The organism is Kineosporia rhizophila (assembly GCF_021277265.1).
GTDB classification, from domain to species: domain Bacteria; phylum Actinomycetota; class Actinomycetes; order Actinomycetales; family Kineosporiaceae; genus Kineosporia; species Kineosporia rhizophila.
The window spans coordinates 56,785-172,127 of record NZ_JAJSOH010000011.1; the positions used below are offsets into that span (position 1 = coordinate 56,785).

A 115,343-nucleotide genomic window follows, 5' to 3' on the forward strand; every position below is an offset into this window, starting at 1 on the left:
TGCGCGGGGCGGACGAGCGACGGGTGCTGGCTCGTGCGGCGCGCCTGGATCCGCTGACCAACCTGGTGAACCGGCGCGGGGGAGCAGATGCCATCTCCGAGGCGGCGTCGCTGCCCGCAGGGGAGCCGGTGGCGTTGCTGCTGATCGACCTCGACGGGTTCAAGGAGGTCAACGACACGAAGGGCCACCTCGCGGGGGACGTGGTGCTGCAGGAGGTCTCGGCCGCTCTGCGCACCGCGGCGCGGCTGGAGGACGTGGTGGCGCGCTGGGGCGGCGACGAGTTCGTGGTGGTCGCGGCGCTGGAGGAGAGAAAGGCGCGGGCCCTGGCGGTGCGGCTGCTGGAAACCGTCCGCACCTGCCCGCAGTCGGCGAGCGCCGAGGTCAGCGCCAGCATCGGGATCGCGGTGCGAACGGCGCCGATCGACGAGCAGGAGTGGCTGAGCCGGGCCGACGAGGCCATGTACGCGGCCAAGCGGGCCGGGGGAGACTCGGCCGAGGTCGGGTAGATCCGTCCGAGGACGGGGGTGGCCGGCTCGCGCTCTACGGTCGCCTTTGTTCGTCTGCTTACGGACGTTCGGCGCGACGGACGTCCGTAAGTCGCCTTTGGCTCGTTGGACTTGCGCACGAAGCAGCGACCACCCTTTGGGCCGATGTAGCCGACCTGTTCCCAGGACGACGTCTCTGGTGTGGACACGGCCCGTCGGGAGCCGTCGACGGGTGCCCTGGGCCCGGCCGGCGCGCAGCGAACGTCTCGCCCTGTGGGTTTCCTTACCGCCGGACTCGCCGTCTGTCTGGTTCTGCTCTTCGCCCTGTCGCTGGTCTTTGCATCCGACCCGAGTGGGCGGTGGATGCGCGGTGGTCCGGCCTCGGTGCATCCCTCGCTTCCGCAGGACCTGGCCGCCGCCCCACTGGCTACCCCCGCCCCGGCGCCCTCCGGTACGGGAGGTTTCAAGCTCCTGGAGTACCAGGACGACGGCTCCGGCGTGCCTGTGCGATGGGACCCCTGCCGTCCGGTGCACTACGTGGTGCGCTCGCAGGGGGCTCCGCCCGGAGGGCAACCGGCGATCGAACGGGCGGTACGGGAGATCGAGCGGGTCACGGGTCTGCGCTTCACCTTCGACGGGGGCACGACCGAGCCGCCCACCGTCAACCGCCCCGCCCAGAACCGCGAGCGCTACGGGAATCGCTGGGCGCCGGTGCTGGTCGCCTGGACCGATCCGGCCGAGTACCCGCACATGAAGGGCTTCGCCGGGCTGGCCGGTCCGGATGCGGTGTCGGGGACGTCGCCGGGGGAGCGCCGGTATGTCAGTGGAGTGGTCTACCTGAACCGGGAGCACCTGGGCGAGGTGGCGACCTGGAGCGACGGTCGGGACCGCATCGACGCGGTGGTCCTGCACGAGTTCGGGCACCTGGTGGGGCTGGACCACGTGGAGGACCCGGGGGAGCTGATGTACCGCACGCCCACCGCCGAGCCGCACCAGGAGGGGTTCGAGGTGGGCGACCGGCGCGGGCTGGCCGCCCTGTCCGGCGGCCCGTGCTACCGCGACTTCTGAACCGGCCCGTCGTGGTGGACCTGACGTCCACGATCCCGGGGTTTTCCACAGGCTGCTGCCGAAAGCGGTTCTGGTGGCCGGTCTCCGGGCAGCATCGGGGCATGTCCTCCTCCGACCTCACGGTGAACCAGGCCGGGCCCGCTGATCTGATCGCTTCGGTCTGGTACACGCTGGGTTTCCGGCCTCTCAACAGTCTCGTGCTGATCGCGCTGCACGGTCCCCGCGGCCGGGTCGGGTCGATGCTGCGGATCGACCTGACGCCGGCCTGGTTCGGTCCGGTGGGGGTGGCCGACGTGCTCGACGCCGCGGTCGAGGCGGTGACCGGGCCCGGCGCAGCCGCTTTCGCCGGGGTGCCGCCCGGTGGCCCGCCGGACGTCTCCGACGAGGAGCGGGAAGGGCCGGACGGTTCCGGCGGGGTCTGGTTGCGGGTGGTGGCGATCATGGCGGCGCGCGATGCGCTGGCGGTGCCCGCCCCACCGGTGGCCCGGGCCCTGCCGCACCGCATGCTCGAGGCCGGGGTCTGGCTCTACGACCTGATCGGGGTCACCCCCACCGCCTACCGCTCGCTGGCCTGTCCCGACGAGAACTGCTGTCCGGCCGGGGGAAGGCCGCTGTCCGAGGTGGAGTCCAGCCGGGTCGCGATGGCCCACGTGCTGCGCGGCGACCGGCTGGCCGACAGCGAGAGCGACGTGATCGGCGACGTGGGCGATCCGGTCTCCCCGCCGGACGAGCAGCCGGATCCCTCGGCTGTGCAGGAGGAGCCGTCGACGCCGGCCGCGCTCGGCGAACGCGACCGGCGCCGCTGGTGGCGCACCTGGAACGCGCTGCTCAGCCGGGTGCCGGGCTGGGAGACCGAGCAGCTGGGCCTCGCCGAACTGGCCGACTCGCACCTGCGCGACGCCGTTTTCGTCCGGCTCGCCGCGGCCCCGGGCCCCGCCCGCGGTCGCCTCCTGCACCAGCTGCTGGCCGGGCAGGTCCCGGCCGACCTGTCCGAACACTGGGGCTCGCTGTTCTCCGGCCCGCCCAACCGCGAGCTGTTCGCCCGCGGCGAGGAGATCCTGGCCGCACTGGCCCGGCGGGGCACGGTCACCGAGCGGGGGCCGATCCTGGCCGTGCTCGCACTGCTGGCCTGGTTCCGGGGCAACGGGGTGCGCACCCGGCTGCTGATGGAACGGCTGCGGGCCGAGAACCCGGAGCTGCCCGGCGAGTTGCCGCGCCTGGCCGGTCTGGTCGAGACGCTCTGCGCCACCGGCATCGCCCCACCGTGGGTCGAGATGTCCGAGGGCACCCAAGGGCGGGCCGGGTGATGCGCGCGACCGGCCGGCCCGGGAGAGTCCAGATTCTGAGACGACCTGGGCCAACCCGCAACTGCTCGATTACTGTTCCTTCAGGTCATGAGTACCAGCGACAAGCCCCGGCTTGCTGGTCGGCAACCCTCGTTCCGCGGTGGGGTGCCCCGGGTGATGACCAGGCCGTCGCAGTGCGACAGCAAGCGCGGTCGACACCAGTCGACCCGTCTCGACACCGGCGGGCCCCACGGCCTGCCAGGGCACGGGTCCCCTGTGCCCCTGAGCCTGGAGGAGTGCAGATGAGCGCCGACTGGTCGTTCGAGACCCGGCAGATCCACGCGGGGCAGTCGCCCGATCCCACCACGGGTGCCCGCGCGCTGCCGATCTACCAGACCACCTCGTACGTGTTCGACAGCACCGAGCACGCTGCGAACCTGTTCGGGCTCAAGGAGTTCGGGAACATCTACACCCGGCTCAACAACCCCACCACCGACGTGGTGGAGCAGCGCCTGGCCAGCCTCGAGGGCGGGGTCGGGGCGCTGCTGGTGGCCTCCGGTCAGTCGGCCGAGACGCTGGCGCTGCTCAACGTGGCCGAGGCCGGTGACCACATCGTGGCCAGCCCCAGCCTCTACGGCGGCACCTACAACCTGTTCCACTACACCTTCCCCAAGCTCGGCATCCAGGTCGGCTTCGTCGAGGACCCGGACGACCTGGACTCCTGGCGGGCCGCGGTCCGGCCGAACACCAAGGCGTTCTTCGCCGAGACCATCTCCAACCCCAAGCAGGACGTGCTCGACATCGAGGGGGTGGCCGGGGTCGCCCACGCGGCCGGGGTGCCCCTGGTGGTCGACAACACCGTGGCCACGCCCTACCTGATCCGTCCGCTGGAGTGGGGCGCCGACGTGGTGGTGCACTCGGCCACCAAGTACATCGGCGGCCACGGCGGGGCGATCGCCGGGGTGATCGTCGACGGCGGCCGGTTCGACTACACCGCCGAGCCGGAGCGTTTCCCCGGTTTCAACCAGCCCGACCCGAGCTACCACGGCCTGGTCTACGGCCGTGACCTCGGCGTCGGCAGCGCACTGGGGGCCAACCTGTCGTTCATCCTGAAGGCCCGGGTGCAGCTGCTGCGCGACCTGGGCCCGGCCGCCTCGCCGTTCAACGCCTGGGTGATCGCCCAGGGGCTGGAGACGCTGAGCCTGCGGATCGAGCGGCACGTGCAGAACGCCCAGGAGGTCGCCACCTGGCTCCAGGCCCGCGACGAGGTGGAGTCGGTGGCCTACGCCGGCCTGCCCACCAGCCGCTGGTACGAGCTGGGCCGCAAGTACGCCCCGAAGGGCACCGGCGCCATCGTGGCCTTCGAGATCAAGGGTGGGGTGGAGGCCGGGCGCCGGTTCGTCGACGCCCTCGAGCTGCACAGCCTGGTCGCCAACATCGGCGACGTGCGCAGCCTGGTGATCCACCCCGCCAGCACCACGCACAGCCAGCTCACCGAGGAGGAACAGCGGGCCACCGGGGTCACCCCCGGCCTGGTGCGGCTGTCGGTGGGACTGGAGAACATCACGGACATCCTTGCCGACCTCGAGGCCGGGTTCCGGGCGGCGAAGGTCGGCTGAATGAGTACGCAGGAGGTTTCCGTGCCCGCAGTGCCGCCGGCATCCGGTGCCTGGCGGGCCGGAGATCCCCGCGGTGGGCGGCTCTTCGCCCAGGTCGGGGACATTTCGCTCGAGCGGGGTGGGCGTCTCGAGAACGTCGGGATGGCCTACGAGACCTGGGGCGAGCTCTCGCCCTCCGGTGACAATGCGGTGCTGGTGCTGCACGCCCTCACCGGCGACAGCCACGTGGTCGGCGACGCCGGTCCCGGGCACGCCACCGCCGGCTGGTGGAACGGGCTGATCGGGCCCGGCCGCGAGCTCGACACCGACCGCTGGTTCGTGGTGGCCCCGAACGTGCTGGGCGGCTGTCAGGGCAGCACCGGGCCGTCCAGCCCGGCCCCCGACGGCCGGCCCTACGGCAGCCGCTTCCCCTACCTGACCGTGCGCGACCAGGTCGCGGCCGAGCGGGCCCTGGCCGACCAGCTCGGCATCGGCCGCTGGGCCCTGGTGGTCGGCGGCTCGATGGGGGGCATGCGGGCGCTGGAGTGGGCGGTCACCGAGCCGGAGCGGGTGGAGCGGCTGTACGTGCTGGCCTCCACCCCTGCGGCCACCGGCGACCAGATCGCCTGGTGCTCGGCCCAGCTGATGGCGATCCGCAGCGACGCGAACTTCCGCGGCGGCGACTACTACGACGCCGGGCCCGGCCAGGGCCCGCACGCCGGCCTCGGCGTGGCCCGCCGGATCGCGCACACCACCTACCGTTCCGAGGCGGAGATCAACCTGCGCTTCGGCCGGCTGCCCCAGCAGGGCGAGAACCCGCTCGGCGGCGGCGGGCGCTTCGCGGTGGAGTCCTACCTCGACCACCACGCCAACAAGCTCACCCACCGCTTCGACGCGAACTCGTACCTGGTCCTGACCGAGGCGATGAACTCGCACGACGTGGGCCGGGGCCGCGGCGGGGTGGCGGCCGCGCTGGGCCGGGTCACCGCCCGCAGCGCGGTGGCGGCGATCTCCAGCGACCGGCTGTACACGCCCGAGCAGAACGCCGAGATCGCCGCGGGCATCCCGGACTGCGCGCCGCTGCGGGTGATCGACTCGCCCTACGGCCACGACGGGTTCCTGGTCGAGGTCGACCGGGTCGGCGAGATCCTGCTGGAGCTGCTCGGCGAGCCCGCCGGCCGGGAGCTGGCCGCCCGCTGAGGCGACCGGGCCCCTGAGGTGACCAAGCCGACCAGGCCCCGAGGTGACCAAGCCCCTGGGGTGACCGGGCCCCTGAGGTGACCAAGCCGACCAGGCCCCGAGGTGACCAAGCCCCTGGGGTGACCGGGCCCCTGAGGTGACCGGGCCCCTGAGGCGACCGCACCCGTCCTCAATTCCCGAAGGGCCTACTGCCCGGACCGCACCAGCAGCACCTCGCGGATCGCGGCCAGCAGGGGTGTCCACGAGCCGCCGAAGGCCGGGTGCAGAGCCCGCCCGGCCACCTCGTCCAGGTCCACCCACTCCAGCGCATCGCTCTCCGGCGTCGCGTCGGTGGCCGTGAGCCGCGCGTCGGCCAGGCCGATCACGTAGGTGTACGTCCAGTTGCCGTGGTCGGTCCCCACCAGCTCCCGGGCAACCGTTATCAGATCGGGCTCGACCTCGGCCTCTTCCACCGCTTCCCGCAGGGCTGCCTCGGCTACAGTCTCGTGACTGTCCCGGGCGCCACCCACCAGACCCCACGTACCGCCCTCGTGCGTCCAGGCAGCACGCAACTGAAGCAGGACCCGTGGCCGGACCCCCGGCCGCACCAGGGCCAGGCCGGCCGCACCGTGGCGACCCCAGTGCCGATGGCCACAATCGCACTGCACCCATCCGTTGCCATCGCCGCCGGCCATGGGGATCACCGTACGTTCTGGGCTACGGCCGGTGTCCCCGGGGTGGTCGGTGGGGTAACGTCCCCGGCAGGAGGTTCCTATGCCAGTACTGGTCGGATTTGTGCCCACCACCGAGGGGCGAGCTGCTCTGCGGCGCGCCGTCGAGGAATGCCGCCTGCGCCGGACCCGGCTGGTCGTGGTCAGTTCCGAGCAGCAGCCGGCCGAGAACTACGGTGCCCGCCGGCCCGCGCTCGAGGCCTCCGAGGCCGAGGTCCGGGCGATCTGCGCCGAGCTCGGCCTGCTCGAGCCCGAGCTGGAGATCCGCTGGATCCGCGACGCCTACGAGCCGGCCGACGACGTGCTCGCGGTGGCCGAGGAGACCGGGGCCGAGCTGATCGTGATCGGCCTGCGCCGGCGTACCGGGGTGGGCAAGCGCATCCTCGGCGGCAGCGCCCAGCGCATCCTGCTCGACTCCTCCTGCCCGGTGCTGGCGGTCAAGGTCGACCAGCGCGCCCCCCTGGACGATTCCGGGCACGACGGCGAGGTGTTCACCCTCTCGGTGACCGGCGTCGACGAGCGCCAGAGCATCCGTTGACCCGGACGATCCGCCTGGCCCAGCAGCCGGCCGCCGACGAGCTGCTCGCGCGCGACCCGTTCGCCCTGCTCACCGGCATGCTGCTGGACCAGCAGGTGCCGATGGAGAAGGCGTTCGCGGGGCCCCGGCTGATCGCGGACCGGCTCGGCACCGACGACCTCGACCCGAAGGTCGTCGCCGCCACCGCCGAGGAACGGTTCACCGAGATCATGACCGGCCCGCCGGCCGTGCACCGCTACCCGAAGTCCATGGGGGCCCGGGTGCAGGAGCTGGCCCGGGCGGTCCTCGAGCAGTACGACGGCGACACCGAGGCGATCTGGCGGGACGTGACCACCGGCGCCGAGCTGTACAAGCGGCTGAACGCGCTGCCGGGGTACGGGCCGCAGAAGGCCAAGATCTTCGTCGCCCTCCTGGGCAAGCAGGCCGGCGTCGCCCCCGAGGGCTGGCGCACGGCGGCCGGCGACTACGGCCTGGAGGGTTTCCGCTCGGTGGCCGACGTGGTCGACGACGCCTCGCTGCAGAAGGTGCGCGAGCACAAGAAGTCGGTCAAGGCGGCGGCGAAGGCCGCCCGGAGCTAGCCCCGAGCCGGCCCGGAGCCGGCCCCGAACCGGGCCGCTGGGCAAGTTCACAGGACCCTCCGGGAGTAATTCCGGTGGACGGGCGTTTCCCAGGACGTACCCTGGTGGTTGCGGTAGGTTTCGCCAACCTGCCCTTGCGTGTGCAACAATGAACAGTTGACTGGGCTTGACTCTCAACATCACCGGCGCTAACTGGGCATCATCGGGGCCCTTCCTGCGTTGAGTAACAGGGTCGCCCACTCACTTCCAGACGTAGTTCCAAGCCGTAGTTCGACAGCACAGCGTGCCCTGCCCGGGTGCGCTGGCTCACGACGAAAGGTAGTCCGTGTCGTCGGTTCCGTCCCCCCGGCCTCTCCCGCCCGAGTTCGGTCACCCCGCACTCCAAGAGCTGCTCCGCCTCGGCGCGACCCGAGGCTCCGTCGACGCTGCCGCCGTGCGCGTCGCCTGCGAGGAGGCGGCCGTCCCGATGGCGCGTATGCGTCCCGTCCTTCGCGCGCTCGACGACGCCGGTGTCGTGATCGAGGTCCCGCAGGAGGCCAAGAGCTCGCGACGCGCCGTCGCGGCCACCGCCTCCCGGGTCACCGCGGCCACCGCGAAGACCCCGGCCAAGCCCAAGCCGGCCCCGGTCACCACCACCACCACCGCCGCGGCCACCACGGTGGCGGCCGACGGTGAGGGTGCCCCGGCCGCCGAGGCCCGGCCGGTCGCCAAGAAGACCGTGAAGAAGGCGGCGGCCAAGAAGGCCACCGCCAAGAAGGCCGTCGCCAAGCCGAAGGGTGAGGGCGACGCCGACGACTCCGAGGACGGCGACCTCGAGGACGTCGAGATCGTCGACGGTGACCTCGAGGAGGTCGAGGTCGACGTCGAGGGCGACACCGCCGACGACGCCGACTCCGAGGAGTCCGACGACGACAGCGACGACTCGGCCGAGCCCGCTGCCGCCAAGGAGGGGGCCGCCCCGGCCGCCCCCGGTGCGCCCGCCACGCCGGCGAAGGAGGAGGAGGGCGCGTTCGTCCTCTCCAACAACGACGACGACGACGCCCCGGCGCAGCAGGTCATGACGGCCGGCGCCACCGCCGACCCGATCAAGGACTACCTGAAGCAGATCGGCAAGGTCGCGCTGCTCAACGCCGAGCAGGAGGTCGAGCTCGCCAAGCGGATCGAGGCCGGCCTGTTCGCCGAGGAGCGGCTGAACTCCGGCGAGAAGATGGAGCCGAAGAACCGCCGCGAGATGCAGTGGATCGCGGAGGACGGCCGCCGGGCCAAGAACCACCTGCTCGAGGCCAACCTGCGGCTGGTCGTCTCGCTGGCCAAGCGCTACACCGGCCGTGGCATGCAGTTCCTGGACCTGATCCAGGAGGGCAACCTCGGTCTGATCCGCGCGGTCGAGAAGTTCGACTACACCAAGGGCTACAAGTTCTCCACGTACGCCACCTGGTGGATCCGGCAGGCGATCACCCGGGCCATGGCCGACCAGGCCCGCACCATCCGGATCCCGGTGCACATGGTCGAGGTCATCAACAAGCTGGCCCGCGTGCAGCGCCAGATGCTCCAGGACCTGGGCCGCGAGCCCACCCCGGAGGAGCTGGCCAAGGAACTCGACATGACCCCGGAGAAGGTCATCGAGGTCCAGAAGTACGGCCGGGAGCCGATCTCGCTGCACACCCCCCTCGGTGAGGACGGCGACAGCGAGTTCGGTGACCTGATCGAGGACTCCGAGGCCGTGGTCCCGGCCGACGCGGTCTCGTTCACGCTGCTGCAGGAACAGCTGCACTCGGTGCTCGACACGCTGTCCGAGCGGGAGGCCGGCGTGGTCTCGATGCGGTTCGGCCTCACCGACGGCCAGCCGAAGACGCTCGACGAGATCGGCAAGGTCTACGGCGTGACCCGCGAGCGCATCCGGCAGATCGAGAGCAAGACGATGTCGAAGCTCCGGCACCCGAGCCGTTCCCAGGTGCTGCGCGACTACCTGGACTGACCGGTCCTGCACGAGAAACACCCCCGGCCTGCGAAGGCCGGGGGTGTTCTTCGTTTCTCAGGCGGTGCGCGCCACCGGACGGATCTTGAGATCGGCGACGAACTGACGCCGGGCCAGCGTGAGCAGGGCGGCGCCCACTGCCATCCCGACCGCCATCACCAGCCAGGCCGCCGGGTAGCCGGCCGAACCGGCCACGAGCCCGAACAGCAGGGGGCCGAAAGCGCCGCCGGCGAACGCCCCGGCCTGAACAAAGGCGGCTGCGCTGTTCGGACGGTCACGGCCGAGCCGGACCACGGCGAAGATCAGCAGCCCGGGCCAGGACCATCCCAGGGCGAAAGCGACCAGGCCCCCGATCAGCACGAGCGGCACGTTGCCGAGGGCGAGTAGGGCCAGGCCGATCGATCCGGCGGCCATCTGCAGGGTGACGACGGGCAGGTTGCGACCGTTGCGGCGGTCGGCGGCGGCGCCCACGAGAAGACGCCCGGTGATGGCCAACGCGCTGCAGGCGGCCACGAAGAACCCGGCGGTGGACGCGGAAAGGCCGGAGAGGTGGGCCCACTGGGGGAGGAAGGCGATCAGCGCCATGGCGGAGCCGTTCGCGGTGAGCATGGCGCAGGCGGTGAGGAAAAGGGCCGACCGGGGGGCTGATTCGAGTGGGGCGGGCGGCTGCGCGGGGTGGGGCGATGGGGGCGAACTGGGGACGTCGGTGGTGGGCGCGGTAGTGGTGGCGGCGGTTTTGTGGGTGAGGGTGGCAGAACTGGGGACGTTGGTGGCGGGGGCGGTGGGGTCCCCGGCGGTTTGGTGCGTGGAGGCGGCAGAACGAGGGACGTCGGTGGTGGCCGCGGTGGCGACGGCGGCGGTTTGGGGGATGGGGGCGGCAGAACGAGGGACGTCGGTGGTGGCCGCGGTGGCGACGGCGGCGGTTTGGGGGATGGGGGCGGCAGAACGAGGGACGTCGGTGGTGGCCGCGGTGGGGGCGGCAGAATTGCGGACGCCGGGAGCAGATGGGGCGGCCTTGCGGGGGATGCGCGTGGCGGCCAGGAGCAAGGTCACGGCACTCAGCGCCAGCAGGCCGTAGGTCCAGCGCCAGCCCAGCCACAGACCAACCGCCGGCACGGCCAGCCCAGCAATGAGCGCAGCCGCCGGGGGAGCAGACTGCTTGACCCCGAACCCCAGCCCCTGTCGCCCGGGCGCCACCGTCTCGGACAAGCTGAAGTTGGCTGCGGTGGTCAGCCCGGCCTGGCCTACCCCGCCGATGAGCACGAACAGCAGCAGCACCAGGTAGTGGTGGGCCAGCAGCGCGATCCCCAGCGCGCAGGCCAGAGTGCAGGCGGCGGCCAGCAGGGTAAGCGGACGACGGCCGTGCACCTCGCCGAAGCGGGTGATCGCCACCGACACCAGGGCCCCGATGCCGAACGCGACCGAGACCAGCAGACCCTGGGCGGCCTCGCCGAAGTGCAGGTCGGCGCGGATCATCACGGACTGGTTGCTGAGCAGCTGCAGCGGCAGCGTGCCCAGCGAGGCGATCGCGGCGGCGGTCATGGCCGCCCTGAAGAACGACGGGCGGGCCTTGGGGGCGAGCACGGACGACCTCCCGGTGCCGGTGACAAGGGTCGATCCTCGTTGAGCGATGCGGACCCCCATGCTGCGCCGAACCCGCCCCATCTGTGAAATGCATATACCGGCGCGAAGTGATGCGCTCAACGTATAGTCCAGCGATGGACGACCGGGACCTGCGCTGGCTGACCCTTCTGGCGGAGACCGAGAATGTGTCGCAGACCGCCGCCCAGCTCGGCGTGCCCCAGCCCACCGTGTCCCGGGCCCTGGCCCGGCTGGAGGCCGACTTCGGTGCGCCGCTCTTCGACCGCGCCGGGGGCCGGTTACGGCTGAACCGCAGTGGAGAGCTCGCGGTGGCGCACGCGCAGCGGGTGGTGCAGGAGATCGACACCGCCCGGGAGCGGATCGCCGAGCTGAATCACCCCGAGCGCGGCCTGATCCGGCTCGGATTCCTCAGCACGCTGGGCGAGTCGGTGGTCCCGGCCCTGCTCACTCGCTACCGCCGCAGTGCGCCCGAGGTGAGATTCGTGCTTCAGGAAGGGCATTCGACCGACTTCCGGGAGTGGATCCGCGAGGGGCGGGTCGATCTGGCTCTGACCGGGCGGATGCGTCCGGGGACCGATCCGGACTGGAAGGACGTGGGCTGGGCACAGATCCAGACCCAGCAGCTGTGCCTGGCCGTGCCCGCCGGGCACCCGCTGGCCGGCGGCGGCCCGGTCGACCTGGCCCAGGTGGCGCACGAGCAGTTCATCACCTTCTGGCCCCGGGCCGAGGTCCGGCTGCTCACCGAACAGCTCTGCCGGGAGGCCGGTTTCACCCCGGCCGTGGCGGTGCAGACCGGTGAGGTGGCGACCGCCCGGGCCCTGGTCGCGGCCGGGCTGGGGGTGGCCGTGGTACCCGCCCCCGGCATCCCGGCCGGGCCGGTCACCGCTTCCAGCAGCAGCGAGGTCCTGGGCGTGGTGCACCTGCCGCTCAGCAACCCGGGGGCCGAGCGTCAGGTCGGGATCGCCTGGCCGGCGCACGGCCGGCTGAGCCCCGCGGTGGCCCGCTTCCTGGCGTTCCTGCGCTCCGGCGGAGAGTAATTCTCACCTCCTCAGCGTGCCCGTGGTACGAACAGGTGTCCGGACGGTGGACAATGCGGGCATGGCCCGTCGTTCTTCCACACCCCCGCCGCCTGAGGACTTCACCGAGCGGATCGTCGACATCGACGTCGAGCAGGAGATGCAGGGGGCGTTCCTCGAGTACGCCTACTCCGTCATCTACTCGCGCGCCCTGCCCGACGCCAGGGACGGGCTCAAGCCGGTGCAGCGGCGCATCGTGTACACCATGCAGGACATGGGCCTGCGCCCCGAGCGCCCGCACGTGAAGTCGTCGCGGGTGGTCGGCGACGTGATGGGCAAGCTGCACCCGCACGGTGACACCGCGATCTACGACGCGCTGGTCCGGCTCGCCCAGGGCTTCACCATGCGCGCGCCCCTGGTCGACGGGCACGGCAACTTCGGCTCGCTGGACGACGGCCCGGCGGCCGCCCGGTACACCGAGGCCCGGCCCGCCCCGCTGACCACCGAGCTGACCAACGGCCTGGACGAGGACACGGTCGACTTCGTCCCGAACTACGACAACAGCCTCACCCAGCCCGAGGTGCTGCCCGCGGCGTTCCCCAACCTGCTGGTCAACGGGGCCAGCGGGATCGCGGTCGGGATGGCCACCAACATGGCCCCGCACAACCTGGTCGAGGTGGTGGCGGCGGCCCGCCACCTGCTGACCCACCCGAACGCCACGCTGGAAGACCTGATGCGGTTCATCCCCGGGCCGGACCTGCCCACCGGGGGCCGGATCATCGGCCTGGACGGCATCCGGGACGCCTACGCCTCCGGCCGCGGCAGCTTCCGCACCCGGGCCACCGTCTCGATCGAGAACGTCACCGCCCGCAAGCAGGGCGTCGTGGTCACCGAGCTGCCCTACCTGGTCGGGCCGGAGAAGGTGATCGGCAAGATCAAGGAGCTCGTGCAGGCCAAGAAGCTGCAGGGCATCTCCGACGTGGTCGACCTGTCCGACCGCACCCAGGGCCTGCGCCTGGTGATCGAGATCAAGACCGGGTTCAACCCCGAGGCGGTGCTCGAGCACCTCTACCGGCTCACCCCGCTGGAGGAGTCGTTCGGCATCAACAACGTGGCGCTGGTCGACGGCCAGCCCCGCACCCTGGGCCTGCGGGAGCTGCTCAGCGTCTACGTCAACCACCGGATCGACGTGGTGCGCCGGCGCACCACGTTCCGGCGGGCCAAGCGGCAGGACCGGCTGCACCTGGTCGACGGTCTGCTGGTCGCCATCGTCGACATCGACGAGGTGATCCGGATCATCCGCTCCAGCGACGACACCGCGATGGCCCGCGAGCGCCTGGTCGCGGCCTTCGAGCTGACCCAGACCCAGACCGACTACATCCTCGAGATGCCGCTGCGCCGGCTCACGAAGTTCTCCAAGATCGAGCTGGAGAAGGAGAAGAGCGAGCTCGAGCGGGACATCGAGGAGCTGTCCGGCATCCTGTCCGACGACAAGGTGCTGCGGAAGCTGATCTCCGGTGAGCTCGCCCAGGTGGCCAAGACGTACGGCACCCCGCGCCGCACCGTCCTGCTGGAGGGCTCGGGCGCCGCGGTGAAGTCGGCCTCGGCCACGCCTCTGGAGGTGGCCGACTCCCCGTGCTGGGTGCTGCTGTCCTCCACCGGCCTGCTCGCCCGCACCACCAACGTCGAGCCCCTCACCCCGGTCGAGAGCGTCCACCGCCAGGCCCACGACGTGCTGGTCTCGGCGGTGCGCACCAGCACCCGGGGCGAGGTCGCGGCGATCACCAGCCACGGCCGGATGATCCGGGTGCCGGTGGTCGACATGCCCGCCCTGCCGCCCACCTCGAACGCTCCCACGCTCTCGGGCGGCGCGCCGGCCACCGAGTTCGTCACCCTGGCCAAGGGGGAGCGGCTGCTCGGCCTGACCTCGCTGTCCACCGAGACCGCGGGGCTGGCGCTCGGCACCGCCCGGGGAGTGGTCAAGCGGGTCACCATCGACTACCCGGCCAACAAGGACGAGTGGGAGATCATCGGCCTGCGCGAGGGGGACGAGGTGGTCGGCGTGGTCGAGCTGCCCACCGACGAGGCCGACCTGGTGTTCATCAGCTCCGAGGCGCAGCTGCTGCGCTTCAGCGCCAAGCTGGTCCGCCCGCAGGGTCGCGCGGCCGGCGGGATGGCCGGGATCAACCTGGCCGCCGGGGCGAAGGTGGTCTGGTTCGGGGCGGTCGACCTGAACGTGAAGGACGGCGAGTGGGGGAACGTCGTGGTGACGATCTCCGGCTCCAGTTCCGCGCTGCCGGGCACCCAGACCGGGGCCGCCAAGCTCACCCCGTTCGCGGAGTACCCGGCCAAGGGCCGCGCCACCGGCGGGGTGCGGTGCCACCGGTTCGTGAAGGGCGAGGACTCGCTGCTGCTGGCCTGGGCCGGCCCGGCGCCCGCCCACGCGGCCGGGGCCACCGGTGCAGCGGTCGACCTGCCCGCGCCCGACCAGCGGCGCGACGGCTCGGGCGTCCCGCTCAAGGCGGCAGTGGTCGCGATCAGCGGTCCCCGGCCGGTTTTCGGGGCCACTGACCCCGAAGAAGGTGCCGAGGAGACCGAGACCCTCCCCGGGGTCTGATCTTTCGAAGCCCACAAATTCATGACGTCCGTGAGCACCATCGGTGCTCACGGACGTCGACAGTTTGTTGGTTCAGAGAGCGGTGCGCCCGGTGACCGCCGCGTCGAGAAGCCCCCGCCAGACCAGACCGGTCTCGGCAAAACCGGCCTTCAGCAACGCTTCCTGGTGCCAGGTCACATCCATCAGCGACTCGGTGTGGTCGTCACCGCGCCGCTGGGCGAAGAACGCGTCGCGCTCGGCGGTCGGCCCGGAGAGCTCCGGGTCGGCGCGCAGCAGGTCCCACCAGGCCTCCCAGCTCGGCACGCCGTCTTCCCAGCGGGCGTACCGGGTGCGGCGTTCCACCTGGGCCAGGCCGTCGGTCAGCGAGGGGAGCCCCGGGTCGATCATGTAGTCGGCATTGATCAGCACCCCGCCCGGCCGCAACAGCGTGCGCGCCTCGGCGTACACCCCCTGGACCCGCTCGGCCGGCAGCCAGTGCAGCGCGGTGGCCGTGAGCACAGCGTCGAACCCGCCCGCGTCGAGCGCCGAGCCCAGGGTGGAAGTCAGCGTGCTGGGCCAGGTCTCGGTGCCCAGGTCGACCTCGGCCACGGTCACCCGGGCGTCGTCGGCGAAGGAACCCCGGGCGATCGCGAGCAGCGCCGCGTCGATGTCCAGCACCACGGTGGTGGCCTTCGGAAAGCGCTGCAGCACACGGCGGCTGATCGAGCCGGTGCCGCCGGCCAGGTCGAGCACCCGCGGCGTGAGCAGCTCGGACGGGCCCGCGACCGGACTCTCGGAATCCGCACCGCTCTCGCTGGGCAGCATCACGGCCTCGACGGTGTCGAGCATGGCGGCGAACCGCTGCTCCCGGTCCGGCAGGTACGCCTCCTGCTGCGCGTCCCATTGACGCTGCCAGTTCTCCCAGTCGCTCATACCGGTCCCCTGTCCTCAAGTCCTCAGTCGCCCTGTAATGAGCGCTACCGGCTCACGCTCATTACGCTAGACCGGACGGGGTAAGCTGCACAAGTGGATACAGCCGCTTACGCGCAACGCGCCATGGACCTGGTGAACGCCACGCTCGACACGCCGGACGATCTGCGGGCCTTCCTCGGGACGCGGGAGTGGATGGTCGAGGCGGTGCGCGCCGAGGACGTGCCGGTGCTGCAGGAGTTCCGGGTCCGGCTGGCGGAGGTGGCCGACGCCTCGGCCGCCCGCGACGGCGGCACGGTGGTGGCCCGGCTCAACGCCCTGCTGGCCCGGCACCCGATCCGGCCGGTGATCTCCGGTCACGACGAGGGCAGCTGGCACCTGCACGTGTACGACATGGATGCCTCGGTGAGCGAGACGGTCTGCGCCGAGGCACTCTTCGGCCTGGCCATGCTGGTCTCCGACCACGGCGCCACCAAGATCGGCCGGTGCGCGGCCACCCGCTGCACCAACGCGTTCATCGACACGTCGGCCAACTCCTCACGCCGGTTCTGCTCCACCCGCTGCAGCACCCGGATGAACGTGGCGGCCCTGCGGGCCCGGCAGAAGGCGGCCCGGACGAGCTAGGCCCGGCCCCGGTCCAGAGCTCAGAACCGGACTCAGAACAGGACTCAGAACTGGACCACGTTGCGGTTGGAGGCCTTGGCCTGCACCAGCGCCCGGTCGGCGCGGTCCAGCAGCAGTTCCGGGGTCCGGTCCTTGTCCTGCGAGATCGCGAAACCGACGCTGGCCGAGATGGTGATCGGCTCGCCGTGGAAGCTGACCGGCTCGCTCACCGTGGTCACCACGCGCTCGCCGATCCGGGCGATCAGGTGGTCCGGCCCGATCGCGTCCATGATCACCATGAACGTGTCGTTGGCGATCCGGCAGACCATGTCGCCGGTGCGCAGCTGCGACTGCATCCGTGCGGCGGTCACCTGCAGCACGTGGTCGCCGACCTCACGGCCGTGGATCTCGTTCAGGTCGGCGAAACCGTTGATGTCCAGGATCATCACGGCCAGCCGGTGGTTACGGTTGCGGGCCCGGGCCAGCCGGGTGTTGAGCCACCACTGCGCCTCGGCCCGGTTGGGCAGCCCGGTCAGCGTGTCCAGACCGCGCTCGGAGCCGCTGTCGGCACTGCGCTTGCCCAGCAGGCCCCGGAGCCGCTCGCGCGAGACGTAGGCGGCGCCGGCGGCGGCCAGGAGCAGGGCGATCCCGGCGCCGGCCAGCATCCGGCGTTTGCTGGCGGGCGACTTGCGCCGGGGGAGCGCCCGGGGCAACACCGGCAGCGCAGCCAGGGTGGGCAGGGTCGGCAGGGTGGGCAGGTGCAGACCGGTCGGGTCCGGCCGGTGCAGCGAGCGTGACGTCTTCCCCCGCGGGCTGAGGCTGGAGGAAGCGGTCGATGACAACCTCGGGCGCTTCATGGCTTGGACTTCGGTCGGCCCTCAGAGGGGCTTGAGCCTGAAGGGTGAGGTCAGGTGCCGCGCTCTGCCCACGGGCAGAGGCCGGGTTGTGCCCGGGGGGCGATGTCCGGCGGCCGCCCGAGCGACACAGTCGTGGGCATGGACACCGACGAGGAGCACGTGGTGAGCGTCCGGGGGCTGCACAAGGCCTACGCCGGGCGAACCGTGGTGAACGGGGTGGATCTGCAGGTCCGGGCCGGTGAGGTGCTGGGCCTGATCGGCGCCAACGGGGCGGGCAAGACCACCACCGTCGAATGCCTGCAGGGACTGCGCAGGCCCGACCGTGGCACGATCCGGGTGCTCGGGCTGGACCCGCACCGCGACGCCGACCGGCTGCGCCGGCAGGTGGGCAGCCAACTGCAGAACTCGGCCCTGCCCGACCGGATGAGGGTCCGCGAGGCGGTGGCGCTGTTCTCCGGGCCGCACGCCGCCGACGCCGGCGAACTCCTCGAGCGGTTCGGCCTGGCCCATCGGCACGGATCGGCGTTCGGCGGGATGAGCGGGGGCGAGCGGCAGCGGCTGTTCCTGGTTCTGGCCCTGTTGAACCGGCCCCGGCTGGTGATCCTCGACGAACTCACCCAGGGGCTGGATCCGGCCGCCCGGCGGGAGGTCTGGTCGGCCGTGGCCCGGCTGCGGCGCGAAGGCACGACCGTTCTGCTGGTGACCCACGAGCTGGACGAGGCCGAGGCGCTGTGCGACCGGGTGGTGGCGATGCGCGCCGGGCGGGTGCTCGACCAGGGCACCCCGGCCGACCTGGTGGCCCGGCACGGCGGCTGGGCCACGGTCCGGTTCAGCCTCACCGACCCGCAGGCGGCTCAGGAGCTGAGCAGTCTGCCGGGCGTGCAGGACGTCTCGCGGCGAGGTGAGGAACTGGCGGTGACCGGCAGCCGGGCGGTGATCGCCCACACCGGAGCCTGGCTGCTGGCCCGCGGCGGCCCCGAAGGCGTCCCGGCCGACCTGCGGGTGGAGATCCCCGACCTGGAGACCGCCCTGCTCGCCCTTCTGGACAGCGATCACGAGAGCGAGGCCGCGTAATGACCACCGTCGTCACGGCCGGTACCGCCGAGGCGGTCCGCCGGCACCCGTCCGCAACCCGTCGCCTGCTGGTCTCCGAACTGAGGCTGCTCGGCCGGGAGCCGATGACCCTGACCTTCGTCCTGGCCTTCCCGATCGTCACCATGCTGGTGATCGCCGGATCGTTCGGTACCCAGCCGGACGAGGGCTTCCCGGTGAATCCGGCGCACTGGTACGTGGCCTCGTACGTCACCGTGGTGATCGGGGCCACCGGGCTGGTGATGCTGCCCGTGCACATCGCCTCCTACCGCGAGCGCGGTGTACTCCGCCGCCTGGCCGCCTCCGGCTTTCCCCGCTGGTCGTTCGCCCTGGCCGAGATCGCCGTGGGGCTGGTCGCCATCGCCGTGGCCTCCATAGTGCTCCTGGCCGTGGCAGCCCCGATCTACGGCATACCCCGCCTCGAAAGTCCCCTGAGGGTGCTCGCCGCCGCGTTCGCCGGCTCGCTGTTCTTCGTGGCGCTCGGCGTGCTGCTCGGGACGATCCTGCCGAGCGCCCGGGCCGCCCAGGCGGTGGGGCTGCTGCTCTACTTCCCGTCGTTCCTGCTCGGTGGGGGAGGCCCGCCCCCGGCCGTGATGAGCGACGCCCTGGCGTCCGTGGCCGAGGTCCTGCCCCTGACCCTGGTCACCGAGGCAATGCGGGGCCCCTGGCTGGGGCTGGGCAACGAGACCGGAACCCTGTTGGCGGTGACCGGTCTGGCCGCCGTCGCAACCTTCCTGGCTGTGCGCCGCACCGCTCTGTGAGACTGACTCCTGTGCCCCTAGGTCCTGTCCTGCGAATCGGTCGCCTACTGCGGGGCACCCGGTGGGCAGCCTGGACGCACCCGGTGGGCGCCCACGTAGAACCACTACGAGGGCGCCCACCGGGCACGCCCAGGCCGTCACCGGGCACCTCCTCGCAACGGCGCCGATCCACAGGACAGCCCCTAGCCGCGATCGAGCGTTCCCCGAGGTGGGCCGCGGCGATCGCGGTTACGGCGTTCGCCCTGGTCGGAACCGTTTTCCCGTTCGGGCCGACCCCGCAGATCGCCCGCTGGACGGCGCTGGCCGCAATTGCCCTGACGGTCGCCGAACTGGCCCGGCGCCGCGCCGGTGGCCGGCTGCTGTTGGCCGGGCTGTTGCTGGCCGATGCCGGGCTGCACGTGATCGGCGCCGGTGGCTCGGCCACGCTGAGCTGGTTCGGGATGATCATCCTGGCCGCCTGGGCGGCCTACGCCCTGCCGAACCGGGTGGCGCTGACCTTCGCCGTCGTGATCTGTGCGCCGATGCTGGCGCAGTGGATGTTCGAGCCCGACACCGGCTGGGCCTCCTGGACGGCGGGCACCCTGTTCACCGGTTTCGCCTGCGTGCAGGACACCCGGCAGCGGGTCCTGCTCCAGGAGCTGCGCCGGGCCCAGGCCGAGCTGGCCACCCGGGCCGCGGCCGAGGAACGCGCCCGCATCGCCCGTGAACTGCACGATGTGATCGGCCACGCCCTGACCGTCTCCACCCTGCACATCAGCAGCGCCCGGCTGGCCCTGGCCGACGAGCCCGCCGAGGCCGAGGCGGCGCTGGCCGAGGCCGAGAGGCTCACCCAGGCCGGGCTGGCCGAGGTGCGCACGGCGGTGGGGTTGCTGACCGGGCCGAGCAGCCGGCAGCCGCTCCCGGGCGCGGCCGAGATCCCCGAGCTCATCGAGACCTTCCGTCGGGCCGGTGGCCGGATCGACGTCGAGGGCGAGTTCGGTTCCCTGAACGCGACTCTCGGCCTGACGGTCTACCGCATCCTGCAGGAGGCGCTGACCAATGCCGTGCGCCACGCTCACGGATCACCGGTCTCGGTCACGGTCACGGTGAACGCAACTGGAGCACAGACCCGACTGGTCGTACAGTCCGAGGCGCGCCCGACGTCCATCGTTGGAAGCGGAAGTGGACTGGTGAGCATGCGCGAAAGAGCTGAGGCAGTGGGCGGGAACCTGACCGCCGGGCCGCACGAGACGGGTTGGCGGGTCGAGGCGGTGCTGCCCACGTGAGCATTCGCGTGCTTCTGGTCGACGACCAGGAGCTGATCCGGGCCGGCCTGCGCGGAATCCTGCGCCCGAGATACGGGTTCGAGATCGTGGCGGAACTGGGCGATGGGACGTCGGTGGTTGCGGCGGTCGGCGAACACCAGCCGGACGTCGTGGTCATGGACGTACGGATGCCGGGCGTGAGTGGGGTGGAGGCGACCCGGCGGGTGCGGGCCGTGGACGGCCCACCAGTGCTGGTACTGACCACTTTTGAAGACGACGAGGTGCTCGCCGGTGCGCTACGCGCGGGCGCGGCCGGGTTCCTGCTCAAGGGGGTGCCGGCCACCGACCTGCAGCGGGCGGTGAAAACGGTGGCCGAGGGCGGGGCCTGGCTCGATCCGGCCGTGACCGGAAGGGTGCTGAACGCCTACCGGGACGGTGCACCCACCGTGGCGGCCGGCCCGGCGCTGGAGGTGCTGACCCCACGCGAGCGGGAGGTGCTCACGCTGATCGGGGAGGGGCTGACCAACGCCGAGATCGCCGCCCGGTTCGTGCTCGGTGAGGGCACGGTGAAAAGCCACGTGGGGCGGATCTTCTCGAAGCTCGACCTGCGCGACCGGGCCGGGGCCGTGGTGCTGGCCTTCGACCACGGCCTGGTCCGTCCGGAACCAGGCCGTGACCGCAGGGTCCAGTGAGATCTAGGCGTCGATCCGGTCGCGGTCCATCTGGGCCGCGCCTTCCACGATGAAGTCCTTGCGCGGGGCCACGTCGTTGCCCATCAGCAGGTCGAACACCCGCTCGGCGGCCGCCGCGTCCTGCATACGGACCCGGCGTAGCGTGCGCCGGCGCGGGTCCATCGTGGTCTCGGCCAGCTGGTCGGCGTCCATCTCACCCAGACCCTTGTACCGCTGGATGTTCTCCTTCCAGCTGCGGCCGCGCTTGCGCAGGTCGGCCAGCAGCCGCTGGAGCTCCTGCTCGGAGTAGGTGTAGACCATCTCGTTCTTCTGCCGGCCGGAGCCGATCACCTCGACCCGGTGCAGCGGCGGCACCGCCGCGTACACCCGGCCGGCCTCGACCAGCGGGCGCATGTAGCGGAAGAACAGGGTGAGCAGCAGGGTGCGGATGTGCGCGCCGTCGACGTCGGCGTCGGTCATCAGGATGATCTTGCCGTAGCGCGCCGCCGGCAGCTCGAACGTGCGGCCCGAGCCGGCTCCGATCACCTGGATGATCGCCCCGCACTCGGCGTTCTTCAGCATGTCGGCGATGGACGCCTTCTGCACGTTGAGGATCTTGCCGCGGATCGGCAGCAGCGCCTGGAACTCGCTGTTGCGGGCGAAGTTCGCGGTGCCCAGGGCCGAGTCGCCCTCGACGATGAACAGTTCCGAGCGGTCCACGTCCTCGCTGCGGCAGTCTTTCAGCTTGGTCGGCAGCGACGAGGTCTCCAGCGCGTTCTTGCGGCGCTGGGTCTCCCGGGTCTGGCGGGCGGTGACCCGGGTGCGCATCGCCCCGACCACCTTCTCCAGCACCAGTGCGGCCTGGGCCTTCTCGACCCGGGCGGCCGAGGTGAGCTTGGCCGTGAGCTCGCGCTCGATCACCCGCGAGACGATGCCGCGCACCGCGTTGGTGCCCAGGATCTCCTTGGTCTGGCCCTCGAACTGGGGCTCGGCCAGGCGGACGGTGACGACGGCGGTCAGGCCCTCGAGCACGTCGTCCTTCTCGATCTTGTCGTTCTTCTCGTTGAACTTGAGCTTGCGCTTGTTCGCCGGGTCGGCGATCTGCGCGCGCAGCGTCTTCAGCATCGCCTGCTCGTAGCCGGCCACGTGGGTGCCGCCCTTGGGCGTGGCGATGATGTTCACGAACGAGCGCAGCTCGGTGTCGTAGCCGGTGCCCCAGCGCATCGCCACGTCGACGAAGCACTCGCGCTCGACCTCGGTGTGCACCATCTGGCCGCGGCTGTCCAGGACCGGCACGTTCTCCTTGAAGTGCCCGGTGCCCTCCAGCCGCCAGACGTCGGTGACCGCGGCGTCGGTGGACAGGAACTCGACGAACTCGCCGATCCCGCCCTCGTGCAGGAACTTCTCCTCGACCGGGCCGTCGGCGCCGGGGGTGCCGGACAGGCCGCGCTCGTCGCGCAGCACGATCTCCAGACCCGGTACCAGGTAGGTGGTCTGGCGGGCCCGGGTGACCAGCTCGTCGTAGGAGAAGGCGGCGTCCTTGATGAAGATCTGCCGGTCGGCCCAGTAACGCACCCGGGTACCGGTGACCCCGCGCTTGACCTTGCCCACGACCTGCAGGGCGGAGTTGTCGACGAAGGGGGTGAAGCCCGCCTCCGGGTCCATCCCGTCGAAGATGCCCGGCTCACCGCGGCGGAAGCTCATCGCGTGGATCTGCCCGCCCCGCTCGACCTGGACGTCGAGCCGGGAGGAGAGGGCGTTGACCACGCTGGCGCCGACGCCGTGCAGACCGCCCGAGGCGTTGTACGAGCCACCGCCGAACTTGCCGCCCGCGTGCAGTTTGGTGAAGACCACCTCGACGCCGGTCAGGCCGGTCTTCGGCTCGACGTCGACCGGGATGCCCCGGCCGTCGTCGTGCACCTCGACCGAGCCGTCGGCGTGCAGCACCACCCGGATGTGCTGGCAGTGCCCGGCCAGCGCCTCGTCCACCGCGTTGTCGATGATCTCCCACAGGCAGTGCATCAGGCCCCGGGAGTCGGTGGAGCCGATGTACATGCCGGGACGCTTGCGGACGGCCTCCAGGCCCTCCAGCACCGACAGGTGGCGGGCGGTGTAGTCGGAACCAGCCGAGGAGCGTGATCCCGCGGAAGCCGGTCGTTTCGCGCCGGCGGCGCGGGACCGGGCCGTCTCGCTGGGTTGCACGGCCACGGGCGGCTCCTTGCTGTCGGGTGGTGCTCGTCGATGTTCGGGGGTCGAACGCGCGTTCGAATATAGCTTGGGCATGCAGGGGCCCGGGAGGGCGTTGTTTCGGCCCGCTTCCGGGCAGATTACCCGGATGCCCACAGAGGTGGTTCCCAACGCGCCGGGATCCGCAGCGTGCCGAGGGTCTCTCCCGGGGGCCCGGACGGTCGCTCTGGGTAGCACTGAGTGATCGAGGGCCTGCGCCCAGTGGTTCTTCAGTGACTACGCGGACAGCGAACGCGGCCGCCTGGAGTCCCGGGGAAGCCCGAAGCCTGATTCACTGTTCTCTCAGTGTCACCGATGTCCATTCCCGTCAGGGTCCGTCTCGTACGACGGGATGTTCAAGGAGGTCACCAGTGGGTGCTGCCATTGCTACAGAAACGCTGACCGCGACCGACCGCTGCGACCGTTGCGGCGCCCGGGCCTACATGCGGGTCACGCTGCCGGGTGGGGGCGAGCTCCTGTTCTGCGGCCACCACGGTCACGCGCACAAGGAGGCCCTGACCGCGGTCTCCGCCTCCATCCAGGACGAGTCCCAGAGCCTCTCCGGTACGCCGGCCGTCGCCGCCGAGGGCGAGCGCTGAGTCCCGGGCCCGGCTTCCATCACTGAATCCCCGAATCCACCCACGCTGACCTAGCCGATGAGCGCCGTGACCGTCCTGGCCGCGGCGCTCATCGTTGTCGGTCTGGCCGGGGTGATCGTGCCGGTCCTGCCCGGGCTGCTGGTGGTGGCCGGCGGGATCCTGCTCTGGGCCTTCGCCGAGTCCTCGGCCGCGGGCTGGACGGTGTTCGGCCTCGCGGCGGCCGTGCTGCTGCTGGGCACGGTGGTGAAGTACGCACTCCCGGGCCGGAGGCTACGCGAGGGCGGTGTGCCATGGATCACGTTGGCCTTCGGTGCGCTACTCGGAGTCATCGGCTTTTTCCTGATCCCGGTGATCGGCCTGCCCATCGGCTTCGTGGCCGGTATCTACCTGGCCGAGCTCACCCGGCTGGGCAGCCATTCCCCGGCCTGGTCCTCCACTCTCGCCGCGGTCCGCGCGGTGGGCCTTTCCATGCTGATCGAGCTGGCCAGCGGGCTGCTCGCGGCCGCGGTCTGGATCGCCGGGGTCATCTGGGCCTGAGGCCCGCCCGGGGCAGCACCGGAAGCGGCCGGGTCGAGGCCTGCGCCGGATAGGCCACCCGGCCCGCCCGCACCTGCACCACCTGATCGGCGTAGCGGGTGAGCGCCCGGTCGTGGGTGACCAGCAGCACCGTCCGGCCCTGCCCGGTGAGCCGCCGCAGGGTGCGGATCAGCCGTTCGGCGGCCTCCGGGTCCAGCCCGGTGGTCGGCTCGTCCAGCACCAGCACCGGACTGTCCCGCAACAGCGCCCGGGCCAGCGAGATCCGCTGCCTCTGCCCGCCGGACAGGGCCCGCCCCCGTTGACCCACGCGGGTGGCCAGGCCCTGCGGGAGGCGGTCGACGAACTCCGCGGCCCCGCTCTCCTGGGCGGCCTGCCGGATCGCCCCGGTGTCGGCCTGCGGGGCCAGGCCGTAGACGATGTTCTCCCGCACCGACTCGTCGAACATGTACGGCTCCTGCGGCAGCAGGGTGATCAGCCGGCGCAGCTGGGCCAGCGGGTAGTCGCGCAGGTCGCGGTCGTCGAGCAGGATCCGGCCGCCGTCCGGGTCGCGCAGCCGCACCAGAAGGTCCACCAGGGTGGACTTCCCGGAACCGCTCGGCCCGGTGATCATCGTCAGCGAGCCGGCCGGGACCTTCAGGTGCACGTCGGTGAGCCGGTCGGCCCGGCCGGGGGAGTGCACGGTGACGCCCTCGATGGTCAGCGAAGCCCGCTCTGAACCGCCGGCTTCGGCCACCGGAGGCTTCTGACCGGATTCGGCGATACCCGGTGGCAGGTCGAGCAGTTCGACCAGCCGGGCGGCGCTGGTGCCGCAGCCGGCCGCGGTCAGGCCGAGCTGCCCGAGGGCGGTGATCGGTGGGTAGAGGAAGGTCAGGTAGGCGGTGAACGCCAGCAGCCCGCCCACGGTCAGGTCGCCGGTGGCGATGTCGATCACGCCGATCCCGATCACCGCCAGCAGCCCGGCCGTCTCGACCAGTTCGGTCAGCGGCCCCTGCACGGCGGCCAGCCGGGTCTGGCGCAGACGGGCGCGCATCAGCCGGCCGGAGACCGCGGCCAGCCGGCGGCGCTCGGCGGGCCGGGCGTCGTAGGCCTGCACCAGGGCGGCGTTGCTGATGCTCTGTTCGAGGGCCGAGGTGAGCGCGCCGTGGGCGATCCGGGTGCGCATCGAGATCCGGTGGGTGCGCCCGGTCAGCCAGCGGTTGAGCAGCCAGACCACCGGCGCGGCGGCCAGCACCACCAGGGCCAGCAGCCAGCTCTGGCGCCAGGCGGCCACCCCGAACACGACCACCGCGAGCACCGCCCCGGCCGCCTCGATCGGGCCGGTCACGGTGAGGTGCTCGACGTCTTCGGTGTCGTCGACCACCCGTGAGAGCAGATCGCCGAGGTGACGCCGGTCGAGTTCTTCCGGCGCCACGGTGAGCAGGTGTTCATGGGTCTGGGCCCGCACACGGCGGGAAACCCGTTCTGCGGCACCGGCCGTGAGGATGGAGCCGGCATAGGTCAGGGACGCGGCGCCCAGGGTCACTGCGGCCCAGATCGCTGCCGGACCCCAGAACTGACCCAGGTCGGCGTCTTCCACCGCCCCGTCGATCAGGGTGGCGAGCAGTTCGATGCCGACCGCGTCGGCCACCACGGCCAGGGTGAAGCAGAGCAGGGCGCCGATCATGGCGGTGCGCCGGCCCCGGGTCAGGGGCCAGAAGCGGCGCAGGACCGCCGACCAGCCCAGAGGGGCCGGACCGGCGGGTTCTTCGTCAGGTTCTTCGGAAGGTGAGGGTACGGACAGACCGGCGGGGCCGGTGATCACCCGAAGGTGACCACCGGCCCCGGCCTGTGCGTCGAGCATGTCACTCATGGTGTGGTTGTGGAGGCATCTCGGACGTCAGGTCGGTCCGGCTCAGTCGCGGCCGGGCCGGTTCGGCTGCGGGTTCTGCGCCTGCTCCTGCTCCTTGCGGCGCTTCGGCAGGGCCTCGACCTTGGCGGCGGGACGGCGGGTGCGGGCCTTCAGGATCTTCGCCATGGTGGTTCTCCTTCTCTCGGTGATTCTTTCGGCGACTGCGACGGTCTCGCTGTCGTGAGAAGAACTCTGCCCATCGTTCCTGGCAGAACCACGCGCAGAACCTGGCAGCCACCTCTGACAGCGAGTGACAGCCTGCTGAAGGGTTTCTGCTAGGCGCCGGCCAGCCGGACCAGCACCTGGTCGATGCGTTCGGCCAGCTGCAGACCGGGGCCCAGCGAGGCGGCCCCGGACACGATCGGGAACACCCGCTCCTGCTGCACCGCGATCTTCTCGAACGAGTACTCCTGGGTGGGCCCGGACTGCGAGGCGGAGGGCTCGGCCAGGCGCAGCCCGCAGTCGAGCAGCACGGTGGTGTCGGTCCAGGCCGGTCCGAGCGTCCAGAACGTGGTGTCGGTGGCCAGTTGCACGAAGGAGAAGGTGTGCTCGGCCAGGACGGCGGCGTGTTTCTGCCGGACCGCGGCGGTGCGGGTGCAGTACTCGTCGAGCACGGCGTTCGCCTCGCTGGTGCGCAGGATCAGGTCGGGCTCGGCGGCGGCGATCTTCTCCACGTCCGGCTCGGTGTAGTCACCGGTCACCGGCACGCCCGCGAGCCGGTCGCCGTAGCGCGCACCGGTGGACTCGTACCCGCCGCCGCCCACCCCCACCGGCACCAGCCCCACGTCGACCAGGGCGAAGGCGCCGAAGTAGTCGCCGCAGACCACCCGCTGCGGTGCGGCGGGCACGGTGACCGGGCCCTTGTCCGTTGCCTACCCCTCCCGCTCGAAAGGTGAGCCGAAAGCGCCGTCGTGACAGACGTCTTCAATCGGTTTCCGGCCTCTGCGCAGGGAGGGCGAGCGACGGTCGGTGCCGGGTTCCGGCGGGTGGCCCAGGCTGATCACCCCGACGATGCGGCGCTCCGACGGGATCGCGAAGGCCTCGCGCACGGTCCCGGTCCGGGTCGGCGGCACCCCGAAGAAGCAGCCCGCCAGGCCGGCGTCGACCGCCGCGAGCAGGATGATCATCGAGGCCATGCCGGTGTCGACGTCCCAGTAGGGCACCGGCCAGCGGGCCTCGTCGCGGTCGGTCCAGCCCTTGTCCGGCTCGGCGTAGCGGTCCAGGTAGGCGTCCCGGTCCGACAGGCACAGGATCAGTGCGGGGGCGGTGCGCATGCCGCGCAGCCAGCGGTCGGGTTCCCGGTCGGGCTCGGTGGTGGCCGCCCAGAACCGGCCCACCTGCTCGGGGGTGCTGAGCACGACGAAGTCCCAGCCCTGGCTGAAGCCGGCGCTCGGAGCCCGCACGGCCAGGTCCAGCAACCGGGTCAGCACCTCGCGGGACACCGGCCGGTCGGGCCGGTAGCTGCGTACCATCCGGCGGGCCCGGACAACCTGCTCGAATTCCATGGCGCGAGCCTGCCACAGGGCAAAAGGACCACCGCGTAGCCTGGTGCCGTGGGCCAGTCGACGAACGACCCGCCGGCACGACCGGACTACCCCCTGCACTGGGAGGCGGACGTCGTGCTGCGGGACGGAGCCACCGCACACCTGCGGCCGATCACCGCCGACGACGCGGACGCGCTCCAGCGCTTCCACGTGCACCAGTCGCCGGACTCCACCTACCTGCGCTTCTTCGCGCCGATGCCCCGGCTCTCGCCCCGCGACCTGCACCACTTCACCAACGTCGACCACCGCGACCGGGTGGCGCTGATCGCGGTGCTGGGCGAGGACATCGTCGGGGTCGGCCGTTTCGACCGGCTCGACCAGGGCTCCGACGCGGCCGAGGTGGCGTTCAACATCAGCGACGCGCACCAGGGCCGGGGGATCAGCTCGGTGCTGCTGGAGCACCTGGCCGCGGCCGCCCGGGAGAACGGCATCCGCCGGTTCGTGGCCGACGTGCTGCCGCGCAACCGCAAGATGCTGACCGTGTTCCGGGAGGCCGGCTACGAGCTCACCAGCCGCTTCGACGACGGGGTGATCGAGGTCCGGTTCACCATCGACCCGACCGAGCGCTCCCGGGCGGTGATGGAGGCGCGGGAGCACCGGGCCGAGGCGCGCAGCATGGAACGGGTGCTCAACCCGGCCTCGGTGGCGCTGATCGGGGCCAGCCGGCGCACCAACACCGTGGGGCACCGCCTGCTGGCCAACCTGATCGCCGGCGGGTTCACCGGCCGGCTGCACATCGTGCACCACGAGGCCGACGAGTTGCTCGGCCGGCCCACGGTGCGCCGGCTGGCCGACATCGAGGGCGACATCGACCTGGTGCTGGTCGCGATCCCGGCCGAGGGGGTGCTCGACGTGGTGCGCGAGTGCGCCGAGCACGGGGTCCGCGGAATGGTGGTCGTCTCCACCGGTTTCGCCGAGACCGGCGACGAGGGCCTGGCCCGGCAGCGGGAACTGGTGCGCACCGCCCGCTCTCACGGCATGCGGGTGGTCGGGCCGAACTCGTGGGGGCTGATCAACGCCGGTGAGGCCGTCCGGCTGAACATGTCACTGATCCCCGACCTGCCCGAAGACGGCCGTCTGGGCCTGTTCTCGCAGTCCGGCGGGCTGGCGGTGGCGGTGCTGGACGCGGTCGAGCGGCGCGGGCTGGGGGTGTCCACCTTCCTGTCCGCGGGCAACCGGGCCGACGTCTCCGGCAACGACTGCATGCAGTACTGGGAGGAGGACGCCAACACCGACGCGGTGGGCCTGTACCTGGAGAGCTTCGGCAACCCGCGCAAGTTCTCCCGGATCGCCCGGCGCCTGGCCCGGTCCAAGCCGGTCATCGTGCTGAAGTCCGGCCTGTCGAGTTTCGGTGTGCCGCCCGGTCATTCGGTGCGAGCGAGCACGGCGCCGCGGGAGGCGTTCGACGCCATGCTGCGGCAGTCCGGGTGCATCCGGGTGCAGACCGTGGCCGAGATGCTCGACGTGGCCCAGGTGGTCATGCACCAGCCGCTGCCGGCCGGGCCGAACGTGGCCATCGTGGGCAACAGCGACGCGCTGAGCACGCTGATCGCCGATGCCTGCGTCGCGGCCGGGCTGGTGGTGGTGCACAAGCCGGTCGCCCTGCACCCGCAGGCCGACGCCGCGCAGTTCCGGGGTGCGCTGACCGAGGCGTTCGCCGCCGAGCAGGTGCACGCGGTGGTCGCTGCGTTCATCCCGCCCATCGCCACCGAGGCCGCAGAGGTGGCCCAGGCGCTGTCCGAGGTGTCGGCCCAGTCTCCGGACATCCCCGTGGTGGCCTGTTTCGTCGGGGTGCACGGCGTGAACCGTGCCCTGTCCAACCCGCGGCTGATCCCGTCCTACCCCACACCCGAAGAAGCCGTGCGGGCCCTGGCCAAGGCCGAGTGGTACGCCCGCTGGCGGCGTCGCGATCCGGGGGAGCGGGTCGACCCCCCTGGCGTGGACCTGGCTGCTGCGCGGGCCGTGGTCGCCGAGGCCCTGGCCGCCGTCCCCGGCGAGGAGAGCACCTCACTGAGCCCCGAAGCCTCCGCCCGTCTGCTGGCGGCCTTCGGTATCGAGCTGTGGCCGCGTACCCCCGTCGGCACCGCGTCCGAGGCGGCCGAGGCGGCCGCGGCGATGGGCTATCCGGTGGTGCTGAAGACCACCGCGCCGCACCTGCGGCACCGGGTCGACCTCGGGGGAGTGCGGCTGAACATCGAGGACGAGAACGAACTGCGGGCCGACTACGCCCAGATGCGCGCCACGCTCGGCCCCCTGGAGGCCGATCAGCTGGTGGTCCAGCGGATGGCCGAGCCCGGCGTGGCCTGTGTGCTGCGCACGGTGGAGGACCCGCTCTTCGGCCCGGTGGTGTCGTTCGGGCTGGGCGGGGACGCGGTGGGCCTGCTGGGTGACGTGGCCCACCGGATCCCGCCGCTGACCGACGTGGACATCTCCGACCTGGTGCGCTCGGTGAAGGCCGCGCCCAAGCTGTTCGGGCACAAGGGCGCCGCCCCGGTCGACGTGCCCGCCCTGGAGGACGTGATCGGCCGGCTCGCCGTGCTGGCCGACGAACTGCCCGAGGTGGCCGAGCTGGAGCTGAACCCGGTGGTCGTCGCCGGGACCGGGCTGGCCGTGCTGGACGCCGGGATCCGCCTCGCCCGGCCGGCCGAGCGGGCCGACTCGGTCCGCCGCGAGCTGCCCAGCTGATCCGGCGCCCACCGGGCGTGTCTGCGCCCGGCCCGGGGCGGAGTGACAAGATGGGGCAATGCGTGAACGACCCGGGACGGACGCCGCCGTGAGCCAGACCAACGCCCTGCCCGACGATCTCGTGGCCGACGTCGAACGGGCCGGTTTCTACCCGGCCCTGGTGCGCGACGCCCTCGACGTGGCGATCGCCGGCGAGGAGGTGGTGTCGTACCTCGTGCAGCAGGAGACCACCTTCGACCGGGTGGAGGTGCGCCGGCACGTCACCGTGCTCTCGCTCACCCCGACCCGGCTGGTGGTGGCGCACGCCGACGACCACGACCCGGACGCGCTCAGCCCCGAGCCCTACGCCTCGGCCTCCACCGAGGCGGTCCCGCTGAGCAAGGTCACCTCGGTGGTGCTCTCGCACGCCGTCACCTCGCCCGAGCGGCACCGCAGCGGCGCCGTGCCGCGGGAGCTCAGCCTGACCATCGGCTGGGGCTCGCTCACCCGGGTCGACCTGGAGCCCGCCTCCTGCGCCGACCCGGACTGCGAGGCCGACCACGGCTACACCGGCACGCTGGCGTCCGACGACATCACGGTGCGCCTGTCGGCCGAGGCCGAGGGGGAGTCCGCGGTCCGCGCGGCCGCCGCCTTCGCCCGGGCGCTCTCGGCCGCCACCGCCCGCAACTGATGCGCACCCTCGCCGACGTCCTGCCCTCGGCCGCCCTGGCCATCGCCCGCAAGAAGGGCCCGCTGCCCAAGGCCCGCACGGTCGTCGTCATGCTGGTCGACGGCCTGGGCGACGAATTGCTGCGGGCCAGTTCGGGCCATGCGCCGTTCCTGCGCCGCCTGCGCGAGAACCCCTACTCCACCCGGCTCAGCTCGGGCTTCCCGAGCACCACGGCGACCAGCCTGGGCATGCTCGGCACCGGCCTGCCCCCGGGCGCCCACGGCCTGGTCGCGCTCGACGTGCTCGACCCGGCCCGGGACAAGGTGTTCAACGAGCTGATGTGGGACCCGGAGGTCGACCCGCGTCAGTGGCAGCCCGCCCCCACCGTGTTCGAGCAGGTGGTCGCGTCCGGGCGGGACGTGGTGCGGATCGGCCCGGGCTACTTCGACGGTTCCGGCCTGACCGAGGCGGTGCAGCGGGGCGGCCGGTTCGTCGCCGCGCAGTCGCTGGACCAGCGGGTCGAGGTGGCGATCGACACCGCCCGCCGTTCCAAGGGCGCGCTGATCTACCTCTACTGGGGTGACCTGGACAAGATCGGCCACGAGCAGGGCTGCCGCTCCTGGAACTGGACCGGCGAGCTGGAGCGGGTCGACGCCGGGGCCCAGGCCCTGGCCGCCGGCCTGCCGGCCGACTGCCTGCTGGTGGTCACCGCCGACCACGGCATGGTCGACGTGCCCTTCGAGAACCGCCTGGACATCGCCCACGAGCCCGAACTGCTCACCGGCGTGCGGCATCTGGGCGGGGAACCGCGTTCGCTGCAGCTGTACTGCGAGGCGGGCGCGACCGACGACGTGGCCGCCGCCTGGCAGGCCCGGATGGGCTCCGACATGACCGTGGTCACCCGGGCGCAGGCAGTCGACGAGGGCTGGTTCGGCCCGGTCGCGCCGCACGTGCTGCCCCGGATCGGCGACGTGGTCACGGCGGCCACCGGCGAGGTGGCGGTGGTCGACTCGCGCACCGCCCGCCCCCAGGTGCTGCGCCTGCTGGGGCTGCACGGCTCCCGCACCAGCGTCGAGACCCAGGTTCCCCTCCTGGTCTCCCAGAGCTGAACCACAGAACAAAGGACGTCGGTCAGCCCTCGGGCTGACCGACGTCCTTTGTTGGTCGGTTCAGTCGCGTCGCTGGCCGAACACGATGTCGTCCCAGGAGGGGACGCTGGCCCGGCGCTGCTTGCGGCTGCTGGCCGCAGGCCGGCGCCCGGCCGGGACCGGGGTCGGCTCGGGCTCGGCCTTCTCGACGTCGACGACCCGCTCGGGCTCGGCCGCCTTGGCCTCGCTTTCGGCCTGCTCGCGCTCGGCGCGTTCCCGGCGCTCCCGTTCGGCGCGCTCGCGCTCCCGCTCGGAACGTTCCCGCTCGGCGCGGTCACGGTCGAGCCGGTCCCGGTCCGACCGGTCGGCCCGTTCCGGCTTCTCGGCGCGGGGCGGCACCGGGGCGTCGGCCGGCTCGAGGTCGTACAGCGACTCCGTGTCGGGCAGCACCAGCACCTCCCCGTCCCGCGCGTCCTGCGGGCGGGATCGGGCCGGATGGGCGGCCGGGGGCTCGCCCATCGTGTCGCTGCGGCTGAGCAGGGTGTCGATCGCCTCACGCACCGGATCGGGATGACCGGCGCGCTCCTCGTCCTCGCTGAGGGCCCGGTTACGCCGGCCACGCCGCTCGCGCAGCGTGTCGAGCAGGTTGACGGCCGCCGGTTCCTCGTACGCCGGACGCGCCTCGACCCGCTGTTCCTGGTCGTAGGGGCGGTCGGCGCCGCGCACCGTGGCCAGCCGGCGCATGCTGCCGGTGACCGGCCCGGCCGCCCGCTCGTTCTGCGGCTGGGGCGGTTCGTCCTCGGTGAGCCAGCGCGCCTCGTCGTTGTGCGCGGTGACGTTGCGCAGACCGGCGTTGTAGAGCCAGCGGGCCTGGCGCAGCGTGGAACCGGCGATGAACTCCAGCGCCAGGATCCACAGGCCGTCGTCTCCCCGCCAGGCGTCCCACGAGGTGGTCTCCTGGTCGACCTCACGGGCGGCCAGGCGCTCGGTGACGGTCTCGTCGAGCGAGAGCGGCTCGGCGCCGCCTCCCCGCCGCACCCGCACCCGGCGGGCCTGCTCGGCCACGTACTCGCGCTCGGCCAGCACCGGGCCCTCGTACTTGCGCACGTGCTCGAGCGAGAGACCGGCCGCCTCGGCGACCTCCTCGGCGGTCTCGCCGGCCCGGATCCGGGCCTGGATCTGGCGCGGCCGCAGCCGGCCCTCCGCCTCGATCTGGATCTGGCTCAGCCGGGCCCGGTCGCGCCGGACCGCCGCGCGTAACGCGTCGTCCACCCGCAACCGGAAGCGCTGGCCGTTCGGGCCCGAGAGCAGCAGGTGCTCCCCGTCCTCGTGGACGCCGACGAGCGAAAGATCTTCCATGTTCACTCCCTCCGGCAACCGCGACCTGCGTGAAGACTGTGCCACTTCGTACCGCATCGGCGAAGCACATGGCGGGCGAGTCGGCCCGGCAATCCAGGTCACACCCGTCCACCCAGGTTCACGATGAACTCTGGGTACCGATGTAATCACATTGTGTGCCGGAACCGGGGAGCGGGCCCCAGTATGGGCCGCCGGGCGGCTCCGGGACGGCGGACTCGCCGGTGCGGGACTTCCGACCCGAACGCGCGGGGACGGAAGTCAGTTGGCAGGATCTACGGGTGAGCTCCTTGAAGCCGTACGACGCCGTCCTCCTGCTCTCGTTCGGCGGGCCCGAGGCCCCCGACGAGGTGATGCCGTTCCTGGAGAACGTGACCAGGGGCCGGGGCATCCCGCGCGAGCGACTCGAAGAGGTCGAGGTGCACTACCAGCACTTCGGCGGCCGCAGCCCGATCAACGACGAGAACCGGCTGCTGCTGGCGAACCTGCGTGAGCAGCTCGCCGCCGCCGGGGCCGGCGACGTGCCGGTCTACTGGGGCAACCGCAACTGGGCCCCCTTCGCCACCGACGCGCTCCGCGAGGCGCACGAGGCCGGCGCCCGCCGGGTCCTGACGGTGGTCACCAGCGCCTACCCGAGCTACTCGGGCTGCCGCCAGTACCGCGAGGACCTGGCCGAGGCGCTGATCACGCTGTCCCGCGAGGGCCGCAGCCTGCGCATCGACAAGATCCGGCACTACTTCGACCAGGACGGGTTCCTGCAGCCGGTCGCCGACTCGATCACCCACGCCCTGGCCACCCTGCCCCGGGGCTCGCGGGTGGTCTTCGTGACGCACTCGATCCCCGACGCGATGGACGACGCGGCCGGCCCGGACGGCAACGCCTACACCCGCACCCACCGCGAGGCGTGCGCCGCCGTGGCCGCCCGCGTGCCCGGTTCGCAGGACTGGGACCTGGTCTACTGCTCGCGCTCCGGCCCGCCCTCGCAGCCCTGGCTGGAGCCGGACATCGGCGACCACCTCACCGAGCTCAAGGCCCAGGGCGTCCCCGGCGTGGTGGTGGTGCCGATCGGGTTCGTCAGCGACCACATGGAGGTCGTGTTCGACCTGGACACCGAGGCCGAGGAGATCGCCCGGGGGCTGGACCTGCCGTTCGTGCGGGCCGCCACCTCCGGCCGGGCCCCGGAGTTCGCCGCCACCCTGGCCGCCCTGGTGGTGGAGCGGGCCGCGGCCGAGCGGGGCGAGAACCCCGAGCGGCCCTCGATGGCCGGGGCCGGGCCCTGGCACGACGTCTGCCCGGCGAACTGCTGCAGCAACCTGCGTAACCCGGACAAGCCGGCCGCCTGTGGGGTCGACTGGGTGCTGCCGATCGACAAGAACGCCGACCAGGCGGTCGCTCCGGAAAGGGTGAACCAGTGAGCACCGAGCAGTTGCGGGCCCTGGCCGAGGAGGTGGCCCGGGCCGGTGGTGACCTGATCCGGGCCGGCCTGGCCGACGACCCGGGCGCCCGCGAGGTGGAGAGCACCAAGTCCACCCCGACCGACATCGTCACGGCGATGGACCAGGCCGTGGAGCGGCTGCTGCGCGAGCGTCTGGCCGAGGCCCGGCCGGGCGACGGCCTGCTCGGCGAGGAGGCCGGCTACAGCCCCGGCGAGTCGGGCCTGACCTGGGTGCTCGACCCGATCGACGGCACCGTCAACTACCGCTACGGGATCGACGCCTACGCGGTCAGCGTGGCCGTGGTGGAGGGCGACCCGACGGTGGACGGGGCCTGGACGCCGGTGGCGGCCTGCGTGCACAACCCGGCCACCGGTGACACCTGGACGGCCGGGCGCGGGCTGGGCGCGGAACTGACCCGGGGCGACGGCTCGATCCCGCGAGGGCTGAAGCTGGCCGCCCCGCCGGCCCTCGACCAGGCCCTGGTGGCCACCGGGTTCGGCTACGCGGCGACCCGGCGCGCCGGACAGGCCCGGGTGCTCACCGGGGTGCTGCCGCAGGTCCGGGACATCCGGCGGATCGGCAGCGCGGCGCTCGACCTGTGCGGCGTGGCCACCGGCACGGTGGACGCGTACTACGAGCGGGGGGTGAACGTCTGGGACATCGCCGCGGCGGCCCTCGTGCTCACCGAGGCGGGTGGTGCGTTGTCCGGTCTCCGGGGCGCTCCGGCCGGTGGTGCGATGGTCGTCGGAGCGGCGTCCCCCCTTCTCGAGGGGCTCTGCGACGTCCTCGGGCAGCTGGACGCCGACTCCGACCCGACCTGAAGCGCCTTCGATCGCTCGGACCAGACGCGGGTGCCCCTAGGCCGTTGCCCCGCCGGTGCGGCCCTGGGGGACCTGCAGGCCGTACGCGTTCAGCGACTCGGCCACTCCCTCCAGGGTGATGCTGTGGTCGGCCGCCACCCGGGCGATCGACTCGATCTGGTCGAGCGAGACGTTGACGAGGTACTCGTCACCGCTGTCCTGCGCCTCCCGGAGCCAGGTCAGCGCCTCTGCCGCACGGCCCCTGATCTGCGCGACGAACTCGCTCATTGATTTTCTCCCTCACTCGCCCCCGAACGATGTCCGCGAGCTCTTCCAGTGCCGGAAGCCATCTCTTCCGGCACTGGCGCGAGTGGGCCTCACGGGTGAGGAACAGCCGCGTTACGGCCGTGCAACAGCTGTGAGACACACTGCACCGCCCGACACTCTACGGTCGACGCAGCGTTGCCGGACAGGCGACTCGGGTGCCGTCGAGCGAACACGTGCGGGAACATTTCGTGACGTCCACCCGTTAGGCGCCGTGTCCGAGTACGGAGGGTGAGGTCTGATCCGTTCGGTGACGGGAATTGATGTCGTTCTCCCGGTGCGGCGGTGTGGCTATCGCGGCTCGACTGGTGCACAATCCCTGCCGCGAGAGCGGGCACAAATCCGGCCCCGGGCGCGTTAGTCCACAGTCCGGTAGCAACGACCTTGATCCACCAGGGCGCGAGCACCGCATTCGGCCAGAGCACCACCAGTTCGAGCAACGACCAGCAATCCCGTTCTCATGGGGGCAACGCGCACCTCACCGGTTCCGCATCGGCGGATCCGGTGGAAGGGCACGTCCCGCGTGAGTTCCACACACCGGAGCGTGACCACACCATGGCAACCGACTACGACGCGCCGCGCAAGACCGACGACGACCTCAACGAGGACTCGCTCGAAGAGCTGAAGGCCCGCCGGGTGGACAAGTCGGCCGGCTCGGTCGACGAGGACGAGACCGAGGCGGCCGAGGGCTTCGAGCTGCCCGGGGCCGACCTGTCCAACGAGGAGCTGTCCGTCCGCGTCCTGCCCCGCCAGGCGGACGAGTTCACCTGCATGAGCTGCTTCCTGGTGCACCACCGCAGCCAGCTCGCGGGCGAGAAGAACGGCCAGCTGATCTGCAAGGAATGCGCGGCCTGAACCAACGGAACGGCACTACCTGAGAGTGTGGGGCGCCAAGGGCTCGCCCAGGAGCGTCACGAGCCCAGCGCCCGCACCCAGTCCTGCGGCCGGCGGGTCGAGACGAGCCAGTACGGCGTCGGGTCCTGCGGGTCGTCCAGGGTGACCCGGATCCCGGTGCGCACCCAGCCGCGCGTGCAGCGGTAGGCCCGGGCGTCCAGCTCGGTGCCCAGCAGGGCCTTCATCCGGGCCGGGTCCAGGGCCTCGACCTCGGCGACCAGCGAGGCCGGCACCTTCGCCCGCCCGGCCGAGAACACGCCCTTGGCCAGTTCCAGCCGCGGCGTCCAGAGCACCACCAGGCCGAGCACCACGCCGGCCATCACCACCGCGGTCCCGATCGCGAACGGCACGTTGATCGGGCCCGGGATCAGGCCGAAGGCCGCCCCGAAGGCGGCGAAGCCGAGCCACACGCCGGGCGTCGGGCTCAGCTTCTCGGTCAGGTTCTTCTTCTTGGCGGTGGTCGCGGGCGTGGCCGAGGCCGCCGCTTCCTGCTGGTCCGGGCGCATGTTCCCAGTTTCCCACGGGCCCGCCGGGCCGGTGCGTACCACCCGGCCCGCGCCGTACGGAACGCATCCTGGCCGGGGCGGACCGGCCGGGCTCCGGTGCTGGATAGGCTGTCCGACCGTGAGCACGACTTCCGCACCTTCCGGCTGGGAGGACTTCGCCTCCGGCCAGGTCGAGGTGCTCGTCCAGCGCCTCGACCCCGAGCTGCCCCTGCCCGGCTACGCGCACCCCGGCGACGCCGGGGCCGACCTGGTCACCGCCGTCGACGTGACCCTGGAGCCGGGGGAGCGGCAGACGGTCCCGACCGGGGTGGCGATCGCCCTGCCGGACGGATATGCCGCCTTCGTGCACCCGCGCTCCGGCCTGGCCGCGCGTTTCGGGTTGACGGTGGTCAATGCGCCCGGCACGGTCGATGCGGGATATCGCGGTGAGATCCGGGTGACGCTGCTGAACACCGACCGCACCACCCCGGTGCAGTTGCGGCGCGGCGACCGGATCGCGCAGCTGGTCGTCCAGCCGGTGAGCCGGGCCTCCTTCGTCGAGGCCGGCCGGCTGCCCGGCTCCGTGCGCGGGGCGGGCGGCTTCGGCTCGACCGGTGGGTTCACCGACGGCAGCACGGGCAGCACGGGCTTGGGAACGCAACGAGGAGAGCACTGATGAGCTGGTTCCGCCGCAACAAGGGGGACGAGGCGTCCCCGGCCGACGAGCCGGAGACCACCTCCGCGTCCTCCGCCGCCGACGACGACCGTGAAGACAACGCCCCGAAGGGCGCACCGGCGCCGGGCGACGTCTACGACCGGTCCAACGGCCCCTGGGACGAGGCCGAGGCCGACCCCGAGGTCACCTACATCGACCTCGGCGCGATCCGGCTGCCGGCCCGTGAGGGCACCATCCAGATGCGCCTGGAGATCGAGGAGCAGACCAACAAGGTCATCGCCGCGACCGTCCAGCTCAACGACTCGGCCGTGCAGCTGCAGGCGTTCGCCGCCCCGCGCACCTCCGGGATCTGGGACGACATCCGCGCCGAGATCGCCGCCAGCGTGAGCCGCCAGGGCGGCGAGGTCGACGACGTGCCCGGCGTGTTCGGCCGCGAGCTGCTGGCCAAGGTGCCCGCCCGCACGCCGGACGGCCGCACCGTGCTGCAGCCGGCCCGGTTCTCCGGCGTCGACGGCCCGCGCTGGTTCCTGCGCGCGGTGTTCCACGGGGCCGCCGCGCTCGACCAGGAGAAGGCACTCGAGCTGGAGAGCCTGGTGCGGGACGTGGTGGTGGTGCGGGGCACCGATGCGATGGCCCCGCGTGAGCTGCTGCCGCTGAGCCTGCCCGACAACGCCCACCCGGCCGACGGCGAGGGTGAGGGCGAGAGCGCACCGGCCGAGGAGAAGAAGGACGCGCTGCGCCCGCCGGAGCGCGGCCCGGAGATCACCGAGGTCCGCTGACCAGCTCTTCCGCGAGCACGCAGAACAGCACGGAGAACGGCCCAGGTCGGGTACCGGCCTGGGCCGTCCGGCTGATTGCCCCCAAGTCCGCCCGCTCCGGTTGTGACTCCTCGGCCGATCTGGGTCAAGATGAATGTGCGGAGCAGGAATAAGAACCGAAACGGCTTGTTGAGCAACAGGTCGTACACCTGCAAAAGAGTGGGCAGGGCCACTCCCCGAACGCCCGGGGACGGCTCAGGGAGCAGGTTCGGGATGGGTACGCTGAAATCCGTGGGTAAGCAGATCACAGACGATCAGGCACCGGCCGCCCCGGCCGAACGCTCCGGCCTGCGCCGGGCCCTGGCCCGGTTCACCGCCCCTCAGCACGTGGTGCACGCCGACGAGGAGCGCGAGCAGGCGGTCCGCCTCGGCGGCACCCCGATCGCCCAGCTCCGGGCCCGGCAGCCGGCCATGGTCTGCGGCACGCTGCGCGCCGTCACGCTGCGCCCCCGGGCCGGCGTCCCCGCGCTGGTCGCGGAGCTGTACGACGGCAGCGGCAGCATCGCGGTGGTCTGGCTGGGCCGCCGGCACATCGGTGGGGTGGAGCCGGGCCGGCGCATCCGCGTCCAGGGTGTGGTGTGCGAGGCGAGCGGCACCGCCACCATCTTCAACCCGCGCTACGAACTGGTGCCCGGCAGCCCGGGCTAGGCTTTGGGGCAGCGGTCCGCCCGGTGCGGGCCGCCCGCCCAGCCGAACCCAGAGCCGACCGGAGCTGACCAGAGCCGATGACGGAGCAGCAGCACGGGTCCGCCCCCGTCCCGGGGGAGCACTCCCAGCATCCCCACCCGCCCGTCGAACACGCTGCCGAGAACGTCGCCGAGCGGGTCGGCAAGGGCTCGTTCGCCCAGGCCGTGGCGGCCGAGTTCGACCTGAACAAGGCGATCGGCGGCCCCCGCGGCGTGATCGAGTCGGTACTGCCGTACACCGTCTTCTCGATCGCCTTCGCGATCACCCAGGAACTGCGGCCCTCGGTCTACGCGGCACTGGCCCCGCTGGTCGTGCTGATTGCGATCCGCCTGGTCCGGCGCGAGCCGCTCACCCAGGCGCTCTCCGGGGTGATCGGGATCGCGATCGGTGCCTGGATCGCGAGCAAGACCGGCCGGGCCTCGGACATGTTCCTGACCAGCATCGTCAAGAACGGCGGCTCGGCGCTCGGGGCGATGATCTCGATCGCCGTGCGCTGGCCGATCGTCGGCGTCTTCGTCGGCCCGATCACCGGCGAGATGTTCGAGTGGCGTCACCACCGCCCGCGCTACCAGGCGTTCGTGAAGGCCACCTGGATCTTCGTGGCGCTGTTCCTGATCCGGGTGGCGGTGCAGGTCCCGCTCAGCATCGCCGACCAGGCCACCCTGCTGGGCCTGCTGAACGGCCTGGTGCTGGGCCTGCCGCTGTTCGCCGTGGCGCTCTGGCTGATCTGGCGGGTCCTGCGCAAGGTGCCGCCGGTCACCGCCGACCACACCCCGCACAAGGTCTCCTGACCAACGAAGGTGCCCACCGACGTCCTGAATCTGAGGACGCCGGTGGGCACCGATGTTTTGTACGGGGACTCTCAGCCGCGGGGGTTGAGCAGTTCCTGCAACGCGTCCTCGCTGTCCGGCACGGTGATGAACATCAGCTCGTCCCCGGCCTCGAGGGCGTCGTCGCGGCTGGGCGGGATCGGCCGCTCACCCCGGATGATCCCGACCAGCACGGTGTCGTCCGGCCAGGCGATCTCGCCGACCATGGTCCCGGCCAGCGGCGACTCGGCCGGCAGGGTCAGCTCCACCATCGAGGCCTGACCCTGCTGGAAGGTGAAGATCCGGACCAGCTCACCGATCGAGACGGCCTCCTCGACCAGGGCCGTCATCAGCCGCGGGGTGGACACCGCCACGTCCACGCCCCAGGCCTCGTCGAACATCCACTCGTTGGCCGGGGTGTTCACCCGGGCCACGGTGCGGGGCACCCCGTACTCGGTCTTCGACAGCAGCGAGACCACCAGGTTGGCCTTGTCGTCGCCGCTGGCCGCGACCACCACGTCGCAGTCGGCCAGCCCGGCGTCGGCCAGCGAGCTGATCTCGCAGGCGTCGGCCAGCAGCCACTCGGCCTCCGGCACGCTGGTCACCCGGATCGCGTTCGGGTCCTTGTCGATCAGCAGCACCCGGTGCCCGTTGGTGAGCAGTTCCCGCGCGATCGAGCGGCCCACGCTGCCCGCGCCGACGATGACGATCCGCATCAGTGCCCATCCTTCGACGGCGGGACGGCCATTCTCTGTTCCACCGAGGTGAGCTGGTCGTGCCGCAGCACGAAGTGCACCAGGTCGCCCTCCTGGTAGAGGGTGTCCGGCCCGGGCACGAGCCCCTCGCCGAGCCGCGAGAGGAAGGCGACCCGGGCCTCGGAAGCGGCTTCCAGGGCGGCCATCCGCCGCCCCACCCAGCCGGTGTGCACCTGTACCTCGGCCAGGATCACCGCGCCGGAGGGGTCGCGGTACTCGGAGATCGCGCCGGCGGGCAGCAGCCGGCGGGCCATCTGGTCGGCCGTCCAGCGCACGGTGGCGACGGTGGGGATGCCCAGGCGCTGGTAGACCTCGGCGCGGCCCGGGTCGTAGATCCGGGCCACCACGTTGCTCACGCCGAACGTCTCCCGGGCCACCCGGGCGGCCAGGATGTTGGAGTTGTCGCCGTTGCTCACCGCGGCGAACGCGTAGGCGTCCTCGATCCCCGCCTCGGTCAGGGTGTCCCGGTCGAAACCGGGGCCGACCACGCGGCGGCCCTCGAAGTGCGGGCCGAGCCGGCGGAAGGCGTTCGCGTTCTGGTCCACCACCGCGACGGTGTGCCCGCGGTCCTCGACCATCTGGGCCAGGGTGGAGCCGGTGCGGCCGCATCCCATGATCACGAAGTGCACGTTCGTCGGCCCTCTCAGCTGACCTGCTGTCCGCCGCTGAAGGTACACCCGTGGCTCGCCCACGGTGGGCCCCACGGTCCACCGTTACCGCCCTCCGGCCGCCGGGAATACGATGACCGGCCGTGCCTTCATTTCCCGGCGCCGTGAAACGGCTGCTCGTGGGGCGGCCGGTGCGCAGCGAACGTCTGGGCGAGACCCTTCTGCCCAAACGCATCGCGCTGCCGGTCTTCGCCTCGGACGCGCTCTCCTCGGTGGCCTACGCGCCGGACGAGATCCTGCTGACCCTGGCCGCCGCGGGCCTGACGTCGTACGCGCTCTCGCCCTGGGTCGGGGTGGCGGTGGTCTTCGTCATGCTGATCGTGGTCGCGTCCTACCGGCAGAACGTGCACGCCTATCCCTCCGGCGGCGGCGACTACGAGGTGGCCACGGTCAACCTCGGGCCGACCGCCGGGATCACCGTGGCCAGCGCGCTGCTGGTCGACTACGTCCTCACGGTCGCCGTCTCGATCTCCTCCGGGGCCCAGTACGCCGCCTCGGCCATGCCTTTCCTGCGGGGGCACGAGGCGCTCGTCGCCGTGATCGTGGTCGTCCTGCTCACCACGATCAACCTGCGCGGGGTGCGGGAGTCGGGCTCCGCGTTCGCCGTGCCCACCTACGTCTTCATGTTCGCCATCCTGGGGATGAGCGCCTGGGGGTTCCTCAAGTACTTCCTGGGCGACCTGCCGCAGGCCGAGAGCGCGGTGCTCGACCTGCTCCCGGAGTCGCAGTTCGAGCAGGGCCTGGTCGGCCTGGGCGGGGCCTTCCTGCTGCTGCGGGCCTTCTCGTCCGGCTGCGCGGCGCTGACCGGGGTCGAGGCGATCAGCAACGGGGTGCCCGCGTTCAAGAAGCCGAAGAGCCACAACGCCGCCACCACGCTGGCCCTGCTCGGCTCGATCGCGGTGCTGATGCTGATGTCCACGATCATCCTGTCCCGGCTGATGCACGTGCGCTTCGCCGAGTTCCCGGCCGAGCAGCTCACCCGCGACGGCGTGCCGGTCGGCGAGGACTACGTGCAGGACCCGGTGATCGGCCAGATCGCCTCGGCCCTCTTCGGCGGCTTCCCGCCGGCCTTCTACCTGGTCACCTTCGCCACCGGGCTGATCCTGATCCTGGCCGCCAACACCGCGTTCAACGGCTTCCCGGTGCTCGGCTCGATCCTGGCCCGCGACGACCTGCTGCCGCGCCAGCTGCACACCCGCGGCGACCGGCTGGCCTACAGCAACGGCATCGTGCTCCTGGCGGTCGGGGCGAGCCTGCTCATCCTGGCCTTCGACGCCCAGGTCACCCGGCTGATCCAGCTCTACATCGTGGGCGTCTTCATCTCCTTCACGGTCAGCCAGACCGGCATGGTGCGGCACTGGACCCGGCTGCTGCGCACCGAGGCCGACCCGGCGGCGCGGCGGAGGATGAAACAGTCCCGGGTGATCAACGCGATCGGCCTGAGCATCACCGGCAGCGTGCTGGTGGTCGTGCTGATCACCAAGTTCACCCGCGGCGCCTACCTGGCCCTGCTGTTCATGGCCGTGCTGTTCGTGCTGATGCTGGCGATCCGCCGGCACTACCGGAAGGTGCGGGCCGAGCTGGACGAGGAGGACGACAGCAGAGGCCGGGTCCTGCCGTCCCGGGTGCACGCCATCGTCCTGGTGTCCAAGCTGCACAAGCCCACGCTGCGGGCGCTCGCCTACGCCCGGGCCTCCCGGCCCTCGGTGCTGGAGGCGGTCACGGTCACCGTCGACGCCGAGGAGACCCGGCGCCTGCAGGAGGAGTGGGACCGCCGCGACATCCCGGTGCCCCTGCGGGCCCTGGACTCGCCGTATCGTGAGGTCACCCGCCCGGTGCTCAACTACGTGCGCAGTATCCGCCGCGACAGCCCCCGCGACCTGGTGGTGGTCTACGTGCCGGAGTATGTGGTGGGGCGCTGGTGGGAGCAGTTGCTGCACAACCAGAGCGCGCTGCGGCTGAAGAGCGGTCTGCACTTCATGTCCGGCGTGATCGTGGCCAGCGTGCCCTGGCAGCTGCGGTCCTCGCGGCACCGGCTGGGCGAGGAGAACCGCCCGGCCCCGGGGGACGCGCGGCGGGGTGCGGTGCCGCCGGAGAGCCCCGAAGAGATCTCTACGAAGGAACAGAATGTCTAGCAGTCCGACCAGTGACTCCCCGTCGTCCGTCGCCTCGGGGCCTGGCCTGGTCACCGACGAGCTGATCCAGCTGCAGGTCGGCCCGGTGGCGCACGGCGGGCACTGTGTGGCCCGGCACGAGGGCCGGGTGGTCTTCGTCCGGCACGCGCTGCCCGGTGAGGTGGTGCTGGCCCGGCTGACCGAGTCCGGGCCGGACGCGAAGTTCTGGCGGGCCGACGCGGTCGAGGTCGTCGAGGCCTCGCCCGACCGGGTCCCGGCGCCCTGCCCGGTGGCCGGTCCCGGGCTGTGCGGCGGGTGCGACTGGCAGCACGCCGACCTGTCCGCCCAGCGCCGGATGAAGGCCGACGTGGTGAAGGAGCAGCTGCGCCGGATCGCCCACCTCGACCCGGTGCCCGAGGTCGTGGTGGAGGGCCCGGAGGGCGACGGGCTGGGCTGGCGCACCCGGGTGCGGTTCACGGTCGACACCGAAGGACGCCCGGGGTTGCGCAAGCACCGCTCCCACGACGTGATCGCGGTGAAGGAGTGTCTGATCGCCTCTCCCGCGGCGGCGTCGCTGGGGATCACCCAGTCCCGCTGGCCGGGGGCGCTCGCGGTCGAGGTGGTCGAGCCCTCCACCGGCTCGCCGCTGGTGGTGGCCGAGGCCGTCGCCAGTCGCAAGGGTCCTTCGCTGCGGCTGCCCAAGCTGCCCGAGACCAACGTGGCCACCCGCGACGACGAGGGCCTGCACCAGGTCAAGGGGCGTACCTGGGTCTCTGAGGAAGTAAGCGTGGCGGGTACGCCGCGGCCGTTCCGGGTCACCGGTACGGGCTTCTGGCAGGTGCACCCGGCCGCGGCCCAGACCCTGCTCGACGCCGTGCTGGAGGCAGCCCAGGCCCGGCCGGGGGAGCGGGCGGTGGACCTGTACGGAGGTGTGGGGCTGTTCGCGGCCGGGCTGGCCGAGCAGGTCGGCGTCACCGGCAGCGTGCTGCTGGTCGAGGGCGACGCCCGGGCCTCGGCCGACGCCCGCCGGGGCCTGCACGACCTGGGGCAGGTGCGGGTGGAGAACGGCTCGGTCTCCCGCGTGCTGCCGCGCCTGGCCGCAGAGGGGGGACCGCTGGCCGACGGCGGGGCCGACGTGATCGTGCTCGACCCGCCCCGTTCGGGCGCCGGCAAGGACGTGATGCGTCAGGTCACCGCGCTGGCTCCGCGCGTGGTCGTCTACGTGGCCTGCGACCCGGCCGCCCTGGCCCGCGACCTGGCCTTCGCCGAGGGGCTGGGCTACCGGCTGGACAAGCTGCGGGCCTTCGACCTGTTCCCGATGACCCACCACGTGGAGTGCGTGGCCGTGCTGGTCCCGGCCGGTGAGCGGCCCTCGCCGTCGGAGGTCCCGACGGTGTCCGAGCCCGCCCGGCGCCCCGCCTGGCCCCGGCGTTCGCGCGGTCGGCGATAACAGGCCGTCGCTGCCTCGAGTGCGTCCGGAACTCGTAGCGGTTGCGCCGAACGGCGCGTCAACCTGCCTCGTTGTTCAACTGCAGGCAGGCTTCGACTTAGGTTCGGCTAACTATCTTGACGTCGAGATACTTTAGTATGGTGCTCGGTGACGACGATCTACGACGATCTAAGGAGCTCTCGTTGAGCAGTGTGAGAAGCCTCGACAGCTTTGGCGCGCGCGGCCAACTCGCTGCCGGAGACGCCAGCTACGACATCTTCCGGCTCTCGGCCGTCCCCGGTGCCGCCGAGCTGCCGTACAGCCTGAAGGTCCTGCTGGAGAACCTGCTGCGGACCGAGGACGGCGCCAACATCACCGCCGGCCACATCCGGGCGCTGGCCGGCTGGGACCCGAGTGCGAACCCGGACACCGAGATCCAGTTCACCCCGGCCCGGGTGATCATGCAGGACTTCACCGGCGTGCCGTGCATCGTCGACCTGGCCACCATGCGCGAGGCCGTGGCCGAGCTGGGTGGCGACCCGAACAAGATCAACCCGCTGTCCCCGGCCGAGATGGTGATCGACCACTCGGTGATCGCCGACGTGTTCGGCCGGCCGGACGCGTTCGAGAAGAACGTCGACCTGGAGTACCAGCGCAACGGCGAGCGCTACCAGTTCCTGCGCTGGGGCCAGACCGCCTTCGACGACTTCAAGGTGGTGCCCCCGGGCACCGGCATCGTGCACCAGGTCAACATCGAGCACCTGGCCCGGGTGGTCTTCGAGCGTGACGGTGTGGCCTACCCCGACACCTGCGTGGGCACCGACTCGCACACCACCATGGTGAACGGCATCGGCGTCCTGGGCTGGGGCGTCGGCGGTATCGAGGCCGAGGCCGCGATGCTCGGCCAGCCGGTCAGCATGCTCATCCCGCGGGTGGTCGGCTTCAAGCTCAACGGTGAGATCCCGGCCGGGGTCACCGCCACCGACGTGGTGCTCACCATCACCGAAATGCTGCGCAAGCACGGCGTGGTGGGCAAGTTCGTCGAGTTCTACGGTGAGGGCGTCGGCGCGGTGCCGCTGGCCAACCGGGCCACCATCGGCAACATGAGCCCCGAGTTCGGCTCCACCGCCGCGATGTTCCCGATCGACGAGGTCACGCTCGACTACCTGCGCCTGACCGGCCGCAGCGATGCGCAGGTCGCCCTGGTCGAGGCGTACACCAAGGAGCAGGGCCTGTGGCACGACCCGGCCAGTGAGGCCAAGTACTCCGAGTACCTCGAGCTCGACCTGTCCACCGTGGTCCCGAGCATCGCCGGCCCCAAGCGCCCGCAGGACCGGATCGAGCTGGCCCACGCCAAGGCCGCCTGGCGCGGGGCGATCTCCGACTACGTGAAGGACTGGCAGTCCGGGGGCAAGCAGGACGAGGCGGTGGCCGAGTCGTTCCCGGCCAGCGACTCCCCGTCGGCGTCCTCCTCCAGCAAGGCCGACGAGCCGAACGCGCCGCACGAATCGAACGGCCGCCCGCACAAGCGGGTTCCGGTCACCATGGCCGACGGCACCCAGTTCGAGCTGGACCACGGCCACGTCACCATCGCCGCCATCACCAGCTGCACCAACACCTCCAACCCGTCGGTCATGCTGGCCGCCGCGCTGCTGGCCAAGAACGCGGTGGAGCGGGGCCTGTCGGTCAAGCCGTGGGTGAAGACCACGATGGCGCCGGGCTCCAAGGTGGTCATGGACTACTACGCCAAGGCCGGTCTGGTGCCGTACCTGGAGAAGCTCGGCTACCACCTGGTCGGCTACGGCTGCACCACCTGCATCGGCAACTCCGGCCCGCTGCCCGAGGAGATCTCGGCCGCGGTGCAGGAGAACGACCTCACCGTGGTGTCGGTGCTCTCCGGCAACCGCAACTTCGAGGGCCGGATCAACCCCGACGTCAAGATGAACTACCTGGCCTCCCCGCCGCTGGTGATCGCCTACGCGCTGGCCGGCACCATCGACTGGGACCCGGAGAACGACCCGATCGGCACCGACTCCGACGGCAACGACGTGTTCATGCGCGAGATCTGGCCGTCCGCTCAGGAGGTCGCCGCGGTGGTCGAGGACTCGATCACCAAGGACATGTTCGTCGGCGACTACGCCGACGTGTTCGCCGGTGACGAGCGCTGGCAGTCGCTGGACACCCCCGAGGGCAGCACCTTCGCCTGGGACAGCGAGTCCACCTACGTGCGCCGCCCCCCGTACTTCGAGGGCATGAAGATCGAGACCACCCCGGTCACCGACATCTCCGGCGCCCGGGTGCTGGCCAAGCTGGGTGACTCGGTGACCACCGACCACATCAGCCCGGCCAGCTCGATCAAGGTCGACTCGCCGGCCGGGGTCTACCTGGCCGAGCACGGCGTGGCCCGCAAGGACTTCAACTCCTACGGTTCCCGGCGGGGCAACCACGAGGTGATGATCCGCGGCACCTTCGCCAACATCCGGCTGAAGAACCAGCTGCTGGACGGCGTCGAGGGCGGCTTCACCCGGAACTTCCTGGCCGAGGGCGAGCAGACCACGATCTACGACGCGGCCCAGGCCTACGCCGAGGCCGGCGTCCCGCTGGTGGTGCTGGCCGGCAAGGAGTACGGCTCGGGCTCCAGCCGCGACTGGGCGGCCAAGGGCACGCGTCTGCTGGGCGTCCGCGCGGTCATCACCGAGAGCTACGAGCGGATCCACCGCTCCAACCTGATCGGGATGGGCGTGCTGCCGCTGCAGTTCCCGGCCGGCCAGAACGCCGACTCGCTGGGCCTGGACGGCACCGAGACGTTCGACGTCGCCGGGGTCACCGAGCTCAACAACGGCACCACCCCGGCCACCGTCAAGGTCACCGCCACCAGGACGGACGGCACCAAGGTCGAGTTCGACGCCGTGGTCCGGATCGACACCCCCGGTGAGGCCGACTACTACCGCAACGGCGGCATCCTGCAGTACGTGCTGCGCTCGCTGGTCAGCTGAACCGATTGAAGACGTCCGTGGGCACCGACGCCACGGACGCCCCCTCGGGTGGCTGGTAGCCGTCCGGACCGGTCTGAACCGCCCGTCCCTCGAACGAGGGGCGGGCGGTTCTGCGCGGAGGGGCTAGGGCCTGTCCTGTGGATCGGCGCCGTAGCGAGGAGGTGCCCGGTGACGGCCTGGGCGTGCCCGGTGGGCGCCCTCGTAGTGGTTCTACGTGGGTGCCCGCCGGGTGCGTCCAGGCTGCCCACCGGGTGCCCCGCAGTAGGCGACCGATTCGCAGGACAGGACCTAGTTGCGGCCGGTGCGCTCGACCGGGATGGGATCGTCGTACTCCCCGGCGCTGCCGTGGAGCGGCTTGCCCTTCGGCGACGGCCAGGCGTTGGCCCGGCATCCGTGCATGCCGAGCGACTGCTGCTGCATCACCGGTGCCAGGCGGCCGGGGCCCGGGCAGAGCTCGTGGCCGTGCCCCAGCAGGTGCCCCGTCTCGTGGTTGATCACGTAGGCGCGGTAGACGGCCAATGAGGCGGGGTAGTCCGGCACCCCGTGCACCCACCGGGCCACGTTGATCACCACGTCGTCGCCGTTGCGGCACGAGGTGTACCCGCCCGTCCCACCGCAGAGCACGTCCCGGGTGCCCGGGGTGGTCAGCCGGACGGTGAAGTCGGCGCTCTGGCCGGGGCCCACCCGCCGCAGGCGGCGCTCGCCCTGACCGGTCCAGCTGCGGTCGTCGCCGAGGATCTTCACCACCTCACCGGCGAACTTCTTCGCCGTGATCCCGTCGATGCCCCGCTCCACCGCGACCTGGTAGCGCAGCACCGGCCCGGCCGACCCGCTCACCGCCGACTTCCCGGCCGCGACCACCCAGGTGTTCTTGCCGGTGTGCAGGTACTTCACCGGCCGCACGGTCTCCGGGGCCTGCGGGGTCTGCGGGGTCTCCGGCCCGACCGGAGGTGCCGCAGGAGCCGTGGTCGCCGGGGCAGCGGCGGCTCCTTCCACCCGGTCGTGCAGGACGACCTCCACATGCGGAAGACCGCATCCGCCGAGCAGCGCCGACCCGGCGATCAGCGCCCCGCCGGCCCGCAAACGTCCTGAAAACACAGTCTCTCCTGGTAACCGCCAACCCCCAGATGAGATCAGACGCCACTGACAACGACGGAATCACCCGGTGGATCGGTTGCACTCCCGGGTGCGACGGGTGTCACTCTCTTTCCTGTGACCGAACACCTCCCGCCCGGCTGGCCCGAGGCCGTCCTTCCGCCCGGCACCCGCGAGTGGGAGCAGTCCGCCTCGTCCTGGCTCCTCGACCAGTGCCCGGCCGACTTCCGCGCCTACCCGGTGCTGCGGAAACAGGTCCTGGGTCTGGCCTGGCTGGCCTACCAGCACGTCGGGGCGCAGCGGCAGGCCCTGGACCGGGGGCTCAGCCGGATCCGCACCGACCTGTCCCGTGACCTGCCGCCTGCCGCGCTCGAAGAGATGATCGAGGCGGTCCAGCAGGAGCAGTCCCGGCTGGCGGCCGCCCAGCGGGGTGTGGAGCTCGTGGCCCGGGCCCTGCGGGGGGAGCGGTACATCCCCCGGCTGTGACCGGCTGCGTGGGGTGGCGCTCGTCACCTTCCGGCCGGGCGACTCCGGCCACGCACGGTCCCTCCCGGGTCACGGTCCGTCGAGCATGCTCTGCCCCAAGACCTGGAGGAATTATGAAAGTTTCGTGTGTCTAATCCCTTACGGGTGGAGGTTCGCAGCGCGGGCTGCGGGAGCGACCCTAGAATCGTGGGTCAGGACGGTGGATCCGCCGGATCGGGTCCGCCGAGTCCACGGGTTTTACACGGCAGCTAGGGAGATGCGTAGTCGATGGTGGCGCTCACGGAGATCCATGGCCCGGACGACCTTCGACTGCTCGACGCGGCGCAGCTGGACGATCTGGCCCAGCAGATCCGCACGTTCCTGGTCCGCGAGGTCTCCCGCACCGGCGGCCACCTCGGGCCCAACCTCGGGGTGGTCGAGCTGACCATGGCCGTGCACCGGGTCTTCCAGTCCCCGCACGACCAGATCGTGTTCGACACCGGGCACCAGTGCTACGTGCACAAGCTGCTCACCGGCCGGCAGGACTTCAGCGCCCTCAAGCGGCAGGGCGGCCTGTCCGGCTACCCCTCCCGGGCCGAGTCCGAGCACGACATCGTCGAGAGCAGCCACGCCTCCTCGTCGCTGTCCTGGGCCGACGGCCTGGCCAAGGCCAACCAGCTCACCGGCCGCGGCGACCGGCACGTGGTGGCGATCGTCGGCGACGGCGCGCTCACCGGTGGCATGGCCTGGGAGGCGCTGAACAACATCGCCGTCGGCCAGGAACGCAACCTGGTCATCGTGGTCAACGACAACGAGCGCTCCTACGCGCCCACCATCGGCGGCCTGTCCGAGCGGCTGGCCAAGCTGCGCACGCTGGACAGCTACGAGAAGGCGCTCGACCTGGGCAAGTCGGTGCTGCAGCGCGGGGGCACGCCGGGCCGGCTGGCCTACGGCACCCTGCACGGAATGAAGAAGGGCATCAAGGACATCGTGGCCCCCCAGGGCCTGTTCGAGGACCTGGGTCTCAAGTACGTGGGCCCGGTCGACGGCCACGACCTCGAGGCCATGGAGTTCGCCCTGGGCCGGGCCAAGTCGTTCGGCGGCCCGGTGATCGTGCACGCGATCACCGAGAAGGGCCGCGGCTACGCGCCGGCCCGCAACGACCAGGCCGACCAGTTCCACGCGATCGGCGTGATCGACCCGGAGACCGGCAAACCGGTCTCCAGCGGCCGCGGCGGGGTCAAGTGGACCAGCGTGTTCGCCGACGAGATCGTCCAGATCGCCGACGAGCGGCCGGACGTGGTCGGCATCACCGCGGCCATGCTGATCCCGGTGGGTCTGCACCGCTTCGCCGAGCGCTACCCCGACCGGGTGTTCGACGTCGGTATCGCCGAGCAGCACGCGGTCACCAGCGCGGCCGGGATGGCGCACGGCGGCCTGCACCCGGTGGTCGCGGTCTACGCCACCTTCATGAACCGGGCCTTCGACCAGGTCCTGATGGACGTGGCGCTGCACCGCGAGGGCGTCACCTTCGTCCTCGACCGGGCCGGGGTCACCGGCGACGACGGGGCCAGCCACAACGGCATGTGGGACCTGTCGCTGCTGGGCCTGGTGCCGGGCATCCGGATCGCCGCCCCGCGCGACGCCGTGCGGCTGCGCGAGCTGCTGCGCGAGGCCGTGGCAGTGGAGGACGCCCCCACCGTGCTGCGCTTCCAGAAGGGCCAGGTGGCCGACGAGGTCCCCGCGCTCGAGCGGGTCGGCAACCTCGACGTGCTGCACCGCGAGGGCGACGAGGACGTGCTGGTGGTGGCCGTCGGCTCGATGACGGCCCTGGGGCTGGAGGTGGCCCAGCGGCTGAACCAGCAGGGCATCGGCGTCACCGTGGTCGACCCGCGCTGGGTGCTGCCGGTGAACGAGGCGGTGCCGGCGCTGGCCGCCCGGCACCAGCTGGTCGTGGTGGTGGAGGACGGCGGGGTGTCCGGCGGGGTCGCCAGCCACGTGTCGTCCGCCCTGTCCGCAGCTCGGGTGCCCACCGCCGTCCGTGGTTTCGGGATCCCGCAGGAGTTCCTCGACCACGCCAGCCGGGCCCAGGTGCTGGAGCACGTCGGGCTCACCGCGCAGGAGGTCTCCCGCGAGGTGGTCGAGCACTTCTCCCGTCAGGCCGAGGTCGCGATGGAAGATCTGCCCCGTCCCTGACAGTCAGATGGCGTGCCTACCCCGTCGCGCTCCGTGCCGGGGTACGGCAACCTCATCGGCCGTCACCAACAGCGGGATGTCCAGAGCGCGGTCGGGCTCGTCGGTGAGCTGCCAGGCGGCCTGCACGAAGCCGGGGTCGATGTGCCGTAGGTCGAACCAGGCCCGCTGACGGGTGGGGGCGGCCACTGCCCGCATACCCACGCCGTCGCCCTCGGCCAGGTGCTTGCGCAGGGTGCGGGAGCTGAGCAACGCCAGCACGTCGCAGCCCCCGACGGGCCGGATGACCCCCTCGCGCCCGTCCCGCGACAGCCGGGCCGCCGCCAGAGCGCCCATGCGCTCGGTGTATTCACGCAGGGCGGCCCAGGACTCGCGCCCCTGTACGCCTACTCGGGCTGCCAGGGAAGGTGCGAGCGAAACACAACGGTCCGGCTCGTCCAGGAGGCCGTAGACGCCGTACCCCAGGTCCAGTGCGCCCCCAGGCAGCTTCTGCACCACCCAGTCGGGCCCGAGGTGGTCAATGTGGCCGGGCGGCAACGCAATCAGGCGCAGCGTCTCACGGAAGCAGGACCCGGCCTCGTCGCCCAGTTCGCCGACCAGTCGGTGCAGCCGCAGCAGGGCCGCCACCCGGTGCCGGGCGGTCGCGCTCTCGGCCGGCTCCGGGCCGACCACCTGGCGGATCATCGGCCAGGTCACCAGCGCGCCTTCCGCGTCCGGCAGCCGTACCCCGTCGTCGGAGGGCACGAAGTCGATGTCGTGCAGAACGCTCACCGCTAGGACACATCGCCGCAGCGCGGTCTCGTCATTTCCGATCGCGTCGGGCATGGGCCCACCGTAAGCGCGCAGAGTGCACCCAGCGTCCGAAAACCGTGGTCTGAGCCTTGATCGTGAACACTCAGTACCCGGACGCCGGGTGCACTCTCACCAATCGCGCTTCGGTGATGACTTTCCGTCAGGGAAGCGTGGATTCACCGGCCGGCAGGAACCGGCGGCCCAGAACCCGCTCGCTGTATCCCTCACGATCCAGGTACGGCGTGATGCCGCCGAGGTGGAACGGCCAGCCGGCGCCCATGATCATGCAGAGGTCGATGTCCTGAGCCTCCTGGACCACGCCCTCCTCGAGCATCAGGCCGATCTCCTGGGTGAGCGCCACCAGCGTGCGGTCGCGGATCTCCTCACCGGTGGAGACCTTGTCGCCGAACTGGAACAGCGCGGCCGTCTCCTCGTCCACGTAGGGCTTGCCGGTCTCGTCGTACGACCAGATCGCCGGCTTGCCCGCGGCCACCAGCCGGCCCAGGTTCTCCGACACCGTGAACCGGTCCGGGTAGGCCCCGTGCAGCGTCTCGGCCACGTGCAGCGCGATCGCCGGGCCGACCAGGTTCAGCAGCAGGAACGGCGACATCGGCAGCCCCAGCGGGGCCAGCGCCTCGTCGGCCACGTGCAGGTCGCTGCCCTCGTCGGCCGCGTTGACCACCTCGCCCATCACCCGGGTGAGCAGCCGGTTGACCACGAACGCGGGGGCGTCGGCGGCCAGCACGCAGGTCTTGCCCAGGGCCCGGCCGAGCTGGAAAACCGTTGCCAGCGTGGCGTCGTCGGTCTTCTCCGCGCGTACCACCTCGACCAGCGGCAGGATCGCCACCGGGTTGAAGAAGTGGAACCCGGCGACCCGCTCCGGGTGTGTCAGGTCCGCGGCCATCGCCCCGACCGACAGCGACGAGGTGTTGGTCAGCAGCACGCAGTGCTCCGGCACCACCGCCTCGAGCTCGGCCAGGACCTTCTTCTTCACCTCGAGGTCCTCGAACACCGCCTCGATCACCACGTCGGCGTCGGCGAAGACGGCCTTGTCGGTGCTGCCGCGCACCAGCGCCTTCAGCCGGTTGCCGGCGTCACCGGTGAGCCGGCCCTTGAGCAGCAGCTTGTCGATCTCGTCGTGGACGTACTGCACGCCCTTGTCCACGCGCTCCTGGTCGAGGTCGGTGAGGGTGACCGGCACCTTCAGCCGGCGCACGAACAGCAGGGCGAGCTGCCCGGCCATCAGCCCGGCCCCGACCACCCCGACCGAGCCGACCTTGCGGGCCAGCGACTTGTCCGGCGCCCCGGCGGGCCGCTTCGCCCGCTTGTTCACCAGGTCGAAGGCGTACAGCCCGGCCCGCAGCTCCGGGCTGGCGGCCATGTCGGCCAGGGCCTCGTCCTCGGCCGCGAAACCCTCGTCCCGGGAGGCCGTCCGGGCCTGGGTGACCAGCTCGATCGCCCGGTAGGGGGCCGGGGCGGCGCCACCGATCTTGGAGTCGGCGAACGCCTTCGCCTCGGCCGCCGCGGCGGCCCAGACCTCTTCGGCCTCGTCGACCTCGCTGACTGCAGGCCGGGAGACGGTGACCTGGCCGCGCAGCACGTCCGCGGCCCAGAACAGCGACTGCTCCAGGAAGTCGGCCGGCTCGAAGACCGCGTCGGCGATCCCGCGTTCGAAGGCCTTGCGGCCGTTGAGCATCCGGTTGTTGCTGAGCGGGTTCTTGATGATCAGCTCGAACGCCGCGGCCGGGCCGATCAGCCGGGGCAGCAGGTAGGTGCCGCCCCAGCCGGGGATCAGGCCGAGGAAGCACTCCGGAAGGGCCACCGCCGGGACCGAGGAGGAGATCGTGCGGTAGGTGGCGTGCAGCGCGATCTCCAGGCCGCCGCCGAGCGCGGCGCCGTTGACGAAGGCGAAGCTCGGTACCGGCAGTTCCCCCAGCCGGCGGAACACGTCGTGGCCGAGCCGGCCCACCAGCAGCGCCTGCTCGCGCGTGGCCTCGCCCTTGAGCAGGTTCAGGTCGGCCCCGGCGGCCAGGAAGAACGGCTTGCCGGTGACGCCCACGGCGACGATCTCGCCCGCCGTGGCCCGGGTGGTGGCCACCTCGAGCGCCTCCTCCAGGCTGCGCAGCCCGCGCAGGCCGAAGGTGCTGGGCCGGGTGTGGTCGAGGCCGTTGTCCAGGGTGATCAGCAGCAGCGTGCCGGCGCCCCCGGGCAGGGCGACGTCGCGGGCCAGGGCCCGGGTCACCACCTCGTCGGGCTGCGCGGCCTCGGCCTGTTCGCGAAGGTCGGTCACCGTCAGGCCCCCTTGCCGTAGTCGCGGTGGTGCGGGTTCTCCCAGATCACCGATCCGCCCATGCCGATCCCGATGCACATCGTGGTGAGCCCGTAGCGGACCTCCGGCCGGGCCTCGAAATGCCGGGCCAGCTGGGTCATCAGGCGCACCCCGGAAGAGGCCAGCGGGTGCCCGAGGGCGATCGCCCCGCCGTCCGGGTTGACCCGCGGGTCGTCGTCCTTGATGCCGTAGAAGTCGAGGAACGAGAGCACCTGCACGGCGAAGGCCTCGTTGATCTCGAACAGGCCGATGTCGTCGATGCTCAGACCGGCCAGCTCGAGCGCCCTTTCGGTGGCCGGCACCGGGCCGTAGCCCATCACCTCGGGCTCGACGCCCTTGAAACCGTAGGCGACCAGCCGCATCTTGACCGGCAGGCCGAGGGCGGCGGCGGTGCCGGCGTCGGCCAGCAGACAGGCGGTGGCGCCGTCGTTCAGGCCCGCGGCGTTGCCGGCGGTGATCCGCCCGTGCGGCCGGAACGGCGTCTTCAGGTTGGCCAGGCCCTCGAGAGTGGTTCCCGGGCGCGGCGGTTCGTCGGCCACCGCCAGGCCCCAGCCCTGCTCGGTGCTGCGGGTGGCCATCGGGACCAGGTCCTGCTGCATCCGCCCGGCCTCGTAGGCCGCCTGCACCTTGGCCTGGCTGGCCACAGCGTAGGCGTCGGCGCGTTCCTTGGTCAGGTGCGGGAACCGGTCGTGCAGGTTCTCCGCCGTCTCACCCATCACCAGCGCGGCCGGGTCGACGATCTTCTCCGAGATGAAGCGCGGGTTGGGATCGACCCCCTCGCCCATCGGGTGGTGCCCCATGTGCTCCACCCCGCCGGCGATCGCCACGTCGTAGGCGCCGAAGGCGATGCCCGAGGCGGTGGTGGTGACGGCGGTCATCGCGCCGGCGCACATCCGGTCGATGGCGTAGCCGGGCACGCTCTTGGGCAGCCCGGCCAGCAGGGCGGCGGTCCGCCCGATGGTCAGCCCCTGGTCGCCGGTCTGGGTGGTGGCCGCCACGGCCACCTCGTCGACCTTCTCCGGGGGCAGTTCGGGATGCCGTCTGAGCAGTTCCCGGATGCACCGGACGACCAGGTCGTCGGCGCGGGTCTGGGCGTACATCCCCTTGTCTCCGGCTTTGCCGAAGGGGGTTCGGACACCGTCCACGAAGACGACGTCCCTCGAAGTGCCGGGCACGCGACCTCCCCGTTGCTCGGGCGGCCTGGAGCTGCCGCCACCGTTGGCGTAGTCATCTGAATGCTACTCGCCAGTAACGCCAGTGCGAAACCGGCCCGTTACCGTGACCTGAAACAGTCACGCTACCTGTGAGGGGTAAGGGCAGACAGCGAACAATGGACGGGTGGCGCGCCTGGGCGCGCAGGTCCCGTCGAGTGCGGGGCAGGTCAGTGCCCGGACGTCTCCGGCGTGGGTTCAGGAGGAGGCGCCGGGGTCTGCAGAGTCTGCACCAGCGGTTCGGCGATCAGACCGATCTGCCAGGCCCGGGCGCCGGCCGACTCCAGCCGCGCCTGGACCGTCGCGAGGGTGATCTCGGCGGGCGGTGACCAGGACAGCCGGCGCACCGTGTCGGGGGAGATCAGGTTCTCGACCGGCAGGCCGAGCTCGGCGGCCAGTTCACCCATCGCCGCCCGGGAGGCGGCCAGGCGGGCGGCGGCCGCCGCGTCACGCTCGGCCCAGACCCGCGGCGGGGGCGGGCCCTCGCTGGGCAGGTGCTGGGGCGGGAGGTCGCTGTCGGACAGGCCGCGGGCCTTGGACACCGCTTCGGTCCACTGCCGGGCGTAGCGCCGGGCACCCCGCCCGTTGAAGGCGGGCAGGGCGATCAGGGCGCTCAGGGTGGTGGGCATCGCCAGGGCGGCCTCGATGATCGCGGCATCGCCGAGCACGCGGCCGGGGGAGAGGTCACGCTGGCGGGCGATCGCGTCGCGGGTCTGCCACAGCTCACGTACAGCGGCCAGGCGGCGCCGGTCGCGCACCCGGTGCATGCCGGAGGTGCGGCGCCACGGATCCACCTTGGGGGCCGGGGGCGGGGTGGCCGCGACCGCCGCGAACTCCTCCGTGGCCCAGGGCAGCTTGCCCTGCCGGGTGAGCTCGGCGGCCACCGCGTCGCGCAGGTCGACCAGCACCTCCACGTCGAGCGCGGCATAACGCAGCCAGGGCTCGGGCAGCGGCCGGGTGCTCCAGTCGACCGCCGAGTGCTCCTTGGCCAGGCTGAGGCCGAGCAGTTCCTCGACCATCGCGGCCAGGCCCACCCGCGGGTAGCCGGCCAGCCGGGCGCCGAGCTCGGTGTCGAAGATCAGGGTGGGGCGCAGGCCCACCTCGGACAGGCAGGGCAGATCCTGCGAGGCGGCGTGCAGCACCCACTCCACGTCGGCGATGACCGCGTTCAGCCCGCTCAGGTCGGGCAGGGCCACCGGGTCGATCAGGGCGGTGCCGGCGCCCTCACGGCGCAGCTGCACCAGGAAGGCGCGCTGGCCGTAGCGGTGGCCGGAGGCCCGCTCGGCGTCGACCGCGACCGGGCCGGAGCCGGCTGCGAAGGCGTCGATGACCTGCTGAAGGGTGGCGATGTCGCTGACTACCGGGGGCACGCCGTCGCGGGGAGCGTCGAGCCGCTCCAGCACGTGCTCGCTGTCGGGGCCACCGGCTGCCGGGCCTGCCGGAACGCCGTCCGGGGTCAATGAATCGCTCCTCCCTTCGTCAATCGACACAAACCCCACCGTAGCCTGCCGCCTGCCGGTGTCGCTTGTTCTGCTGTGTGACGTTGCAGTGAGCGATGCGGTCGTGCGGGACCGGGGGCTGCCGTCAGGCGGCCTGTGTGTGCGGCGGTGTGCAGTCGGGACAGGTCTGCGGAACGGCCCGGAACACCGGGCCGGACCTGGTCAGCCTGCCACCGATCGACGTCTGTGTCCGTGGCGGCGCCGGGCCGATATGAAGGCGTGACCCGGGTCACGGGTCCCGTCTTCGTGCCGTCCAGGCGTCACCGGACTTCATATCACCCGATCCCGTCGGGCGGGGGCCTTGGTCGGCGCGGGCGCTACCGACCGGTCACCCAACGTAACGCGACCGTCACCTGGGACTGCTCAGGCGATGACGCCGGAGCGCAGTGAGGTTGCGACCATCTCCGCACGGTCACCGGTGCCGAGCTTGCGGGCGATCCGGGCCAGGTGACTCTTCACGGTCAGCGCCGACAGCCCCAGCGCCACCCCGATGTCCTTGTTCGACTTGCCCTCGGCGACCAGCTGCAGCACCTGGATCTCCCGGGCCGAGAGCGAGTCCACGCCCTCACCCCGGTCGGCCGAGGGGCGGGGCATCCCGGTGCCCGCCGCCGAGACCACGTAGCAGCGGATGCCCGCACCGACCGCGGCCCGCACGCTGTAGGGGTCGTCGCTGGTGGCCACCACCATGCCGCGCTGCCAGCCGGCCTGACGCAGTTCCCGCACCAGGGCGATCCCCGAGCCGTCGGGCAGACCGGCCTCGGCCACCACCAGGTCGGCGATACCGGCGGCGGCGCGCTGCCGGGCCTCGGCCACCGTGTTGATCTCCAGCACGTGCCGGGCCCCCATCGCCCGCAGCGTGTGAGCAACGGTCTCACGTACGGCGGGGCTGTTGACCACGACCATCGCGGCGAAGCGGCCCGGCCGTGGCACCGCAACTCCTGTTCGCTCCACGAGTGTGGTCACCTCAGCCTCCAAGGGGGGATGTAGCCCGGACGAGTGTCGGCGGCCGGGTCGGTTGCTCCCCAAGAGGGTCGGCACCGGGCGGTGTCGACTTGAGATCACACGTGCGGGCGGTGGACAGCCCCACCGGGCTCACTCGCGGCGGCGCCGGGCTCAGTCGCGGCGGCGCCGGGGCAGGGCGGTCACCCCGGGCGAGACCGGCGGCAGTCCGCCGACCGTGCACAGCAGTTCCGACCACGCAGTCAGGTGGATCACCGCGTCGTCCACCGGCGTCCACGAGGCCCGCAGTTCGATGTCCACCGTAGGCGCCTGACCGGCCAGGGCGCCGAACGACTCCGAGACCACCCGGGTGATCGTGCCGCCCGAGGCCCGGTGCCCGGCACCGGCCGCGGACAGCGACTCCTGCAGCCAGGCCCAGCCCACCTGCCCCATCAGCGGGTCGGTGGCCAGTTCGCTCTCCAGGGCCGCCCGGATGAAGCTGACCACCCGGTAGGTGCCCTCCCAGGACTCCGGGCCGGAGGGGTCGTGCAGCAGGACGAACCGGCCGGTGGCCAGGTCCTCGTCGTCCTCCGAGACCACGTCGGCCGACAGGGCCAGGGCGAACGGGGCGATCCGCTGCGGTGCCGGGACCTCCTCGAGGATCACTTCCGGGCGCAGCTTGGCCGCGCGCAGACGGGAGACCACGTCGAGGAAACCCTCGGGGGCATCGTCGGAGATCCTCATGGCAGCCACGCTCGCAGCGTACGGTGACGGATCGCCACTATCGGGGACGACGCGCCCAATCCTGGGGGTGAGAGCAGCCATTTCGCGTACTCGGTGTGACGAAGCCCGGTCCGGACGCTGCCCGGATGTGCACCGAGATGCGCGCCGGGGTGCTCACCACCTGAGAGGATCGGCTCGTGTCCACCGAGTTCGCAGCCCCCTTCGCAGCCCTTCCCGTCGCCCCCCGTGACCCCCGTCTCGCCGATGCACCGCTGCTGCGCGCGGCGCGTCGGCTGCGCCCGGCGCACACGCCGGTGTGGTTCATGCGTCAGGCCGGGCGCTCGCTGCCGGAATACCGCAAGGTGCGCGAGGGCATCGCGATGCTGGACAGCTGCCGCCGCCCCGAGCTGGTCACCGAGATCACCCTCCAGCCGGTGCGCCGGTACGGGGTCGACGCGGCGATCTTCTTCTCCGACATCGTCGTGCCGCTCAAGGCGGTCGGGGTCGGGCTGGACATCAGGCCGGGCGTCGGCCCGGTGATCGATCAGCCCTTCCGCACCCGGGCCGACCTCGACCGGATCCCCGAGCTCGAGCCGGAGATGATCAGCGACATCGCCGAGTCGGTCGGCCTGCTCACCGCCGAGCTCGGCGGCACCCCGCTGATCGGCTTCGCCGGTGCCCCCTTCACCCTGGCCTCGTACCTGGTCGAGGGCGGGCCCAGCCGCGACCTGGCCCGCACCAAGGCGCTGATGTACTCCGACCCGCAGCTGTGGGAAGCGCTCCTGCAGCGCCTGGCCCAGATCTCGGCGGGCTTCCTGCGGGTGCAGGTGGCGGCCGGGGCCTCGGCCGTGCAGCTGTTCGACTCCTGGGTGGGCGCCCTGCCGCTGGCCGACTACCGGAGGTTCGTCCAGCCGTCCTCGGCCGCGGTGCTCGACGCAGTGCGCGAACTCGACCCCACCGTGCCCCGGATCCACTTCGGCGTGCAGACCGGTGAGCTGCTGCCGGCCATGGCCGAGGCCGGCGCCGACGTGGTCGGGGTGGACTTCCGGGTGCCGCTCGACGTGGCCACCGCCCGGCTGGGCGGCGACCACGCCGTGCAGGGAAACCTCGACCCGGCCCTGCTCTTCGCCTCGCGTGAGGTGCTCGGACAGCGGGTGCGGCAGACCCTCGAGGCGGGCGCCGCCGCCCCCGGCCACATCTTCAACCTCGGCCACGGGGTGCTGCCCGACACCGATCCCGACCAGGCCAAGTTCGTGGTCGACACGGTTCACGCCTGGAAGGGCTGAACCGCTCAGGGATTCACCGGGCCGGGGGCAGGCCGCCGCAGACGCCGGTACCCGAAGTAGGCCGGAACCCCGATCACGGCCAGCACCACGCCGATCGGCAGCAGCACCCCGATCACGGTGAGCACCACCACGGTGCCCGACTTCAGGCCGTCCCAGCCGGTCGAGAGGCCGGCCAGGAACCCGCTGTCGTCGTCCTCGGGGGCCCCGGCCCGGGGCACGTCGAGGGTGACCACCAGGGTGGAGAGGGCGGCCTTGTCCTTCACCGCGGCGGCCTGGGCCTGCAGCGACTCCAGGTCGGCCTCGCGGGTGCTGAGCTCGGCCTCGATCGAGATCACGTCCCTGACCGAGTCGGCCTCGGCCAGCAGGGCGCGCAGTCGCTCCACCGACTTCTCCTGGCTGAGCACCCGGCTGTCCAGGTCGGCCACCTGGGCGGTCACGTCCTTGCTGCTGGTGCGCAGGTCGAGGGTCCGGCCCAGTTCACCGACCCGCTCGATCGCCGGGTCCAGGCGGTCGACCGGCACCCGCAGGGTGATCACCGAACTGCCCTTGCCCGGCCGGGCCCCGAAGGTGCTGTCCTCCTTCTGCACCAGCCCTTCCGACGCCGAGGCGATCCCCCGGACCTTGACCGTGGCCTCGGCCACGTCGTTCACCTGGAGCGTCATCTCGGCCGTGCGGATCTGCCGGGACGCCGCCGGGTCGGTCAGCGCGGCCGGATCGACCTTCGTCGTCTTCTTGGCCGGTTCCGTGGCGGTCCCGCCTTCGGAACTGAACCCGGCCGAGTCCTCCGCCACGTTCGCCGAGCTCGCACCCCCGGACGACTCGTCACTACCCGCGCTGCACCCGCCGGCCAGGAACGCCAGGCCCACTGCGAGCGCGATCGTGGCACCTCGTAAGTTCTTCCGTGCAGTCATCTCCGGCCCCTCCCCATGCTGTCTGGTCCTCCGCGCAGTTCGACGGGGCAGCCCGGCGGCCGGTTGCGGGCCCGAGGTAATGATCAGGTAACGGAATGCGGGTCAGCGGGGGTCGTTCGGCCCTGGCCGGGCCCAGGGGCAGTTCCGCGAGGATCAAGGTGTGAGAAGAGATGTCTGACAGTTCGAGCGGCCGAACCGGCGACCGGGCGGTGCGCCTGGTCGTGGTGGGTGGCGGGATCTCCGGTCTGGTCGCGGCCTGGCGGCTGGTGCAGGCCCACGGACCGGCGGCCCAGGTGCTGGTGCTGGAGTCGTCGGCGCGGGTCGGCGGCAAGCTCTGGGCCGGCCCGGTCGGTGACGTCACGGTCGACCTGGGGGCCGAGTCGATGCTGGCCCGCCGGCCGGAGGCGGTCGGGCTGCTCACCGAGCTGGGGCTGGACGACGAAGTGGTGCACCCCCGCGCGGCCTCGGCCGCGGTCGTCTCCCGGGGCGGGCTCCACCCCCTGCCTCCGGGCACGGTGATGGGGGTGCCGGTCGATCGCACCCGGCTCCCGGCGCTGGCCGGGATCCTCGACCCGGACGAGGTGGCCCGGGCCGGCCAGGAGAGCGGCGTCCCGGCCGAGCGGCTGACCGAGGACGTGGACGTGGCGTCCTGGGTGGCCTCCCGGGTGGGCCGGGCCGTGGTCGACCGCCTGGTGGAACCCCTGCTCGGAGGCGTCTACGCGGGCAACTCCGCCCGCTTGTCCCTGCAGGCCACCATCCCGCAACTGTGGCAGCGAGCCCGTGGCGGGCGTCCATTGTTGGAGACCCGGCCACCAGCCACCCGAACCACCCCGGCCACCCCGGCCGTTTCGGGACCGGTGTTCGCCGGGCTCCGTGGGGGAGTGGGGCGCCTGCCGCTCATCCTGGCCGAACGCCTGGAGAAGGCGGGCGCCGAAGTGCGCACCGGGGTCACCGTGCGCGGGCTGACCCGCACCCCCACCGGCTGGCGGCTGGAGACCGGTCCGGCCAGTGGGCCCGAGTTCATCGAGGCCGACGGCGTGGTCCTGGCCGTGCCCGCCGCCCCCGCCGCCCGGCTGCTGGCCGACGTGGTGCCGGTCGCCGCCCATGAGCTGGCCCAGGTGGAGACGGCGAGCGTGGCCGTGGTCGCCGCGGCCGTGCCCCGCGAACAGCTCACCGGCCTGACCGGTACCGGGCTGCTCGTCCCGCCGGTGGAGCAGTGGCAGATCAAGGCGGCCACGTTCTCCTCGAACAAGTGGCGCTGGGTCAGCGACGAGCAGTCCGCCGAGCACCTGGTGGTGCGGTTGTCGCTGGGCCGGGCCCGGGAGGAGGCGGCGCTGCAGCGCGACGACGCCGACCTGACCGAACTCGCCCTGGCCGACCTGCGCGAGATCACCGGGCGCGACGTGCGCCCGGCCGAGACCCGGGTGGTGCGCTGGGGCGGGGCACTTCCGCAGTACCAGGTGGGTCACCTGGACCGGGTGCAGCGGATCCGCGAGGCTGTGGCCGGTGCCCCCGGCCTGGCCGTGTGCGGGGCGGTGTACGACGGCGTCGGCATCCCGGCCTGTGTCGCCGCCGCCGGCCGGGCCGTCCACGACCTGCAGACCAGTATGCGTACCCGGGTCGAGGGACCTCGGGACCGACAGGAGAGAATCGAAGAATGAGTCAGACTGAAACTGGGGCCCACGCAGCCGACGCGAACGCCATCAACGACACCATCAAGTACACGATGTGGTCGGTGTTCGCGGCCAACCGGCTCCCCAACGACCGCAGCCGCCTGGCCGCCGAGCTCGAGACGTTCGTCGCCGGTCTGGACGGGCGCGGGGTGGAGCTGCGCGGCATCTACGACCTGTCCGGGATGCGCGCCGACGCCGACCTGATGGTGTGGTGGCACGCCGACACCGTCGACCAGCTCCAGGCCGCCTACAAGGACCTGCGCCGCACCGACCTGGGCCAGTACCTGCGCCCGGTGTGGTCGAACGTCGGCCTGCACCGCCCGGCCGAGTTCAACAAGGGCCACGTGCCGGCGTTCATGTCGGGCGAGGAGGCCCGCAAGTACATCTGCGTGTACCCGTTCGTGCGCAGCTACGACTGGTACATCCTGCCCGACCAGGAGCGCCGCGACATGCTCGTCGAGCACGGCAAGGCGGCCCGTGGCTACGCCGACGTGCGGGCCAACACGGTCTCCGCGTTCGCCCTGGGCGACTACGAGTGGCTGCTCGCCTTCGAGGCCGACGACCTGCACCGGATCGTCGACCTGATGCGTGACCTGCGCGCCACCGAGGCCCGCAGGCACGTGCGCGAAGAGGTCCCGTTCTTCACCGGTCCCCGGGTGGGCATCCGCGAGCTGGTCACCTCACTGCCGTGACCCGGCGGCGGGCCGGCGCATCGGGACGTGCGGGATGCCGTCCTCGAGGTACTCCGGCCCGCTCGCGGTGAACCCGTAACGGGCGTACCAGCCGGTCAGGTGGGCCTGGGCGTCGAGCACCGTCTCCCGCCCGGGCTCCAGGCCCGCGAGCGCGGCCTCCATCAGACGCCCGGCCAGCGACCGGCCCCGGGCGTCGGCGCGGGTGCAGACCCGGCCGATCCGGGCCCGGCCGTCCGGGTCGGCGAGCAGCCGCAGGTAGGCGGTGGGCCCGTGTTCGTCGGCCAGCCACAGGTGTTCGGTGCCCGGCTCGACGTCACGGCCGTCGAGCTCGGGGTAGGGGCACTTCTGCTCCACCACGAACACGTCGACCCGCAGCTTCAGCAGGGCGTAGGCCTCGCCCGGGGTGAGGTCGTCCCAGAGTGCACGTCGTTCGGTCACGCCCGGATGCTGGCACCCGGGCCTGCCGATTGACGAATCAGCTGCTCAGCGGTTCACGCCGGATGCTGATCGAGTTGATGCAGTAACGCTGGTCGGTGGGGGTGGCGTACCCCTCGCCCTCGAACACGTGGCCCAGGTGGGAGCCGCAGTTGGCGCAGCGCACCTCGACCCGCTTCATACCCAGCGACACGTCCTCGATGTACTCCACCCGGCCCTCGGCGGCGGGGGCGAAGAACGACGGCCAGCCGCAGTGGCTGTCGAACTTCTCGGTGCTGCGGAACAGTTCCTCGCCGCAGGCCCGGCAGGCGTAGACGCCCTCGGTGTGGTCGTCGGTGTACTCACCGGTGTAGGGGCGCTCGGTGCCGGCCTCGCGCAGCACGTGGTACTCCTCGGCGGTGAGCTTGTCGCGCCACTGGGCGTCGGTGAGCTGCAGCGGGTAGATCCGGTTGGTGCTGTTGGTTGCCATGACCGCCTCAACAAGGTTCCTCGCCCGGTAGTTCCCTCACCCTACGAGGGCCCGCAGGCCCGCGGTGACCAGCCCGGCGAGCAGCAGGCAGAGCAGGTGTGGGCGCTGCCAGAGGGCCCGCAGCAGCACGGCCGCGGCCAGCCCGGGCAGCAGGGTCCAGTCCGCGTCGCGCCAGTGCGGCCCGGCCAGGTCGACCACCAGGAGGGCGGCCAGGAGCACGGCCGGCAGGGCGACGATCACGGCCTCGACCCGGGTGGGGAAGGTGCGGTCGCCCAGGAGGGCGGGCCCGGCACCCTTGTAGATCACGTTGATCACGGCGAGGGCCAGGACGGCGGCGAGGATGCCGGTCACGAGGGGCTCCGGGTGAGCAGGGCCGGTAGCGCGGCCAGGGCGCCGGCCAGGAGAGCCACGCCCGGGGGCACGAACAGGCAGGCGATCCCGGCCAGCAGGGCGGCCAGAAGAGCCAGCGGGAGGATGCCGGGCCGGGCCCGGAGGGAGTCGAACAGCAATAGAGCGAAGAAACCGGGGAAGATCACGTCCAGGCCGTAGGTCCGGGCGAACTCCGTGGACGGAACCAGTAGTGCACCCACCGCGGTGCCGAGGATCCAGGCCGGCCACTGCACGAGCGTGGCGCCGAACAGTTTCTTCCGGTCTACCGAGCCGTCCGGGCGCTGGGCCGCCACCCAGGAGGCGTCCACCACCGACTGCCCCTCCAAGGCGCGCTGCAAGCGTCCTCCGTTGAGGTACCGGGCGGTCGCGGCGGCCATCGGCACGAACCGCAGGTTGATCAGCGCCGCGCTGAGCACCGCGGTGAGCGCCCCGCCACCCCCGGCCAGGGCGGTGGCCAGGGCGAACTGGGCCGAGCCGGAGAACGTGACGGCCGAGGCGAGGATGGCCACCCAGGGCGGCCAGCCGTGCAGGACGGCGAACGCGCCGAAGCTGATGGCCAGGGCGAAGGCGCCGACGGCGAGGCCGGCGCCGACCTGCAGGCCGGCGCGCCAGCCGCCGTCGGGGTCTGCGGTGGTCCGGGTCACGCCACATGGTCAGGTGCGATCGGGGGGTCGGCAACCCCGGTCCTCTCGAGTTTCGGGGTCACCCGTTCGGCCGTACGTTGGCCAGGAGTGACAATCGCTCACCGCATCGGGGAGTAGACACCATGACCAGCGAAACAGGTTCCCGCAGGCCGATCGACGCCCCCAACGACCGGACGATGAGAGATTCGCTTCAGCAGCCGGTCAAGGGAGCCCCGGTCGACGCACCGTTGCACGAGGAGACCGCCGATGCCGCGGTCGCCGGACCGGCCGGGACCGCGCAGCCGGCCCAGCCCGTCCAGCCCGCGTACCGCGACCCGGCCTACCGGGATCCCGCCTACCAGGAGCCGGTCTACCAGGAGGAGCCCGTGCGCCGGAGTGAACCCACCCGCACCGCCACGATCTCCTCACCCGGCCGGATCGGTTTCGGCGCCGGGGTTCTCGTGCTCGGCATCCTGCTCGGCATGTCTGACCAGCAGGCCGACGGGGCCGGGATGGCCTTGCGGGTCCCCGCGCTGATCGCCGCCCTGATCATGGTGGCCCAGGGCATCCAGCTGATCCTGCGGGGCCTGCCGCGCCAGACCGAGGTCGAGGTGGTCGAGGTGGTCGACGACACCGACCCGGCGCACCCGCGCACCGCCGTGCGCCCGCGCCCGTGGTCGGCCGGGATGGCCGCCTTCCGCACCGACCCCGGCTCGCTGGGCCTGCCCACACTGGTGATCGTGCTGGCGATCTGGCTCGGCCTGGCCACCCTGCGCATCGACGACGCGCCGGCCAACCTCAGCAACCTCTCGATGCTGTCGGCGTTCGTGCTCTTCGCCCTCGGCTGGACGCTGATCCCCGCCCGCGCCTGAGACTCCCTGCATGTGAAAAGGCCCACCGTCCGGACGGTTCCGGACGGTGGGCCTTTTCGTGCGGTCCTCAGCCGAGGAAGCTGCTGCCCGCGTAGACGTGCAGCACGGGCACGCCCAGCGCCTCCCGGGCCCGGGAGGCCCAGTCGGTGTGGAACGTGTCCTCCACCGCGTGCGGCCGGGTCACCACGATCACCTCGTCGGCGCTGTGCTGCTGGAGCACCTTGACCGGGTCGCCCTCGATCACCTCGCCGGTGGCGGTCCAGCCGGCCCGGCTGAACGCGGCCAGCGAGCGGGCCAGCGCGTCGGCCGCCTCGGTGCGGGTGGGCTCGTCCTCACCCCGCACCGCCTCCAGCGCCTCGCGCAGCTGGAACAGGCTCAGGTGGTCGAGCACGTCGGCCAGCAGGTTGCGCTCCACGTCGGCCGGCACCAGCAGGTGGTAGGCGGGCCGGCCGGACTCGTCGTCGGCATGCACGGAGGTCAGCCGCAGGGCGTCCTCGTCGCTCAGTGCCACTTCGGTCAGGACCAGGATGGACGGCGTCTCAGTCACATGATCACCCTAGTCGGGAAGCGGATCGGTGGCTCCCCGGCATCGCTGACACCCGGTTCGGTCGGCAGAATTGAGTCATGAGCGTTACGGAGACTGCTGGAGGAGCTCGATGAGCCGCCTGGGTGGGCAGCAGATGCCGGACGGTGTGCGCCGGCTGGCGGTGGCGGCCGCGGTGGCGGGGGCCTCGTCGGCGGTCGCGGCGGGGGTGGCGGCGGCCACGGCGGCTACCGTCTTCGCCCGCCGGGTGGTCACGCCCGACGCCAACCGGCCCGAGAACGTGGAGGTCCTCGCGGTCGAGGGCGAGGTGGTCACGCTGCGGGCCGACCCGGAGACCACCCTGCCCGGCCGCTACGGCCTGTGGCAGGACGGCGGGAAGACGCACGCCCGGGTCGGCGAGGTGATCTCGTACGACACCGCGGCCGGGGCGGTGCGGCGCCCGCTGCTGGGGACCGACTCCGGCCGGCTGAGGCCCGGCAAGGCCCGGCTGAACCAGTACTACTACGCGGGCGACCCGTTCAGCGCCCTCGGCCTGCCGTTCGAGGACGTGACGATCGAGGGCGACGCCACCGTGCTGCACGGCTGGGTGGTGCCCGGCACCCAGCTGAACCTGGACGATCGCGGGGCGGCGGCCAGCACGGTCAAGAGCGCCACGGCGGTGGCCGCCGGCCGGACCCGGGTCAAGGGCAGGCGGAGCAGCCGGGCCGAGCTACCGCCCACCGGCAGCGCCTGGGCCATCCTGGTGCACGGGCGCGGTGCCACCCGGGAAGAGTGCCTGCGCGCCCTGCCGGTCCTGCACCGGCTGGGTTTCACCTCGCTGGTCGCGGGCTACCGCACCACCGCCGGGGTGCCGGTGGCCTCGGTCGGCCCGCTGGCCCGCTACCACCTGGGCGACCAGGAGTGGCGTGACGTGGAGGCGGCGATCGTCTACGCCGCCGAGCACGGCGCCGAGGAGGTGGTGCTGTTCGGCTGGTCGATGGGCGGCGCGATCGTGATGCAGACCGTCTCCCGCTCGTGGACGGCCGACCGGGTCAAGGGCCTGGTGCTCGACGCGCCGGTGATGGACTGGCGCGACACCCTGGCCCACCAGGCCCGGCTGAACAGGATCCCGCCGGCCGTGGGCCGGCTGGGGCAGAGCGTGCTGTCGCACCGGTCGGTCTGGCGGCTGGCCGGCACCGAGGCCCCGGTCGACCTGGACCGGCTGGACTGGGTCACCCGGGCGGCCGAGGTACGTCACCCGATCCTGCTGATCCACAGCAAGGACGACGAGTACGTGCCCTCCGCGCCCTCCGAGAAGTTCGCCGAGGCCCGGCCCGACCTGGCCACCTACGTGTCGGTGGACGGGGCGCGGCACTGCAAGGAGTGGAACGTGGACCAGAACACCTGGGAGTCGGCCGTGGCGAGGTTCCTGCTCCGCCTCTAGAAACCGTCTCTAGTTGTTGGGCACGGTCTGCACCAGCCAGCGGCCGAGCAGCACGTCCTCGGCCGCGATCAGGTGTGCCGGGCGGGCGGTCAGGTTCACCTCGGGCCCGTGCGAGATGCGCGGGCCGCCGCCCGCCACCAGCGTCGGCGCCCAGGTCAGGCACAGCTCGTCGACCTGGCCGGCGGCCAGCGCCTGGCCCAGCAGCGACGGTCCGCCCTCGAGCAGGACCCGCCGGTGGCCGCGACCGGCCAGGACCCGCACCGCGTCGTCCAGGTCCACGTCGTCGTCACCGGCGACGATCACCTGGCCGGGCCCGGCCTGCTCACGCAGCCGGGTCAGGTCGGCCCGGGTGGTGGTGACCACGAAGGTGGTGCCGTCGAGCAGGCCGGCCGGCACGTCGCCGCTGCGGGTGACCACGGCCAGGGCCGGGGCCGGCTGCTGCCCGCGGCTGCGGCGGCGCTCGGTGAAGGCCGGGTCGGCCTGCGGGACGCCGTAGCCCTCGGCCCGCACCGTGCCCGCGCCCACCAGCACCACGTCGGCCAGGCCGCGCAGGACGTGGAAGGTGGCCTTGTCGGCCGCCCCGCCGAGCGCCCCGCTGACCCCGCCCGGCCCGGTGGCCGAGCCGTCGAGCGTGCTCACCATGTTCGCCCGCACCCAGCCCCGGGCCGGTACCGGCTCCGGGTAGGCGTAGAGGTCGGCCAGGGCCTGGACGGCCGGCTCGGGGTCGGTGGTCAGGTTGCCGACCTCGGCCCGGCCGGGCAGCAGGAGCTGCAGCACGGTCACGCCGGCGTGCCTTCCTTCACCTGGCGCTTGATCCGGGCCAGCATCCCGGCCATCCCGCGCAGCCGCAGCGGGCTGACCGCCTCGGACAGGCCCAGGCGCTGCGGAACGTCGTTGGGCACGTCCAGGATCTCCTGGCCGCTCAGACCGGCCAGGCCGGTGGCCAGGATGCTGGCGAAGCCCCGGGTGGTGGGGGCCTCGGCCGGGGCGTCGAAGTAGACCTTCGCCTCGTCGGCCAGGGTGGCGCCGGTCTCGACCCGGACGAACACCGGCGACTGGCACTCGGTGACCGCCTCCATCGCGTCGTGGTCGCCGGCGTACCTCTCCGGCAGCGCGGGCAGCTCCCGGCTGAACTCCAGCAGCAGTTCCAGGCGGTCCTTCTGGGCCAGCGCGGTGAAGTCGTCGACGATCTCGGCGAATGCCGCCGGAAGGGTGTCTGCCACCCGCCGATCCTGTCATGTCCCGTGCTGGAGCGGCACCAACGGGCGACCCGGTCGTCACACCGGCCGGGATCCTCTGAGAACCTGCGTCCATGAACATCGCCCGGAAGGGACCCGGAACCGGGTCCCGCTCTCCCCGCGCCCGCCTGCACACCACCGCTCCGCGCCGCAGCCTCAACGGCACCTGGCAGTTCCGGATCTTCCCCGGTCTGGCCGCCGCACCGGACGACGGATGGGACGGCGACGACGCGGGCTGGGCCCTGGGTGAGGAGTGGACGAGCATCCCGGTGCCCGCCCACTGGGTGCTCGAGGGCCACGGCCGCCCGGCCTACACCAACGTGCGTTTCCCGTTCCCGATCGACCCGCCCAACCCGCCGGACGAGAACCCGGTGGGCGACTACCGCCTGGTCTTCGACGCGGCCCCGGAGTTCCTCGAGGGCGCCGTGCTGCGCTTCGACGGCGTGGAGTCGGCCGCCGAGGTGCGGCTGAACGGTGAGCTGCTGGGCGAGACCCGGGGCAGCCGGCTGACCCACGAGTTCGACGTGCGCGGGAAGCTGCGCGCCACGGGCAACGTGCTGGCCGTGCGGGTGGCGCAGTTCTCCGACGCCAGCTACCTGGAGGACCAGGACATGTGGTGGCTTCCCGGGATCTTCCGGGACGTCGACCTGCTGGCCGTGCCGGACGGCGGCGTCTGGGACGTGTTCGCGGTCACCGACTACGAGGCCACCGACGGGACCGGCACCGTCGACCTGTCGGTCACCCGCAACGGCGCGGCCGGGGAGCCGGCCCGCTTCCGCATCCCCGAGCTGGACGTCGACCTCGAGGTCACCGGCGGCGGCGTGATCGGGGTGGGCGGGGTCGAGCCGTGGTCGGCCGAGACCCCCCGGCTCTACACCGCCGAACTGGTGACGCCGGCCGAGACGGTCACGCTGCGCCTGGGCTTCCGCCGGATCGAGGTGCGCGACTCGGTGCTGCTGGTCAACGGCGCGCCGATCCAGCTGCGCGGGGTCAACCGGCACGAGCACGACCCGGAGCGCGGCCGGGTGTTCTCGCCCGAGCGGCTGGAGCAGGACCTGCTGCTGATGAAGCAGCACAACGTCAACGCCGTGCGCACCTCGCACTACCCGCCGCACCCGGCGCTGCTGGACCGGGCCGACGAGCTGGGGCTCTTCGTCGTTCTCGAGTGCGACCTGGAGACCCACGGGTTCGAGGAGATCGGCTGGCGCGGCAACCCCAGCGCCGACCCGCAGTGGCGGGGCGCCTACCTGGACCGGATGCAGCGCACCGTGCACCGGGACAAGAACCACGCCAGCATCGTGATGTGGTCGCTCGGCAACGAGTCCGGCACCGGCGAGAACCTGGAGGCCATGGCCGCCTGGACCCGCGCCTTCGACCCGTCCCGGCTGATCCACTACGAAGGCGACTGGAGCAGCACGTACGTCGACGTGTACTCCCGGATGTACGCCTCGTTCGAGGAGACCCGCCGGATCGGCGAAGAGGTGCTCACCCCGGCGCCGTTCGGCGCCACCGCGGCCGAGATGCACCGCCGTTCGCTGCCGTTCATGCAGTGCGAGTATGCGCACGCGATGGGCAACAGCCCGGGCGGCCTGGAGGAGTACCAGGAGCTGTTCGACCGGTACCCGCGCCTGGCGGGCGGTTTCATCTGGGAGTGGATCGAGCACGGCATCGCCACCACCGGCGCCGACGGCCGCCGCGGTTACCTCTACGGCGGTGACTTCGGCGAGCACACCCACGACGGCAACTTCGTGATCGACGGTCTGGTCAGCGCCGACCGCGAGGTGCGCCCGGGCCTGGTCGCCCTGGCGCACTGGTACTCGCCGGTGCGGATCGAGGTCACCGACGGGGCCGTGGTCATCCAGAACCGTTACGACCACGTCGATCTCAGCGGTCTGCGGTTCGTCTGGAAGGCCGAGGCCGACGGCCGCGAGCTGGGCCGGGGAGAGCTGAAGGTCGGCCGGGTCGCCTCCTGGGAGAAGGTGGAGGTCGCCCTGCCGGACGAGCTGGCCGACCTCGCCGAATCCCCCGAGATCGTCACGGTCGAGGCGGTTCTGGTGGACAAGCAGCTCTGGGCCGAGGCCGGGCACGTGGTCGGCCGGGGCCAGCGCGCCTGGCTGACGCCGGCCGAGCCGCCGCTGGAGACCAGCGTGCCGCCGCGTTCCGCCTTCGACCCGGTCTCGCTGCGGCTGCGCGAGCTCGGTGGCCTGCGTCTGGAGGGGCCGGTGACCAGCCTGTGGCGGGTGCCGACCGACAACGACCGGCGCCCGGGCTGGGAAGAGATGGACAAGCCGGCCTACGCCGCCCGCTGGGAACTGCTGGGCCTGAACCGGCTGCTGACCCGCGTGGTCTCCGCCACCGAACAGGACGGGGCCCTGGTGGTGCGCACCCGCACCGTGCCCCCGGGCCGCGACTGCGCGGTCGACGCCGAGTACGTCTGGCGTCAGGCCGGCCCGAACGCGATGACCGTCGAGGTCACCCTGGTGCCGGACGGCACCTGGCCGGTGGAGTGGCCCCGTCTGGGGCTCGACCTGGTGCTCGAGGGTGCGCCGACCGGGATGGCCTGGCGCGGTCTGGGTCCGGGCCCGTCCTACCCCGACCTGGCCGCCGGGCCGTTCTGGGGAGACCACGAGGCCTCGGCCGACGAACTGCTGACCCCCTACGTGCTGCCGCAGGAGAGCGGCGCCCGCGCGGGGGTGCGTCACGCCTCGATCGGTACCGAACAGGGGACGCTCGTGGTCACGGTGCTGCCGGGTGGCGCTTCCGGTGGGGTCGAGGAGGTGGCGGTGACGGTCTCGCCGTACAGCCGCAAGACCCTGGCCACCACCGCGCACCAGCACGAACTGGTGGCCGACGGCCGTACCCACGTGTCGATCGACCTGTTCCAGGCCGGGGTGGGCACCGCCGCCTGCGGTGAGGGCGTGCTGCCGCGCTACCGCCTGGCGGCCCGTCCGGGCCGGGTCACCCTGCTGCTGGAGAGCCGAGAGGGGTAGAGCAGGTCAAGCGGTCCGGGGCGTGGAACGATCTCGCCCATGAATGGCTTGAGCGACGCGGGTGCGCCGGCGGTCGGGATCGACGTCGGCGGCACCTCGGTCAAGGGTGTCCTGCTGGGTGCCGACGGCTCGGTGCTGGCCGTGCACCGGCTGCCCACCCCGGCTCCTGCCCCTGACGGCAGGGCCGTGGTGGAGACGGTCGGGCAGGTCCGGGACGCCCTGGCCGGCGACCAGCTGCTGCCGGTCGGGGTCGCCGTGCCCGGGGTGGTGGACGAGGCCGACGGACTGGCCGTCTACTCGGCCAACCTGGGCTGGCGCGACCTTCCGCTGGGTGAGCTGCTGGAGAAACGGCTGGGCAGTGGCGTGGTGCTCACGCACGACGTGCGGGCCGGGGGCGTTGCCGAGGCCCGGACCGGCGCCGCTGCGGGCCGCGACGGGGTCATGGCCTTCGTCCCGGTCGGCACCGGCGTCGCCGCGGCCGTCCTGATCGACGGTCAGCCCCTGGTCTCCGGGGGCTGGGCCGGCGAGATCGGGCAGTTGCTGATCACCCAGGGCGAGTTCGCGGGCCAGCGGGTCGAGGAGGTGGCCTCCGCCCGGGCCACTGCCCTGCGCGCCGGGATGGCCAGTGCCCGCGAGGTGGCGGCCTCCGCCGGCCGCGGCAGCACCGTCGCTCAGCAGGTCTGGAAAGAGACGATCACCGTGCTGGCCGACGCGCTGGCCGGGCTGTCGGCCACGGTCGCGCCCTCGGTCATCGTCATCGGCGGCGGCCTGGCCCTGGCCGGCCGTCAGCTGATCGCCCCGCTCAGTGAGGAACTCACCCGCCGCCTTCCCGGCCTGCGGGTGCCCGAAGTGCTTCCGGCGGGTCACGGCGACGCAGCGGCTGCGGTGGGTGCGGCCCTGCTCGGACTGGAGGGACGGTCATGAACGGCATTGTTGCGATCCGCCGGCTGGTCGACGGAGCGAGCCACGACGGCCCGGTGTGGCTGCGGATCGAGAACGGCCTGGTGGTGGAGCGCGGTCAGGGAGAGCCGGACTCGGCTCCGGCGGAGCAACTCGACATCGTCGTCCCCGGTGCCGTCGACCCGCACGTCCACGGTGCCGTCGGAATCGACTTCGCCACACCAGGAGTCGACCCGCAGCCCGCCCTCGACCACCACCACCGGGCGGGCAGCACCACCCTGATCGCCTCGCTGGCCACCGGAAGCCTGGCCGACACCCGTTCCCGGGTGAAGGAACTGGCGCCTCTGGTACGCGAAGGCCGCCTGGCTGGAACACATCTCGAAGGGCCCTGGCTGTCCCCGGCCCGGCGCGGAGCACACAACCCGGACCTGCTGCGCCGGCCCGACCGCGCCGAGGTGGCCGACCTGCTGGCGGCCGGCGAGGGCACGATCCGCATGGTCACCATCGCCCCCGAGCTGCCCGGTGCCTTCGACGCGATCGACGAGCTGGTCGCCTCCGGCGTCGTGGTGGCGATCGGGCACACCGACGCCGATGCCGAAACCGTCAGCCGGGCCATAGATTCCGGCGCCCGGGTCACCACCCACCTGTTCAACGGCATGCCTCCGATGCACCACCGCCAGGCCGGCACCGTAGGGGTGTCGCTGAGCGACGACCGCATCACGGTGGAGCTCATCGCCGACGGTGAGCACGTGGGCAACGAGGTCATGGACGTGGCCCGGCGGGCCGCAGCCGGCCGGATGATGCTGGTCTCCGACGCCATGTCCGCCACCGGCCTGGGTGACGGCTCCTACGACCTGGCCGGCTCCGAGGTCGTCGTCGCCGGGGGAGTGGCCGTGCTGGCTCAGGGAAACTCGTTGGCCGGCAGCACCACTGCGCTGATGGCCGCCGCGCTGCGCCTGCTCAACCGCAACGTGCCCCTGCCTGAGGTGGTGGCGGTGACCAGCGCCACGGCCGCGAACGTGTTCGGTCTGCGCGGCCACGCCCTGCGCCCGGGGGATCCGGCGGATCTGATCGAGCTGCACTTCCCCGACGGCGTGGCCGAGGTCGCCCGGGTGGCCCGGCGAGGCGTGTGGCTGGATCCGGTCGATGTCCCGACGTTCAAGGAGGAACTGTCATGACTGTGCTGCAGCAGGCCCGTGAGAGCGGGCGGGGAGTCGGCGCCTTCAACGTGATCCTGCTGGAGCACGCCGAGGCGATCGTGGCCGGGGCCGAGGCGGCCGGCCTGCCGGTCATCCTCCAGATCAGCCAGAACTGCGTGCAGTACCACGGTGCGTTGGAGCCGATCCTGGCCGGAACCCTGGCGGTGGCCCGCAACTCGCAGGTTCCGGCCGTCGTGCACCTCGACCACGCCGACGACGAGGCCCTGGTGCGGCGGGCGCTCGAGCTGGGGGTGCACAGCGTCATGTTCGACGCCTCGCACGACAGCTACGAGGTCAACGTGCGCCGTACCTCAGCAGTCGCCGAACTCTGCCACTCCGCCGGCATCCCGCTCGAGGCCGAGCTGGGCAAGGTCGGGGTCAAGCACGGGGTGCACGCTCCGGGCGTCCGCACCGATCCGGCCGAGGCGAAGGCCTTCGTGGAGGCCACCGGGGCCGACAGCCTGGCCGTGGCGGTGGGCAGCTCCCAGGCGATGACCGAGCGCACTGCCGTGCTCGACCTGGACCTGATCGCCGCCCTGGCCCAGGCCGTGCCGGTGCCCCTGGTGCTGCACGGCTCGTCCGGGGTCTCCGACGAGCAGCTGGCCGGGGCGGTGCGGGCCGGGCTGGTCAAGGTGAACATCTCCACCCACCTGAACGGCCTGTTCACCCGGGCCGTCCGCAGGACGCTGGCCGCCGACGAACGGGTGGTGGACCCGCGCAAGTACATCGTCCCCGGCCGGATCGCGGTGGCGGACGAGGTGGAGCGTCTGCTCAGGCTGCTGGCCCCGCCGAAGCGGGGCCGATCAGCGACTCAGCCCTGAACCCGCAGCACCGCCACCGAGTCGGGCTGCAGCTGGGCGGTGCCGCCCGAGACCGTGACCGAACCCCAGGTGAGCTGCGGCACCGAGCCCTCGGCGACCGCAACGCCCACCGCCGAGGGGCCGATGTTCAGCACCGTGGTGAACGCGCCGCGCCGCATGGTGATCCAGGCGTCGCCGTACTCCACCGAGACCGAGTCGAACGAGTCGTTCAGCAGGTCGGGTGACGAGCGGCGCAGCGCGATCAGGTCGCGGTACCAGGTGAGCATCGCCGCGTGGTCCGGCTCGGCGGCCTCGGCCCAGTTCAGCTTGGAGGCCTCGAAGGTCGAGAGGGCCTGCGGGTCGGGCACCTCCTCGGGAGCCCAGCCGTGCGAGCCGAACTCGGCCCGGCGGCCCTTGCGCACGGCCTCGGCCAGCTCCGGGCTCTCGAACGAGGTGAAGAACTGCCAGGGCGTGCTCGCCCCCCACTCCTCACCCATGAACAGCATCGGGGTGTAGACGCTGGTCAGCATCAGGGCGGCGGAGGCGGCCAGGCGCCCGGGGGAGACCGTGGCGCTGGGCCGGTCGCCGGTGGCGCGGTTGCCGACCTGGTCGTGGTTCTGGGTGGCGACCACGAACTGGTGACCGCGGTGCTTCTCGGCCGAGACCGGTGTGCCCCAGTGCTTCCCGCGGAAGGTGGAGTAGTCGCCGGCGTGCCGGAACGCCTCCCTGAGCACCCGGGCCAGCACCGCCGACGTCCCGAAATCGCAGTAGTAGCCCTGCGTCTCGCCGGTGACGAAGCTGTGGATCGCGTGGTGCACGTCGTCGTCCCACTGCCCGGTCATGCCCCGGCCGCCCTCGGCGACCGGCTCGACCATCACCGGGTCGTTCAGGTCGCTCTCGGCGATCAGGCTCAGCGGGCGTCCCACCGTGGCCGACAGTTCGGCCACCCGGTCGGACAGCTCGGCCAGGACGTGCCGGGGGGAGGCGTCGACCAGGGCGTGCACCGCGTCCAGGCGCAGCGCGTCGATGTGGAAGTCGCCCAGCCAGCGCAGGGCGTTGTCGATGATCCAGGAGCGCACGCCGAGGGCGCCGTCGTCGTCCAGGTTCACCGCGTCGCCCCAGGGGGTGTTGTGCGCGTCGGTGAAGTAGGGCCCGAACTCGCTGAGGTAGTTGCCGTCCGGGCCGAGGTGGTTGTACACCGCGTCGAGGCAGACCCCCAGCCCCTTCTGGTGCGCCGCGTCGACGAAGCGCTGCAGGGCCTCGGGACCGCCGTAGGCGTGGTGCACGGCGTACAGCCCGACCCCGTCGTAGCCCCAGCCGCGCTCACCCGAGAACTCGGCGACCGGCAGCAGTTCGACGATCTGGACCCCGAGGTCGACCAGGTGGCCGAGCCGCCCGATCGCCGCGTCGAGCGTGCCCTCCGGCGTGAAGGTGCCGATGTGCAGTTCGTAGAACACCGCACCGCGCGCGTCCAGACCCGGCCAGGCGGAGTCGGCCCACTGGTGCCGCGACGGGTCGAACACCCGGCTGGGCCGGTGCACCCCCTCGGGCTGCCAGGCGCTGCGCGGATCCGGCCGGGGCTCGCCGCCGTCGATCGCGAACGCGTAGTCGGTGCCGTGATCGGCCTCGGCCACCGCGAGCTTCCAGAGCCCCTCGGTCTCGGGAGTGAGCTCCTGGCCCAGCGCCGGGTCGGCCACCCGGCGCATCGGCTCGCGCCGGTCGAGGGCGGGCAGGTGCAACATGACGCGGGAGGCGGAAGGCGCCCAGACGGTGAACTCGTGCACGGGGCCAGCCTGTCAGACATTCGCCGGGTCCACCTGCGGACGGGGAGCTAACGTGGCCGCATGCCCACCGCACTCGTCACCGGCCCCACCGCAGGCATCGGCACGGCGTTCGCCCGCCGGCTGGCCCGCGACGGGTACCAGCTCGTCCTGGTCGCCCGCGACGCCGGGCGCCTGGCCCAGCTGGCCCGCGAACTCGGCGGGGCCGAGGTGATCGTGGCCGACCTCGCCGTGCCCGAGCAGCGGCGGGCCGTGGTGGAACGGCTTCAGGACGGGTCGCGCCCGGTCGATCTGCTGGTCAACAACGCGGGGGTCGGCGGGCAGGGAGAGTTCTGGAGCACCCCGTTCGACCGGTTGCACCAACAGCTCGAGCTGAACGTCACCGCGGTGGTCGAGCTGACCCACGCGGCGCTTCCGGGCATGCGGGCGAGAGGAGCGGGGGCGGTGATCAACGTGGCCAGCGTGGCCGGGCTGACCCCCGGTCGCGGAAGCACCTACACCGCCAGCAAGGCCTACGTGATCGCGCTGAGCGAGGGGCTGGCCAACGGGCTGAGCGGCACCGGCGTGCGGGTGCAGGCGCTGTGTCCGGGGTTCACCCACACCGAGTTCCACGCCCGCGCCGGGATCGACATGGCCTGGGCGCCGGAGGCGCTCTGGCTGGAGGCCGACTTCGTGGTCGACGAGTCGCTGAGAGACCTGCAGCGCGACGTGATCGTCTCGATCCCCAGCGTGCGGTACAAGGCCCTGGTGACGGCCTCGCGGCTGGTGCCCCGCAGCGTCACCCGCTTCTTCGCGGCCCGGCTGGGTGGCCGGTCGCGCAACTGAGTCCTCCCGACCAGAAAGGCTTTCCAGTGGCGAAGAGCAGACCTAAGGACGAGGGTGGGCCTGAGAGCGGGTCGGTGACCCCGGGGCGGCTGGCCGGGTTGCTACGGGTCGGAAAGGGTTTCGACCTGAGCCGGACCGACTCGTCGGCAACGCCCGGGTTCTCCGGGGGCCGGGCCGACGGAGAGGTGGCCCTGGCGCTGGGCGCCGCCCAGCTCTCGGAACTTCAGGAGCGGCTCTTCGCCGCCGGTTTCAGCGGTTCCAGCCGGGCCAACGTGCTCCTGATCATTCAGGGTATGGACACCTCCGGAAAGGGTGGCATCGTCCGGCACGTGGTCGGGGCGGTCGACCCACAAGGGGTGCGGCACACCGCGTTCAAGGCGCCGACCCCCGAGGAACTGGCCCACGACTTCCTCTGGCGGGTGCGCCCTCGGGTGCCCGGGCCGGGCCTGATCGGCGTGTTCGACCGCTCGCACTACGAGGACGTGCTGATCGTGCGGGTGCACGACCTGGTACCGAAGTCCGAGTGGGAGCCGCGGTACGAGGCGATCCGCCGGTTCGAGGCCGAGCTGGCCGCCCAGGGCACGGTGATCGTCAAGGTGATGCTGCACATCTCGCCGGCCGAGCAGCTGCGCCGGCTGGAGAAGCGGCTGTACCGGCCGGACAAGTACTGGAAGTACAGCGTGGCCGACCTGGACGAGCACGCCTTCTGGGACAAGTACCAGAAGGCGTACCAGGCCGCGCTCACCCGCTGCTCGGCGGAGGGCGCGCCCTGGTACGTGGTCCCGGCCGACCGGAAGTGGTACGCCCGGTGGGCAGTTCAGAGCCTGCTGATCGACGCGCTCACCCGGATCGACCCGCAGTGGCCACCAGCCGGGTTCGACGTGCAGGCCGAACGAACCCGGCTGAAAGCCCTTCTGGCTAGCGGGTGAGCAGGGCCACCGGGTAGGTGTTCAGCAGGTCGGCCAGCCTCGCCGGTCCGCCCTCGAACGTCTGCCCGGTGAGCTGGTCCGTCCACGAGCCCTCCGGCAGCACCACCACCGACGTTCCCCAGCCACCGGCGTCCTCAAGTGTGAGAGGCAACCGCGTGGCCAGGGTGACCGCTCGCACGTCGCCGTCCACCCCTCGTCCGAAAGCAACTGCGTGCCCGGACGAGGTGGGCAGGGGGGTGTACGAACCGCCGGTGAACCACTCCGGGTGTTCCCGCCGCAGGTGCAGGGCGGCCCGGGTGACCAGAAGCTTCTCCGCGTCCAGACGCTCCTTCTCGGCCACCTCGCCGATCGTGCCGGACTCGATCGCCGACAGAAGACGCTCGCGGTAGCCGTAGTCGACCGGGCGGCGGTTGTCGGGGTCGACCAGGGAGAGATCGACGATCTCGGTGCCCTGGTAGACGTCCGGCACCCCGGGCATGGTGAGCTGGACGAGCTTCTGGCCCAGGATCGCCGCGCGCACGCCCGGCTCGATCCGCTGCCCGAACTCCTGCACGCTGGAGAGGATCTCGCGGTCGCCCAGCACCGAACGGGCGAAAGCCTCCACACCTTCGTCGAAGTCGGTGTTCGGGCTGGTCCAGGAGGTGAGCTGCTTGGCCTCGCGGGTGGCCTTGGACAGGTAGGCAACGATCCGGTCCGCGTCCGGCGCACCGTGCGGCCCGAAGGTGGCCACCAGCGTCTGCCAGAACAGGTACTCGGTGGACGCGTCCGGGAAACCGCCCGCCGAGCGGTACTTCGCGGCCTGCCGGTGCCACTGCTGCACCGACTCGGCCCAGTCCCAGGTGACCTCGCTGATCGGGGTCAGCCGGGCCCGGGCGTCCTCCGAGCGCTTGGTGTCGTGCGTGGACAGCGTGGTCATCGTGCCCGGCCAGTCCTCGGCCAGACGCGCGGCGAAGGTGTGGAACTCGTCGGCGCTCACCCCGAAGTGCTCCGGCTCGCCGCCCACCTCGTTCAGCGAGATCAGCCGGTGGTAGCGGTAGAACGTGGTGTCCTCGATGCCCTTGGCCATCACCGGGCCGCAGGTCTGCTGGAACCGGGTGACCAGCTCGGCCCGCCGCGGGTCGGTGCCGGCCTTCTCCCCGTCCTGCAAAATGGCCAGCACGGCGGCCAGAGCGGGCCGGAACTGCGGGGCCACGCGCTGCTCGGCCACCCCGTAGGCGGTCCCGAGCGTGGCCAGGGCCTCGTCGGGGGCGGCCTCGCCAGGCACCACGTAGGCCCGGTACTGGTCCATCGCCACCAGTAGCTCGACCACCGCGGTGTGCAGCTCGCGCCGGGTGAAGTCGGCCAGATCCGGCTCCGCGTCGCGGATCTCGGCGAGCAGGTCGGTCAGCCGCCGCACCTCGGTGTTCAGGCTGGTGTCGATGATCTGCCGCTTGGAGGCCTCGACGATCTCCTCGAGCGTGCGCCGGTCGCCGGTGAACTCGGTGAGCAGCTCCGACAGCGGGGAGGCGCCGGCCGGGTCGACGAACAGGCCGCCGATCCGGTTGAGCGCGTCGTAACCGGTGGTGCCGGCGCAGGGCCAGTCCTCCGGGAGGGTCTCGTGGCCCTCCAGGATCTTCTCCACCACCACCCAGGCGTTGTCGGTCAGCTCGGCCAGGTCGCGCAGGTAGCCGCGGGGATCGGCCAGGCCGTCCGGGTGGTCGATCCGCAGCCCGGCCAGCGAGCCGTTCTTGACCAGCTCACCGATCAGGGCGTGGGTGGCGTCGAAGACCGGCTTGTTCTCCACCCGCACCGCGATCAGCGTGGTGACGTCGAAGAACCGGCGGTAGTTCAGCTCCTCGTCGGAGGTGCGCCAGAACGCCAGGCGGTACCACTGCTGCGCGAGAAGTTCCGGCAGCGGCAGGTTCTCGGTGCCCGGGCGGATCGGGAACTCGTGGTCGTAGTAGCGCACCACCCCGTCCTGCACTGAGATCTCGCCCGCAGCAAGCACCTTCGGCAGCCGGTCGCCCAGCACGGGCACGATCACCCGTCCGGGCGCCCAGTTCACGTCGAACCAGCTCGCGTACTCCGATTCGGGCCCGTGCTGCAGCAGCGACCAGTACTGGGCGTTCAGCCGGGCCGGGGTGGGCACGGCCATGTGGTTGGGCACCACGTCGGCGACCGCGGCCAGCCCGGCCGCCCGCAACGACGCGATCATCGCGTCGAAGGCCGGGCGGCCACCGGCGTCCTCGGACAGTTCGTCGTGCGCCACCACGTCGTACCCGTGCCCGGATCCCGGGGTGGCCCGCAGGATCGGGGACAGGTAGGCGTGGGTGGTGCCCAGGCGGGCCAGGTACGCGGCGCGCGCACCCACGTCCGTGAATCCGAACGAGTCCCTGACCTGGAAACGATAGGTGGAAACGGGGGTGCTCAAGAAGATCTACCTTCCGACTCGTGGGGCGGGGGTCGGGGTCAGCCGGGGCGCCGCCCGCGGCACCGTCTCGACGGCCTTCCCGAACCCCGCGATGGCCTCCGTGCTGGCCGGTACCGTGCTCGAGCCGCTTCCGGACCCGCGCCGCGCCATCTGCGACGGCGGCGTGTTCTGGTCGATGGTGGGGCGTTTCAGCACCACCACCGAGCGGGCGACCACGTGCACCAGTTCGCCGGGGGCGTAGGCGTCCCCGCCGTCCTCGTGGGTCACGTCGTCGACCGCGGTGTCCAGCAGCACCGTCCACCACTGGCCGTACTCGGCCGTGGGCACGGTGAACTGGAGGTCTTCGTAGTGGGCGTTGAAGAAGATCAGGAACGAGTCGTCGATGATCTTGCGACCGCGCTTGTCCGGCGCCATGATCCGCTCGCCGTTGAGGAACACCGCGACCGCGCGGGCGTAGCTCTGGTGCCAGTCGTCGTCGGCCATCGGCTGCCCGGCCGGGGTGAACCAGGCGATGTCGCCGACCTCGCTCTGCCCGCCCCGGGAGGCCGCACCGCCGAAGAACCGGCGGCGCCGGAACACCGGGTGGTCGTGCCGCAGCTTCACCACCCGCCGGGTGAAGGCGTGCAGGTCGTTGTCCGGACCGGCCATCTTCCAGTCGATCCAGGCCAGTTCGTTGTCCTGGCAGTAGACGTTGTTGTTGCCGTTCTGGGTGCGGCCGAACTCGTCGCCGTGGGCCAGCATCGGCACCCCCTGCGACAGCATCATCGTCAGGATGAAGTTGCGCTGCTGCCGGGCCCGCAGGGCGAGGATCGTCTCGTCGTTGGTGTCACCCTCGACGCCGCAGTTCCACGACCGGTTGTGGCTCTCCCCGTCGGCCCCGCCCTCGCCGTTGGCCTGGTTGTGCTTCTCGTTGTAGGAGACCAGGTCCCGCAGGGTGAAGCCGTCGTGCGCGACGACGAAGTTGATGCTCGCCATCGGGTGCCGGCCGTCGTCCTGGTACAGGTCGGAGGAACCGGTGAGGCGGGAGGCGAACTCGCCCAGGGTGGAGGGCTCGCTGCGCCAGAAGTCGCGGACCGTGTCGCGGTACTTGCCGTTCCACTCGGTCCACAGCGGCGGGAAGTTGCCCACCTGGTAGCCGCCGTCGCCGACGTCCCAGGGCTCGGCGATCAGCTTGGTCTGCGAGATCACCGGGTCCTGCTGGACGATGTCGAAGAACGCGCTGAGCCGGTCCACCTCGTGGAACTGCCGGGCCAGGGTGGCGGCCAGGTCGAAGCGGAAACCGTCGACGTGCATGTCCAGCACCCAGTAGCGCAGCGAGTCCATGATCAGCTGCAGCACGTGCGGGCTGCGCATCAGCAGGCTGTTCCCGGTGCCGGTGGTGTCGTAGTAGTGCGAGCGCTGACCGTCGACCAGCCGGTAGTAGGCGTTGTTGTCGAGCCCGCGGAAGCAGATCGTCGGGCCCAGGTGGTTGCCCTCGGCGGTGTGGTTGTAGACCACGTCGAGGATCACCTCGATCCCGGCCTCGTGCAGCGCCTTCACCATCACCTTGAACTCCTGCACCTGCTGGCCGCGCTGGCCGCTGGCGGAGTAGGCGTTGTGCGGGGCGAAGAAGCCGATCGTGTTGTAGCCCCAGTAGTTCGACAGGCCCTTGGTGACCAGGGTGGTGTCCTGCACGAACTGGTGCACCGGCATCAGCTCGATCGCGGTGACGCCCAGGTTGACCAGGTGGTCGATGATCTCCGGGTGGGCGATCGCCGCGTAGGTGCCGCGGATCTCCTCCGGCACCCCCGGGTGGGTCATGGTCAGGCCCTTGACGTGCGCCTCGTAGATCACCGTCTCGTGGTACTCGCGGCGCGGCGGGCGGTCGCTGCCCCAGTCGAAGTAGGGGTTCACCACGATCGAGAGCATGGTGTGGCCGAGGCTGTCGTCCTGGTTGAACTCCGCGCTGCCGTCGAAACGGTAGGAGAACAGCGACTCGTCGCCGTCGATCTGGCCCTCGATCGCCTTGGCGTAGGGGTCGAGCAGCAGCTTGGCCGGGTTGCAGCGGTGGCCCGCGGCCGGGTCGTAGGGGCCGTGCACCCGGTAGCCGTACCGCTGGCCCGGGCCGACGCTCGGCAGGTACCCGTGCCAGACGAACCCGTCCACCTCGGTCAGCTCGACCCGGCTCTCCCGGCCGGCGTCGTCGATCAGGCAGAGCTCCACCTTGTCGGCCACCTCGCTGAACAGCGCGAAGTTGGTGCCCGCGCCGTCGTAGGTGGCTCCCAGGGGATACGGATGGCCTGGCCAGATCTCCATGAACTTCCCGACTCCGAAACTCGAACTGCGCCTCGTGTACTGCCCACCGGACGCGTCTCGCAACACTGCGAGGCGCGCCGGAATCACGTGCATTGTTGCGGCTCGGCCCGCGCCCCGCCGGTCAGGGGGTGGCGACTCGCCGGTACGAACCGGAAGGGGTGGAATTGTCTCCGGTTCGGGTCGTGTTCGGATGTCCCCAGGATGACAGGCGTCACAGGCGGTCGCGGCGATTTCCCGCGTGCCTATCCGGGCAGTGAGCGTTCCACGATCATCTGAGTGGCCTTGCGGCCCACCGGGAGAGTGCCGTAGAGAGTGCCGCCGCTGCCCGCCACCCGGGTGGTCAGGAAGGTGGACGCCACCGGTTCCGGAGCGCAGCGCACCAGCAGGGACGCCTGGAGCACCACCCCGAGCCGCTCCACCATCCAGCGGGCCCCGGCCTCCACCGCCGCCGGGTCGCGGCGGGCCTCGCGGGAGGCCGCCATCAGGAAGCCCGCCACCTCGTCCATCGCCCGGTCGAGCCGGGGGTCGGAGCCGCGGCCGCGGTCGATCTCGGCCAGCAGCACCTCCATCGAGCGGGGCTGCACCGCCATCGCCCGCAGCACGTCGAGCGCGCTGATGTTGCCCGGGCCCTCCCACAGCGGCCCGACCAGCGAGTCCCGGAACACCCGGGCCAGGCCGTGCTCCTCGACGTAGCCGTTGCCGCCCAGGCACTCCAGGGCCTCGGCGACCACCCCGGTGGCCCGCTTGCAGACCCAGAACTTGGCCACTGGCACCGCAGCCCGCAGCAGCTCGGTCTCGCCGGCGTCGACCGCGGCGGCCAGCCGCATCGCCAGCACCGTGGCCGCCTCGCTCTCCAGCGCCAGGTCGGCCAGCACGTTCTGCATCAACGGCTTCTCGCTGAGCACCGAGCCGAACGTCTCGCGGTGCCGGCAGTGGTGCACCGCGCGGGCCACGGCCTGGCGCATCTGCCCGGCCGAGCGCAGCACCGCGTCCAGCCGGGTGGCGGTGAGCATGCCGGTCATCGCCCGCAGCCCCTTGCCCTCCTCGCCCAGGCGGGCGGCCCAGGTGCCGTCCAGCTCCACCTCGGCCGGCCGGTCGGAGCGGGTGCCCACCGCGTTCTTCAGCCGCAGCAGGCGCCAGGTGTTGCGGGTGCCGTCGGTGAGCACCCGGGGCACCACGAAGGCGGTGAGCCCGCGGTCCGCGGTGGCCAGCACCAGGAACACGTCGCTCATCGGCGACGAGACGAACCACTTCTGCCCGGTCAGCCGGTAGATGTGCTCGCCCTCGACCGGGGCGTTGCCGGCCGAGCCGGAAAGATCGGGCATCGGGGTGGCCACGGTGGTGCCGGCCTTCGGGTCGGAACCGCCCTGGCGCTCGGTGACCGCCATCCCGGCCAGGCAGCCGAGCTTCTCGCCGGGGGCCCGGAAGGCCGAGTCGTAGGAGCGGGCGGCCAGCCGCGGGCGCCAGATCGCGTCCAGCCCGGGGTCGATCCGCAGCGAGGGGACGGCCGCGTAGCTGGTGCTCAGCGAGGACAGGTGGCCGCCCTCGACCTGCGACCAGACGATCATTGCGGCGGCCCGGCCGGTGTGTGCGGCCACCGGGGCGGAGCTGTCCCAGGCGGCGGCGGTGAGCCCGGCCCGCACCCCGGACTGCATCAGCCGGTGCCAGGCCGGGTGGTACTCCACCTCGTCCACCCGGCGCCCGTGCGGGTCGTGGGTACGCAGGGTGGGCGGGAACCGGTCGACCGCGTCGGCCCAGCCCAGCGAGCGCGGTGCCCCGGCGAGGCGGCCCAGGTCGCGCAGCCGGGCCAGGTGGGCCTTGCCCTCGTGCCGTTCGACCGCCTCGACCAGCACCTGGTCCTCGGAGAACACGTCGCGGTCGGCCGGCGCGGGCACCAGATTCAGTGCGTCGTCGGATTCGGCCACGAACGTCACCGTACCGACCGACACCCCGGTACACCGACAAGCCGGTAACAAGCCCACCTCAACGGCGAGTCGTGTCGCCCGCTCCTCCCGGGTGTCAGGTCACGCGGGCGTCTCGGGCGGATCTCGGGCGGATCTCGGTCTCGCGTGGTCCTGGTCACCAGGTCGGCGGCAGCCCGGCCGATGCGTTACTGACCGGCTGGGAAAGATAGGTACGGTGACCGGCGTGGTCACCGATGCGGGCGCGAGGGGGAGAGTGGTGCCGGTGACAGCGGCGCAACCTCCGGCCCTGGGCTCCGTCCGCCGGCTCCTGGCCCTGCTGTGGTGGCTGACCACCGAGACCACCCGGATCTGCCTGCGCTACCGGGTCACCGGCCTGGCCGCCGAGGTGGGCTTCTTCGCCCTGCTCTCGCTGCCCCCGCTGGTCCTCGGGCTGGTCGGCAGCATCGGCTTCGTGGGCGACCTGATGGGCGCCGAGGCGGTGGGCGACCTGCGGGGCCGGTTGCGCGAGCTGACCCTGACCTTCCTCACCGCGGAGAGCGTCAGCTCGGTCATCCTGCCCACCTTCGACCAGGTCGTCGGGGCCGGCCGGGCGGACATCGTCTCGCTCGGTTTCGTGCTCTCGCTGTGGTCGGGCTCGCGGGTGCTGAACGTCTACCTGGACACCGTGTCGATCATGTACGGGCTGGGCGGGCTGCGCGGCATCGTCCGGACCCGGGTGCTCTCGTTCTCGCTCTACTGCCTGGCCCTGGTGGTCGGCATCGTGGTGATCCCGCTGGTCCTGATCGGGCCCGGCTGGCTCTCCCGGGTGCTGTACGGGGCCGGCTGGAACACCCTGGGCGACATCGGCGGCTCGGACTGGGTGTACTGGCCGGTGGTCTCGTTCGCCACCGTGGCCGGCATCGCCGGGCTCTACCACCTCTCCACGCCGATCCGCTCGCGCTGGTACCGCGACGTGCCGGGGGCGCTTCTGGCGCTGACCATCTGGGTGCTGACCAGTTTCGTGCTGCGCTGGGCGCTGAACGAGTCGGTCGGCGGCACCTCCATCTACGGCCCCCTGGCCACCCCGATCGTGGTGCTGATCTGGCTGTACTTCCTGGCGATCGCGGTGCTGATCGGGGCGGCCCTGAACGCGGCGATCGACGAGCGCTGGCCTACCCCCGACCGGATCGAGGCGCGGGCGCGGGTGCGTGAGCGGCACGAGGCCGCAGTGGCCGGGCTGCCGGAGAACGTTGCGGAAGCAGCCGAGACGGTGCCTGAGCCGCCGGAGACCCTCACCCCGCTCGATCCGCGTCCGACGTTCGCCCAGCCCGTCGTCCCCATGCCGGTACCCGAGGCCGATCCGGTCGATCCGGCCGACGACGAGCCGTTCCCGCCGATCCGGACCGGACCCGAGACCAAGCCGAACCCGGCGGTCCAGTCGTGGCGGACGTCCACCATCGACTCCGACCCCACCGAGGACAGCGACCGCTGAGGCTGCCCGACGTCCCCGCCGGAAAATCAGGCGACATCGTCGCCGCAGTTGCCTACCTTGGAAGTGCGCCGGGAAACAGCCCGGCGAGCATCCCCGAGCCACACCGGGCGAACCGGTCGTGGCGCGGGAGTCGTAGCGACGCGCCTTCGTGGCGCAGGGGAGGAGGTCGAGATGTCCGAGCCCACCTGGGACGGCCGTCCCGCGCAGTCCTGCGCGTGCACCCCTCCGTCCGCTCCTCCCGCGCCCGCCTGACCGTCGCTCACCGCCGACGGCAGGGGGCACCTCATTCCGAGAGGTACCACCCGTGACTTCAACGCGCTCAGATTCCAGCACCATCAGTAACGACCTGCGACCCGGTGTCGTGGTCCGCGTCGACCGAGGGGTCGCCACGGTCGAGCTCACGCCGGTCCAGAACGAAGACCAACTGCTTGCGGACGTCGGTGAGCCGTCGGGCTCTTCGGTCTCCTTGGGCTCCCTGGGCACCGTGCGGGCCAGTTGGGGAGGCGGTCTGCTGACCGCCGTCCACGACGACCCGGACGCCGCCCCGACCACCGGTGACCGGGTCCGGCTGCGGTTCTGGCCGGACGAGCGGATCACCGTGGAGAGCGTCGAGCCCCGCCGCACCCTGCTCACCCGGGCCGACGCCGACGGCAGCGCCCGCCGCCAGACCCTGGCCGCCAACGTCGACGTGGTCGCCGTGGTCGAGGGACTGGTGCCCGACCCCGACCGCAACCGGATCGCCCGGCTCCTGGCCCTGGCCTGGGCCAGCGGGGCCGAACCGGTGGTGATCCTGACCAAGGCCGACCTCGAGCCCGAGGCGGCGCGGATCGCGGCCGAACTGCAGACGCTCAGTGCCTGCCCGGTGCTGCCGGTGTCCTCGGCCTCCGGCGACGGGCTGGCCCCGATCGCGGCGCTGTTCGCCGGGGGACGCACGGTGGCGTTGCTCGGGCCCTCCGGCGCCGGTAAGTCCAGCCTGGTCAACGCGTTGTCGGGGGACCACGTGATGCGGGTCAACGCCCTGCGCCGCGACGGCAAGGGGCGCCACACCACGGTCACCCGGGAACTGCACCCGGTGGCCGGCGGCTACGTGATCGACGGGCCGGGGCTGCGCAGCGTCGGCATCAACACCGCGGCCGGGCTGGACCAGACCTTCGCCGACATCACCGAGCTGGCGCAGGACTGCCGGTTCTCCGACTGCGGCCACTCGGTCGAACCGGGCTGCGCGGTGATCAGCGCGATCGAGAACGGCGACCTGGACCTGGAACGGTTCGAGTCGTACCGGGCCCTGGTGGCCGAGGGCTTCCGGCAGGAGGTGCGCCGGGACGCCCGGCTGCGGCAGGAGGAACTGCGCAAGCACAAGATCATGCACAAGGCGCTGCGCCGGCACTACCAGAAGCCGCCGGAGCGCGGCCGCTGGTGATCTGACCACCTCGCGATGTGTACACATGGTCCACCTGGTACCGGGTGGACCATGTGTACCGAGGAAGCGCGGACCTCGTCGTTTCCTGGCGAGGGCGGCCGGCGGCTGGGGGAGACCCGGTCGCCGGCTCTTGTTTTGCAGTACCTGGGGTTGAAGGGGTTGAGGGGGCTGGCGGAGAAGCCGGGGTTGGTTGTGCTGGAGGGGTGACTGGTCGGTGTGCTGGGGGCCAGCGGATCGGCTGTGCTGGAGGGGCCGACGGGTTGGCTGTGTTGGAGGGGCGGGTCGGCTGCGCTCTGTTCCGCGCGTGTTCACCGACAGCCGCTTCGGCATGCTGGCAGCCCTGAACAGGCACGAGTCACCGCAACTGCCTTCCTGGCGTCCACCCCCACCCGACTACCGCAGGCTGACGGGCTGGGCGGTGCGGTCGGCGGGGCGGTTCGTCATCGGCCTCTCGGCGGGCGTGGGCGTCAGGAGAACGGGCTGTTCCTGAGGCTGTACGTGGCACGGGAGACAGGTGCTGCCTAGCGTGGTCAGTGGGAGCCGAGGCGCGTTCGGTGTTCCGTCGCCGATCGGAGGCCGCAGATGGTCGATGGCTGGAGCTTCAACCCGCCGCCGCACTGGCCCCGCCCTCCCCGGGGCTGGGTGCCACCGCCCGACTGGGAGCCGGATCCGGAATGGGGACCGCTTCCTCCGGGCTGGCAGCTGTGGGTGCCCACCCCCTCGACCCGCCACCCCTGGCCGGCTGTGCTGTGCGCGGCCGGTGTGGTCGCGCTCGCCGTGGGAGCGATCAGCTGGGTGCCGCGAATGTCCGATGCTGCTCTGTTGCCGGGTGATTCCCAGCTCCGACCGGCCGGTCTCGGGTCCGGGGCGCCGGTTGTCGAAGGCACGCGTACGCCGGAGATTCCGGGCCCGCGAACGGTGCAGAAGGAGAAGTATGCACCGCCCGTCGAGGCCACCCAGATGACCCAGGAGACGGCCCCCCGCTTCAAGAACTGCGACCGGCTCGTCGCCGAGTATCCGCACGGGGTCGGCCTGCCCGAGGCGGTGGACGTGCCCGCGCCCCGGCGCGACGAGCGGCGCTCCGGTGCCGAAGACGGGCCGGGACTGTCGTCGCCGGTGGTGGATTTTGGCCGTAGTACAGCCCTTTACGGGGCCAACCAGGGCCTGGACCTGGACCAGGACGGGATCGCCTGCGAGCGGGCGTGACCGGCGATGACTGGCCTTGACGGTGATGGGCCGGCTTTGAGGGCGATGACTGCTGATGGCTGACCTTGACGGCGATGACGCGCCTTGAGCGGCGATGACCGGCGGTGGGCGAATCGGCACTCTTGCATGGTTCGGTGTCGAGATGGCTTGTGTGGTCGGCCGATTGCCGAAACGCCGAGGGGGCGGGGATACGCCCTCGCGGTTATCCACAGATTTCGCTTCTGGGGGCGAGATTGCCGGCCGGGGCGCCTAGTATCGGTGGTGCTGGAACCGGCCTGCGGTGAAAAGTACTGCGAGACAGGAGGTAATCGTGTCGTTTCGGATGCACGGTACCTCTGGGGTCCTGGTGCCCCGGTGATGCAGGAGGGTAGGCGGAAGGCTGTTGCCGGGGAGGTCCCGCTCGGTGTGGATGTGTTCCATCTGACCGTTTCGGGCGCTCTCGCAGGCGCGAATGTTGTTCAGCGGGAGCGTGTCAGGAGTCACGTTGGCTTCTGCCCGGCTCCGGCCGAACAGGGTAACGAACGTGAAGAAGGAGCCCCCCGATGACGCAGTCCACCAGTACCAGTGAATGCGGTGATCCCGTCGAACCCGGAGCCCTCGTCCGGGCCGGGTGCGCCGCGGCCGACCGTGGCCACCTGCGCGAGGCGCTGCGCCTGTTCGGGGCGGCGGCGCTGGCCGGTGACGCCTCGGCCCAGCTGAACCTGGGCAACACCTACATGCAGCTGGGCCGCCGGTCCGAGGCGGCCGAGGCGTTCGGGGCGGCGCTGGCCGCAGGTGAGCCGGGAGCGGCCTACTGCCTGGGCCGCGCCCTCGAGGACCTGGGCGACGTCGACGCCGCGCTCGAGGCGTACCGGCAGGCCTGGGCCGAGGGTGACGCCAAGGGCGCGATCGGCGCCAGCTGGATCCTGAGTGACCGCGGGCACCGCATCGAGTCGTTCGAGCTGCTGCGGGCGGCGGTCGGGCAGGGCAGCGATCTGGCGGCCGGTGTGCTGGGCGTGCGGCTGTGGGAAGAGGAACGCGCCCGGGAGGCCGAAGGGCTGCTCAGTCGCGGCCTCACCCTGTATCCGCCGACCCGCCCGCCGCTGGCCGAGATGTACCTCGAGCAGGGGCGCGCGGCCGAGGCCCTGGCCGTGCTGCGCGACGGTACCCAGGCCCTCGAGGTCGAGTGCTTCCTGCCGATGGGCAACCTGCTCTACGAGGTGGCCGACAACTCCGAGGCGGCCGAGGCGGCCTACCGCATGGGGCTGAGCCTGGGCGATGCCAACTGCCGCCTGAACCTGGCGTTGCTGCTGCGCGCCACCGACCGCGAGGAGGAGGGCATGGCCCTGCTCGTGGCTGCGGTCGAGGCCGGCGACGAGCTGGCCCGCAAGCACATGGACCTGGAGTGACCCGCAGGCCTTCGGGGTGCCGGGGCCGCCGCGTACCGGCATCCTGGTAGCCCTGGCAGTGGGCGCGACCACGCCCTTCGGAAAAGGTGTGGTGGGCGAGTGTCGGTCGGTGAGCGGGCGGAGCGGCTGCACGACCGGGTGGACCGGTTCCAGCAGAAGCACCGGGTCGTCGGATTCCCTTTGGCCGTCGTGTACAAGTTCTTCGACGACCAGGGCGGGTACCTGGCCGCGCTGATCACCTACTACGGCTTCCTGTCGGTGTTCCCGCTCCTGCTGCTCCTGGCCTCGGTGCTCGGCTTCATCCTGCAGGGCAACCCCGACCTGCAGCGCGAGATCCTCGACTCCGCCCTGAGCCAGTTCCCGGTGATCGGCGACCAGCTGGGCGACCCGCGGGGGCTGCGGGGCAGCGCCACCGCGGTGGCGATCGGCCTGGTCGGCTCGATCTACGGTGCCCTCGGCGTGGCCAACGCCACGCAGAACGCGATGAACACGATGTGGGCGGTGCCCCGCAACCGGCGGCCCAACCCGATCGCCGCCCGGGTGCGCAGCCTCTTCCTGCTCGCCGTGGGGGCGCTGACCTTCATCGTCACCGGCAGCCTGGGCAGCATCGGCACCAACGTCAACGGGTTCGCCGACCTGCTCAACTTCAACGAGGTCCTGCGCTTGGCCTCCGGCCTGGCCGGTATCACCCTGATCACCCTGTTCTTCATGTTCCTGTTCCGGTGGGGCACCACCCGCCGGCTCAGCCGGCGCGACGTGCTGCCCGGCGCCGTCGCAGCTGCCCTGGTGTGGCAGGCCCTGCAGCAGTTCGGCACGGTCTACGTGGGCAGCGTGGTGCGTCAGGCCGACGCCACCAACGGGGTGTTCGCCATCGTCCTGGGCCTGATCGCCTGGATCTACCTGGCCGTGGTGGCCCTGCTGATCTGCGCCGAGGCCAACGTGGTGCGCGTGCGTGAGCTCTTCCCCCGCACCCTGCTCACCCCCTTCACCGACGACGTCGACCTCACTGACGCCGATCAGCGCGCCTACCGCAGCTACGCCCGGGCCCAGCGCACCAAGGACTTCGAATGGGTCGACGTGGGCTTCGAGCACGGCGGTCAGAACGCCACTGCGCGCCGCCGTCGTCGGCTCGCCCGGGCCCAGGCCAAAGAGGCCTTGCGTGCGCAGGAGGCTCAGGGAGATCAGGAGGCCCGCGGAGATCAGGAGACCCGCGGAGATCAGGAGACCCACGGGGAGCAGGAGTCGCAGAGCGTTTCCGGGCCGACCCGTTCCGAGCCTGGTGCACCCGTGATCCCCGAGATGCGGGACTCGTCCAATGACCAGACCACGTCCGGGGCCGGCGCCCCGAGCGGAACTGGTTCTGGAGCCGGTCCTGGCGATGGTTCTGGAGCCGGTCCTGGCGCTGGTTCTGGAGCGGGTTCTGGAGTCGGGCCCAGGCGGGCGGAGCCGAACCCGAACGGTCCCGGCGGCGAACGGCCCGAACGAGCATCGTGATACTGACCCGTCGGCCGCCGATCCCGTGGATCATGAGAGGCCGGACCCCACCCCCGGCGGCGGAGGAGGAAGTCAGGCGTGGCTGCGATGAGCTACATGGCCGAGCGGTGCGGGGCCTGGCCGGTCGGTGACGACCCGGACGCCGCGGCCCTGGAGTTCCGGCTGTTCTTCCCGGCCGGTGTCGACCCGGGCATCCAGTCGCTCGAGGTGACCGGCACGTTCGCCGCCCCCGGCGCTGCGCCCCTGCAGATGACCAGAGACGCGTCGGATCCCCGCGGGGAGTTCTGGACGGCCACCACCCCCGGCCCGGTCCCGGCCGGGTTCTACGAATACGCCTACGACGTACGCTTCCACAACGACAGCACCCGCCGGGTGGCCGACCCGTGTGCGCGCTACAGCGGCCTCGGTGAGCTTCGTTCCGGTGTGGTGGTCGGGGGCAGCAGCCCGGCCCAGAACACTGTGCGCCCCCTGGCCCACAAACGTCTTCAATTACAAGACCTGATCGTCTACGAACTGATGCCGGACGACTTCACCGCCGGCTACCGCGGCTCACGGGCCCCGCTCGACGCCGTCCACGACAAGCTCGACCACCTCGCCGCCGTCGGGATCAATGCCATCCTCTTCATGCCCTGGACGGCGTGGCGCAATCGCGACTTCGACTGGGGCTACGAACCGTTCCAGTACTTCGCGCTGGAGGCCCGCTACGCAGACGCTCCCGACACCCCGGCCGAGAAGCTCTCCCGCCTCAAGAACCTGATCAGCGCCTGCCACGACCGGGGTATCCAGGTGATCATGGACGGGGTGTTCAACCACGTCAGCCGCGAGTTCCCCTACCCGCAGCTGTACCAGGACCCGCAGACCTGCCCGTTCACCGCCGCGACCTTCGGCGGCTCGTTCACCGGGCTGCAGGATCTGGACTTCGCCGCCGAGTGCACCAACGACCTGGTCCTGGACGTGTGCACCTACTGGGCCGGGCAGTTCGGGCTGGACGGGATCCGGCTGGACAACACGGTGAACTTCTACGTGCCGGGCGACCTGCGCGGCCTGCCTCGCCTGCTCTCCTCGATGCAGGAGTGGCTGCAGGAGCGCGAGGAACAGAACTTCACCTTCACCGTCGAGCACATCGACGCCAGTGCGGTCACCTTGACCAACGCCACCGACACGCACAGCTTCTGGGACAACTCGCTGCACGAGCTGACGTTCGAGTGGCTGTGGACCGGTGGCTTCGACGAGCGGCTGCTGCCGGCCCTGAACAACCGCCGGTTCCTGCAGGACAAGCGCAAGGCGCCCACGCTGTACCTGAGTAACCACGACCACTCGCACGTGAACCAGAGAGCCGGAGCCAAGGACGAGGTCGGCGCACCGGGCAGTTGGTGGCGGGTGCAGCCGTACCTGATCGCGCTCTTCACCTCCACCGCGGTTCCACTGGTGCACAACGGGCAGGAGTTCGGCGAGGAGCACTACCTGCCCGAGAACGACCACGACACCGGCCGCCGGGTCACACCGCGGCCGCTGCGCTGGAAGATCGCCGGAGACCGGATCGGCCGCTCGCTCACCGCACTGCACGGCGCCCTGGCCCGGATCCGCACCCGGCACCCGGCCCTGCGCTCGGAGTTCATGTACCCGCGGTTCTGGCCGGAGGCCGACACCGGGCCCCGTCCGGAGGGGATCGGTGTCGACACAAACGCCCGCACCGCCGTCTTTCATCGGTGGGCCGGTGGTGCTCTGGTCGAGAACATCGTCGTCGTGCTCAATTTCGCCGATGTCGACCAGGTGGTGACCACTCCGTTCCCCCTCGACGGCACCTGGGTCGACCTGCTCGCGGGGGAGATCGACCCCGACCGGCCGTGGTCGGTGGAGGTCTCCGGCTTCACCGCAGCGGTCCCGACCCCCTCCCACTGGGGTCGGGTTCTCTGCCGTCTGCACGTGCCCTGACCTCGAGGTGAATCAGCGGGAGAGTCACGATGCTCATCAACCTGAACCGCAGTGGCGGTTTCGCCGCTGTTCCGGGGCTCGGCCGCAAACTGTCGGTGGACACCAGTAGCCTTCCCAAAAATGAGGCAGAACAACTGGAGTCGGCCGCACGGGCGGTCCTCTCCGGCCGGCAGCCGCCGGAACCGACACCACCCACCGCGGGTGACCGTTACACCTATCACCTGACCGTGCAAGAAGGATCAGCCAGTCACTCCCTGACCGTCACCGAGCCCTTCGAGGACCCGGCGATGGACACCCTGATCGACCTGCTGTCGTCCTGTTCGTGAGCCAAGGGGGAGCGAAATGAACGCAACAGAAAGAGCAGTCGCGCATCTGGGTCTGCACCACGTCCTTCCGCCCTACATCCTCGAGCGGATCGCCGAGAGCGGTCCGGCCGAGCTGCGTGAGGCCGCCCTGGTCGACCTCAGCATCGACCGGCAGCTGCGCAGCGCCCGGGTGGCCCAGCCGCTGGCCCGGTTCGGCACCGCCGCCGAGGCCCTGGACACCACGCCCAACCGCACCGTCTTCGACGCGGAGAACCGGCGTTCCCTGCCCGGCACCGAGGTGCTGCGCGAGGGCGGCGACCCGGTCCCCGACGTGGCCGTCACCGAGGCCTACGACGGTCTGGGCGCCACCTTCACGTTCTGGTGGGAGGTGTTCGGCCGCAACTCGATCGACGCCAACGGCCTCCCGCTCGACGCCACGGTGCACTACGGCCGCGACTACGACAACGCCTTCTGGAACGGCGAGCAGATGGTGTTCGGTGACGGGGACGGGGCCCTGTTCAACCGGTTCACCGTCTCGCTCGACGTGATCGGGCACGAGCTGGCGCACGGTGTCATCGGGGCCGTGCGCGACTTGGTGTACAGCCACCAGTCCGGCGCCCTCAACGAGTCCCTGGCCGATGTGTTCGGCAGCCTGGTCAAGCAGTACTCGGCCGAGCCCCGCCAGAGTGCGGAGGAGGCCGACTGGCTGATCGGGGCCGGGCTGCTCACCAGCGCCGTGCAGGGGGTGGCCCTGCGCTCCATGAAGGCCCCCGGCACCGCCTTCGACGACCCGAACCTGGGCCGCGACCCGCAGCCCGCCTCGATGGCCGACTACCTGGAGACGGACGAGGACAACGGCGGCGTCCACATCAACTCCGGCATCCCCAACCGCGCCTTCTACCTGGCCGCGGTCGGGTTCGGCGGCTACGCCTGGGAAAAGGCCGGCCGCATCTGGTTCGCCACCCTGTCCAGCGAGGAACTCACCACCACCGCCACCTTCTCTGAGTTCGCCACGATCAGCGTCGCCCGGGCCGAGGAACTGTTCGGCGCCGAGGGCCGCGCGATCGTCGAGAGCGCCTGGGCCGAGGTCGGGGTGGAACTGGCGGCCGCCGAGGACGGGCCGGAGGGTGACGCCAATAGCAGCGGGGCCAGCAGGATCGACCTGACCGGTGCGGACAACGGCGGGCTGACGTCGAGCAGCACGGAGGCCGTCCAGAACTGAGGCTGTCCAGAACCAAGGCTTTCCAGAACTGAGCTGGTTCGAAACTCAGCTGGCCGGCCGGTCTCTGAAGGGGCCTCTGGTGGTGGCTCTGGTCGGCGGGTGAAAGGCTTTGACGAAGAGGGACTGTCCGGTTGGCCGGGCAGTCCCTCTTCGCTTTGCGCATGCACTTGTCCCTCATGATGCCGAGCGTTCGGAGCCGGCTTCAGTAGCGGTCGGCAAGGTTGTCGGTGGTGGGGTTTAGTCTGGTTCTGTCGCGGTGGGGGCCGTAAAAGTGCCTACGTTCTGGGGGTGTTCACGTGGGAGCGCTGGCAGAAGGCAGCTTCGAGGGGCGTGTTCCAGGGCTGAGTGTGGGGGTGTTCGAATGGCTGCTGGAGGAGGTCGGCGCGCTGGCGGCTTCAGGGGGGCAAGTTGAGTCCGGCGGCGCATTTGAACCTGGCGGTGTAGCTGGGGCTTCCAGTGTGATGGAGTCTGAAGGTGTAACTGAGACAGTCGATAAGGCCGAGTCTGCCAATGTCGCCGAGTCTGCCGGCCCTGCCGAGCCCGCCGACCTTGCCGACCTTGCCGACCTTGCCAAGTCTGCGGACATCGCCGAGCTTGTCGGTCTCGCAGTGGCTGTCGACTTGGCCGAGTCAGCGGACCTTGCCGAGTCGGCCGCGCCGGTCCAATCTCCTGAACCTTCTGGCTCAGCCCAGTCCGCCCGGCTGTCTGAGCCGACCAAGCTCTTTGAATCAGCCGAGCCCGTCCCATCCGCTACGGCTCCTGTTTCGCCCGCGTCGTTGTGCCCCTCGGCCTCATCACGGCCTGAGACTAGCCCCGATGCGTGGGTTACCGGTCTGATGGCGGGGGAGCTGTTTATCCGGCGTCTCCAGGCGGCCCAGATGCGTGCTCTGGTCGCGGCCGTAGAGAGAGTTCCGGCCGTCCGCCGCCGTGGTGCCCGCGATGACCAAGATCCAGACGGCTCAGATGGCTCGGGTGGCTCGGACGGGCGCGATTCAGCCAGTTCGATCTCTTCGCGCCGGCTGGTGTCTTCGCGCCTGGCCCCGGAGATGAACTGTCACCCCCTCACTGCTGGCACCGAGGTGCAGACCGCGCTGGGGCTGGTGCACGATCTGCCGCGGATCTTCGCCCTGCTGGAGCAGGGGCGCATCGATGCCGGCCGAGCCCGTCTGGTCACGAGCAAGTTGCACACTGCGAGTGAGACCCGGCCCCAGCTCGAGCCGGGGAACGATGCTTGGCGGCTGCTTGAGGCGATGGTGGCGGCCCAGGCTCCGGACCTGACCTACGGGGAGCTGGATCGGCTGATCGTCAGGCTGCTGCTGCAGCTCGATCCGGACGGAGGGAACGACCGTCACGCCCAGGCCCTGCGCGGTCGGCACGTACAGGTCGAGGCCCAGCCCGACGGCATGGCCCTGATCACCGCCCTGGTCTCGGCCGAGGCCGGGCAGTTGCTGGACGGCTTCCTCGATGCGGCCGCCGACGCGGCCCGTGACCGAGCCGCCGAAGACGGTGTGCCGGACGGCCGTACACATGCCCAGCGGCGTGCGGACGTGCTGGCGGCGCTGGTGCATGCCCTGTCGGAGGGGGTGCACATTCCTCTGGTTCCCGACCCCCGCAACGAAGCACGCGACGAAGATCTGGCTGAGCAAACGGGTCAGGCAACCACCCTCCACCACAAGCCTTCAGCCAAAAACCTGCCCACAGACGAGCCTTCCGGGAAGGGCCCCGCCCACGAAGAGCCTTCCGGTGAGAGGTCGTGCCGCGGGGAGGCGTGCCGTGAGGGGGCGTGCCGTGAGGGGGCGTGCCGTGAGGGGGCGTGCCGTGAGGGGGGATGCCGCCAGGAGTCGTCTCGCGGGCAGTCGTGCCGCGAGGGGGCTTGCCGCCAGGAGTCGTCTCGCGAGCAGTCTTCCCGCGAGCAGTCCGCCCGTCAGGAGCACTCCCGCGAGCAACGCTGCCCCGAAGAGCCTCCCCATCAAACCGGAGCGCCGACCGCAGGTCCCGGCCCCGCCGCGCATCCGGACGCTCCGGCCGCCGAGGCCGAGCCAGCCACCGACGAAGAATGTGAAGCTCGCTCGGCTCAGTCTGGCGCAGACTCCTTCCGCTGGTACGAGGAGGAAGACGTGCAGCCGACAGCCGCCGACAACTACAACCCGTTGCGGGATCCGGGCTTTCCTCCGGTGCCACAAGGAATGATCCCGGCCTGGTGGGAGATTCCGAACCTGCCCCGGGGCAAGGGCCGCGGCGCGCATCTCGTAGTGACGATCACCGACGCCACCCTGCTCGGACTGGATCAGATTCCTGGTCTCCTACAAGGCCACGGGGTGATCAGTGCCGAGCATGCCCGCCGCTTGGCCGTCGCGCCGAGCCAAGTCACGCTCCTGGTGCTGCCGACCGCCTGCACTCACGCACCCCCTGACGCTGACGAGACCTCATGCCCGGTCGGCCTGGACCACCAGCAACCTCAGGCCGACCGCTACAGGCCGGGGCGGACCCTCACCAATCAGGTTGCCGCGCGCTACCCGGTCTGCACTTTCCCTGGCTGCAGCACCCCAGCCAGCCGCTGCGATCTCGATCATCTCCAGCCTTTCGAGCGTGGAGGGGTGTCGTGCGCCTGTAACCTGCACCCGGCCTGCCGGGGGCACCACCGCCTGAAGACCTTCGGGGGATGGCAAGCCCGCCCGGCCCGAGCCAGCGAGCCCTATCCACCAGGCACCATCATCTGGACCACCCCCGACGGCACCGGTCATGCGAGCTCGCCCGCGTGCCTGCCGGGTATGCCCGGCTGGAGTCTGCCCACCAAGGCCCCCGCGCTCCCGGCAGAGGACGAGACTCTGACACGGATCGACCTGATGTCCTCGGCCGAGCGCACGGCCCGTCGCACCCGCCGCTGGAGCCGTGATCTGCAGTGGCAGGCCGATCGCCAGGACCGGCTTCGACGAGCAGCAGCCAAGCAGTCCGCGAAGCAAGCAGCCAAGTCCGCGATCAGGCCACCCCTGGCTCGACCTCCACAGGCTCCCTGGGGTCAGGCAACCGGCGTCTTCCCTGAATACGGCGAGCCCCCTTTCTGAGGCTCGCTTCGCGACAGCACAGGAGCAGCTCGGGTAGTCGGGCGGCTCTCGTGGACGGCTGAGTGGGGCGCGTGTCTGCAATCGGGGAATCAGGCCAGGTGCACAGACGCCCGCGGAGGCTGGAGCTGGGGAGGGCTGAGCTTGGGCGGACTTGGGGAGGCTGAGCTAGGGAGGCTGGAGATGGCGGAGGGCGGAGCTTGGGAGGCTGGAGCAGGAGAGGGCTGGAGCTGGAGAGGGCTGGAGCAGGAGAGGGCTGGAGCTGGAGGGGAGCCGGAGGGTTGCAACCTGGGCGGGCTGAAGCAGGAGGACAGGAGGTGGGAGGGGCGGCCGTTAGATGGATCTGGCAGGAGGAGGACCGCGGCGGGGGGACTGCGGCGGGAGGGTGCTGGGGCAGGAGGGTGCTGGGGCAGGAGGGCTGGAGCTGGGGAGGGCCGGGAGGGGCGTCGGCAGGGCGCAAGGGCGCCGGACACGAGGGCGTGAGTGCCGGAAGGTGTGCCAGGAAAGGTGCGGCGGGCCGGGAAAGAGGTTCCCCGGCCCGCTGCGTGTGCCGACGTGCATGCACATCTATCGCCGGTGCTGGTGCGACTTGGTTTGGCGGCTGGACGGGTTCCAGCGTGCTGTTGGGCGGGTTCGGGCGTGCTGCCGGACGGCTCGGGCGTGCTGCCTGAGGCTTGAGCGTGCTGCCGGACGGCTCGGGCGTGCTGCCTGAGGCTTGAGCGTGCTGCCAGACAGTTCAGGTGTGCTGCCTGGTGACTCGTGCGTGCTACCGAACAGCTCAGGTGCCCCGCTGAACGGGCACGAGCGTGCTGGCAGCCAGCTCAGCTGCGCCGCCGGACAGCCACGCACACTGCCGGACGGCTAGGCGTACTGCCGGACGGCTAGGCGTACTGCCGGACGGCTAGGCGCACCGCCCGACAGCCAGGCGCACCGCCAGCCGGATCAGGCGTAGTACCAGACCGTCGGAGCCGTCGCCGAGCCCGGCCGCAGGTCGACGTGCTGCGCGTTGCCGTCTCCGCGGTTGATTCCGATGCCCGTGAAGATGCCCAGCGTCTTGATCCGGCGCAGCGACACGGTGTGCGGGATGTCGATCGCGTCGCCCTTGAGGTGCCGCGATGAGGACGCCCCGCCCACGTACCGGTTGTGCCCGGTGCAGCGGCACCACGACACCGGCGTGAGCCCGCGCGGGAAGAACGTCGTGCGCAGGGCCTCGGCGGCGATCACGGACTGCCGGGTGGGCCAGATCCGCCGGCAGTCGGTGAAGTTGCCCCCGCACTTGCAGCGGGCCTCGATGAACGAGAAGTGCGGCGACATGGTGGTCAGGCCGTCCTTGTCGCGCTCGTACGCCAGGTCGATCGCCTTGCTCGCCTTGGGGCCCAGGATGCTGTTGGCCACCGTCCCGTCCATCAGCGAGGGGCCGAGCTTGAACCAGCCGGTCTTGAACGCCCGGATGGCCTGGTCACGCTCGCCGGTGCTGCGGATCCGGAAGCCGAGGGAGCGCAGCCGCTTGGTCACCTCGGTCATGGTCAGCGAGGCCGCGTCCGGGGTGGGGGCGGCGGCGGTGCGCAGGTTCCGGGCCGCCGTGGCCTGCCGCAGGGTGGACAGCGGCAGGTACTCGTCGTCCCCCTCGTTGCGGGCGCCCTTGAAGATCGGTGCGTCGTCGGGCAGGCCCTGCTCGAGGTCCAGGGGGTCGCCGGAGACGTCGGAGCGGGGCGAGAACGGGTTGCGGTCGTTCGCGTCGGGGCTCTCCTCGCCGATCGGCCCGTCGTCCAGCCCGCTCGGGCTGTCGGGCACCTCGGTGGTGATGAGCCGGGGCGTGTCGTCAGTCTTCGTCGTGGCGTCGTCGGGGGTCACGGCGTACATGAAACGAGACCAGTGGTTGCGTGTGCAACGTATGCAACAGGTTTGTTAGCCGTGAAAGCACTGTGAGTATTGCGAATTACTCTGTGTCAGCACGGCATCCCGTGTCACATGTGAGACCGGTCACGGCTCCCCTGACAAGATCAACCGCTTCCCGTTGTCATCCGCCTACATCGACGCCCACGGCGTGCACCTGCTGTAGTTGGGCCGTTCCGGTGGGGCTCGTGTCCCCGTCGGTACGCCAGGCCGGGATCCGAGGCCAGACCCGAGGGAAGAGGGACCAGCGTTGAACAACGTCAGCCGCCGCACCCTGCTCGCCGCCATCACGGCGGGTGCGGCAGCAGTGCTGAACGGGTGCGCCCAGGCTCCGTCGTCGGCCGGCGGTGAGGGGGCCGCGTTCACGGCCTCGCCCGGCCTGGCGGCGCCGGGGAACTCCATCCCGCAGGTGACGGTGAAGGCCGCCTTCCCTCCCTGGGGCGACGAGCTGCTGGGGGTGGCCGGGATCGACGTGGGCTACTACAAGGCGGTGGGCATCTCCATCACGCCCGAGCCCTACGGCGCCCAGCAGGACCTCCTGAGCAATCTGACGCCGCTGGTCAACGGTCAGGTCGAGCTGGGCGGCGGTTACGTCCCGACGGTGGCCAACCAGATCGACAACGTGAAGAACGTGGTCGGGTTCGCGGTGAGCGACGTGTCGTACGTCTACCGGATCGTGGCGCCGAAGGGTAAGTACCGCACGGTCGCCCAGGAGATGGCCGACGGCAAGGACTTCACCGAGGCCCTGACCGCGGTGATGGCGCAGCTGAAGGGGCAGAAGCTGATCTGCGTGGACGGCGGCAGCCCGCTGTTCCGCAACACCGTGGCCGAGGCCGCCGGGCTGGACCTGGAGAAGGACGTCAAGATCGAGTTCCTGGCCAACCCGGACATCGTGAAGGCCGGGTTCGCGGGCAAGGCGGACTTCCTCTCGCCGTCGTCGGCCGGGTTCGTGGTGCAGCTGCAGCAGAACGGCTGGGAGCCGCTGATCGACCTGCGTCAGCTGATCGACAACCTGCCGCACGAGCAGACCGTGCCGCTGCGCTTCACCTACTCCGGGCTGGTCACCACCACCGAGTACGCGGAGCAGAACTTCGAGACGCTGCTGCGCTTCACCAGCGTGCTGTACCGCCTGATCGACGACCTGCAGGCCGACCCGGAGGAGACGGCGGGCCGCTTCGTCGAGTACCTGAACTCCTACACCGGCACCGAGATCACCGCGGCCGAGCTGGCCGGGACGTTCGACGACATCTACTCGTTGCGCAACTTCGAGGATGCGACGGACTTCTACACCGACAGCGACGACCCGTTCTTCTACGAGACGGTGGCCGAGGCCAACCTGGCGGTGCTGGCCGGTCAGGGCGTGATCCGGGAGGGTCACAAGCCCGACGAGCTGAGCATCGCGGGGAAGGTGTACGAGGCGCTGGTGCGCTACAAGAAGGAGGCGGACCGGGCTCTGGCCGCGGCGCCGGACGGGGACCTGAAGAAGAAGGCCCAGGAGCAGTACGACGGGCGTAACTACCTGGACGCCTACCGCTTCGCCGCCGCGGCTGCTGCCTGACCAGTCAGAGTTGCCTGACCAGCCAGAGCAGCCTGACCCCGCCAGAGCTGTCTGACACCAGCAAAGCAACTGCCAGAGCCGATTGAGGACGTCCGTGAGCCTGTCTGTCGAGAAGGTCACCCGGGGAACCGGGTCGGGTAAGCGTCAACCCCGCGCACTCGACCCGTTCCTCTGGGGGGCCACGGGCGTCCTCTGTTTCTGGGGTCTGTGGGAACTGGCCGCTCTGGCCACCGGCAACGACGCCGTCCTGCCCGGACCCCGCGTGGTGCTCTGGGAGTTCCAGCACGGCTTCCAGGGCGACCGGGGGCTGGAATACCTGGGCATCCGACAGTCCGGCTACGTGGTGAATCTGGCCTGGACGGTCGGCACCGCGGCGGGGGCATGGCTGATCGGCAGCACACTGGGCATTCTGGCGGGGTTGGCATCGGCCCGCCGGCAGTGGCTGCGTGACGTCACAGAGCCGGTTCTGTTCGTCTTCGGGGCCGTTCCCGTGCTCGTCGCGGCTCCGCTCTTCCTGGTCTGGTTCGGGGCCGGCCCCCTGAGCAAACTGGCGCTGGTCACGTTCTACTGCTTCGTCGTGGTGGGCGTGGTGGCGCAATCGGCGGCGCTCAACATTCCGCCCACCACCGAGGAATACGCGGCGACCCTCGGGCTGGACAACAAAGCCAGGTTTCGCGCGGTGGTGCTGCCGAGCGCCTTCCCGCCGATCGTGGCGGTGCTCCGGCTGGCACTGGCCACGGGGATCAGCCTGGAGGCGAGCGCCGAACTGCTCGGGTCCCGGGCCGGCGTCGGGCGGCTGATCGCGGTGCGGGCCCAGCAGGGAAACGTGGGCGCTGTATTAGCTCTGGCGATCGCGCTGGGGCTGGTGGCGCTCGTGCTGGACGTGCTGATCCGGGCTGCGGTGGCCCCGGTCCTGCGGTGGCAAGGATGACGGCCTTTGAGATCCGTGGGCTGACTGTGCAGTTCGGCCGGGGTGACGATTCCGTTGTCCCGCTGCGGGGTCTGGACCTGGACGTGCTGAATGGTCAGTTCCTCTGCGTGCTGGGGCCTTCCGGGCAAGGGAAGAGCACCTTGCTGCGGTGCCTGGCCGGCCTGCTTCAACCCACCGAAGGAAGCATCACGTCGCATGGCGTGGCCGTACAGGGACCGAGCATGTCCCGGGGCATGGTCTTTCAGCAGGACGCGATACCGGGCTGGCTGAGAGTGCGGGACAACGTGGCGCTCGGCCCCCGCAGCCGCAGGGTTCCCGAGAGGGACTGGCGTCCTCAGGTTGAGCACTTCATCGACGAGGTCGGCCTCAGGGGCCGAGAACGCGCCTGGCCCCGCGAGCTTTCCGGAGGTATGCGCAAACGGGTGGCGATCGCGGCGGTATTCGCCAACGACCCCGACATTCTGCTGATGGACGAGCCGTTCTCGTCGCTGGACCACCTCACCCGGGCGGGCCTGCACCGCACGGTTCTGAAGTTGTGGCAGGAGACCGGCAAGACCATCGTGTTCGTGACCCACGACGTGGACGAGGCGATCACCCTGGCCGATCGGGTGGTCGTGGTGGCCGGAGGGGGAGTGCGCGCCGACGTACCGGTCACTTTCGAGCGGCCGAGAGGTGAAGAGCTGCGGATGGACGCCGAGGCGAACGCTCTGCGATCGACGCTCCTGAAGTACTTGGCCGATCCCGAAGATGGCTGGGCCTGAAGATGACTGAACCCGACGTTGCTGCGCGGCGGTTCGGAGTAGCCCTGCGGACTCGGCCCCGCAACCGGGCCCTGTTGGCCGGCGTAGTCGCGGGAATCGTCCTCTGGCAGTTGCTCTCGCTCTTGGTCGGGGCCACCACCGAGCAGGGCCAGAACGTGGTGCCGCCGCTGCAGAAGATTCTCACCAGTGGCATCACCGGGCTGAGCCATTTCTACAAGGGGGGCTGGGGGCCGGCCACAACGCTCCAAGGTGCCGAGGACTCCGTCCCTCTGGCCGTTCTCGCCGTGGTTCAGAACAGCCTGGCCACCGCGGTGAGGGCCTGGAGCGGCTACCTCCTGGCGGTCGGGCTGGGCCTGCCGGTGGGGCTTCTCGTGGCCGGAGCAGCGCCGGTCCGCCAGGCCGTCAGCGGTGTCGCTGGGGTGCTGCGTATGCTGCCCGTGCTGGCCATGTCCCCGCTGTTCACCCTCTGGCTGGGCGCCACCACCTCGGCCAGCATCGCGTTCGTGACCTTCGGCGCCTTCTGGGTGATGCTGCTGGCCACCACCAACGCCGTACGCAACCTGCCGGCCCAGGTCACCGACTACCCCCGCACTCTCGGCCTGGGCCCGCTGCGGCTGCGCACGCACGTGATCCTTCCGGCCATCCTTCCCGGCCTGCGCGGCGCCCTGATGCTGGCCGCCGGCACGGCCTGGGCCTGTGTGCTGGCCTCGGAGTTGTACGGCATCCAGTCCGGCCTGGGCTGGGCCCTGAACCAGACGCTGCTCTTCTCGCTGGTGGATCAGATGGTGGTGGTGGCCGGAGTGTTCGTGGCGCTCTCCCTGGCCTCGCTGAGACTGGTCAATCACGTGACCGGGCGCCTCACCCGATGGAGTGAGTAGGACAGTCCCCTCCCTGCGGGACCTTAGTCACTACAGCCGGTAGGCGGCCTACCGCCAGGGTGTGTTCCATGGACGCCCTCGACCTGGCCAGATGGCAGTTCGGTGTAACCACCGTTTACCACTTCATCTTCGTTCCGCTGACCATCGGCCTGGCCCCGATGGTGGCGATCATGCAGACCCTGTGGCTGCGCAGCGGCGACGAGCGCTGGCTGCGGATGACCAAGTTCTTCGGCAAGCTCTTCCTGATCAACTTCGCGATCGGCGTGGTCACCGGCATCGTCCAGGAGTTCCAGTTCGGGATGAACTGGAGCGAGTACTCGCGCTTCGTCGGCGACGTCTTCGGGGCCCCGCTGGCGATGGAAGGCTTGGCAGCGTTCTTCCTGGAGTCCACCTTCATCGGGGCCTGGATCTTCGGCTGGGGCCGGCTGCCGGCCAGGGTGCACCTGGCCGCGATCTGGCTGGCCGCGATCGGGGTGAACCTGTCGGCGTTCTTCATCCTCGCGGCCAACTCGTTCATGCAGCACCCGGTCGGGGTCGAGCTGAACCCGGAGACCGGGCGGGCCGAGCTCAACAGCATCTTCGACCTGCTGACCAACAGCACTGTGCTGTGGGCGTTCCCGCACCAGATCACCGCGGCCTGGATGACCGCGGCCACCTTCGTGGCCGGCATCGCGGGCTGGTGGATGGTCAGGGACCGGGCGAGCAACCTCTACCGTCCGGTGTTCCGGCTGGCCAGTGTGGTCCTGCTGATCGCCGGGATCGGCGTGGCGATCACCGGGGACGGGCAGGCCAAGCTGATGTTCGAGCAGCAGCCGATGAAGATGGCGGCGGCCGAAGGGCTGTGCGAGACCGAGGACAGCGCCGGTTTCAGCCTTTTCGCGATCGGCAACCCGGGCCCGGGGCACTGCGACGTCTGGGCGGTGAGCATCCCCGGCGTGTACTCGTACCTGGCCACCGGCGACTTCGGGGCCACCGTGGACGGGGTCAACGACCTGCAGGCGGAGTACTCCGAGAAGTACGGCGACGGGCGGGACTACGTGCCCAACCTGGCCTCCACCTACTGGAACTTCCGGCTGATGATCGGTTTCGGCCTCGTGGCCGCCGCCTTCGGTACGGTCGGGCTGTGGGTGACCCGCAGGGACCGCACGCCCGGACGCTGGTTCGCGCGCTTCGCCCTGGTCGCCGTCCCGGCCCCGTTCCTGGCCAACCTGACCGGCTGGATCTTCACCGAGATGGGCCGCCAGCCCTGGGTGGTGGCACCCGCCCCGGACGGTGACCCGGCCATCCGGATGCTCACCGAGGACGGCGTCTCGATGATCGGCCCGTGGACGGTGGGCACCTCGCTGACCGTGTTCACCCTGCTCTACGGCGGGCTGGCGGTGGTCTGGTTCGGCCTGATCCGGCGCTACGCCGCGGCCGGGGCGCCCGAGGTGGACAGCCCGGACGAGCACGACGACGACGCCGACCGCCCGCTCAGCTTCGCGTACTGAAAGGCAGAGACGTGGAACTCGTCACCTTCTGGTTCATCCTGATCACCGTGCTGTGGATCGGCTACCTCGTCCTCGAGGGCTTCGACTTCGGCGTCGGCATGCTGCTGCCCGTGGTGGGTAGGAACGACACCGAGCGCCGGGTACTGATCAACACCATCGCGCCGGTCTGGGACGGCAACGAGGTCTGGCTGATCGTGGCCGGCGGCGCCACCTTCGCCGCCTTCCCGGAGTGGTACGCCACCCTGTTCTCCGGCTTCTACCTGCCGCTGCTGCTGATCCTGGCCGCGCTGATCATCCGCGGGGTGGCGTTCGAGTACCGGGGCACGATCGAGTCGCCCCGGTGGCGGCGGACCTGGGACAACGCGATCGTGATCGGCTCGGCGGTGCCGGCCGTGCTGTGGGGCGTGGCCTTCGCCAACATCGTGGCCGGGGTGCCGATCGACGCCGACAAGCAGTTCACCGGCACTCTGCTCACCCTGCTCAACCCGTACGGCCTGCTCGGCGGGCTGACCACCCTGCTGCTGTTCGCCTTCCACGGGGCGCTGTGGCTGGGCCTGCGCACCGAGGGGGAGGTGCGGACCCGCTCGATCGCGATCGGGGCCCGGCTGGCCCTGCCGACCATCGTGGTGGCCGGCGGCTTCGCGCTGTGGACGCAGTTCGCCCACGGAAAGCCCTGGACCTGGGCCCTGGTCGTGATTGCGGCGGTCGCGCTGGTCACCGCCGGGTACGCGGCGGTGCGGCAGAACGAGGGGCTGGGCTTCGGGATGACCACCCTGGCCACCGTGGCCGCGGTGATCCTGCTGTTCGGCTCGCTGTTCCCCGACGTGATGCCCTCCAGCACCGACCCGGCCTTCTCGCTCACCGTGGACAACGCCTCCTCCACCCACTACACGCTGGTGGTGATGACCTGGGTGGCCGCCTTCATGGTGCCGGTGGTGGTGCTCTACCAGAGCTGGACGTACTGGGTGTTCCGGCACCGGATCGGCGTGGCCAAGATCCCGCCCGGCCATGGTCTGCCCTGGTCCACCCCCAAGAAGCAGGAAGTCACGAGCTGATGAGACCGCTCGATCCCCGGCTGCTGCAGCAGGCCCGGGCGGCCCGTCGGTACGTCGTGCTCACCACCGGTCTGGGGGTGGCGACCACTGCACTCCTGGTGGTGCAGTCGCTGCTGCTGGCCCGGATCATCGCCGGGGTGGCGATGGACGGCGAGTCGTTCGCCGACGTCCGGGACATGGTCGTCGGGCTGGGGATCGTGCTCGCTCTTCGCGCAGTGCTCGTGGGCGTGCAGGAGCGCTTCGGGCACCGCGCCGCCACGGCGGTGGTACGACAGTTGCGCGAACGGCTGATCCAGCACGCTGCTGCCCAGGTGGGGCTGAAGCACCAGAACGGCGCGGAGACCGCTCTTCTGGCCACGCGCGGTCTGGACGCCCTTGACGGCTACCTGACCCGGTACCTGCCCCAGTTGCTGCTGGCGGCCACCTTGACCCCGGCCGTGCTGGTGGTGATCTGGTGGGAGGACTGGATCGCCGGGCTGACGGTGCTGCTGACCCTGCCGCTGATCCCGTTCTTCATGGCGTTGATCGGTATGGCCAGCCAGGACGCGGCCGACCGGAGCCTGAACTCGCTGCAGCGGCTGGGTACTCACGTGCTCGACTTGATCGCCGGCCTGCCCACTCTGCGGGCGCTGGGTACGGCGGGCGCCCAGGCCTCGCGGGTGCGCGCGGCCGGTGACGCCCATCGCCGGGCGACCATGAAAACTCTTCGTACGGCTTTCCTCTCCGCCCTGGCGCTGGAGATCCTGGTGACCCTGTCGGTGGCTCTGGTGGCCGTCGGCATCGGCCTGCGGCTGGTGCACGGCACGCTGGATCTGCAGACCGGGCTGGCCGTGCTGCTGCTGGCCCCCGAGGTCTACGCGCCGCTACGGGCGGTGGGCACGCACTTCCACGCCAGCCAAGACGGTCTGGCCGCGGCGCAGCAGGCGTTCGACCGGTTGGAGCAGCCGCTGCCGATCCGCGGTACCCAGCCGGCGCCGGACCTGTCCCAGACCACAATCTCTTTCGAGAACATCAGCGTGCAGCACGACGGTGTCCCGTACGCCACCCCGGCCGGGCTCTCCGCCACGATCTTTCCCGGAGAGGTCGTGGCCCTGACCGGTCCCAGCGGCTGCGGCAAGACCAGCGCGGTCGCCGTGCTCCTGGGCCTGCGGCAGCCCAGCGGTGGACAGGTCACGCTGGCGCCCGATGGTGCTCTGGCCGATCTGGAACCGGAGAGCTGGTGGCGTCAGATCGCCTGGTGCCCGCAGCATCCCGTGCTGATGCCCGGCACGCTGACCGAGAACGTGACCATGCTGCGTCCTTCGGCGTCGGTCGAGGAGATCCGGGAAGCCGCCCGAGTCACTGGATTTGAAGACGTGGTGCGCACCGTTCCGGGGGAGTGGGACGCCCGTGTCGGCCAGGGAGGTATCGGCCTGTCGGCCGGTCAGCGCCAGCGGCTCGCGCTCACCCGGCTGCTGCTCAGTGAGGCTCAGCTGGTGGTGATGGACGAGCCGACCGCCCATCTGGACGCCGGGTCCGAGCAGGCCGTGCTGACCCTGTTGACCGAGCTCCGGCGTCGGGGCCGGACCGTGGTGATGGTGGCCCACCGTCCTTCGCTGATCGCAGCAGCAGATCGCGTGATCGATCTTTCCGCCCGCCGCGCCCCAAGTCTGATCGGGAATCCGTCATGAGACCGCTCGTGGAAGTCCTGCGCGCAATGCGCCCCGACCCCTGGCGCCTGCTGCTGGCCGCCTTGACCGGGGCCGCCGCGGTGGCCGCCTCGATCGCCCTGCTCGGGGTGTCGGGCTGGTTGATCACCCGGGCCGCCCAGCAACCGCCGGTGCTGTTCCTGATGGTCGCCATCGTGGCGGTGCGAGCCTTCGGTATCGGCCGGGGCGTGCTGCGCTACAGCGAGCGGCTGATCTCGCACGACGTGGCCCTACGAGGTGTGGTCCGGCTGCGGGAGACGCTGTTCGCCCGGCTCGCCGCGGCCGACGACACAGTGGCGGCCGGCCTGAAACGGGGCGATCTGCTGGCCCGGCTCGGGGCGGACGCCGACGAGCTGGGCGACGTGATCGTGCGCGGCGTGCTGCCTTTCGTCACCGCGGTGATCACCGCGCTGGCCTCGGTCGTGGCGCTCTGGCTGATCCTGCCCGCCGCCGGTGCCGTGCTCGCCGCCGCCACCCTGGCCGGTCTGCTGGTGGTGCCCTACCTGGCCGGCCTGGCGGGCCGTCGCGACGTGGTGGGCACCGCCCGGGCCCGGTCCGAGATGTCGGAGAACGTGCTGGCCCTGCTCGACAGCCTGCCCGAGTTCACCGTCGCCGGCCGGGTCGACGAGCGGGTGCGGGAGATCGGCCGCAGCGACGACGAGTTGTCCCGGGGGCTGGACCGGGCGGCCCGGCCCGCGGCCTGGGCCGCAGGGCTCGGCTCGGCGGTGATGTCGGCCGCGGTGCTGGGCTGTCTGGTGGTCGGCGTACGTGCGGTGGAGGCCGGCGAGATTCGTGAGGTCGCCCTGGCCGTGCTGGCTTTCGTACCGCTGGCTCTGGCCGAGGTGATCGGTGCACTGCCGGCGGCCTCGGTTGCTCTGGTGCGCGCGGCAGAAGCGGCGCGCCGGGTGGCTCCGCTGCTCGAGGTAACAGCGCTGACGCCCGGGGCGGGTCGGCCGGAGGTGCAGGCGCAGTCGGCGCCATCGCTGCGGGCGGTGAACCTGGGCGTGGGTTGGCCCGGGCGCGCACCGGCCGTGCGCGGGGTGGACCTCGACCTGACGGCGGGGCGCCGGATAGCGATCGTGGGCCCCAGCGGACAGGGCAAGAGCACGCTGCTGCGCACCCTGGGCGGGCTGTTGCCGCCGGTCGAGGGACGAATGCAGATGGACGACGGGATCGACCTGGCCGACGTGCAGGCCCGCAGCCTGCGTGGCCAGGTGCACCTGACGGCCGACGACGCCCACGTCTTCGGCACCACCGTGCGGGAGAACCTGCGGGTTGCCGCGAAGGACGCGACCGACGCCGAACTGCTGGCCGCCCTGGACCGGGCCGGGCTCGGCCGCTGGATCACCGAAGAGGTCACCCTCGAGGAGGTGGTCGCCGACCCGGCCGGACCCGGGCAGGGTGCCGGAAGTCACGTGCTCTCAGGGGGTCTCAGACGCCGGTTGCTGCTGGCCCGGGCGTTCGCCAGCGGCGCGCCGGTGCTGCTGGTGGACGAGCCCGCCGAGCACCTCGACCCGGCCACGGCCGACGACCTGGTGGCCGAGGTGCTGGCCCGGACACCGGGCGAGCCCCCGGACCGCACCGCGGTCGTCGTCACCCACCGGCTGACCCCGCTGGCCCTGGCCGACGAGGTGCTGGTGGTCGACGGCGGCCGGGTGGCGGCCCGGGGCACGCACGACGAACTGATCGCCACCTACCCGCCCTACCGCAGTGCCTGGGCGGCCGAACAGGGCGAACCGGCGGCCCGGCCCGGTTGAGACGCGTTCAGCCGCGCGGGCGGGGCGCCCCCTCGGCCGGGTCGGTGTCCTCGACCTTCTCGGGCTCGATCAGCCCCTTGTCGGCCAGGTCGCCGGCCGTGCGCCGGGCGTCCTCGATGTCGTCCTGGATCTTGTCCAGCCGCTGGTGCGACTCGTCCTTCTCGCCGGCCTGGGCCATGGCTCCTCCTTGGTCAACGCTGGTTCCCGGATCGGGCGGAAAGGTCAGTCGTCCCGGCAGGAGTGGAGGATCTGATAGGCCTCCGCGAAGGTGCGGACGGCGTTGGCGTTCGATCCGCCCAGTGAGCTCGGAGTGGTGGCCTGACGGTTCATCGCCTCGAGCAGTTCCTGCATCACCGCTTCGCGGGTGGTTGCCATCGAGTACTCCCTCGTCCTGGGAATGTGACCAGAACAGGGTAAACACGGATCACAGCGCGCGCACGATCTCCTCCACCCGCTGCCGCGCGTCGCCGAACAGCATCTGGGTGTTCTCCCGGAAGAACAACGGGTTCTGCACCCCGGCGTAGCCGGCCGCCATCGAGCGCTTGAACACGATCACGTCCTGCGCCTGCCAGACCCGCAGCACCGGCATGCCGGCGATCGGGCTGGCCGGGTCGTCGAGGGCGGCCGGGTTGACCGTGTCGTTCGCCCCGATCACCAGCACCACCGAGGTGTCGGCGAAGTCGTCGTTGATCTCGTCCATCTCGAGCACGATGTCGTAGGGCACCCGGGCGTCGGCCAGCAGCACGTTCATGTGGCCGGGCAGCCGCCCGGCCACCGGGTGGATGCCGAACCGGACCTGCACGTCGCGTTCCCGCAGCCGCCGGGTCAGGTCGGCCACCGGGTACTGGGCCTGGGCCACGGCCATCCCGTACCCCGGCACGATGATCACCGAGGTGGCCTCCTTGAGCAGCTGCACCGCGTCCTCGACCAGGATCTCCCGGTGCTCGCCCTGCTCCCCGCCGGCCGTGACCGCCTGCTCGGCACCGAAGCCGCCGGCGATCACCGAGATGAACGAGCGGTTCATCGCCTGGCACATGATGTACGACAGGTAGGCACCGGAGGAGCCGACCAGCGCGCCGGTGACGATCAGCAGGTTGTTGTTCAGCAGGAAGCCCGAGGCCGCGGCGGCCCAGCCGGAGTAGGAGTTGAGCATCGAGACCACCACCGGCATGTCCCCGCCGCCGATCGAGGCGACCAGGTGCCAGCCCAGGGCCAGGGCGACCAGCGTGCCGGCGGCCAGCAGCCCGGTGCTCGGCCCGGCGGTGAAGACCACCGTGAGTACGGCCAGGGCGGCCAGGGCCCCGAGGTTGAGGAAGTTCTTGCCCGGCAGCATCAGCGGCGCCGACCGCAGCCGCCCGGCGAGCTTTCCGTAGGCCACGACCGAGCCGGTGAACGTGACCGCGCCGATGAACACACCGATGAAGACCTCGGCGTGGTGCACGGTGAGCAGATCGGCAGCGACGTCGCTGTGGCCGGAGGCGACCTCCAGGTGGCCGTTCCAGCCCACCAGCACGGCCGCCAGGCCGACGAAACTGTGCAGCACGGCGATGAGTTCGGGCATCGCCGTCATCTCCACCCGCCGGGCCCGGGCCAGGCCGATCACCGCACCGCCGGTCAGGGCCAGGGCGGTCAGGGCCAGGCCGACCAGGGCCCGGCCGTCGTCCAGGTCCAGCCGGCCGAGGGCCAGGACGAGGGTGGCCAGGAGCGCGACGGTCATCCCGGCGATGCCGGAAGTGGCCCCGGCGCGCGAGGTCTCGTGCCGGGAGAGGCCGGCCAGGCTCAGCACGAACAGCACGGCGGCGACGATGTAGGCGGCCTGGGCGGCGCTCTCGGCGGTCACCGGGCGTCCGCCTTCACGAACATGCCGAGCATGCGCCGGGTGACCGCGAAACCGCCGAAGATGTTGATGCCGGCCAGGAACACGGCCAGCGCCGCCAGTGCGGTGACCGTGGTGTTCTCGTGACCGACCTGGAGCAGGGCGCCGACCACGATGATTCCGGAGATCGCGTTCGTCACCGACATCAGCGGGGTGTGCAGGGCGTGGTGCACCTTGCCGATCACGTAGTAGCCGATCACCACGGCCAGCACGAAAACGGTGAGGTTGCCGATCAGCTGGGCGGGCGAGAACGCGGCCAGAAGGAAGAACAGCAACCCACCCACCCCGGCCGCCGCATATCTGAGCGTGGGGCTGACCGACGTCTTCAGTTCGGGTTCGGGCTCTTTGGTGGCGACGGCAGCGGGTGCGGCCGAGACCTGTACGGCCGGAGGGGGCCAGGTCTTCTCGCCGTCCCGCACCACGGTGAGGGAACGCTGGACCGCGTCGTCGAAGTCGAGCACCAGCTGCCCGTCCCGTTCGGGCGTCAGCAGTTTCATCAGGTTGACCACGTTGGTGCCGTACAGCTGGGAGGCCTGGGTGGGCAGCCGCCCGGCCAGGTCGGTGTAGCCGATGATGGTGACGCCGTTGGCGGTGACCACCGCCTCGCCGGCCCGCGTGCCCTCGACGTTGCCGCCCTGCGCGGCCGCCATGTCGACGATCACGCTGCCCGGTCGCATCGCGGCCACGTGCTCGGCGGAGATCAGGCGGGGCGCCTGGCGGCCCTGGACCAGCGCCGTGGTGATGATGATGTCCACGTCGGCGGCCTGCTCGGCGTAGAGCTCAGCGGCCCGGCGGTCGTAGTCGCTGGAAGTTGCCCGCGCGTAGCCGTCGGAACTCGCACTCGCCTCGGGCTCGGCCACCGAAAGGAACTGGCCGCCCAGCGATCCCACCTGTTCGGCCACCTCGGGCCGGGGGTCGGTGGCCCGGACCACCGCGCCGAGGCTGGCCGCCGTGCCGATCGCGGCCAGCCCGGCCACCCCGGCCCCCGCCACCAGCACCTTGGCCGGGGGCACCTTGCCCGCGGCGGTGACCTGACCGGTGAAGAAGCGGCCGAACACGTTGGCCGCCTCGATCACCGCGCGGTAGCCGGCGATGTTGGCCATCGAGCTGAGCACGTCGAGCGACTGGGCCCGGGAGATCCGCGGCACCGCGTCCATCGCCAGCACCGTGATCCGGCGCCCGGCCAGCTCGTCGAGCAGGTCCGGGTTCAGCGCCGGGGCGATCAGCGCGGCCAGGGTGGCGCCGTCGTGCAGGCGGGCGATCTCCTCGGTGCTGGGCGCGTTCACCTTGAGCACCACGTCCGCGTCCCAGGTCTGGGCGCGCGGCAAGACCAGGGCTCCGGCCGTGGCGTAGGCCTCGTCGGGAAACGCGGCCCGGTCTCCTGCTCCGGCCTCGACGAGCACCTCGTAGCCCAGGGCGATCAGCTGGGCGGCGGTCTTCGGGGTGGCCGCCACCCGGGTCTCCCCGGGGGTGGACTCGGCCACCACCCCCACCCGGAGCGGAGCAGCGCGATCAGGCCCACCATCGGGAAGAGGATCAGGCACGGTCTCAGACACAGGCGGATCCGATCGTCGGCGTTCGGGGGACACCTCGGGGACATCCAGGGATACCAGCTTCGGCGGGCCCGCATAAGGCCCGGAATGCCCGAGAATGTGACCTGGATCGCTCCGGCTCGCCGGATGTCACACTCGGGCCGTCCCGGCCCTCTCAGATGCGCGGCCCGATCGGACCGCTCGGTAACGGCAACGGGAGGAACCCTTGAAGCTCACCGTGATCAGTGCCACCGGCGGGATCGGCCGGGCCCTGGTGGAGCAGGCG

General features: G+C 71.5%; 99 protein-coding genes and 1 riboswitch (2 of these 100 only partly in view). Of the genes, 61 read left to right on the plus strand and 38 right to left on the minus strand.

All coding sequences use genetic code 11. The features are described from left to right. The 5 genes from LWF15_RS37610 to metX form a co-directional block, all read left to right on the plus strand. Positions 1-506 carry the final stretch of a GGDEF domain-containing protein gene (locus LWF15_RS37610; RefSeq protein ID WP_232811911.1) on the plus strand. 1,165 nt of this gene lie to the left of the window's left edge, so 506 of the gene's 1,671 nt are visible here — the last part of the coding sequence; its start codon lies off the left edge, out of view; the stop codon is at positions 504-506. A 252-nt stretch (positions 507-758) separates the two neighbouring features. Beyond that, positions 759-1,553: a matrixin family metalloprotease gene (locus LWF15_RS37615; RefSeq protein WP_232811912.1), complete on the plus strand. Its 795-nt coding sequence runs from the start codon at positions 759-761 to the stop codon at positions 1,551-1,553. Between the two features lie 101 nt (positions 1,554-1,654). Continuing rightward, positions 1,655-2,860, plus strand: a complete 1,206-nt coding sequence (locus LWF15_RS17505) for a DUF4192 family protein (RefSeq protein WP_232811913.1) — start codon at positions 1,655-1,657, stop codon at positions 2,858-2,860. Positions 2,861-2,943: 83 nt separating this feature from the next. Beyond that, positions 2,944-3,054, plus strand: a riboswitch (SAM riboswitch). 87 nt (positions 3,055-3,141) lie between these two features. Then, on the plus strand, positions 3,142-4,458 hold the full coding sequence (locus tag LWF15_RS17510; RefSeq protein WP_232811914.1) for a bifunctional o-acetylhomoserine/o-acetylserine sulfhydrylase: 1,317 nt from the start codon (positions 3,142-3,144) through the stop codon (positions 4,456-4,458). Further along, positions 4,459-5,637, plus strand: a complete 1,179-nt coding sequence (gene metX / locus LWF15_RS17515; protein ID WP_232811915.1) for a homoserine O-acetyltransferase MetX — start codon at positions 4,459-4,461, stop codon at positions 5,635-5,637. Between the two features lie 185 nt (positions 5,638-5,822). Here the strand turns inward: metX and LWF15_RS17520 are convergent, their stop codons facing one another. Next, the gene (locus LWF15_RS17520) at positions 5,823-6,311 is read right to left on the minus strand and encodes an NUDIX domain-containing protein (RefSeq protein WP_232811916.1); all 489 of its coding nucleotides are present in this window, start codon (positions 6,309-6,311) and stop codon (positions 5,823-5,825) included. Positions 6,312-6,390: 79 nt separating this feature from the next. Between LWF15_RS17520 and LWF15_RS17525 the strand changes: the two genes are divergently transcribed. The 3 genes from LWF15_RS17525 (at position 6,391) to LWF15_RS17535 (ending at position 9,441) form a co-directional block, all read left to right on the plus strand. After that, positions 6,391-6,885 carry a universal stress protein gene (locus LWF15_RS17525; protein WP_232811917.1) on the plus strand — a complete coding sequence of 165 codons (495 nt, stop codon included), beginning with the start codon at positions 6,391-6,393 and terminating at the stop codon, positions 6,883-6,885. Further along, entirely contained in the window at positions 6,882-7,463 is a 582-nt protein-coding gene (locus tag LWF15_RS17530) for an HhH-GPD-type base excision DNA repair protein (RefSeq protein WP_232811918.1), read from the plus strand. The genes LWF15_RS17525 and LWF15_RS17530 overlap by 4 nt, the downstream gene beginning before the upstream one ends. A 325-nt stretch (positions 7,464-7,788) precedes the next feature. Next, a complete protein-coding gene (locus LWF15_RS17535; protein WP_332879914.1) occupies positions 7,789-9,441 on the plus strand; it encodes an RNA polymerase sigma factor in 1,653 nt (550 codons plus the stop codon). 57 nt (positions 9,442-9,498) lie between these two features. Here the strand turns inward: LWF15_RS17535 and LWF15_RS17540 are convergent, their stop codons facing one another. Beyond that, on the minus strand, positions 9,499-11,025 hold the full coding sequence (locus LWF15_RS17540) for an MFS transporter (RefSeq protein WP_232811920.1): 1,527 nt from the start codon (positions 11,023-11,025) through the stop codon (positions 9,499-9,501). A gap of 134 nt (positions 11,026-11,159) precedes the next feature. Between LWF15_RS17540 and LWF15_RS17545 the strand changes: the two genes are divergently transcribed. Further along, complete coding sequence (locus LWF15_RS17545) at positions 11,160-12,080, plus strand: LysR family transcriptional regulator (protein WP_232811921.1); 921 nt, start codon at positions 11,160-11,162, stop codon at positions 12,078-12,080. Between the two features lie 61 nt (positions 12,081-12,141). Then, positions 12,142-14,676: a DNA gyrase/topoisomerase IV subunit A gene (locus LWF15_RS17550; RefSeq protein ID WP_232811922.1), complete on the plus strand. Its 2,535-nt coding sequence runs from the start codon at positions 12,142-12,144 to the stop codon at positions 14,674-14,676. Positions 14,677-14,748: 72 nt separating this feature from the next. On the opposite strand, the gene LWF15_RS17555 is transcribed toward LWF15_RS17550, so the two are convergent. Next, positions 14,749-15,588: a class I SAM-dependent methyltransferase gene (locus LWF15_RS17555; RefSeq protein WP_232811923.1), complete on the minus strand. Its 840-nt coding sequence runs from the start codon at positions 15,586-15,588 to the stop codon at positions 14,749-14,751. 93 nt (positions 15,589-15,681) lie between these two features. Here LWF15_RS17555 and LWF15_RS17560 point away from each other — a divergent pair, with 93 nt between their 5' ends. Further along, positions 15,682-16,209, plus strand: a complete 528-nt coding sequence (locus LWF15_RS17560; protein ID WP_232811924.1) for a CGNR zinc finger domain-containing protein — start codon at positions 15,682-15,684, stop codon at positions 16,207-16,209. A gap of 44 nt (positions 16,210-16,253) precedes the next feature. On the opposite strand, the gene LWF15_RS17565 is transcribed toward LWF15_RS17560, so the two are convergent. Then, entirely contained in the window at positions 16,254-17,045 is a 792-nt protein-coding gene (locus LWF15_RS17565; RefSeq protein WP_232811925.1) for a GGDEF domain-containing protein, read from the minus strand. 138 nt (positions 17,046-17,183) lie between these two features. Between LWF15_RS17565 and LWF15_RS17570 the strand changes: the two genes are divergently transcribed. The 4 genes from LWF15_RS17570 (at position 17,184) to LWF15_RS17585 (ending at position 20,834) form a co-directional block, all read left to right on the plus strand. Beyond that, complete coding sequence (locus tag LWF15_RS17570) at positions 17,184-18,119, plus strand: ABC transporter ATP-binding protein (protein ID WP_232811926.1); 936 nt, start codon at positions 17,184-17,186, stop codon at positions 18,117-18,119. Then, complete coding sequence (locus LWF15_RS17575) at positions 18,119-18,898, plus strand: ABC transporter permease (protein ID WP_232811927.1); 780 nt, start codon at positions 18,119-18,121, stop codon at positions 18,896-18,898. Before LWF15_RS17570 ends, LWF15_RS17575 begins: the two co-directional genes overlap by 1 nt. A gap of 83 nt (positions 18,899-18,981) precedes the next feature. Then, positions 18,982-20,163 carry a sensor histidine kinase gene (locus tag LWF15_RS37620; protein ID WP_232811928.1) on the plus strand — a complete coding sequence of 394 codons (1,182 nt, stop codon included), beginning with the start codon at positions 18,982-18,984 and terminating at the stop codon, positions 20,161-20,163. Continuing rightward, positions 20,160-20,834: a response regulator transcription factor gene (locus LWF15_RS17585; protein ID WP_232811929.1), complete on the plus strand. Its 675-nt coding sequence runs from the start codon at positions 20,160-20,162 to the stop codon at positions 20,832-20,834. The genes LWF15_RS37620 and LWF15_RS17585 overlap by 4 nt, the downstream gene beginning before the upstream one ends. Before the next feature lie 3 nt (positions 20,835-20,837). On the opposite strand, the gene LWF15_RS17590 is transcribed toward LWF15_RS17585, so the two are convergent. Then, positions 20,838-22,907 carry a DNA gyrase/topoisomerase IV subunit B gene (locus LWF15_RS17590; protein WP_456298972.1) on the minus strand — a complete coding sequence of 690 codons (2,070 nt, stop codon included), beginning with the start codon at positions 22,905-22,907 and terminating at the stop codon, positions 20,838-20,840. A gap of 503 nt (positions 22,908-23,410) precedes the next feature. Here LWF15_RS17590 and LWF15_RS17595 point away from each other — a divergent pair. Both LWF15_RS17595 and LWF15_RS17600 read left to right on the plus strand, forming a co-directional pair. Next, positions 23,411-23,638 carry a DUF7455 domain-containing protein gene (locus tag LWF15_RS17595; protein WP_232811931.1) on the plus strand — a complete coding sequence of 76 codons (228 nt, stop codon included), beginning with the start codon at positions 23,411-23,413 and terminating at the stop codon, positions 23,636-23,638. Positions 23,639-23,695: 57 nt separating this feature from the next. Then, a complete protein-coding gene (locus LWF15_RS17600; RefSeq protein ID WP_232811932.1) occupies positions 23,696-24,175 on the plus strand; it encodes a DUF456 domain-containing protein in 480 nt (159 codons plus the stop codon). Here LWF15_RS17600 and LWF15_RS17605 read toward each other — a convergent pair. The 4 genes from LWF15_RS17605 to LWF15_RS17615 all read right to left on the minus strand — a co-directional run bounded on the left by LWF15_RS17605 (position 24,162) and on the right by LWF15_RS17615 (position 27,568). Beyond that, positions 24,162-26,015 carry an ABC transporter ATP-binding protein gene (locus LWF15_RS17605; protein WP_232811933.1) on the minus strand — a complete coding sequence of 618 codons (1,854 nt, stop codon included), beginning with the start codon at positions 26,013-26,015 and terminating at the stop codon, positions 24,162-24,164. The genes LWF15_RS17600 and LWF15_RS17605 overlap by 14 nt on opposite strands. Before the next feature lie 51 nt (positions 26,016-26,066). Further along, positions 26,067-26,189 carry a hypothetical protein gene (locus LWF15_RS36525; protein WP_269810360.1) on the minus strand — a complete coding sequence of 41 codons (123 nt, stop codon included), beginning with the start codon at positions 26,187-26,189 and terminating at the stop codon, positions 26,067-26,069. A 149-nt stretch (positions 26,190-26,338) separates the two neighbouring features. Next, entirely contained in the window at positions 26,339-26,911 is a 573-nt protein-coding gene (locus tag LWF15_RS17610) for a TroA family protein (RefSeq protein ID WP_232811934.1), read from the minus strand. 24 nt (positions 26,912-26,935) lie between these two features. Further along, positions 26,936-27,568 carry a nitroreductase family protein gene (locus LWF15_RS17615; RefSeq protein WP_232811935.1) on the minus strand — a complete coding sequence of 211 codons (633 nt, stop codon included), beginning with the start codon at positions 27,566-27,568 and terminating at the stop codon, positions 26,936-26,938. A 48-nt stretch (positions 27,569-27,616) separates the two neighbouring features. Here LWF15_RS17615 and LWF15_RS17620 point away from each other — a divergent pair, with 48 nt between their 5' ends. From LWF15_RS17620 to LWF15_RS17630, 3 genes are read left to right on the plus strand one after another with little or no spacing between them, the layout of a single operon-like run. Continuing rightward, positions 27,617-30,292, plus strand: a complete 2,676-nt coding sequence (locus LWF15_RS17620) for a bifunctional acetate--CoA ligase family protein/GNAT family N-acetyltransferase (RefSeq protein WP_232811936.1) — start codon at positions 27,617-27,619, stop codon at positions 30,290-30,292. 58 nt (positions 30,293-30,350) lie between these two features. Continuing rightward, positions 30,351-30,962: a DUF5998 family protein gene (locus tag LWF15_RS17625; protein WP_232811937.1), complete on the plus strand. Its 612-nt coding sequence runs from the start codon at positions 30,351-30,353 to the stop codon at positions 30,960-30,962. Beyond that, entirely contained in the window at positions 30,962-32,050 is a 1,089-nt protein-coding gene (locus LWF15_RS17630; RefSeq protein WP_232811938.1) for an alkaline phosphatase family protein, read from the plus strand. The genes LWF15_RS17625 and LWF15_RS17630 overlap by 1 nt, the downstream gene beginning before the upstream one ends. A 60-nt stretch (positions 32,051-32,110) precedes the next feature. Here LWF15_RS17630 and sepH read toward each other — a convergent pair whose 3' ends face one another. Continuing rightward, positions 32,111-33,388, minus strand: coding sequence for a septation protein SepH (gene sepH, locus LWF15_RS17635; RefSeq protein WP_232811939.1), 1,278 nt, complete (start codon positions 33,386-33,388; stop codon positions 32,111-32,113). Between the two features lie 278 nt (positions 33,389-33,666). On the opposite strand from sepH, the gene LWF15_RS17640 reads away from it, so the two are divergent. Continuing rightward, complete coding sequence (locus LWF15_RS17640; RefSeq protein WP_232811940.1) at positions 33,667-34,800, plus strand: ferrochelatase; 1,134 nt, start codon at positions 33,667-33,669, stop codon at positions 34,798-34,800. Beyond that, positions 34,797-35,642, plus strand: a complete 846-nt coding sequence (locus tag LWF15_RS17645) for an inositol monophosphatase family protein (RefSeq protein WP_232811941.1) — start codon at positions 34,797-34,799, stop codon at positions 35,640-35,642. The genes LWF15_RS17640 and LWF15_RS17645 overlap by 4 nt, the downstream gene beginning before the upstream one ends. 36 nt (positions 35,643-35,678) lie before the next feature. Here the strand turns inward: LWF15_RS17645 and LWF15_RS17650 are convergent, their stop codons facing one another. Beyond that, on the minus strand, positions 35,679-35,909 hold the full coding sequence (locus tag LWF15_RS17650) for a hypothetical protein (RefSeq protein WP_232811942.1): 231 nt from the start codon (positions 35,907-35,909) through the stop codon (positions 35,679-35,681). A gap of 591 nt (positions 35,910-36,500) precedes the next feature. Between LWF15_RS17650 and LWF15_RS17655 the strand changes: the two genes are divergently transcribed. Further along, on the plus strand, positions 36,501-36,800 hold the full coding sequence (locus tag LWF15_RS17655; protein WP_052533293.1) for a DUF4193 domain-containing protein: 300 nt from the start codon (positions 36,501-36,503) through the stop codon (positions 36,798-36,800). 56 nt (positions 36,801-36,856) lie between these two features. Here LWF15_RS17655 and LWF15_RS17660 read toward each other — a convergent pair whose 3' ends face one another. Beyond that, complete coding sequence (locus LWF15_RS17660) at positions 36,857-37,345, minus strand: DUF3093 domain-containing protein (protein ID WP_232811943.1); 489 nt, start codon at positions 37,343-37,345, stop codon at positions 36,857-36,859. Between the two features lie 175 nt (positions 37,346-37,520). Here LWF15_RS17660 and dut point away from each other — a divergent pair, with 175 nt between their 5' ends. The 4 genes from dut to LWF15_RS17680 all read left to right on the plus strand — a co-directional run bounded on the left by dut (position 37,521) and on the right by LWF15_RS17680 (position 40,296). Next, on the plus strand, positions 37,521-38,000 hold the full coding sequence (dut, locus tag LWF15_RS17665) for a dUTP diphosphatase (RefSeq protein WP_408623502.1): 480 nt from the start codon (positions 37,521-37,523) through the stop codon (positions 37,998-38,000). Then, positions 38,000-38,779 carry a DUF3710 domain-containing protein gene (locus tag LWF15_RS17670; protein ID WP_232811945.1) on the plus strand — a complete coding sequence of 260 codons (780 nt, stop codon included), beginning with the start codon at positions 38,000-38,002 and terminating at the stop codon, positions 38,777-38,779. Before dut ends, LWF15_RS17670 begins: the two co-directional genes overlap by 1 nt. A gap of 270 nt (positions 38,780-39,049) precedes the next feature. Beyond that, entirely contained in the window at positions 39,050-39,466 is a 417-nt protein-coding gene (locus LWF15_RS17675; RefSeq protein ID WP_232811946.1) for an OB-fold nucleic acid binding domain-containing protein, read from the plus strand. 77 nt (positions 39,467-39,543) lie between these two features. Continuing rightward, positions 39,544-40,296, plus strand: a complete 753-nt coding sequence (locus tag LWF15_RS17680) for a DUF3159 domain-containing protein (RefSeq protein ID WP_232811947.1) — start codon at positions 39,544-39,546, stop codon at positions 40,294-40,296. A gap of 71 nt (positions 40,297-40,367) precedes the next feature. Here the strand turns inward: LWF15_RS17680 and LWF15_RS17685 are convergent, their stop codons facing one another. Both LWF15_RS17685 and LWF15_RS17690 read right to left on the minus strand, forming a co-directional pair. Beyond that, positions 40,368-41,030, minus strand: coding sequence for a potassium channel family protein (locus tag LWF15_RS17685; protein ID WP_232811948.1), 663 nt, complete (start codon positions 41,028-41,030; stop codon positions 40,368-40,370). Then, a complete protein-coding gene (locus tag LWF15_RS17690; RefSeq protein ID WP_352396604.1) occupies positions 41,030-41,698 on the minus strand; it encodes a potassium channel family protein in 669 nt (222 codons plus the stop codon). The genes LWF15_RS17685 and LWF15_RS17690 overlap by 1 nt, the downstream gene beginning before the upstream one ends. A 122-nt stretch (positions 41,699-41,820) precedes the next feature. Here LWF15_RS17690 and LWF15_RS17695 point away from each other — a divergent pair, with 122 nt between their 5' ends. The 3 genes from LWF15_RS17695 (at position 41,821) to acnA (ending at position 48,276) form a co-directional block, all read left to right on the plus strand. Beyond that, complete coding sequence (locus LWF15_RS17695) at positions 41,821-43,872, plus strand: APC family permease (RefSeq protein WP_232811949.1); 2,052 nt, start codon at positions 41,821-41,823, stop codon at positions 43,870-43,872. Next, positions 43,865-45,301 carry a class I SAM-dependent RNA methyltransferase gene (locus LWF15_RS17700; protein WP_232811950.1) on the plus strand — a complete coding sequence of 479 codons (1,437 nt, stop codon included), beginning with the start codon at positions 43,865-43,867 and terminating at the stop codon, positions 45,299-45,301. Before LWF15_RS17695 ends, LWF15_RS17700 begins: the two co-directional genes overlap by 8 nt. Before the next feature lie 191 nt (positions 45,302-45,492). Further along, positions 45,493-48,276 (plus strand): aconitate hydratase AcnA, encoded by a 2,784-nt coding sequence (gene acnA / locus LWF15_RS17705; RefSeq protein ID WP_285622968.1) that lies wholly within the window; start codon positions 45,493-45,495, stop codon positions 48,274-48,276. A gap of 288 nt (positions 48,277-48,564) precedes the next feature. Here the strand turns inward: acnA and LWF15_RS17710 are convergent, their stop codons facing one another. Next, positions 48,565-49,374, minus strand: coding sequence for a DUF3152 domain-containing protein (locus tag LWF15_RS17710; RefSeq protein WP_232811952.1), 810 nt, complete (start codon positions 49,372-49,374; stop codon positions 48,565-48,567). 114 nt (positions 49,375-49,488) lie between these two features. Here LWF15_RS17710 and LWF15_RS17715 point away from each other — a divergent pair, with 114 nt between their 5' ends. Further along, positions 49,489-49,857, plus strand: a complete 369-nt coding sequence (locus LWF15_RS17715; protein ID WP_232811953.1) for a hypothetical protein — start codon at positions 49,489-49,491, stop codon at positions 49,855-49,857. 267 nt (positions 49,858-50,124) lie between these two features. Beyond that, positions 50,125-52,032 carry a 1-deoxy-D-xylulose-5-phosphate synthase gene (gene dxs / locus LWF15_RS17720; protein ID WP_232811954.1) on the plus strand — a complete coding sequence of 636 codons (1,908 nt, stop codon included), beginning with the start codon at positions 50,125-50,127 and terminating at the stop codon, positions 52,030-52,032. Between the two features lie 3 nt (positions 52,033-52,035). On the opposite strand, the gene LWF15_RS17725 is transcribed toward dxs, so the two are convergent. From LWF15_RS17725 to LWF15_RS17750, 6 genes are all read right to left on the minus strand, one after another. Then, complete coding sequence (locus LWF15_RS17725; protein ID WP_232811955.1) at positions 52,036-52,854, minus strand: hypothetical protein; 819 nt, start codon at positions 52,852-52,854, stop codon at positions 52,036-52,038. Between the two features lie 127 nt (positions 52,855-52,981). Continuing rightward, entirely contained in the window at positions 52,982-55,111 is a 2,130-nt protein-coding gene (locus LWF15_RS17730; protein ID WP_232811956.1) for a 3-hydroxyacyl-CoA dehydrogenase NAD-binding domain-containing protein, read from the minus strand. Positions 55,112-55,113: 2 nt separating this feature from the next. Further along, entirely contained in the window at positions 55,114-56,325 is a 1,212-nt protein-coding gene (locus tag LWF15_RS17735; RefSeq protein WP_232811957.1) for a thiolase family protein, read from the minus strand. 206 nt (positions 56,326-56,531) lie between these two features. Next, positions 56,532-57,764 carry a ribonuclease D gene (locus tag LWF15_RS17740; protein ID WP_352396616.1) on the minus strand — a complete coding sequence of 411 codons (1,233 nt, stop codon included), beginning with the start codon at positions 57,762-57,764 and terminating at the stop codon, positions 56,532-56,534. A 459-nt stretch (positions 57,765-58,223) separates the two neighbouring features. Continuing rightward, positions 58,224-58,706, minus strand: a complete 483-nt coding sequence (locus LWF15_RS37625; RefSeq protein ID WP_408623505.1) for a LuxR family transcriptional regulator — start codon at positions 58,704-58,706, stop codon at positions 58,224-58,226. Between the two features lie 267 nt (positions 58,707-58,973). After that, positions 58,974-59,543: a DUF3000 domain-containing protein gene (locus tag LWF15_RS17750; protein ID WP_232812061.1), complete on the minus strand. Its 570-nt coding sequence runs from the start codon at positions 59,541-59,543 to the stop codon at positions 58,974-58,976. 176 nt (positions 59,544-59,719) lie between these two features. On the opposite strand from LWF15_RS17750, the gene hemE reads away from it, so the two are divergent. After that, positions 59,720-60,808: a uroporphyrinogen decarboxylase gene (gene hemE, locus LWF15_RS17755; protein WP_232811959.1), complete on the plus strand. Its 1,089-nt coding sequence runs from the start codon at positions 59,720-59,722 to the stop codon at positions 60,806-60,808. A gap of 5 nt (positions 60,809-60,813) precedes the next feature. On the opposite strand, the gene LWF15_RS17760 is transcribed toward hemE, so the two are convergent. Then, the gene (locus LWF15_RS17760; RefSeq protein ID WP_232811960.1) at positions 60,814-61,719 is read right to left on the minus strand and encodes a DUF4349 domain-containing protein; all 906 of its coding nucleotides are present in this window, start codon (positions 61,717-61,719) and stop codon (positions 60,814-60,816) included. Between the two features lie 170 nt (positions 61,720-61,889). Here LWF15_RS17760 and hemG point away from each other — a divergent pair, with 170 nt between their 5' ends. Beyond that, positions 61,890-63,380 (plus strand): protoporphyrinogen oxidase, encoded by a 1,491-nt coding sequence (gene hemG, locus LWF15_RS17765; protein ID WP_232811961.1) that lies wholly within the window; start codon positions 61,890-61,892, stop codon positions 63,378-63,380. Beyond that, a complete protein-coding gene (gene hemQ, locus LWF15_RS17770) occupies positions 63,377-64,084 on the plus strand; it encodes a hydrogen peroxide-dependent heme synthase (RefSeq protein WP_232811962.1) in 708 nt (235 codons plus the stop codon). The genes hemG and hemQ overlap by 4 nt, the downstream gene beginning before the upstream one ends. Here hemQ and LWF15_RS17775 read toward each other — a convergent pair. From LWF15_RS17775 to LWF15_RS17790, 4 genes are read right to left on the minus strand one after another with little or no spacing between them, the layout of a single operon-like run. Next, on the minus strand, positions 64,073-64,522 hold the full coding sequence (locus LWF15_RS17775; protein WP_232811963.1) for a GNAT family N-acetyltransferase: 450 nt from the start codon (positions 64,520-64,522) through the stop codon (positions 64,073-64,075). The two genes, hemQ and LWF15_RS17775, sit on opposite strands and share 12 nt — an antisense overlap. 37 nt (positions 64,523-64,559) lie before the next feature. Beyond that, entirely contained in the window at positions 64,560-64,988 is a 429-nt protein-coding gene (gene msrB, locus LWF15_RS17780; RefSeq protein WP_232811964.1) for a peptide-methionine (R)-S-oxide reductase MsrB, read from the minus strand. Positions 64,989-65,024: 36 nt separating this feature from the next. Next, a complete protein-coding gene (locus LWF15_RS17785) occupies positions 65,025-65,339 on the minus strand; it encodes an AzlD domain-containing protein (RefSeq protein WP_232811965.1) in 315 nt (104 codons plus the stop codon). Beyond that, positions 65,336-66,022, minus strand: coding sequence for an AzlC family ABC transporter permease (locus LWF15_RS17790; protein ID WP_232811966.1), 687 nt, complete (start codon positions 66,020-66,022; stop codon positions 65,336-65,338). Before LWF15_RS17790 ends, LWF15_RS17785 begins: the two co-directional genes overlap by 4 nt. 122 nt (positions 66,023-66,144) lie before the next feature. Between LWF15_RS17790 and LWF15_RS17795 the strand changes: the two genes are divergently transcribed. Continuing rightward, a complete protein-coding gene (locus LWF15_RS17795; RefSeq protein ID WP_232811967.1) occupies positions 66,145-66,873 on the plus strand; it encodes a hypothetical protein in 729 nt (242 codons plus the stop codon). 67 nt (positions 66,874-66,940) lie between these two features. Here LWF15_RS17795 and LWF15_RS17800 read toward each other — a convergent pair whose 3' ends face one another. Beyond that, entirely contained in the window at positions 66,941-67,420 is a 480-nt protein-coding gene (locus tag LWF15_RS17800; protein ID WP_232811968.1) for a hypothetical protein, read from the minus strand. Between the two features lie 109 nt (positions 67,421-67,529). On the opposite strand from LWF15_RS17800, the gene LWF15_RS17805 reads away from it, so the two are divergent. After that, complete coding sequence (locus LWF15_RS17805) at positions 67,530-68,840, plus strand: alpha/beta hydrolase (protein ID WP_232811969.1); 1,311 nt, start codon at positions 67,530-67,532, stop codon at positions 68,838-68,840. Between the two features lie 9 nt (positions 68,841-68,849). Here LWF15_RS17805 and LWF15_RS17810 read toward each other — a convergent pair whose 3' ends face one another. Together LWF15_RS17810 and LWF15_RS17815 are read right to left on the minus strand one after the other, a co-directional pair. Further along, complete coding sequence (locus LWF15_RS17810) at positions 68,850-69,623, minus strand: dihydrofolate reductase family protein (RefSeq protein WP_232811970.1); 774 nt, start codon at positions 69,621-69,623, stop codon at positions 68,850-68,852. After that, positions 69,620-70,063: a SufE family protein gene (locus tag LWF15_RS17815; protein WP_232811971.1), complete on the minus strand. Its 444-nt coding sequence runs from the start codon at positions 70,061-70,063 to the stop codon at positions 69,620-69,622. The genes LWF15_RS17810 and LWF15_RS17815 overlap by 4 nt, the downstream gene beginning before the upstream one ends. Positions 70,064-70,152: 89 nt before the next feature. On the opposite strand from LWF15_RS17815, the gene LWF15_RS17820 reads away from it, so the two are divergent. Genes LWF15_RS17820 through LWF15_RS17835 form a run of 4 tightly spaced genes read left to right on the plus strand, consistent with a single transcriptional unit; the run spans position 70,153 to position 75,988 of the window. Next, a complete protein-coding gene (locus LWF15_RS17820; protein ID WP_232811972.1) occupies positions 70,153-73,068 on the plus strand; it encodes a glycoside hydrolase family 2 TIM barrel-domain containing protein in 2,916 nt (971 codons plus the stop codon). Between the two features lie 39 nt (positions 73,069-73,107). Further along, positions 73,108-73,992 carry an ROK family protein gene (locus tag LWF15_RS17825; RefSeq protein WP_232811973.1) on the plus strand — a complete coding sequence of 295 codons (885 nt, stop codon included), beginning with the start codon at positions 73,108-73,110 and terminating at the stop codon, positions 73,990-73,992. Beyond that, positions 73,989-75,146 carry an N-acetylglucosamine-6-phosphate deacetylase gene (locus LWF15_RS17830; RefSeq protein ID WP_232811974.1) on the plus strand — a complete coding sequence of 386 codons (1,158 nt, stop codon included), beginning with the start codon at positions 73,989-73,991 and terminating at the stop codon, positions 75,144-75,146. Before LWF15_RS17825 ends, LWF15_RS17830 begins: the two co-directional genes overlap by 4 nt. Beyond that, the gene (locus tag LWF15_RS17835; RefSeq protein ID WP_232811975.1) at positions 75,143-75,988 is read left to right on the plus strand and encodes a class II fructose-bisphosphate aldolase; all 846 of its coding nucleotides are present in this window, start codon (positions 75,143-75,145) and stop codon (positions 75,986-75,988) included. Before LWF15_RS17830 ends, LWF15_RS17835 begins: the two co-directional genes overlap by 4 nt. Here LWF15_RS17835 and treZ read toward each other — a convergent pair. Next, positions 75,979-77,751, minus strand: coding sequence for a malto-oligosyltrehalose trehalohydrolase (treZ, locus tag LWF15_RS17840; protein WP_232811976.1), 1,773 nt, complete (start codon positions 77,749-77,751; stop codon positions 75,979-75,981). The genes LWF15_RS17835 and treZ overlap by 10 nt on opposite strands. Positions 77,752-77,811: 60 nt before the next feature. On the opposite strand from treZ, the gene LWF15_RS17845 reads away from it, so the two are divergent. Then, entirely contained in the window at positions 77,812-78,573 is a 762-nt protein-coding gene (locus tag LWF15_RS17845) for an SDR family NAD(P)-dependent oxidoreductase (RefSeq protein ID WP_232811977.1), read from the plus strand. Between the two features lie 26 nt (positions 78,574-78,599). Then, a complete protein-coding gene (locus LWF15_RS17850; RefSeq protein WP_232811978.1) occupies positions 78,600-79,502 on the plus strand; it encodes a polyphosphate kinase 2 family protein in 903 nt (300 codons plus the stop codon). Here the strand turns inward: LWF15_RS17850 and treY are convergent. The 3 genes from treY to LWF15_RS17865 all read right to left on the minus strand — a co-directional run bounded on the left by treY (position 79,492) and on the right by LWF15_RS17865 (position 86,132). Further along, on the minus strand, positions 79,492-81,912 hold the full coding sequence (gene treY, locus LWF15_RS17855; protein WP_232811979.1) for a malto-oligosyltrehalose synthase: 2,421 nt from the start codon (positions 81,910-81,912) through the stop codon (positions 79,492-79,494). The genes LWF15_RS17850 and treY overlap by 11 nt on opposite strands. Before the next feature lie 6 nt (positions 81,913-81,918). Continuing rightward, positions 81,919-84,207 (minus strand): glycogen debranching protein GlgX, encoded by a 2,289-nt coding sequence (gene glgX, locus LWF15_RS17860; protein WP_232811980.1) that lies wholly within the window; start codon positions 84,205-84,207, stop codon positions 81,919-81,921. A 242-nt stretch (positions 84,208-84,449) separates the two neighbouring features. Continuing rightward, the gene (locus tag LWF15_RS17865) at positions 84,450-86,132 is read right to left on the minus strand and encodes an acyl-CoA dehydrogenase family protein (RefSeq protein ID WP_232811981.1); all 1,683 of its coding nucleotides are present in this window, start codon (positions 86,130-86,132) and stop codon (positions 84,450-84,452) included. 262 nt (positions 86,133-86,394) lie between these two features. Here LWF15_RS17865 and LWF15_RS17870 point away from each other — a divergent pair, with 262 nt between their 5' ends. The 9 genes from LWF15_RS17870 (at position 86,395) to LWF15_RS17910 (ending at position 99,638) form a co-directional block, all read left to right on the plus strand. After that, a complete protein-coding gene (locus LWF15_RS17870; RefSeq protein ID WP_232811982.1) occupies positions 86,395-87,603 on the plus strand; it encodes a YihY/virulence factor BrkB family protein in 1,209 nt (402 codons plus the stop codon). A gap of 304 nt (positions 87,604-87,907) precedes the next feature. Then, positions 87,908-89,023: a ribosome small subunit-dependent GTPase A gene (gene rsgA, locus LWF15_RS17875; RefSeq protein WP_232811983.1), complete on the plus strand. Its 1,116-nt coding sequence runs from the start codon at positions 87,908-87,910 to the stop codon at positions 89,021-89,023. 582 nt (positions 89,024-89,605) lie between these two features. After that, the gene (locus LWF15_RS17880) at positions 89,606-90,229 is read left to right on the plus strand and encodes an excalibur calcium-binding domain-containing protein (RefSeq protein ID WP_232811984.1); all 624 of its coding nucleotides are present in this window, start codon (positions 89,606-89,608) and stop codon (positions 90,227-90,229) included. A gap of 542 nt (positions 90,230-90,771) precedes the next feature. Beyond that, positions 90,772-91,617 (plus strand): tetratricopeptide repeat protein, encoded by an 846-nt coding sequence (locus LWF15_RS17885; protein ID WP_232811985.1) that lies wholly within the window; start codon positions 90,772-90,774, stop codon positions 91,615-91,617. Between the two features lie 99 nt (positions 91,618-91,716). Then, positions 91,717-93,111, plus strand: coding sequence for a YihY/virulence factor BrkB family protein (locus tag LWF15_RS17890; RefSeq protein ID WP_232811986.1), 1,395 nt, complete (start codon positions 91,717-91,719; stop codon positions 93,109-93,111). A gap of 87 nt (positions 93,112-93,198) precedes the next feature. Further along, the gene (locus tag LWF15_RS17895; protein ID WP_232812062.1) at positions 93,199-95,046 is read left to right on the plus strand and encodes an alpha-amylase family glycosyl hydrolase; all 1,848 of its coding nucleotides are present in this window, start codon (positions 93,199-93,201) and stop codon (positions 95,044-95,046) included. Between the two features lie 29 nt (positions 95,047-95,075). After that, complete coding sequence (locus LWF15_RS17900; RefSeq protein ID WP_232811987.1) at positions 95,076-95,372, plus strand: protealysin inhibitor emfourin; 297 nt, start codon at positions 95,076-95,078, stop codon at positions 95,370-95,372. Positions 95,373-95,388: 16 nt separating this feature from the next. After that, entirely contained in the window at positions 95,389-96,573 is a 1,185-nt protein-coding gene (locus tag LWF15_RS17905; RefSeq protein ID WP_232811988.1) for a M4 family metallopeptidase, read from the plus strand. An 836-nt stretch (positions 96,574-97,409) separates the two neighbouring features. After that, a complete protein-coding gene (locus LWF15_RS17910) occupies positions 97,410-99,638 on the plus strand; it encodes an HNH endonuclease signature motif containing protein (protein WP_232811989.1) in 2,229 nt (742 codons plus the stop codon). Between the two features lie 939 nt (positions 99,639-100,577). Here the strand turns inward: LWF15_RS17910 and LWF15_RS17915 are convergent. Then, positions 100,578-101,498, minus strand: coding sequence for a D-Ala-D-Ala carboxypeptidase family metallohydrolase (locus LWF15_RS17915; protein ID WP_232811990.1), 921 nt, complete (start codon positions 101,496-101,498; stop codon positions 100,578-100,580). 283 nt (positions 101,499-101,781) lie between these two features. Between LWF15_RS17915 and LWF15_RS17920 the strand changes: the two genes are divergently transcribed. From LWF15_RS17920 to cydC, 8 genes are all read left to right on the plus strand, one after another. Beyond that, positions 101,782-103,089 (plus strand): ABC transporter substrate-binding protein, encoded by a 1,308-nt coding sequence (locus LWF15_RS17920; RefSeq protein ID WP_232811991.1) that lies wholly within the window; start codon positions 101,782-101,784, stop codon positions 103,087-103,089. A 94-nt stretch (positions 103,090-103,183) separates the two neighbouring features. Beyond that, the gene (locus LWF15_RS17925; protein WP_232811992.1) at positions 103,184-104,020 is read left to right on the plus strand and encodes an ABC transporter permease; all 837 of its coding nucleotides are present in this window, start codon (positions 103,184-103,186) and stop codon (positions 104,018-104,020) included. After that, positions 104,017-104,781 carry an ABC transporter ATP-binding protein gene (locus tag LWF15_RS17930; protein WP_232811993.1) on the plus strand — a complete coding sequence of 255 codons (765 nt, stop codon included), beginning with the start codon at positions 104,017-104,019 and terminating at the stop codon, positions 104,779-104,781. The genes LWF15_RS17925 and LWF15_RS17930 overlap by 4 nt, the downstream gene beginning before the upstream one ends. 2 nt (positions 104,782-104,783) lie before the next feature. Next, positions 104,784-105,659: an ABC transporter permease gene (locus LWF15_RS17935; RefSeq protein WP_232811994.1), complete on the plus strand. Its 876-nt coding sequence runs from the start codon at positions 104,784-104,786 to the stop codon at positions 105,657-105,659. Positions 105,660-105,727: 68 nt separating this feature from the next. Then, positions 105,728-107,149 carry a cytochrome ubiquinol oxidase subunit I gene (locus LWF15_RS17940; RefSeq protein ID WP_232811995.1) on the plus strand — a complete coding sequence of 474 codons (1,422 nt, stop codon included), beginning with the start codon at positions 105,728-105,730 and terminating at the stop codon, positions 107,147-107,149. Between the two features lie 11 nt (positions 107,150-107,160). Then, positions 107,161-108,204, plus strand: a complete 1,044-nt coding sequence (gene cydB / locus LWF15_RS17945; RefSeq protein WP_232811996.1) for a cytochrome d ubiquinol oxidase subunit II — start codon at positions 107,161-107,163, stop codon at positions 108,202-108,204. Further along, positions 108,204-109,874 carry a thiol reductant ABC exporter subunit CydD gene (gene cydD, locus LWF15_RS17950; RefSeq protein ID WP_232811997.1) on the plus strand — a complete coding sequence of 557 codons (1,671 nt, stop codon included), beginning with the start codon at positions 108,204-108,206 and terminating at the stop codon, positions 109,872-109,874. The genes cydB and cydD overlap by 1 nt, the downstream gene beginning before the upstream one ends. Then, the gene (gene cydC / locus LWF15_RS17955; RefSeq protein ID WP_232811998.1) at positions 109,871-111,649 is read left to right on the plus strand and encodes a thiol reductant ABC exporter subunit CydC; all 1,779 of its coding nucleotides are present in this window, start codon (positions 109,871-109,873) and stop codon (positions 111,647-111,649) included. The genes cydD and cydC overlap by 4 nt, the downstream gene beginning before the upstream one ends. Before the next feature lie 7 nt (positions 111,650-111,656). Here cydC and LWF15_RS17960 read toward each other — a convergent pair whose 3' ends face one another. The 4 genes from LWF15_RS17960 to LWF15_RS17975 are packed head-to-tail and all read right to left on the minus strand — an operon-like array spanning position 111,657 to position 115,009. Beyond that, complete coding sequence (locus LWF15_RS17960) at positions 111,657-111,827, minus strand: hypothetical protein (protein WP_232811999.1); 171 nt, start codon at positions 111,825-111,827, stop codon at positions 111,657-111,659. A 44-nt stretch (positions 111,828-111,871) separates the two neighbouring features. Beyond that, the gene (locus tag LWF15_RS17965) at positions 111,872-112,024 is read right to left on the minus strand and encodes a hypothetical protein (protein ID WP_232812000.1); all 153 of its coding nucleotides are present in this window, start codon (positions 112,022-112,024) and stop codon (positions 111,872-111,874) included. Positions 112,025-112,073: 49 nt separating this feature from the next. Further along, positions 112,074-113,489, minus strand: coding sequence for a Re/Si-specific NAD(P)(+) transhydrogenase subunit beta (gene pntB, locus LWF15_RS17970; RefSeq protein ID WP_232812001.1), 1,416 nt, complete (start codon positions 113,487-113,489; stop codon positions 112,074-112,076). Further along, positions 113,486-115,009 (minus strand): Re/Si-specific NAD(P)(+) transhydrogenase subunit alpha, encoded by a 1,524-nt coding sequence (locus LWF15_RS17975; protein ID WP_232812002.1) that lies wholly within the window; start codon positions 115,007-115,009, stop codon positions 113,486-113,488. The genes pntB and LWF15_RS17975 overlap by 4 nt, the downstream gene beginning before the upstream one ends. Positions 115,010-115,283: 274 nt before the next feature. Between LWF15_RS17975 and LWF15_RS17980 the strand changes: the two genes are divergently transcribed. Continuing rightward, positions 115,284-115,343: the beginning of an NAD(P)-dependent oxidoreductase gene (locus tag LWF15_RS17980; RefSeq protein ID WP_232812003.1), read on the plus strand. It continues 597 nt past the right edge of the window; 60 of the gene's 657 nt are visible here — the first part of the coding sequence; it begins with the start codon at positions 115,284-115,286; its stop codon lies beyond the right edge, outside the window.

Coding starts and splice junctions, on each gene's coding strand:
- LWF15_RS17505 (WP_232811913.1), top strand. CDS start 1,655: ATGTCCTCCTCCGACCTCACGGTGAACCAGGCCGGGCCCGCTGATCTG.
- LWF15_RS17510 (WP_232811914.1), top strand. CDS start 3,142: ATGAGCGCCGACTGGTCGTTCGAGACCCGGCAGATCCACGCGGGGCAG.
- metX (WP_232811915.1), top strand. CDS start 4,459: ATGAGTACGCAGGAGGTTTCCGTGCCCGCAGTGCCGCCGGCATCCGGT.
- LWF15_RS17520 (WP_232811916.1), bottom strand. CDS start 6,311: ATGGCCGGCGGCGATGGCAACGGATGGGTGCAGTGCGATTGTGGCCAT.
- LWF15_RS17525 (WP_232811917.1), top strand. CDS start 6,391: ATGCCAGTACTGGTCGGATTTGTGCCCACCACCGAGGGGCGAGCTGCT.
- LWF15_RS17545 (WP_232811921.1), top strand. CDS start 11,160: ATGGACGACCGGGACCTGCGCTGGCTGACCCTTCTGGCGGAGACCGAG.
- LWF15_RS17550 (WP_232811922.1), top strand. CDS start 12,142: ATGGCCCGTCGTTCTTCCACACCCCCGCCGCCTGAGGACTTCACCGAG.
- LWF15_RS17555 (WP_232811923.1), bottom strand. CDS start 15,588: ATGAGCGACTGGGAGAACTGGCAGCGTCAATGGGACGCGCAGCAGGAG.
- LWF15_RS17565 (WP_232811925.1), bottom strand. CDS start 17,045: ATGAAGCGCCCGAGGTTGTCATCGACCGCTTCCTCCAGCCTCAGCCCG.
- LWF15_RS17570 (WP_232811926.1), top strand. CDS start 17,184: ATGGACACCGACGAGGAGCACGTGGTGAGCGTCCGGGGGCTGCACAAG.
- LWF15_RS17575 (WP_232811927.1), top strand. CDS start 18,119: ATGACCACCGTCGTCACGGCCGGTACCGCCGAGGCGGTCCGCCGGCAC.
- LWF15_RS17600 (WP_232811932.1), top strand. CDS start 23,696: ATGAGCGCCGTGACCGTCCTGGCCGCGGCGCTCATCGTTGTCGGTCTG.
- LWF15_RS17605 (WP_232811933.1), bottom strand. CDS start 26,015: ATGCTCGACGCACAGGCCGGGGCCGGTGGTCACCTTCGGGTGATCACC.
- LWF15_RS36525 (WP_269810360.1), bottom strand. CDS start 26,189: ATGGCGAAGATCCTGAAGGCCCGCACCCGCCGTCCCGCCGCCAAGGTC.
- LWF15_RS17615 (WP_232811935.1), bottom strand. CDS start 27,568: ATGGAATTCGAGCAGGTTGTCCGGGCCCGCCGGATGGTACGCAGCTAC.
- LWF15_RS17625 (WP_232811937.1), top strand. CDS start 30,351: ATGCGTGAACGACCCGGGACGGACGCCGCCGTGAGCCAGACCAACGCC.
- LWF15_RS17630 (WP_232811938.1), top strand. CDS start 30,962: ATGCGCACCCTCGCCGACGTCCTGCCCTCGGCCGCCCTGGCCATCGCC.
- sepH (WP_232811939.1), bottom strand. CDS start 33,388: ATGGAAGATCTTTCGCTCGTCGGCGTCCACGAGGACGGGGAGCACCTG.
- LWF15_RS17650 (WP_232811942.1), bottom strand. CDS start 35,909: ATGAGCGAGTTCGTCGCGCAGATCAGGGGCCGTGCGGCAGAGGCGCTG.
- LWF15_RS17655 (WP_052533293.1), top strand. CDS start 36,501: ATGGCAACCGACTACGACGCGCCGCGCAAGACCGACGACGACCTCAAC.
- LWF15_RS17660 (WP_232811943.1), bottom strand. CDS start 37,345: ATGCGCCCGGACCAGCAGGAAGCGGCGGCCTCGGCCACGCCCGCGACC.
- LWF15_RS17670 (WP_232811945.1), top strand. CDS start 38,000: ATGAGCTGGTTCCGCCGCAACAAGGGGGACGAGGCGTCCCCGGCCGAC.
- LWF15_RS17680 (WP_232811947.1), top strand. CDS start 39,544: ATGACGGAGCAGCAGCACGGGTCCGCCCCCGTCCCGGGGGAGCACTCC.
- LWF15_RS17685 (WP_232811948.1), bottom strand. CDS start 41,030: ATGCGGATCGTCATCGTCGGCGCGGGCAGCGTGGGCCGCTCGATCGCG.
- LWF15_RS17700 (WP_232811950.1), top strand. CDS start 43,865: ATGTCTAGCAGTCCGACCAGTGACTCCCCGTCGTCCGTCGCCTCGGGG.
- dxs (WP_232811954.1), top strand. CDS start 50,125: ATGGTGGCGCTCACGGAGATCCATGGCCCGGACGACCTTCGACTGCTC.
- LWF15_RS17725 (WP_232811955.1), bottom strand. CDS start 52,854: ATGCCCGACGCGATCGGAAATGACGAGACCGCGCTGCGGCGATGTGTC.
- LWF15_RS37625 (WP_408623505.1), bottom strand. CDS start 58,706: ATGGGGGCCCGGCACGTGCTGGAGATCAACACGGTGGCCGAGGCCCGG.
- LWF15_RS17750 (WP_232812061.1), bottom strand. CDS start 59,543: ATGAGGATCTCCGACGATGCCCCCGAGGGTTTCCTCGACGTGGTCTCC.
- LWF15_RS17760 (WP_232811960.1), bottom strand. CDS start 61,719: ATGACTGCACGGAAGAACTTACGAGGTGCCACGATCGCGCTCGCAGTG.
- hemG (WP_232811961.1), top strand. CDS start 61,890: ATGTCTGACAGTTCGAGCGGCCGAACCGGCGACCGGGCGGTGCGCCTG.
- hemQ (WP_232811962.1), top strand. CDS start 63,377: ATGAGTCAGACTGAAACTGGGGCCCACGCAGCCGACGCGAACGCCATC.
- msrB (WP_232811964.1), bottom strand. CDS start 64,988: ATGGCAACCAACAGCACCAACCGGATCTACCCGCTGCAGCTCACCGAC.
- LWF15_RS17795 (WP_232811967.1), top strand. CDS start 66,145: ATGACCAGCGAAACAGGTTCCCGCAGGCCGATCGACGCCCCCAACGAC.
- LWF15_RS17805 (WP_232811969.1), top strand. CDS start 67,530: ATGAGCCGCCTGGGTGGGCAGCAGATGCCGGACGGTGTGCGCCGGCTG.
- LWF15_RS17820 (WP_232811972.1), top strand. CDS start 70,153: ATGAACATCGCCCGGAAGGGACCCGGAACCGGGTCCCGCTCTCCCCGC.
- LWF15_RS17825 (WP_232811973.1), top strand. CDS start 73,108: ATGAATGGCTTGAGCGACGCGGGTGCGCCGGCGGTCGGGATCGACGTC.
- LWF15_RS17830 (WP_232811974.1), top strand. CDS start 73,989: ATGAACGGCATTGTTGCGATCCGCCGGCTGGTCGACGGAGCGAGCCAC.
- LWF15_RS17835 (WP_232811975.1), top strand. CDS start 75,143: ATGACTGTGCTGCAGCAGGCCCGTGAGAGCGGGCGGGGAGTCGGCGCC.
- LWF15_RS17845 (WP_232811977.1), top strand. CDS start 77,812: ATGCCCACCGCACTCGTCACCGGCCCCACCGCAGGCATCGGCACGGCG.
- glgX (WP_232811980.1), bottom strand. CDS start 84,207: ATGGAGATCTGGCCAGGCCATCCGTATCCCCTGGGAGCCACCTACGAC.
- LWF15_RS17880 (WP_232811984.1), top strand. CDS start 89,606: ATGGTCGATGGCTGGAGCTTCAACCCGCCGCCGCACTGGCCCCGCCCT.
- LWF15_RS17885 (WP_232811985.1), top strand. CDS start 90,772: ATGACGCAGTCCACCAGTACCAGTGAATGCGGTGATCCCGTCGAACCC.
- LWF15_RS17895 (WP_232812062.1), top strand. CDS start 93,199: ATGAGCTACATGGCCGAGCGGTGCGGGGCCTGGCCGGTCGGTGACGAC.
- LWF15_RS17900 (WP_232811987.1), top strand. CDS start 95,076: ATGCTCATCAACCTGAACCGCAGTGGCGGTTTCGCCGCTGTTCCGGGG.
- LWF15_RS17905 (WP_232811988.1), top strand. CDS start 95,389: ATGAACGCAACAGAAAGAGCAGTCGCGCATCTGGGTCTGCACCACGTC.
- LWF15_RS17910 (WP_232811989.1), top strand. CDS start 97,410: ATGGCGGGGGAGCTGTTTATCCGGCGTCTCCAGGCGGCCCAGATGCGT.
- LWF15_RS17915 (WP_232811990.1), bottom strand. CDS start 101,498: ATGTACGCCGTGACCCCCGACGACGCCACGACGAAGACTGACGACACG.
- LWF15_RS17930 (WP_232811993.1), top strand. CDS start 104,017: ATGACGGCCTTTGAGATCCGTGGGCTGACTGTGCAGTTCGGCCGGGGT.
- LWF15_RS17935 (WP_232811994.1), top strand. CDS start 104,784: ATGACTGAACCCGACGTTGCTGCGCGGCGGTTCGGAGTAGCCCTGCGG.
- LWF15_RS17940 (WP_232811995.1), top strand. CDS start 105,728: ATGGACGCCCTCGACCTGGCCAGATGGCAGTTCGGTGTAACCACCGTT.
- cydD (WP_232811997.1), top strand. CDS start 108,204: ATGAGACCGCTCGATCCCCGGCTGCTGCAGCAGGCCCGGGCGGCCCGT.
- cydC (WP_232811998.1), top strand. CDS start 109,871: ATGAGACCGCTCGTGGAAGTCCTGCGCGCAATGCGCCCCGACCCCTGG.
- LWF15_RS17960 (WP_232811999.1), bottom strand. CDS start 111,827: ATGGCCCAGGCCGGCGAGAAGGACGAGTCGCACCAGCGGCTGGACAAG.
- LWF15_RS17965 (WP_232812000.1), bottom strand. CDS start 112,024: ATGGCAACCACCCGCGAAGCGGTGATGCAGGAACTGCTCGAGGCGATG.